Origin of the sequence: Algibacter lectus (assembly GCF_004368925.1) — a bacterium.
Taxonomy (GTDB): domain Bacteria; phylum Bacteroidota; class Bacteroidia; order Flavobacteriales; family Flavobacteriaceae; genus Algibacter; species Algibacter lectus.
In genome coordinates this window covers 461,370-548,931 of the sequence record NZ_SORL01000008.1, presented here as the reverse complement: position 1 = coordinate 548,931, position 87,562 = coordinate 461,370, and the positions used below count along the sequence as shown (strand labels likewise).

Below are 87,562 nucleotides of genomic sequence, written 5' to 3'. Positions count from 1 at the left end.
TCATGAAAAAATTAATTTTAGCAGTAGCAATCGTAGCAAGTGGATTATCAACTTTCGCTTTAACAGTAAACCCTATTCAAACTGAAATCTCAACGGTTTCTATCTCTGAAGAATTTAAAGAAATTGCTTTAGAAAGCTTACCAGCAGAAGTTACTGCAGCAGTAGCAAAAGATTTTTCTACAGCTACCATCAGCAAAGCTTATGTAAACAGTAGTGAGCAATACAAACTTGAAATTACTATGGACGGTACAGACAATGTTGTATATGCCGATAAAGATGGTAACTGGTTAAAAGCATCAGACGTTGAAGCTCCAGCTCAAGATACTGAAGAAACTATTGAAGAGTAATATTTTATAAATAATTAAGTAAACATTTAAAACATAAAAAATAATGAAAAAATTAATTTTAGCAGTAGCAATCGTAGCAAGTGGATTATCAACTTTCGCTTTAACAGTAAACCCTATTCAAACTGAAATCTCAACGGTTTCTATCACTGAAGATTTTAAAGAAGTTGCTTTAGAAAATGTACCAACTGCAGTAACTGATGCCGTAGCTAAAGATTTATCTACAGCAACTTTAAACAAAGCTTATGTAAACAGCAGCGAGCAATACAAACTTGAAATTACTATGGACGGTACAGACAATGTTGTATATGCCGATAAAGATGGTAACTGGTTACAAGCAAAAGATGTTGAGGCAACTCAAGAAACTATGGAATAGTGTTATATAACACCATTCTAAAAAAAAGACGTTTTGAAATAAAACGTCTTTTTTTGTGTTTATAAAATTTACCTATCCATTAAACTTAATACATTTGTAGAACAATACTTTTTTATGAAGCAAATCTTATTAATTGAAGATGATGTCTCTTTTTCTAAAATGCTAAAACATTTTTTAGAACGCCATCAATATGCAGTAACTTTAAGCTATAATATTAATAGCGCTTCTACCCTTTTAAAAAATCAAAAATACGATTTAATTTTTACCGATTTAAGACTACCAGATGGTAGTGGTATTGATTTATTGAAGCAAATAAAAAAGGATAAAAACACTGTTCCTGTTGTTTTAATGACAGGTTATGCTGAAGTTTCTACCGCTGTACAAGCCATGAAACAAGGTGCTTTCGACTACATTTCTAAACCTTTTAATCCAGATGAAGTTTTAGAGGTTATTAATAATGCTTTAGAACAAAAAGCAACTACTAATAGTACACCAGAAAAAATAAATACAGATAAAAAAAATAGCACAAATACAGAGTTTGTTAAAGGTATTAGTGCCGCTTCTAAAACCTTAAATGAGTATATTAAATTAGTTGCTCCAACAGATTTATCGGTTTTAATTACTGGTGAAAGTGGTACAGGTAAAGAGGTTGTTGCAAAAACAATTCATTTAGAAAGTTTAAGAAAAGATAAACCATTTATCCCTGTAGATTGTGGGGCCATTCCAAAAGAGATCGCTTCGAGTGAATTTTTTGGACATAAAAAAGGTTCTTTTACCGGTGCAACAGAAGATAAAATAGGTCATTTTGAAGCCGCAAATGGTGGTACTTTATTTTTAGATGAAGTTGGAAATTTAACCTACGAAAATCAAATACAATTACTTCGTGCTTTACAAGAAAGAAAAGTAAAACCTGTAGGCAGCAATACTGAAATTAATGTTGATATTAGGTTGATAACTGCAACAAATGAAGATCTACTTAATGCTGTTGAAAAAGGGACTTTTCGTGAAGATTTATATCATAGATTGAATGAGTTCTCTATTAAAATACCTAATCTAAAAGAGAGAAACAACGACTTAATTCTTTATGCCGATTTCTTTTTAGAAAAAGCTAATAAGCAATTAAACAAATCGGTTATTGGTTTTTCTAAAAGCGTGCTTAATATATTTTTAGATTATGCTTGGCCTGGTAATTTAAGAGAATTATCTAATGTTATTAAACGCGCCACCTTGCTAACACAAACAGAACTTATTGATACCAATGTTTTACCAAGCGAGTTAACGCAATCTAAAGAAACGGCCCAGAGTAACGCTAGTTTTTCGACAAAAGAAAACGAAAAAACACTTATTATAAATGCTTTAAAAGAAGCAAATAATAATAAAACTAACGCTGCCAAATTATTGAATATTACTAGAAAAACACTTTACAATAAAATCAAGGAATACGATATTAATTAATGTAATCTTCTAAAGTTTTAATAAACTTTTCTAACTCTTTTTTAAAAGCTATAAAATCGTTATTTTCTATAGTTTTACTCAATTCGAAGGTTTCCAAAAAAGGAATAACTGCTTCAACATTTAACTGTTTAAACATAGTAAGCATTTTATGGCTTAAGCTATTAATGGTGTTAATATCATTAGTGTTTTTAGCAACAGTTAATAACTCATCATTCTTCTTAGTATCGTCTAAAAACGTTTTTAATATCCCTTTAACCGCATCGGTATCATTATTAAAAAAAGTACTTAAGGACACAATACTAAATCCTTCTGGTTCTATAGGTTCTTCATTAATATTTTTTTCTTTAATATAAGTACCTTCACTACTAAAAAACGATTCTAAAACATGTTGAATTTTACTAGAATTAAATGGTTTTATGATCACTTCGGAAAAACCATTATTTAAATAATCTTTAGTAGACATTTTTGCACGACCCGTCATCGCAATTATAGGTTGATTTTTATAAGAAGTATCTGTTTTAATAATTTCCATAAATTGAATACCATTCATTTTTGGCAGCTGGATATCTGTTAAAACAAAATCGAAATCTATCTGTTTTATTTCATCTAAAGCATTTTTTGCATTTCCAAATACATAAGCTTGTATACCGTATTGCTTTAAAACATCGTGAATAAATTGCTGCATAGAGGCATCATCTTCCACAACTATGGCTTTTAAATTAAAAATAGGTTTTACTAATACCTCTGTAGATGTGTTATTCGCATTTAAAGGCTTATTAGAACGCTTTACAGGTATTTTTAAAGTAAATATACTGCCTTTGTTTAATTCGCTCTCTAAAGTTAAATCTCCGCCTAAAATTTCAACTAATTTTTTAGAAATGGTTAAACCTAATCCAAACCCTTTATCATTACTATTTTGATTATTATCTGCCTGAGCAAATTCTTTAAAAATATGTTCTTTTTGATTATCATTAATTCCAACTCCAGTATCGCTCACTTTAATTTCTAATACATCTTCTTTTAATAAACTCGATACGGTAATACTACCTTCATTTGTGAATTTATACGCATTGATAACCAAATTAAACAACACTTGCTTTAATCGAAATGGGTCTGTAATAATGAGATTTTCTATAGATTGATCATGCTCCAAAATAAATTCAACAGGCTTATTTTTAATGCTATTTTTTACATGTTGAACAATTTCTTCTATATGATTTTCTAAATTGAATGGTATAGATTCTATGGTGATATTTCCGTTTTCTAATTTCGAAAATTCTAAAAGATCGTCCACTAGTTTTCCCATATAATTAGAAGCACTAGAAATATGTTCTATATAATTTTTATCTTTTTTTTCTAGAACCGATTGTTGTAATAATTCGCTAAACCCAGTAATAGTACTTAAAGGGGTTCGTAAATCGTGACTTACCATAGAAATTAATTGCTCTCTACTTTTTAAAAGTGACGATGTGGTTTCATTAGCTTCTTCGAGTTCTTTTCGGTAACGCTGTGTTTTTCTAAACTCGTTTAAAATGATAATCGAAAAAATAATAATTACAATAAAACTTATAGCTGCAGATGCTAAAATTATATTTTTACTACGATTAATTGTTAACTCTCTTTGTTGATTAATAACACTGCTATAGTCTACAATATCGCGCTCTAAGGCACTTAATAATTGTTGTAATTTTCTAAAAATTATTAAATCGTTTTGAATAAGTTCACTTTCTTTTTTCTGTAAAAATACCCGCTGATTATTCGATTTAACCTGCACATCTTTCAGCATACTTTTAGAAATGGACAGCAACGAATCGATCTCTACTTGGTCGGTTTGTTTTATAGAATCTCTAGGATTATATTTATTAAGTATTTTAACATACTCTTCAAAATTCGAACGCGTTTTTTTATCTAAAGCATCAGGATTTTTAACTAAATCGTTTATGGAAACCTTGCCTAAATGAGAGTCTATAGAGGTAAGTTTATTAATAGCTTTGTTTATAGATTCATCTGCATTATCGCGGGTTTTCAATTCTTTTAACTCCTTGATATTTTCAAACTTTTGGTTTACATAAACTTTAATACTATCTAAAATATGTTGTTGACTATCACTGTTAATAAGTGATCTAAGTGAATCTATTTTTAAAAGAAGTTGTTCGTTTTCAAAAACATACTCATCAAATTTTTCTGAAGATTTTAACTGAATTGCAGCTCTGGCTAAACTTTCATTTTCGTAAATATCGGCAATTAAACTTCCTGCTCTAATAATTTTACTTCTATCGGTAATATCTTCTTTCTGTAAACTTGTAAACGTTTTTATTTCATGAAAAATTAAAAACCCCGAAACGGTAGCTAAACTAGCAAGTATTATATAGCCAATTATAACTTTAAAAGTAATAGCGCGTCTAGCATATTTCATAAAAATACATGTTGTGTTAACTCTAAAAATAAATGATAATATACAACTAAGCAACTACCATAAAAAAATAAAATTCATGCAGTTAGAATTTTAACCACATGAATTTTATACTATTTTTAAAAAAGAAATTATCTTAATCTACATATTTCACACGTCCGCCAAATGCTTTATTTTCGGTAACATTCTTTGGTTTTCCGTGTATATACACATCACCACCAGCTCTAATATTTACATCCACCTCGTCGCTAGCTGTTACGTGAGCTTCTCCTGCAGCTTTAATAGCTACATCGGTTTTGGTTGTTTTTAAATTTTCACCATTGTAAATACCACCTGTGTACAATGATATTTTTTGACTTGTAGATGTACCAGTCGCTTCTACTATACCGCCAGAATTAGCTTTAATATTCGCGTAACTCACTTTTAAAGGTATCTTGATAGATGCACCCTCTTGCGCTCTTAAATCGATCTCGAATTGCTCGATGGTATCATTAGAAAACACTTTAGATCCTTCGTTAACATCAATAACATCTAAAGCTGTATAATGCAGTTTAATTTTAATGTTGTTGCCATCAAAAATTTCGTTTAAACTCATTTTTATTTTAAGTAACCCGTTTTTATTAACAATTACAACATCTTCAGCATTTCTACCGGTAATTTCAACCTTGTTAACATTATCTTTTACCAGCTCTACCTCTATTAAATCGTAAACTTTCAAGGTTTTAAATTCTCCAATTTCCTTATCTATTTCGTTATTTGCAAATAAGGTTGTCGTGATACATAGTACTAAAATTTTAACTAATGTTTTCATCTGTATATTTTATTTTTTTAATTTCAATGATATAATGAAATGTAAAATTATCAATAATTATTCCGAAGTGTAAAACTTTAGCAAAACATTATCATTAGGCAAGTTAAGCAATAACTAAACCACCATAACTGCTGTACCGGTAATAGAGACTATAATAATACCCGAATTTGGCATCGTTTCTATATCTAACGCAATACCAACAACGGCATTTGCGCCTAATTTGTTAGCATTAGCATGCAGTTTTTGAAAAGCTGCTTCCTTTACTTCATTGATTTTATTCTCGTAATTTTCGTAATATTTTTCCATATTAAACGAAATTGTAGTTTTTGGCATATTAACATCTACGCCACTTACAACACCTAAATAGTTTTTAATGCTGTGTCCTTCAATAGTGTTTGTTGTTGTTAAAATCATGTCTTTATCGTTTTGTTTATAAGTATAAAAAACCGCAATAAAGTTACAGTTATTTACTATTTTTTGAAAATATGTGTTAAAAACAAGCTTTAGTATTTCTATTTTTAATTGAAATAAAATGTTAAAAAAGAATTAAATCGAATAAAAAATGTATCTTTTTTAACCTTCGCCAGTCTACTTAGTGAATAATAAAATTTAAATGCTATGAATAATTGTAAATGCACAAACTGTAGTTGTACTAATTGCAACTGTACAAATTGTTTAGAAAGTAAATGCCTTTGCGAAAAATGCGAATGCGATACATGTAACTGTTGTTAAACCCAATATAAGGTTAGTTTTAAAACTAACCTTTTTTTATTTTTGAATATGGAAACCCAAAACATATGGAATACTTTCAACGACGAACTTTATTTTTTTATACTTAAACGTGTAAAAAATAAAAACGATACCAATGATATTTTCCAAAATACCTTTTTAAAAATTCATAAAAATCTAGATAAACTTAAAAATGAAGAAAAAGTAAAAGCTTGGATTTTTCAGATTGCTAGAAATGAAATTACAAACCACTTTAATAAAGAGGCTCTTTATGCAGGTGAAGAAGTAAATACTAACAAAGAAATTTCTCAAGATATTAATGAAGACGTATGTTGTTTTGACCGTTTTATAACCGATTTACCAAAAATTTATCAGGATGTTATTGAACTAGTTTACATTAAAGGCTTAAAACAAAAAGAAGTAGCGAGTACTCTAGATATAAGCCTAGAAAATGTAAAAGCTAGAATAAAAAGATCTAAGGAAATTTTAAAAACAAATTTTAAGGCCTGTTGTAAATACGAATTGGATAAAAAAGGAAACTTAATTGGTGAGCCCGATTGTACCATTTGTAATCCTTGTTAATAACTTCTCGAAACCTTTAAAAATTAAGACAAATCGAAGCTTTTTTACAAGAAATAAGTATGATTATGTGATTTTTTCTAGCCTCAAAATAACAAGAAAAATGTGGTGAAATATTTAGTTATACCTCTTTAAAATTTCATCCAAATACTTATAAAATGTTGATAGTCATGTCGACGTATGCAGACATTACTTAACGAAAAGTTTTTTTGAAGCAATGATAAAAAAGGAAAAAAAAAAACATTCAATTAACCAAAAACGCAATAAATATGTGCGTTAGGGATTGAACGGTTTGTTTGAAATCCTTTTTGTTTTTTCTTTCAAAAACAAAAAGATTGAGTAGTGAAAGCCCGACTCTAACTGCGCCTTAAAAGCGCGGTTAGAGTAATGCACAACTTATTTTATTCTTGATTTTCTGGCTTACCTATTAAATGAAAATCTAAGTGTTTTTTAACTAAATCTGCATTTTTAACGCTCACAATAATCTCTTCTCCAAGCTGGTAAGAAATTTTATTTTTGCTACCAACCATACTGTAAGTATCTTGATCGAAGGCGTAATGATCGTCTTTCATGTCACGAACACTTACCATACCTTCACATTTATTAGAAATAATTTCTACATAAATTCCCCAATCGGTTACTCCAGAAATAACACCAACAAATTCTTCATCTTGATGATCTTGCATGAATTTAATTTGCATGTATTTTATAGAATCGCGCTCGGCTCTAGTTGCCAAACCTTCCATGTTGCTGGAATGCTGACATTTTTCTTCGTAAACATCTTGATTTGCCGATTTTCCTCCGTCTAAATACAACTGTAATAATCTATGCGCCATAACATCTGGATATCGACGAATTGGCGATGTAAAGTGACTGTAATAATCGAAAGCTAAACCGTAATGCCCAATATTTTTGGTAGTATATTCGGCTTTACTCATGGTTCTAATCGTTAAAGTATCGACCAGGTTTTGTTCTTTTTTACCGTTAACATCTTTAAGTAAATTATTAAGCGATGCTGATACAGATTTACGATCTTTAAAATCTAATTTGTAACCAAATTTAGACACAACATTCTGTAAATTATCTAGTTTGCTATCGTCTGGCTCATCGTGCGTACGGTAAACGAAGGTCTTTTTAGGATCTTTTTTACCAACAAATTCCGATACTTTTCGGTTTGCTAATAACATAAATTCTTCAATTAATTTATTAGCGTCTTTACTGGTTTTAAAGAATACTCCTACTGGGTTTGCATTTTCGTCTAAGTCAAATTTTACTTCTACCTTATCAAAAGAAATAGCTCCAGACGTCATACGTTTACCACGCATTAATTTTGCTAAATCGTCCATTTTTAAAATGGCATCGGCAACTTTTTGATCGGCTTTGTAAGCTTCTCCTGTTAACGAAACTTCTTTAGGAATGTTATTTGTGTTGCTTTCAATAATGGCTTGCGCCTCTTCGTAAGCAAAACGTGCATCACTATACGTTACCGTACGGCCATACCATTCGTTTTTAATTTCACATTTATCATTCATTTGAAACACTGCAGAGAATGTTAATTTCTCTTCGTGTGGACGCAGCGAGCAAGCGTTATTCGATAAAACCTCTGGAAGCATAGGAACTACTCTATCTACTAAATAAACCGATGTAGCGCGCTCGTAAGCCTCATCGTCTAAAATGGTACCTTCTTGTAAATAATGTGAAACATCGGCAATATGAATTCCTATTTCGTATAAACCGTTGTCTAACACCTCAAAAGATAAGGCATCATCGAAATCTTTGGCATCTTTTGGATCTATGGTAAAAGTTAAATCTTTACGCATATCTCGACGCTTAGAAATCTCTTCTTCAGTTATTGTAGTATCAATATTGTTCGCAAACTCTTCTACTTCATGAGGAAATTCCATTGGCAACCCGTACTCTGCTAAAATAGCATGAATTTCGGTATTATGTTCGCCTGGTTTACCTAGTACTTTTAAAACTTTTCCATTTGGAGAATCAGATTTTTCTGGCCAATCTTCTAGAGAAACCAGTACTTTATCACCATCTTCAGCTTTATTAATTTTATTTATTGGTACAAAAATATCTTTGTACATTTTATTGCTATCACATACTACAAAAGCAAAATTCTTTTTTTCGTGAATTTGAATTACACCAACATATTCGCTTTTAGCACGTTTAATAATGTTAGTAATTTCACCTTCCATTTTACCACGAACTCTACGTTTGTAAGCGTAAAATTCTACTTCGTCACCATTTAAAGCTTTATTAATATTGTTTGAGGCAATAAATACATCGTCTTCAAAATCGTCGCAAATAATATAGCCATTTCCTTTGGCTGCTAAATCTAAAATTCCGGTATGGTATTCCGCATTTATAACGGCTTTAAACTTACCACGCTCTACTTCTTCAATTTCTTTTTTACCTTGTAAATCGCGAAGTTTCTTTATAATTTGATTTCGGCTACTCGCATCGTTAACACCAATTTTTGCTGCTATTTGCTTGTAGTTAAAAGTTTGGTTTCTTTCTTTTTTTAATATACTTAAGATTGTATTTGATAGGTTGGAAATCCCTTTACTTTTGGATTTTCCTTTTTTCTTTCTTGTCATTTAATTTGTAATCATTTTGATTTCCTAAGATAATGGAAATTCTGTTATCTAATAGCGTAATTTTAGGAGAAGATGCGCTATTTATTTTATACAAAGCTACAATTTATATATTAAATGATATTTTCTAAAGGTTAAATTAATGAAAACTAAGTGCTTTAGAACGTTTTTTAGCTTATCAACAAATAGTTTAATTATAACTATATTTTTTAAAGTAAATAGAATTAATAATTTAAAAAGATATTTATAAAAAGTAAAATATAGCGTTTTCCCTATTTTAAGTAAAAACTCAATTTTCCTTAAATTTTAGAGTTATCCACATATATATATATATAATCAGTTTTTCTTTTAAATTTAAAAAAAATAATAGTGCTTATTATAGCTTGTGAATAGCGGTATAACTTTTACAAGCTTTATTTTGATTTGTATTTTATTGAATGTTGTTGATAACAAATGAACAGCTTTAAACACTCTAACTCATTTAATTTAAAGCTTTTTAAAAATACTATTAACAATTGTTAATAAACCATATTAACAACAATTTTTAATAACTCTCGATATTAACAATTCTAAAAACTACCATTTTTAATGCTAATAACTTAACCAAAAATTTACGCTAACTTATTTGCATGTTACCTAAATGTTATGGATTGTAAAAATTATTGGATATTCAATGATTTTCTTTTACAAACTAATCAACACTTATTAACAAGTAATGAATACAGTAATACACATTAGTATTACAATTGTTAATAACCCTAGCACTTTTTAAGCTTAGTATTTACAAGGTATTGATTTGTAAAGTATTAATAGCTTTTAACGTAAATTTAGCACGTATACCTATAGTTAGCACATTGCAAATATATAATAGCAGTACATTATTTAGTACCTTTGTTTAAGTTTACTTTAATATATATATAATGACAATCTCCATAGGAAACGATCACGCAGGAACTGAGTATAAATTTGCTATTATTAAGCATTTAGAAGCAAAAGGAATCACTATTATTAACCACGGTACAGATGTTAACGATAGTGTGGATTATGCAGATTTTGTACATCCAGTTGCAGACGATGTTGAAAACGGGAAATCTACTTTTGGTATTTTAATTTGTGGTAGTGCTAATGGTGTAGCTATGACGGCTAATAAACATCAAAAAATTAGAGCAGGATTATGCTGGAATAAAGAAATTGTACATTTAATACGTAGCCATAATAATGCTAATATTTTATGTATTCCGGCGCGTTTTACTGCTGTACAGCAAGTTATAGAAATGGTAGATGTATTTTTAAATACAGAATTTGAAGGCGGACGTCACCAAAACCGTATCGATAAAATACCTTTATCTTGTTAATAAGAGTTTTCTTTTTAATAAACTACAGTTGAAATAAAATAAATGAGCCACAACCACGGGCATAATCATTCGCAGCATCACCATCATGATATGAAGGATAAAAATCTATTGATTTCTATTCTCTTAAATATCGTTATTACGGTAGCTCAAGTTATTGGTGGTTTAATTTCTGGTAGTCTATCTTTATTGAGTGATGCGCTTCATAATTTTAGCGATGTTATTTCGCTAGTAGTAAGTTATCTAGCTTCAAAATTATCTAAAAGGAAAGCCTCCGAACACCGTACGTTTGGTTATAAACGAGCAGAAATTTTAGCAGCTTTTATCAATGCATCTACATTAGTAATTGTTGCTTTTATTTTAATTAAAGAAGCAGTAGTGCGGTTTCAAAATCCGCAGGTTATCGAGTCTAACTTAGTTATTGTTTTAGCCCTGTTAGCTATTGCTGGTAACGGTTTTAGCGTGTTGTTGTTAAAAAAAGATGCCGGTAATAATATTAATATCAAATCGGCTTATATTCACCTATTAACCGATATGCTGGCTAGTGTAGCCGTATTTATTGGTGGTATGTTAATGAAATATTACCAGCTTTTTTGGGTCGATAGTTTATTAACATTTCTGATAGCTTTGTACTTAATTTGGGTGGGTTTTGATCTTTTAAAGACTTCTACCAAAATGTTGATGCTATTTACACCCGAACATATTGATATTAATAGCCTAGTTAGTGATGTTAATAAGTTCGAAAAGGTGAAATTATTGCACCATGTGCATATCTGGAATTTAAGTGATAATGAGCTACATTTAGAGGCGCATTTAGATTTAGAAGAAAATGTGTTAATAACTGAGTTCGATGCTATTTTAAGTAGGATAGAAACTTATTTACATGAAAATCATGATATTAACCATGTTACTATTCAACCAGAATTTGATAAAAACGACTCTAAAGACATAATAGTACAAGATTAAATCCCCAATTGTTAATAACTCCATTTACCCTTATTTATGATTAATATTAAAGTAAAAACCTTCGAAGCTTTAACAAAGCAAGAATTATATAGTTTATTGCAATTACGTAGCGAAGTTTTTGGTGTAGAACAAGATTGTGTTTATCAAGATATTGATGGTAAAGATCAAAAAGCATTGCATGTTTTAGGAGTCAAAAATGACAAAATTGTTGCTTATACGCGTATTTTTAAACCAGGCGATTATTTCGAAGAATCAAGCATTGGTAGGGTAGTAGTGGCTAAAAATGAAAGACAGCATAAATATGGTTACGATATTATGCACGCTTCCGCGGAAGCGATACAAACACACTTTGGCCAAACGGTTATAAAAATTTCAGCACAAGTATATCTTAAAAAATTCTATAATAATTTAGGTTTTTCTGAAATTGGAGCATCTTATTTAGAAGATGGTATTCCGCATATTGCCATGATAAAACAGTAAAACAACTACCGTTTTAGTGTAAAATGCCCTTTTAGCGTTTCTTTTGTTTTTAATGTCACTAAATACCAATAATCGGTAGGAGGCAATAACTGACCATTGTAAACACCATTCCAACCTACATAATTGGTATCGAAGCTTTTTAGTAGCTTGCCATGTCTGTTAAACACATAAATACGATCTACTAAATTTAAAGTATCGTAAATCTGCCAAAAATCGTGATTACCATCATTATTGGGTGTAAAATATTTAGGGATATAAAAAGCATCGTTTATAATGGTAACTGTAAAAAACGACTGATTACTATCGCATACCGTTTCATTAAAAATAAATATGGTTTGTGTATTGTTAATAACTTCGCCAGGTCTTAATTCTAGACCGTTTCCATTAGCTTGAGTAAAATATTTTCCGTTAGTAATTTGTGGTAATGTATAGCTAATGCCAATATAATTTTCGAGGCTATCAACAGGTATAGTAACGCTGCATGCTTCTGTAGAATTTACGTAATTTGTAAACGTTGTTGGTTCCCAATGTGTATAGCTATTTTCCGGATTATCTACTACAACACAGTTTAGATTAGTATTTAAACTAAAATCTAAGCTGTTTAAACTGCTATTGTTTCCGTTTTTAATATTTAGTATGCATAAGTTGTTATTACTGCAGTTTAAAGCCACTAAATCACCATTATTAGAAGTTTCTAATGTAGAGAGTGCATTATCATTGCAAGTCACTGTTCTAATATTTCTATTAAATGAAAGATCTAAGGTTGTTAATAAGTTGAAACTACAGTCTAAAATAGTTAAAATAGAATTCTCCGTAAGGTCTATGTTTGCTAGCCTGTTGCCGTTTATTAACAAAGAATTTAAATTCTTGTTTTCGGTTACATTTAAATCTAATAATGTATTATTTGCAGAAGATAATACAGTGAGTTTTCCGTTTTCGGTAGTATCTAAATAATTTAAAAAGTTAGCATCGCAAACCAAAGAAATTAAATTTAGGTTTTGAGTAACATCGAGATTAGAAAGTTGATTATTAGCACACCAAAATATTTTCAAAGCACTAAGTGATGTTACATCTAAGCTGGTAATACTATTGTTACTACAGTATAACTCGGTTAAGTTTACATTGTTAATAACTGATAAAGACGATAAGTTATTATCGGAGCAATTAAGTATGGATAATGCTGTAAAATCTTCAATTCCGGTAAGGTCCGTTATATTTTGAGATTCTAGATCTAAATTGGTTATACTGCTAATATTCGCAGTTGGAACCAAATTATCTAAAGGTCCAGAATCTGCACCAGCATCTATTAAAAACTGTTCGAAATTATCATCTGGAACAAAAGTATTTTGAGATTGAATATAATTACAAACTATGCACAGGTAAACAAATAAAAAATAGGTTTTCCTGTTCATAATATATTAGTTTGTATCACCAACGTGCGTTATTAAAACCTCTACACGTCTATCTAGTTTTGGATCGCCACCAAGCGGAAATTTACGGCGCATACCCATGTAACGCATGCGTCTTTTATTTACACCTTTTTTTACAAAATAGTCGTAAACAAATTTAGCTCGTGTTTCCGATAAATTACGTTCTTTTGTTTTTCTATCTACAGCATCTCTAGTAAGTTGCGTGCAACACACGTGGCCTTGTATAGTAAAATAAAGATTTTTACGCGCTACCAATATTTTAGCAAGTGTATCTAATGTTTTTTTAGATGAAGGTAAAATGGTGCTATAACCCGTTTTAAAAAGAATATTATCTAGTATAATTTTATCACCAATATTTAGTTTACCCTGCAGTTTTTCTGGTGCATTTTTAGGTAATTTAGGTTTTGGTGGTTCTTCAACTTCTACAATGTCCTCTATTACAACCTCTTCTACAACAGGTGGTTTTGGTTTAACATTAATTTCTACTTTTCTATTTAAGCCTCTAATGTTTAAAATGTTATTGTCTTCAATAATTTTGAGTAAAATTTCACCTTTACCATCAACATTAGTAATTAAATCTTCGCTAATTTCATTATCTGAAAAAATAGATTTTATGGCATTAGCTCGGTTTTGAGATAGTTTTAAATTATAGGTGTCGGCACCAACATCATCACAAAAACCATAGATAGAAATGGATTCTATGTCCATATCTTGTAGGGTTGAAATAAAAAGGAGTAACCTATTTTTTTCGGTAGAAGGCACATCAAATTTATCGGTATCAAAATAAACATCGTGGCTTAGTTCACTTTGCGAAAAAGTGCTACCAGTTGTTAAAATGAAAAGTATCGATAAAATAAATTTATACATAGTTTTAAAGGCTATTGGGGCTGTAAATATACAGTTTTTGAGATTTTAACCTCTATGAATGTAAACTTAGCCAACTTTGAAACCAAATAAACTAACGTAAAATCCACTTGAGATTTACTCTAAATACTCAGAATATTTTGAAGGATTACTAAGAATTTCGGTTGCTTTTTTAATTCTAGCATCGTGAGTTTTGTAGTAATCAAATAGGCCTTCTCGGTAGGCGTATTGTTTCACGATATCTTCCGTTAAGGATTCCATTAAAAAAGCTTTATTTTCATCTATAACATCAGATTTCGATTGTTTTAAATTCGCCATTAAGGTGTTATAGTCTTTTTCAATATTATCGTTAAGTTCTTCATTTGTTGCAGTTTCAAAAGCTTTACTAAGTGCTTTTTCAGTTTCGGTTTCAAAAGAAAAATTGTTTGTTTTTAAATACTTTTTAAAGTCTATAAAATCAGCATCCGATAATTCAAAAGTGTTAATATCATCAATTTTATGTGAGTAATAATAGTTGGTTGCGTAGTTAAAAATTAAATCGTTATTAACAATTGCAGTAGCTACCGGCGATTTTTTATTTTGCCCCACTAAAACATCTGGATAAACACCTCCACCATCAAAGACTTGACGACCGTTTTTAGTTTTAAAGGCATTGTATTGTTCTTGTTTTACACGTACAGCTTCTCCGTTTTCATCACGATGCCAATAATCTAAAGCCTGTATACAGCGCCCAGAAGGTGTATAATATCTAGAAATGGTAATTTTAACCTGTGTACCGTATGTTAATAACTTTGGGCGTTGTACTAATCCTTTTCCAAAACTACGAGATCCAACCACAACGGCACGATCTAAATCTTGCAAAGCACCCGAAACAATTTCACTTGCCGACGCACTTCTGCCGTTAATTAAAACGACTAACGGAATTTCTGTATCAATAGGTTCACTTTGTGTGTAATAGGTTTTATTGTATTGTTTTACCTTAGATTTTGTAGTTACTACCAGCTGGCCTTTTGGCACAAAAAGATTAACAATTTTAATAGCTTCGTTTAATAAACCACCTGGATTGCCGCGTAAATCTAAAATTATTTTTTCGGCACCTTGAGCTTTTAAATCGCGTAATGCATAATTGGTTTCTTTGTGTGCTTTTTTATTAAACTTACTTAAAACAATGTAACCTGTTTTTTCGTTTATCATTGAAAAATAAGGCACGGCTTTTATTTCTACTTCGGCACGCTTTATGGTTGCTGTTTGGGTTTTCCCTTGGCGATTGTAAGTGACTTCAACTTCAGAATTTGGAGCCCCTTTTAATAAATCACCTGCGTAATCTTTATACGTTTCAATTAAAACATTACCCACTTTTATAATCTCGTCTCCAGCTTTTAAACCGGCTTTATCGGCAGGATAATCTTTGTATGGTTCTACAACAACAAGTTTATCTTTAAATGTTTTTATTCTAGCACCAATACCTGTGTAATCGCCGGTATTGTTAATTCTAGCAGCTTCCACATCTTGTTCGTTCATAAAATTTGTGTACGGATCCAAACTAGCTAACATGCTTTTTATAGCAATATCCATTAAGTCGCCAGGGTTGGTTTCATCAACATAATTCATGTTGAGTTCTTTAAATAGTGTGGTAAAAATTTCTAGCTGTTTTGCAATTTCAAAAAAATCGTTTTTAAAAGCTGTGGTTGTAAAAAACAGCGAACAAGCTAAAACTGGAATTATTATTTTCTTTTTGAAGAATTGTTTCATGTAAAGTAATTTTATTCTGAAATTTTATTTGAAAACTTTTCGAAAACTTGTTTCATTTTAGTTTCAACCTGCACAAATGTGGGCTTTTCTTTGCCAATGTACAAAATCATAAACGCATGTTGCGCGGTTAAATTGTTAAAATACTCGGCTTTATTTAATCTGTAAGCTTCGCGTAACAAGCGCTTTATACGGTTTCTGTCTGGGGCTTTTTTAAAGTTTCGTTTACTTACCGATACGCCGGTTTTTGCCAAAATATCTTCATTAAAACGCGTTGATAAATAAACCATACGTAACGGATATGCCGAAACCGATTTTCCTTCGGTAAACAGCTTTTCAATTAGCTTTTTGCTTTTTAATTTTTCTTGTTGTGGGTATGTAAAACTCAATGTCTTTTTATTATTGCTCAAAGGTAATGAAATAAAAAAACTGGAGTGAAGTGGTTTGTAGTAAATATTTTAGAGGGTGTTGATGGTTAGATGTATGAAAGGTAAGGTAGTTGATAAGCATTTTTTTAAAACAATATCATAGAACCTTTTTTAATATTTTTTTTCTTTTTTTATTTTTCCTGTATCATAATAAGTTATCCAAACTCCCTTTTTCTTATTGTTAATCCAATTTCCTTCTTTGTATATATACCAAATTCCTAGTTTTTTAGAGAATTTGTATAAAAGTGTAAATGTTTTGAAATTCATATGGTCTTGAGACACGAAAAACTCATCTAATGATTTAGCTTTTGAATCGATTTTGGTTGTTGCAGATTCTTTAGTTTTATTTCCATTTCGGTCAAACGTTTTCATAGATTTTATATTTCCATATTCATCTAAACGGTATTCGGTTACAATCTGTCCGTTTTTATAATACTGAGTCATTTTTCCTGTTCTAGCTGAATAGTTTTCTGAATTATATTTATAAGTTGTCCAACAGGTCGTCCACCAAATTTTTCCATTTTTGTAATATGTAGTATCTGTTTTGCAACTAATTTTTTCTAAATCCTTAACAATTTCGAGAAATCTAGTAGTATGTTGAGCATTTAAGAAATGTCCAATTAGAAGTGAAATGATGATCATTAAAAAGCTTTTCATTTTAAATATTGTAGATAGTTTAGTTATAAAGAAATAACGTTGAAAATAAGCTATAACTTTTCGGATTAAATACAAACCGAATTTAAAAAATTAAGGGCTTTAAAAAGAATGAATAAACCTTGGTGTTAGTATATAATTTTTCTGTTTTTTGTATACATTTTATCCAGTAGTATCTTTATTCCATTCGATTCATTTCAGTCGCTCCTTGGATAGCTTCAATAGCTTCAAAAACTTCCTCTTGGTCTTGTTTTTCAGTCCAACCCATTTTTGAAAGTTCATCTCTAACTTGATCTTCTGTTTTATCTTTTACAAAGTGGTAATAAGCAAAATCTACAACTTCCGTTGGTACTCTTTCAAGTAAATAAGATATTAAACTTGAAGAAAGTCTTAAAACACCAACGAAATAGGTTATTAATAATTGTAAAATCCAACTAACTAATAATCCTATCCAGCCTGTATTAAGTTTTTTAATTGTTAGTCCTGCTTTAAATCTAGCTTGAATAAATTCCCAAAGGCTAAAGGGCTGAAAATTATTTTCGTTTAATATTATTTTATATTGAAAATATTGATTTGAAACATATGTTATCAAAATCATTCCAATTAACAGATAGTGTAAGTGGTTATAGATAGTGTAATTGCTTTTTTTGATAAGTTGTTTAAGTACAAACCCCATTACAAGTGCTACTCCTAATTCAAAAAGGCCTATTATGTAAATTCCTTTTACAGAAAGAAAAGCAACAATATAACCTAATAAAAGTGAAGTAATTATTCCTCCAATAATCGGAATCCAAAGTTGAGGCTCTTTTCTAGTTTTTGGTTGCTGTAAATTTTCGGGTATTTCATAGTCGTCCCAATTATTTGTTTTTTCGACTTCTTGCTCTAGTTCGGCTATTGCTTCTCTATCGTATTCTTTTTCAGTTTTTTGGAAGGCGTGAATAAATAATTTTACTCTTTTAGAATTTCTTCCGTTATCCCACATTTCATTTCCAAGAGAAACACTTTTAATTGTTAATTTACCATAATCAAAAGAAACCGTTATTTTTTCAGTCCATCTATTCCAATCACTTTTCCGTTTAGCTTCTGCAATTGTTTGTTCCTTGTAAATTAAATCCCAACCTAATTTTTCAAAAGTTTGAATAACAATTGGAATAATTACGGTTTTATTTAAATCAGTTCTTATCTCTTCTTCAAATTTTGGTGTCCAATTGAAGCTATGTTTCTTTTTTATTGTCGGTTCGTATTTCTTTAGTTCTTCGTTCATTTTAAATTACCAGCAACTATTAATAATTTTTCATTTCTAAATTTAGATTATGCCTTTATAGATGCTTTTAAGTTATCTAAGCTATCAATAATAGCCAATGTATTAAAAGTGAAAATAGAAGCACCTAGCGTAACAACATGTGTAGATATGTCGATGGCTTTTTGAACATCTTGTAAACCCTTGTACGATTTATTAATTTTTTTGGTAATCGCATCCAAGGTTTCGAGAGAAGCCGTTACATCGTCTAAAACAAAGGTGGCCGACATGGTGAATAAATCATCGGAATACTCTAATGTTTTTCTATGCGTTTCTCTTAGTTTTTTATTCTCAAGTTTAGTTAAATTATCGAAGTTTAAAATTCTATAATCACCCATAGATTGTGCTAATGCTAAAAAATAATTAGCCAGCTCATTTACCTGTTTTGAAGTTAATTTTGCCATGGTTTTTATAATTTTTTTAATTCAGAAATAATCGATTTAATTTCACTAGCCGACTGTAAAAGTTCTTGTTTTACAGCCTTTGAGGATACATGATCAATATCATCATAAAGCTTTTGGTGTCCAGCAGATATAGCCGATAAGGTTTTTGAGTATGCCGTAAATTTAGCTTGTTGTTGTTCAATTTCTAAAATACTATTGTAGTATTCTTTTATAGTATTTCGCTTTTCAAAATTAGAGAGTGAGGTATCTTTTACTAAATCGAAATAATCGGCTTTCAGTCTGTTTTTTTTCACTTCTAATTTTCCGTTTAAATTAGATGAAATATTAAAATCTAGAAATGAAATTAAAGATTTTACAGAAGCATTAGTATCTTTAATGTATGTTTTAATTTTCTTTTTTCTGTATGAATCGGTAAAGGCATGAATTAAAAGTTGCGATACTTTGGTATAAGATTCTACATGTTCCTTTTTAATAGTAATGGAGCCAAAATCACCTTCGGATAAAGCGTTTGATAAAGCCTCGGTTTTGTAAGATGTTAAATCGTTATCCGATAAATTTGTTAAACCATCAAAATACCCAAAAACAGAAGCGTAAATTTTTAAGGTAATGCTATCGGCCACTTTTTCTTGTTTACAATTGCAATTTTGATCTAGAAATTCTAAAGCATTAATTTTTTCTTCAAAACATTTATCTAAACAACTTTGTTGAAAACTATAGTTTAAGGTTTCAAAATATTGAACGCCTGTTAACGATTCTGAAGAATAAGTATTCACATGTTTTAAATTTACGCAGCTAGAAACACAAAGCATGGCCATGAATAATAGACCGTAAATTTTAAGAGGTTTCATCATTTTTTAAGGGAACTTTATTGGTTTAAGTAAATAGCTTGTGTTAAATTAAAATTAGCACGAATTGTGTATGAAGTATTTACCCTACTAATTTATGTCTTTTTTCTGGTGAAATCAATATTTTATAACTTGTATTATTTTAAGTGATTGATAATCAGTTAAAATTTATTTTTATTCGGAAAGTTTAGAAAATAAAAAAGCCTTTCTGTTTTCACAAAAAGGCTTTTAAAAAGGTATTAAAATGTATTATTTTTTGTTGTTCGAGCTATCTACATCGGCCATTAATCCAGAAGGATCAATTTCAACTGTTTTTACAGCTTTTTTTGCATCGAAGCTATAAGTTGGGTAGGCCCAAGCCCAATCGCTAACTATAGTAGCTGTGGTTGGTTTTTCACCACGCATCATTTGTAAAGGAATGTAGAAATCTTCCGAAGTACCATCTACATACGTTACTTTTAAATCTATAGGCATTGGCATTAAACCAATACGCTCTAAAGTAATGTTATTACCTTCTATAGCTTTTACGCTATAATCAATGGTGTTTGTTGTTTGTCCGAAATCTATTAAATACCAATCTAACTCTAAGCCAGATACGCGTTCTGCGGTACGCACGATATCTAATGGTTTTGGATGTTTAAATGAGAAATCGGTATAATATTTTTTTATAGTTTTCTTTAAGTTTTCGGCTCCGATAACATAACCTAATTGACTTAAAAACACAGCACCTTTACTGTATGCGGCAATGCTGTATGAGCGATTGTAAGCATAACGATCGGAATGTGTGGTAAGTGGTTGTTCTTTTCCAGAATTTGCTAAATAAATATAGCCTTTGTAAGCGTTGGCTAAAGGATTTTCTTTGCCTTCATCCATAATATCGTTCATGGCCATATTACTGATATAGGTTGTAAAACCTTCGTCCATCCATTCGTGCTTAGATTCATTTGAAGCTAATAAAAACTGAAACCAAGTGTGTGCTAATTCGTGAGCTGTTACACCAACTAAACTACCGTAACTTCTATTACCTGTAATTAAAGTACTCATGGCATACTCCATACCACCATCGCCACCTTGAATAACTGAGTATTGCTTGTATGGGTATTTACCAATATTTTTGCTGTAGTATTCCATAAGCTCTACAGTTTTTGGTTGCATTTTTTTCCAGTAACCTTTATGCTCAGCATCTAAATTATTTTTATAGAAAAAATGTAAAAGCGGTCCGTTTGGTACTTGTTTAGTATCGTGGATATAATCTTTATCTGCAGCCCAAGTAAAATCGTGCACGTTTGGTGCAACAAAATGCCAAGTTAATTTATCTGAATTCGATTTTGTAACCGCTCCAGTTTCATAACCATGACCAATTTGATTTGGGTTTTGTAAGTAACCAGAACCTGCAACTGTATAATCTTTATTAATAGTTAATTTTACATCAAAATCTCCCCATACACCGTGAAACTCACGACCAATATATGGATCGGCATGCCAACCTTCAAAATCGTATTCGGCTAATTTGGGATACCATTGTGCCATAGATAAAGCAACACCTTCGGCATTGTTTCTACCCGTTCTACGAATTTGTGCAGGAACTTGTGCATCAAAATCCATAGTGAACGTTACTTTTTCTCCTGGTTTAATAGGGTTTGCAAGTTTAACTTCTAAAACTGTACCTACGGTTTCGTGTGTTAAAGTTGTTCCGTTTTGTTTTAAACTGTTTACTTTAATGTAACCAATTTCGTTTGGTTTTAATTGGCCAATTCTGCTACCAACACGAGCGTCTGGATCGGCAATAGTTTGCGAGCGTACATCCATTTCGCTACCTGGTTGAAAGGCATTGAAAAATAAATGATAATACACACGATCTAAAACATCGGGAGAATTGTTGGTATAAACCAATGTTTGTTTCCCTTGGTATTGATAGTTGTTTACATCCATATCAATATCCATTTTATAATCTACATGCTGTTGCCAATACGTGGCTGTTGCAGGAGAATTTAAAACCATAGATGTGCTAGAACTTGTTGTATTTGTTACCGTTTTGGTACTTGTACAAGAGGCTAGTAAAGCGATACTTAAAATTGAAATATATATTTGCTTCATATAAATATTGAATAAAAAAAGAGGCTGTTTAAGGCCTCTTTTTTAAGTTATAATTAATGTGTTTTTGAGGCTAAAATTAGTGCGTTGTAGGCATTAACCATTTTAGAAGATTTGGATAAATCTGCAAATGGTTTAATATCATTAGTGTCGCCACCAACAATAACTTTACTTTTTACAGCTAAACCAGATTCCATAATAATTTGTTTTACCTGTGCAGCACTTAATTTAGGATAGTAAGAGCGTATTAAGGCAGCAACACCAGCAACAGCAGGAGCGGCCATAGACGTACCTCCTTTAGTATCGTATTCGTTTTCTGGAACTGTAGAATATACTTTAGCTCCTGGTGCAAATACATCAACATTTACTTTTCCGTAGTTAGAAAAACCTGCAACAATACCAGAACCATATTTAGGCTCTAAAGCTCCAACAGTTATAAAGGTATCTGAAACTTCTGGACCAATACCAACAGCATCATTTGGGAATACATCTTTTTCGTCTAAGTTAATACCTTCGTTACCTGCAGCATTTACAAAAAGCACATCGTTTTTAGCAGCGTAAGCAATAGCATCGCGTACCCAATCACTATGTGGTGAGTAGTATTTACCAAAACTTCCGTTAATAATAGATGCGCCATTATCTACAGCATAGCGAATACCTAATGCAATATCTTTATCGTACTCATCACCGTTTGGTACGGCACGAACACTCATAATTTCTACGTTGTTAGCAACACCATTTGCGCCTTTACCATTATTACGTTTTGCTGCAATAATTCCGGCAACGTGTGTACCATGACTTTCAGATTTTATAGTTGGTTTTACATTACCGTTACCATAAAATTTAGTAGACATATCATCTGCATTATCACCATTAATACGTCCGTTAAATTCTTTGTTTAAGTTGTAGTTTAAACGATCGTTAATTTGTGTGGTACTGTTATCAATTTGCTTTTTAGCAGCTGTTAAAGATTCCATACCGTTGCTGTAAAAGTACTTAGCAATTTGTACAGCACGAGATAAAGTTTCGTTGTCTGTTTTAATAGCGTTTACATCAGCTTTAGTATAATCTTTTTTGTTTAAGTGTTTAGATAAGGTTTCATCTGCACTTGCAATTTGCATAGACATTTGGTCATAATTTGTTTTATAACCCATGTATTTTTGATATTCTTCATCGTATTCAGTTTTAGCTCTCGCGTAATCTGGATCGCTAGTATCACCTTTAGCTAAAATTCTAACAAATTCTAATTGCTCATTGTAAGTATCACCTAGAAAATTCCATCCATGAATATCATCAATATAACCGTTTTTATCGTCGTCTATACCGTTGTTTGGAATCTCTTTGGTGTTGGTCCAAATAACATCTTTTAAGTCTTCATGATCTATATCAATACCAGCATCTATAACTGCTACAATAACTTTTTCTCCTTTTTTGTTTTTAATAATTTCAGCGTAAGCTTTATCAACACTCATACCAGGGATGGTATCTTTTATTAAATCTAAATGTCCCCAATTGTGTTTTTCAATTTCAGTTAAATCTGAAACTTTTAAAGGTGTATTATCTATATTCTCTACAGGAGTAGAAAGTATTTCTGCTGCGCCTCCGCAACCTGTAATTAGTAGCGCTGTAAAAGCAGATACTGTAATCGATTTGAATGTGTTCATTTTTACTATTTGAGTTAGTCTTTAATTTATTTAAAAATATCTTGAGTTGTGTATGTTTGATCTAATCGCACGCCTTTTTCGGTGTGTTTTACGGTAATAATTTCGTTGTGTGCATCGTGTTCTAAAAAGAGATAAAAATTGTTGTCGGCTGCTAAATTTAAGAAGCTTTCTTTTTCGTTTAACGTTAACAGCGGTCGAGTATCATAGCCCATAACAAATGGTAATGGTAAATGCCCAACGGTTGGTAGTAAATCGGCCATAAAGGCGATGGTGTTTCCTTTGTAATGTATTAACGGTATCATTTGTTTATCGGTATGTCCGTCGGCAAAGAAGATATCGAATCCTAGGGGTGAATTTTTTAATGTATTCGAATTAGGAATTCCTGTAAACTTAAGCTGTCCGCTTTCTTCAATAGGAATAATATTTTCTTTTAAAAAGGATGCTTTTTCACGATTATTTGGCTGGGTTGCCCATTGCCAATGGTCTTCGTTACTCCAATAATGAGCATTTTTAAAAACGGGTTGATAACCTGTTTTATTTTTATTCCATTCTATACATCCACCAGAATGATCGAAGTGTAAATGCGTTAAAAATACATCAGTAATATCATCACGATGAAAACCATGCGCTTTTAGCGAGCCATCTAAAGTATCGTTACCCCAAAGCGAATAGTAACCAAAGAATTTATCAGATTGTTTGTTGCCCATACCCGTATCAATCAAAATGAGCCTGTCTCCATCTTCAATAAGTAAGCAACGAGCTGCAATATCGATTAGATTATTGGCATCTGCGGGATTTGTGCGTTGCCATAATGTTTTAGGCACAACACCAAACATAGCACCGCCATCTAGTTTAAAATTACCGGAATTGATAGGGTATAACTTCATAAGATCGTAAAATTACGGAATCTATTGTTAATCGTTGAAAACGTTAAGAATATATTAAGAAATAACAGCTTTTAAACGTTTTCCAAAATCGAAGAGTGCTTTTATTTCTTTCATCCCGGCCAAACGTTGTCTGCCAAAAATAAGTAGGGCAGAGCCGTTAGATTCAACGTGATAGTAAGGATTGCTTTCAAAAAAGTGAGTAATATCGTCGTTAAAAAATTGGCTAATTTCATTTACATTTTCACCTAAAAGAAAGAAACGATCAGAGAAATCATCATGGTTTTCAATATCAATATCTTTAATACCAGCAAGAGCAGATACTTTTTCTAAAAAACCTTCTTTATCTAGAGTAAATTCAGGAATATTATGGTTTAGGTTAATGTAAAGCATGGTTTTTCTAATCACTTCTTTAGCGATAAATTCACCTTCAGAAAATTCAATATCAAAGAGTTTCATCTTTTTATCTTCATGAGATAATTTGTTGTAAACATGATTGATGTTTTTGGTGTTAAAAAACTGAAAATTGTTTAAAAACGAAACTTCTTTTTCTTTTTTAGAACTGTAATTATAGTTGTAATCTTTAGCTAAACTTTTCATGCTAGTTTGGCGTCTTGTTAAGCTGTTTTTTATAATTTTTGGAACAGGTAACATACGGCGTAGCGCGAATGGGTGTTTAGAATCTGTATCGTGCATATCTAAACCAACAACATCAAAATGGCCACCACGTTTTTGGAATAACTTTTGGTAATTATTCATGTTTTCCATAACGGTATGGTCTACAAACTCGCAAAGCGAAAAGTCTACAATAATATCTTGATTTTCGGGAACAGCATCGAGTTGTTCTTTAAGTCTGTAGTAATTTAAAAAGCTACAAAAGTGCTTTACACTTACATAAAAGTTGTGTTGCCCATCTGTTTCTTGATACATTAAAACATTCGGCTTTAATACGTTTCTTAGAAATAAGCCAGCACTTTTATTAATGATGATATGAATAATTAATGTGGCAATAACACCCGATATAATTCCAGAAATTAATCCGATTTTTAAGGTGATAATAAGTGTTACAAAAAAGATAACGAGCTGCTCTTTTCCTATGGAAAATATTTTTGTAATTACATTTGGAGAGGCTAATTTATAACCTGTATAAACCAAAATAGCCATTAAAGCAGGCAGCGGAATTCTGGTAAGCTGCGTGCTAAAAAGCACAATAAATAGTACTAAGAAAAAGGCATGGAAAAAATTGGCCGATCTATTTGTTGCGCCATTATTTACATTTACCGAGCTACGTGCAATTACGGTAACAACATTTAATCCGCCTAAAAAACCACTACCAATAGTCGCTAAACCTAAGGCTTTTAAATCGCGATTTACGTTAGAACGTCTTTTTTCTGGATCTAATTTATCTACGGCTTTTATACTTAAAAGCGATTCTATACTTGCAATAAGCGTAAGTGCTAGAACACTTGCCCAAAACGGAAAGCTCCAAATACCGCTAAAATTTGGCGTAGGTATATCTGCAATAATATCTTGAAAACTTGGTATGCCAGAAATCATGTATTCTTTAGCAATTGGGTTGGGTTCGTGCAAGCCAATTTCAAAGTAATAACTAAACCCAATGGATAAAATAACAATCCACATAGGTGCAGGAATAAGTTGCAAATATTTGTTTCTAATTTTGGAATAAAACAACATAATTGCTAAACTAATTACACCTGCCAAAGCTGCAAAAACAAGTCCTTTGCTTTCGTAATGCAAGGCATCGTTAATAGTAAAAGGTATTTCTAATAAATAATCTATGGTGTCTTCACGCTTTATTTTGTGCGCGAACATAATATGAAATTGTTTACCTAAAATAATTAAACCAATGGCAGCCAACATCCCTTGTATGGCCGATGACGGGAAAAAATTGGCTAAAGCACCCATACGTAAAAAACCAAGTCCCATTAAAAGCACACCCGAAAACACAATAGCTATGTAAGCATTTTGTAAACCTAAAGTGGTTATGGCTACTAAAATTACGCCTACTAATCCGTTTCCTGGACCAACTATGGTAACATGACTTCCGCCTAAAATGGAGACTACAATACCGCCAATAACGGCTGAAATTATACCTGCAATTGGTGGAGCATCACTAGCCATGGCTAAACCTAAACCTAAGGGTAAGGCTATAAGGCTAACTACAAAACCAGAAAATATGTTTTTGGGTAAGGTTTGAAAAAATGTGGCTATGTTGTTTTTTTTTGAACTCATTGAAGGATTAGTACGTCGGTTGGTAATTCGGTTAAAATATGTTCAATATCGTGCGGAAATAAACGATCCCAAAACGTCATTTTTGTTGGCGCGTTCATCACTAATAAATCGGCACGCATAATTTGAGCATAATGCCCAATGGAATAGCCTTTTTTACCAAATATGGGTTGTAATTTTATGCTTTTTTCAGTGGTGCATTCTACTGGAATATGACTTATTATTTCCTTTATTCTCGAGTTTTCTCTTAATTTTATACGCTCTTTTATTATCGTTGCACGACGTAAAGATTTATCATCGTCCACCTTTACAGTTACTTGTTCTTCATTAATTTCTTCAACAATAGTAACTTTTTTAGCCTTTAATTGGTTGGCAACATAAAAAGCAGCCGTGATAGTGCTTTCGGTTTTTGGATCTTTTAAGCCGTTAACTACAATATGTTGGCAAGGTGCTCTAACAACAGATGGTTTAACTAATAATAAAATAGAACATTTGGCTTGGCGTGTAATTTTCCGAGCAATCGAACCTACATAGTATTTTACAAAACGCTCGCGTTGCACGGCTCCAAGAATAAGTAAATCTATCTTTTTTTCTACGGAAGTCGATAAAATAACATCTACAGGATCTCCAGTTTTAAAAACAACTTCAAAATTCAATTGGTCTTTTTCAAAACTTTTAAGAATCTCGTTTAAGCCATTGGTTTTTTCTTCGGAAGGTTCTCCAACGTGTATTAAAAATAATTTGGCATCAAAAAATACCGATAGCCTTGCAGCCTCGAATAGATTCGCTTTTAGGTTTGGCGAAAATGCCACACCAATTCCAATACTTTTAAAAGGCTTTAAACTCACGTGTTTTACTATTTTTTGCTCAAAGTTGAAAGATAACATTTTTTAAAAACTTCAAGTCGTCTGTTTTACTTAAATTAGTCTTTTTTTAGAGAATCTTATAAATGATAGAACTAGCAGGCATTATAATTTTAGGCATATTAGCACAATGGGTAGCATGGAAATTTAAAATTCCAGCGATTTTACCGCTAATTTTAATTGGTTTATTAGTTGGCCCTATTGCGGCTGAGTTTTTAAGCGGAGATGGTACAAAATGGATAGAACCGATTTGGAATGGAAGCGAAGGCTTATTTCCTGGAGAAAGTCTATTCTACTTTGTTTCTTTAGCAATTAGTGTTATTCTGTTTGAAGGCGGATTAACCTTAAAAATGAGCGAAATTAAAAATGTAGGACCCGTAATAACTAAGCTTATTACCATAGGTTCTATGGTTACTTTTTTCGGTGCAGCATTAGCTGCTCATTATATTTTTGATTTAAGCTGGCAAATTTCCTGTTTATTTTCTGCTTTAATAATTGTAACTGGCCCAACGGTAATTACGCCTATTTTAAGAAACATACCACTAAGAAAAGATATTTCTGCTGTTTTAAAATGGGAAGGTATTCTAATAGATCCGATTGGGGCTTTAGTAGCCGTATTGGTTTTCGAGTTTATTAGTGTAGATGCTGGTGGTGAGTTTACCAAAACAGCATTAATAGAGTTTGGTAAAATTGTATTGTTTGGTTCTACCTTTGGTTTTGCTTTTGCACATGCCATGAATTTTATATTAAACAGAAAGTTTGTGCCGCATTATTTATTAAACGTGTTTGCATTAGCGGCTGTTTTAGGTGTTTTTGTACTATCTGATAGTTTTGCTCACGAATCGGGCTTACTAGCTGTAGTTGTTATGGGGATGGTTTTAGGAAACTCAAAATCGCCTTATTTAAAAGAACTACTTTATTTTAAAGAATCGCTGAGTGTATTACTTATTTCTATTCTGTTTATTCTTTTGGCGGCCAACATAAATGTATCTGACTTAATGTTAATTTACGATTGGAAAACTGTTATACTCTTTTCTGTTATTGTTTTTGTAATTCGACCAATAGGTGTGTTTTTAAGTACCTATGGATCTTTACTAAAATTAAACGAAAAAGTGTTTATCAGTTGGGTTGGCCCACGTGGTATTGTAGCTGCTGGTATTGCATCTTTATTTGGTTTAAAATTAGCTAAAGAAGGTGTGCCAGGAGCAGAATATATTACGCCTTTGGTTTTTATGATTGTTTTAGGAACTGTGCTATTAAACGCAACTACGGCACGTATGTTTGCAAAAATGGTAGGTGTTTTCTTGAAGAAATCTGAAGGAATTTTAATTATTGGAGCGTCTAAAGTATCTAGATTATTAGGGCATTATTTAGAATCTAATGGTAGAAACGTGGTGCTAATTGATAGCAACGAACGGAATATTCAAAAAGCAAAAGAACTAGGTTTAAGTGCGATGAATATGAATATTTACTCGGATAGCTTAATGGATGATATCGAGTTAAACGATATGGGATATTTAATGGCATTAACTGCAAATTCTGATATTAATAAATATGCTATCAATAAGTTTAGCAAGCAATTTGGTGAAAACGGTGCTTTTAGGTTAGTTACTAAAGAAGAAATGCTAGATGAAAATAGTAGTCCAAATGAAGGTTTGTTTAGTAAAACGGATGATTATAACACCTTAAGTGATGTAACTAGAAATCACCCATCGATACAAGAAATTGATTTAGAAGATAGGGAACACTACGAAGGTTTAATAGAAATTACAAATAAGGACAAAGAGATTATCCCACTTTTTATTAAAGATAATGAAGGAGAATTGCATATTATTTCTTCTAATAACTTAAATGTAGATACTATAGAAGAAGGTTTTCAGTTGGTGTATTTAGGTAAACCTATTGATGTTGAGAAGGTTTAATAGTATAAAGTAATAGTGAAAATTCTTTCAAATTTAATAGGCTTGGTATAATTATTGATGTTACTATTATTTTAAATTCTTTACTATGAAAATGAAAATTTTACTTGCTTTTTTTATTGGAATTACGGTTTCTAGCTATTCACAAGATGTTAATTATTTATGGGAATATACCTTAATTAATAAATTAAACGAAGATATTACTGTTTATGGTTTTGAACTACCCGTAAATAAATTGCATGGTGGTTTTGCCGCGTTAGATAAGACAGGAAAGCAGACAGGCGTACAGATAAATCCTGATGATTTTGAGTATCTTATATTCAAAAATTCAGAGGGAGAGGTTGTTAGATTAAAATCTTTACCTTTTAAAAAATCTATTAGATCTCATATGTATTCCAATGCTTTTATGATTACTTATATTGAAAATTTATCTGCAGATATGGAACAAGGAAAGATTAATTTTTATGTTCATGAGTTTTCAGAAATAAGAGCTTATTCATATGGTTATAGTGGAATATATAATGCAATAGAAATTGGAGGAGAAGTTCGTCAAGGGAATAAGCGTAAGTATTTTAAGTCTTTTTATTTTGAAGATTTATATGGATTACACAAAATAAATAACAAATCTGATTTTAATAAATTCCCTGAATTATTAGGGAAAGAGCTTTACAGAAAAATGAGACGTTCGGATATGGAATATGAAGATTTTTTATTCAATTATTTTACTAATTATAACAATTCTATAGATAGCACATTGGTTTCTGAAAACCTATAAACAGTTTTCTTAGAATATAATACTTGTTTTTAATGTTTATGAAAATTCTTTCAAATTTAGTAAACCTGGTATAATTATTGGTATTATTTTAATTTAAATTCTTTACTATGAAAATGAAAATTTTACTTGCTTTTTTTATTGGAATTACGGTTTCTAGCTATTCACAAGATGTTAATTATTTATGGGAATATACCGTAATTAATAAATTAAACGAAGATATTACTGTTTATGGTTTTGAACTACCCGTAAATAAATTACATGGTGGTTTTGCCGCGTTAGATAAGACAGGAAAGCAGACTGGCGTATCGATAAATCCTGATGATTTTGAGTATCTTATATTCAAAAATTCAGAGGGAGATGTTGTTAGATTAAAATCTTTACCTTTTAAAAATTCTATCGGATCTTATATGTATTCCAATGCTTTTATGCTTACTTATATTGAGAATTTATCTGAAGATATGGAACAAGGAAAGGTTAATTTTTATGTTCATGAGTTTTCAGATATAAGAGCTTATTCATTTGGTGATAATGGAATAGAAATTGGAGGAGAAAGTCGTCAAGGCTATAAGCGTAAGTATTTTAAGTCTTTTTATTTTGAAGATTTAAATGGATTACACAAAATAAACAACAAATCTGATTTTAATAAATTCCCTGAATTATTAGGGAAAGAGCTTTACAGAAAAATGAGACGTTCGGATATGGAATATGAAGATTTTTTATTCAATTATTTTACTAATTATAACAATTCTATAGATAGCACATTGGTTTCTGAAAACCTATAAACAGTTTTCTTAGAATATAATACTTGTTTTTAATGTTTATGTTAAATCTGTTTTTACACGATCTTCCGTAGGGTGTATTAACGCTAGGTATAGTATTATTAAAATACCGAAGAGTACAAAATCTTTATTAAGAAGTAAAATTAGAAAAGCAGCACCTTCTAGTATGGCCCATCTTACTATAGACGCAGTTTGGTATACAGCCATATTTGCTTCTAGTTTTAGTGTTTTATCGGCTGCTTTTAGCTGCGTTTTAAACATGAAATTACTAAATATATAAGCAATTATAGGGATAAGAACATAAATGATGTTAGATTGGCTTAAAGCTGGCATATTAAAGCTTATAGAAGTTACATCACCGATAAAAATATAGGCTATAACTAAACCTGAGCATAAAGCGATATGTATCATTTTTGTTACTTTTAATTTCTCTTCCATAAATAAAGTTGTGTTGCCGTTTGGTTAACGAATTTAGATAATTTTTTTGTTATTTAAAATGTATAGTGCAAATTGGCTTTTAGTTGAGGTATTGACTGTATTTGGCCGATAATGCAAAAGCGATAGTAGTGGTTAGCTTTTGGCGAGGCATGCATCGAGCCAAAACTAGTAGCGGATAGCGCGGTGGCTTGCCATTTGCCCAAAAAAAAGAAAACCTCTTCGTTTTCACAAAGAGGCTTTAGTACTATTGGTATTTTGATATTAACCTTTAATTTGAAGGTTTGTAAATTCTTTACTTATTACAAGGCTATTATTTTCGAATTTTACATCGGCTAAATCGACATATTCGTTGTCTACTTTTATAGATTTTACTTCGAAAGGTAAACCGTATAAATTAACTTTAAAGGTGTTATAAGTGGTTACGTATTGACCTCTTTTATGGATACGGATAATTAATTTATCTTCAGATCCGGCTAAGTTAAATTTCTTTAAACTGTAACGTCCTTTTGTGTAATCGTAACCATCGTCTGCATCTTCATAAAGTTCAGAATCTTCTTTACCATTTTTGTAGTAAACATCTAAACCTAGCTCTTCAATTACCTTTTCGCCAACGTACTGTTGTATAGGGTATTTAGGTATAATGGCACCTGCTTTTACAAAAATTGGCATGCTATCTAAATCGGCATCTACCCACATTTCTTTACCACCAGATACTTGTTCTTTATTCCAGTAATTAAACCACTCACCTCTTGGAATATACATACGTCTTCCTTTAGCATTAGGTTCGTTTATTGGGCAAACTAATATTTGGTTACCAAAGATAAACTCGTCTATTCTATAGTGTGTTTGTACATCGTCTTGGTCGAATAAAACCAAAGATTTCAGCATAGGCACATTGTCTTGCGAGTATTGGTAAAATGCTGTGTATAGGTATGGTAATAATTGATATCTAATTTCGATAAATTTACGAACAACATCGGTAATTTCTGTATCGAAAGCCCATGGCTCTTGCTCTCCGTGATCTCCAGAAGAGTGTGTTCTACAGAACGGGTGGAAAACACCTAATTGAATCCAACGTGCGTAAAGTTCGCCATTTGGTTGTTCTGCAAAGCCACCAATATCCGATCCTGCAAAAGAGAATCCTGATAATGCTAAACGTTGTGCTTGTATGTTTGCTATTTGTAAATGCTCCCAAGTGGCTACATTATCTCCCATCCAGGTTGAGGTATAACGTTGCGTTCCAGAATATGCCGAACGTGTAATTACAAACGGACGTTTTGGATAGTTGTATCGTTTTAAACCATGGTAAGTGGCTCTGGCCATTTGCATACCGTAAATATTGTGTGCTTTATTGTGGCTACATGGGTTACCATCGTAATCATGACGTACATCTGGCGGAAAGGTTTTTCCCGGTACATCCATTACTGCTGGCTCGTTCATGTCGTTCCAAACACCTTTTACGCCTATATCTTCTATAAGTTCTTTAAATAAACCGGCCCACCATTCGCGAACTTCTGGTCTGGTGAAATCTGGAAAATAACACTCACCTGGCCAAACTTTTCCTTTCATGTAAGGGCCATCGGCACGTTTACAGAAATAATCTTTTTCCAGACCTTCTCTAAACACACTGTATTCGTTATCTATTTTAATACCTGGATCTATAATAACTACGGTTTTAAAACCATCGTCTGCTAGTTCCTTAACCATACGTTTTGGATCTGGAAAATAGTCTTTGCTCCAAGTAAAGCAACGGAAACCTTCCATGTAATCGATATCTAAATAAATAGCATCACAAGGAATTTGAAGTTCTCTAAATTTTGCTGTTATTTCTTTTACGTTAGATTCTGGATAGTAACTCCATTTACATTGGTGGTACCCTAAGGCCCATAATGGTGGTAATTCTGGGGTTCCTGTTAAATCGGTATAGTTCTTTACTACATCTTGCATTTTAGGGCCGTAAATGAAGTAATAATTCATTTCCCCACCTTGTGCCCAGAAACTTGTTACGTTTCTACGTTCGCTACAAAAATCGAAGTAAGTTCTAAAAGTATTATCGAAGAAAATTCCGTAAGATTTTCCGTTATGTAAACCTGTATAAAACGGAATAGCTTTATAAATAGGGTCGGTATGTTTACCGAAAGCATAAGAATCAGTTGCCCAGTTTTCAAAACGACGTCCTTTTAAGTTTAAATGTTCTGGCTTATCACCTAATCCATAATAACTTTCTCCGTTTTGAGCGGCTTTACTCATTTTTACAATATCGCCACCAAGCTCGTAACTTTCTTCCCAGTGAAAACCAAGTTCGTCTTCGCAAATAATTTTATTATCGGCAGCATCGTAAAGTGAAATTCTTAAATCCGATTTATGAATATGGCAAATTAATTTTGAAGTAGTAACAACGTATTTTTCTTCGTCGTCTGTAATTTCTAAATGGTTATAACCTCTACTAGCATCTTCGTCTATAGCATAAGAAAAGTCTCTTTCAAATTTACCAACAGTAGTGTAGGTAAAACGAAGTACACTATCGCGTAAAACTGTAAGTTTAAGTATTACATTATTTGAAGTAGAAAAATGTAGTACATCTACATCTTTACTGTATTTTGTTATGTTAGAAGGGAATAGGTTCCCTTTATATTCTAGTTCTGTATTTAATATCATATGGACTAAGTATTAAAATTATTTTTCGAAATTACTAATTTTTAATGCGCAAACAGGCTTCTTTTTACTAAAAATTGAATTGATATTATGTGTAAAACTCAAATTTTTAGGGGTTTATTGAAAAATACTTAAAGAACGGCAAAAGTTCTGTTTTTTGAATTTCAGATTATTATTAATTACTAAATAAGTTGATTTTTTTTTTTTAATGCGATGAGTTAGAATATTAGAAAACACCAATTAGTAGTTTTTCAATTTGAAAAGGGATACTAATTGATGTTGAATTTTTTAAGTGTAATAACTTGTTTTATATGAGACCATTAATCTAAATTTTCTATTTAAACTGAAAAATAGTTACAGATAAGGGCGAAAGTGTAACCTCTGCCGAATAATCTTTACCATTCCAAGGGTCTTTTTTAATGGTAATTTGCTTTTTGTTTGAAACGCCACTACCACCAAATGCTTTAGCATCACTGTTAAAAAGCTCTTTTAGTTTACCATTTACAGGAATACCAATTTTGTAATTTTCACGAACTGTTGGTGTTAAATTACAAATAACCACCACATCGTCTTTAGATTCATAACCTTTTCTCATGTAAGACATCACACAGTTTTCATGGTCGTCGTAGCTAATCCATTCAAAACCTTCACCTGTAAAGGCTTTTTCATATAAAGCTGGTGTTGTTCTGTATATTTTGTTTAGTTCTTTAAAGTAATTCTGAAAGTTTTTATGTGGTTCGAATTCTAATAAGTTCCAGTTTATACTACCTTGAAAATCCCATTCATCATACTGAGCAATTTCACCACCCATAAAATTTAATTTGGTACCTGGGTGTGTAAACATATAACCGTAAAGTAAACGCAAGTTTGCAAAACGTTGCCACTCGTCTCCAGGCATACGGCCTAAAATAGAGTTTTTACCATATACCACCTCATCGTGAGAAAGTGGTAACATAAAATTTTCTGAGAAGGCATAAGCTAAACTGAAAGTAATATCATTTTGGTGATATTTTCGGTATACAGGATCTTTAGAAAAGTAATCTAAAGTATCGTGCATCCAACCCATCATCCATTTCATTCCAAAACCTAAACCACCCAAAAACACTGGTTTTGATACGCCTGGGAATGCTGTAGATTCTTCGGCAATGGTTTGTACATCTGGGAATGATGCATATATTTCTTGATTTAATTCTTTTAAGAAATCTATAGCAGCTAGATTTTCGCGACCACCATAAATATTTGGTTCCCATTCACCATCTTCACGAGAGTAATCTAAAAATAACATTGATGCTACAGCATCTACACGTAAGCCGTCGGCATGGTATTGATCCATCCAAAAGGCAGCATTACTTATTAAAAACGATTTTACTTCGTTACGTTCATAATTAAAAATTAAACTTTTCCAGTCTTGGTGATAACCTTTTCTTGGGTCTGGATGTTCATATAAATTTGAGCCATCAAAAAAGCCTAAACCGTGCGCATCTTCTGGAAAATGCGATGGTACCCAATCTAGAATTATTCCAATATCATTTTGGTGAAGTTTATCTACCAAGTACTTAAATTCTTCAGGATAACCAAATCGAGACGATGGCGCAAAATACCCAGTAAGTTGGTAACCCCACGATGGGTCGTATGGATATTCCATAATAGGCATAAGTTCTACGTGTGTAAAATTCATGTCTTTTACATAGTTTACTAAATCGTCTGCTAGCTCATAGTAAGATAAAAAACGGTCTTCTTCAACCTGTCTTTTCCAAGATCCTAAATGGACTTCGTAAACCGAGTAAGGTGCATCTAAAGCGTTTTTTTCTTTACGCTTTTTCATCCAATCTGTATCTTTCCATTTATAAGAATCGTCCCAAACAATAGAAGCTGTTTTTGGAGGATGCTCGCAACGGCGTGCATATGGATCGGCCTTTTCGGTTTTTATATCGTTATTATTACTTTGTATTTTATATTTGTAGATGTTGCCTTTACCAACAAGCGGAATAAAACCTTCCCAAATACCACTAGAATCCCAACGTACATTTAATTGATGCTCGCCTTCCATCCAGAAGTTAAAATCGCCTACTACAGATACTTGTTTTGCTGTAGGTGCCCAAACGGCAAAATACGTACCTTCAATACCATCTACGGTTACTAAATGCGACCCCATTTTTTCGTAAAGCCTGTAATGTTTTCCTGCTTTAAAAAGGTTTATGTCGAATTCTGTAAATAAGCTATACGGTTTTACTTGTGCCATAAAATTATGTTGTTAATTCCTGTTTAAAGGAAAATTATGTCGTTGTTTTAATATGGGGTTTAAACCCTTAAGTTTTACTTGTTAATCTTGAAAATGTGAAAAGGCATTGTTGGGTGTAATTCCACATAACACCATTCATTATTCCAATTATAACGGCTATCGGTAATTAAATCGTGCATTTCAATATTATGTCCTGAATGTACCGCTAAATCTTGCAACGGCACTTGTATATTACCTTGTTGCGAGTTGTGGGCATCTAAACTGATAATAACTAGAATCTCATTGGTTCTATCATTGTTCCATTTATAGAAGGCTATTAAATTGTCATTCTGTATGTTACAGAATTTAATATTATTGGTTTGTTGTAAGGCTTCGTTATGGTTTCTAATAAAATTGATTTTCGAAATTATAGTAGTTAGCTTGTTTTTAAGCTCCCAGTTGTAATGTGTAATTTGGAATTTTTCAGAATTTAAATATTCTTCTTTTCCCAGTAATGGTTCGGATAGCATATATTCGAAAACAGGCCCATAAATTCCAATACTAGAACTTAAAGTAGCTGCTAGTGCGTAACGCTGAATATGTTTAGATTCGTTAGCGCCTTGTAAATGATATGGATTAATATCTGGCGTGTTTGGCCAAAAATTAGGTTGCATATATTCTTTTAGTTCGCTTTGCGTTAGCTCTTCTACATATTCTGTGATTTCATGTTTGCTCTCACGCCATGTAAAATAGGTGTACGATTGTGTGTAACCTTGTTTAGCAAGCTGTTTCATTACTTTTGGAGCTGTAAAAGCTTCGGCTAAAAAGATAACATCGGGGTGTTTTGCTTTTACTTCAGAAATAATCCAATTCCAGAAATAGAAAGGTTTTGTGTGTGGGTTATCAACTCTAAAAATGTTAATACCACAATCTACCCAATACAACATAGTATCTAAACACTCGTTCCAAAGGGCTTTATAGTCTTCACTTTCCCAATAAATAGGAAGGATGTCTTGATATTTTTTTGGTGGGTTTTCAGCATATTGAACGGTACCATCTGGTCGCCATTTAAACCATTTTGGATGATCTTTTACCCAAGGATGATCTGGTGCGGCTTGTAAGGCGTAATCCATAGCAATTTCAAGATTGTTATCTTTTGCTGTTTGTATAAGCGCTTTGAAATCGTCGATATTCCCTAACTGTGGATGGATGTCTTTATGCCCGCCATATTGCGAACCAACACCCCATGTAGAACCAACATCACCTTCTTTGGCTTCTGTAGTATTGTTTTTTCCTTTACGGTTAACTTCTCCAATTGGGTGGATAGGTGGTAGGTAAACCACATCAAACCCCATGTTTTTTACTCTTGGTAATAAGCGTGCGCAATCGTTAAAAGTGCCGTGAACGCCTTTGTGCTCCGACGCTGAACGCGGAAAAAACTCGTACCATGTGCTAAATCTTGCTTTTTTTCTATCTACGTAAACTTTGTATGTTGAAGAGGTATTGGCAAGTATTTTAATTGGGTTTTGGAAGAAAATATTATAAAGCCTTTCTTTTACTGCTTCGGAAATGGCCTCACCATAACTATTTTCATCTTTAAAAATACGCTGTAAATGTTCTAAATATTGTTTATCATCAGCATTTACTTTGTTTAAAAGTGGCTCAATATATTCGGCGCCTTCTAATAATTCTGAAACCACATGTTGACCATCGTTTATTTTACGAATTAAACCGTATCTCCAGTTTAAAGCATAATCTACCCATGCTTCTACTTTATAGTTGTAAAACCCTTGTTTTTGTACACTGAAGGATGCTTTCCACTCATCGTTAGAAGTAAGCACCATTCGAGTTTCTTGCCATGTTTTATCGTTTTCGTGTTTGTAAAGTATGGCAGCTCCTAAAACATCATGACCATCGGCCATAATATGTGCATCTACATTTACAATTTCATTTACTACACGTTTAATATAAAAGTCGCCACCGTTTACAGTTGGTGAAACATAATCAATTACAACTCTTTTTTGATTTTGCATTGTTTGCTTAGTTATGTATGGTAATCAATATTTTTTTAGTCAGATTTCTTCACCAGCTAAAGCTATTTTAATTGGTGAAGAAATTTGATTTTTGGTTGCTATTTTGGTTAAATAACGTATCCTGAAGGAATAGTTGCAGCGTTTTTAACAACAACAATACCATCTTTAATAAAGTACATGTCTGTTTCTTTATCTTCTAAATGCTTTCCGCCGTTAATACGAACATCGTCACCAATACGGCAGTTTTTATCTAGAATACAGTTTTTAATAAAGCAGCGCTCTCCAATTCCGGTAAGGACTTTAATACGGTTGTTTTCTATTTCATCTAAAGTTTCGTAGAAATCACTACCCATCATGTAGGTGTTAATTACGGTAGATTCTTTACCAATTCTAGAACGAATACCAATTACCGATTTTTCAATTTTTGCAGCACCAATAATACAACCTTCAGAAACTACAGCTCTGTCTAAAACAGTGCCTGCTATTTTTGTGGTAGGTAACATTCTAGCATGCGTATAAATACGTTTTTTTTCATCGTATAAATCAAACTGAGGAATATCGTCAGTTAAGCCTAAATTCGCTTCGAAGAATGAGTCTATATTTCCAATATCTGTCCAGTACCCTTCATATTGGTAACTTAAAGTTTTATGATCGTGTATAGATTGCGGAATAATTTCTTTACCAAAATCTATAGTATCAGGGTTTTCCATGAGTTTAATTAGTAAATCTTTATTGAACACGTAAATACCCATTGAAGCTAGGTAGTTACGGCCTTTACCTTTCATTTCCTCACTTACTTCCGAAGTCCATTCTGGTAACAATTCGGCATCGGGTTTTTCTATAAATGATGTAATGACGTTTTCATCATTCGCTTTTAAAATACCAAAAGATGTGGCGTCTTTTGCATTTACAGGAATGGTTGCAATAGATATTTCGGCATTAGAGGCTTCATGAGCTTCAATCATTTTATCATAATCCATTTGATATAATTGATCTCCTGATAATATTAAAGCGTACTCAAAATCGTGACTTAAAAAATGATGCATACTCTGTCTAACCGCATCGGCAGTACCCTGAAACCAAGTTTTACTTTCTGGAGTCTGTTCGGCAGCCAATACATCTACAAAAGCACTACTAAAAAAACTGAAGTGATAGGTGTTTTTAATGTGTTTGTTAAGTGATGCTGAGTTAAATTGAGTTAACACAAAAATACGCTTAATATCTGCGTTAATACAGTTTGAGATTGGTATATCTACAAGTCTGTATTTTCCGGCAATAGGAACTGCTGGTTTAGATCTTTTATCGGTTAATGGGTAAAGTCTGGATCCTTGACCGCCTCCTAAAACAATGGCTAAAACTTTGTTGTTTATCATATTTTTAGTTTTTTAGTGCTTAGTTGTTCGTTATATTATTGATTCGTATAGTGTTTCTACTTGTTTTGCAATGGCTACCCAGTCAAAATAATCTTCAACACGTTTTCTTCCATTTTTTGCCATGGTTTCTCTTAAGTTTTTATCGCTTATAACTTGGTTAACACCTTGGGCTAAATCTCTCGAAAATTTATCGGGATCAATAGGTTCAAAAGGTGCTTCGGTTTGTTGTTCTAACGGAATTAAAAGTCCGGTTTCACCATGTACAACCACTTCTTTAATACCACCAACAGCACTTGCTACAACGGCTGTGTTACATGCCATAGCTTCAATGTTTATAATGCCAAAAGGTTCGTAAATAGAAGGGCAACAGAATACAGCAGCATGAGAATATAACTGTATAATTTCTTCCTTAGTTACCATTTTATCAATCCAAATTACGTTTTCACGTGTTTTTTTAACTGCGTTTACGGCGTTTTTCATTTCTTCACCAATTTCTGGTGTATCTGGTGCGCCTGCACATAGTACAATTTGAGTATCCGGATCTATATATTTTATGGCGTTTACTAAATGTATAATTCCTTTTTGGCGTGTAATTCTACCAACAAAAAGTACATAAGGTTTCGTTTTATCAACACCATAAGTATCTAGAGTTGCTGTTTCGCTTGTTTCTACGTATTGTTCTAAGTTAATACCATTGTAGATAACGTGTACTTTACTTTCGTCTACATCAAAATGTTTAAGAACATCTTCTTTAGTTTCTTCTGAGACCGCTATTAGGGCATCGGCCATTTCAATAGCTGTTTTTTCTACCCAAGAAGAGGCGTCGTAACCACGACCTAATTGTTCGCGTTTCCAAGGGCGTAAAGGCTCTAAGGAGTGTGTGGTAATCACTAATGGTGTACCGTAACAAAGTTTTGCTATAATACCAGCAAAATGAGCATACCAAGTATGGCAATGTACAACATCGGCATCAATAGGCTCTGTGTTCATTTGTATACCGGTGCTTAGTGTTTTAAATACCGATTTTAATTTATCGTCTGCACCATCAAAAATAGGGTTCTCAAACGGGTAACCTTTTACACTTAAATTATCCGATTTAGAGTCTTGGTCTCCAAAACATCGAACATCAATTTTCATTAATTTGGACAGCTCATCGGCCAAATATTCAACATGTACGCCGGCTCCTCCGTAAACATACGGTGGAAATTCTCTTGTGTAAAAAAGTGCTTTCATTTAGTTGTTTTTGTTTTTTAGAGTCGTTAGAGACATTTATTTCAAAACGGTTTGGAGCAGTTGTATTTTGAATATTTAAATGTATCATGAATAGGAATATCAATATTACCTGTTTACTATCACAATAAAAGTAAAAACAATTTGTCTAATTGTTTCCTTTTTTTCTTACAATTTTTAAAAAATATAAACATCATTTTTATATACTATGTTTTGTTGCTTTTACAACAAAACGATGCCCGAATTTTGAAAAATTGTTAGTAACTATTAATGTGAAAAAATATTAATTAAATGGAAAATATTTTCAGAAAAGCACCCTGTTGTTAAGTGTTTTTGCAAGTTTAATTATTAATAATATTTCCTATGTTATAAACATACAAAATTATTGTTAACAAATTTGATCGAATTTTATTTTTGAAGAAAAATAGGTGTTATCGAGTTTAATCGAATTATTCAATAATTAATTTTACTTAAACCCTAAAAGGCTTGAAGAATAGTTATTGTTTTTCTTTAGTGTTTAAAGAAAAAAAGGAGAGCCATATATTAGATGATGAAATTTATATAATTAAGGGGTTTTGTGATGATAAATAGTTGGGAGCTATACTTTGAATGCCAAAAATAATTCAACTTTAAATAATACCAATTCAACCTTTTTTTATCCCATTTGATATTATTCTGTTTTTTAACCTAGCTGTTTTTACTCAAATTTGGTATATCAAAAAATCGAACAGTTATGAACACAATCATTAAAACACTCATCATTTTTTTTATAAGTATTATTTCGGCGTATGCTCAAAACAATATTTCTGGTTATATCTTAGATGAAAGTAACAAGCCCTTAGAGTTTGCTAATGTTATACTACATAGTGCAACTTCAAAAGAAATTGTTACTGGTGTTATTTCTTCCGAAGCAGGGTTTTATAAATTTGAAAATGTTGAAAACGGAAATTACTATCTCGAAATTTCGGTATTAGGGTTTAAGTTGAAAAGGTGCGATGCTTTTCTGATAGAGAATAATTCGAAAACTTTCGATTTTAACTTAGCAGAAGATGTTTTAGATGAAATTGTAATTACCCATAAACGCCCTGTAATTAGGCAAACGGCCGAGAAATTGATTATAGATTTGGAACAATCAGAAATGATAAATTCTAATTTACAAGATATTATGCGTGGCGTGCCAGGAATTATTGTAACCAATAATGGTATTAGTTATGCTGGGCAAAGTAATATTAGAATTTTGATAAATGGAAAAACTACCGATTATATGGACATGGATACGCTGTTGCGCGATATGCCTGCAGATAATATAGCTAAAGTAGAGCTGGTAGAGCAACCAGGTGCAGAGTTTGATGCTACAGGGTCTGGACCAATTATTAATATTATTTTAAAGAAAAATGTAAAGTTAGGTACACATGGTAGTGTGTCTACTTGGGTTGGTGAAGATGAAGGTTTTGAGCATGGCACAAGTGCATCTATTGCTAGTTATAAAAACAAGTTAAATTGGCAAGCTAGTACAGGCTATTCGAGCCCAACATGGCGTGAAGATTTGTTTATTAATAGAAGCATTGGAGAAGAAAACTATAACCAAGCAACTATTGAACCTTATAATCCAAAAACGTTTAGAATTAGTGGTAGTATTGATTATTATATCAACGATAAACATTCTATTGGTTTTGGAATTAAAAACAGTAACACAAATTCTGATAGAGTTGCAAACAGTGCAAATATTATAACCACAGCTAGCACTACAGATTTTTTGTATTCTGAAAATAGCTTTAATCGTGACCAAAAAGTATTTAATATCAATCCGTATTATGAGTTTAAAACAGAAGGGCATAAACTTACCGCCGATTTTAATTATGTAGATTATAAAAATGATAATAGAAACACATTGGCTTCTGTAGACGGTAGTACTATTGCTTACACAAACCAAAGGTATTTACAAGACGGAAATTACCAAATTAAAACCTTTAGGAGTGATTATGTTCGTACGCTTTCTGAAGATTTTAAACTAAGTGTTGGTGCAAAATATTCTCAGGTAAATACAGATAGCGATTTGCAATCTTTTAGTGAAAATGAAGATGGTGATTTTGAGTTTAATAACACGGCAAGCAATATTTTTTTGGTAGATGAAAACATTTTTGCACTCTATTCTAAAATTAACATCACAGAGGGTAAATGGTCTTTTTCTGGTGGGTTACGCTTTGAGGATAGCAATACAAAAGGGACTTCTAGCAGTGATAATGAAACACGAGAACGGGAAATTTCTAAGCTTTTCCCAAGTGCAGCATTAAGCAGAAAAATAAATAAAAATTTAGCAGCAAGTCTAGCTTATAGCTACCGTATTAGCAGGCCTAGTTATAATACTTTAAATTCGTTTGTTACGTATTACGATCCATTATCTTCAGATGTTGGTAACGAAAATTTAAAACCATCATTCACCAATAAATATCAATTTAATTTAACCTTCGATGGGCAGCCATTTTTTGCAATAGCTTACAGCGAAACTAAAGACGATATGTTTCAGTTTGTTTCTCAAGATAATGAAACTGCACAAATAGAGCGTACAACTATTAATTTAAGCGATAGTAAAAACTGGAATTTTAGACTATTTGGTCCTTTAAGTTTTATAAATAACGTAGAAGGATATACGGGAATAATTGTGAGTCAAAATAAATTTGGATCTACCACTAATAATTTAAATTTAGAAAAATGGAGCTTAATTTGGTTTACTCAAGCTAGTTACGAGCTACCATGGGAAATTAATGCAGAAGTTAGTGGAAACTACGGAACAGGGGCTTTAGAAGGAGGTCTTGATACCGATTGGTTTGCCGACTTAAATTTTTCTTTGGGTAAAAAGTTTTTAGACGATAAACTAAAAGTAAATTTAGCGCTTAGTAAAATTTTAAATAGAGGTTTTGTTGGGGTTATAGATTATAATGGTTTGTATGCTGAAGTAGAGAGTAACCAGTCGAGGCAGAATATTCAATTAAGATTATCGTATAGTTTTGGGTCTAAATTTGGAAAAAAGACAAGTAGAAGAAACGCTTCTGAAGATGAAGAAAATAGAATTAATGATAATAATTAATATGTTTGTATAACTATGAATAAAAAAATAAATAGAACCGATTTTCTAATTTTAGGCGTTTATTTTTTGGTGTCGTTTATTATTCAAGGTAAGTATTATATTGAACGAGATGCATTGCTGAGAGAATATTTAATCGATTTTCCTGTCGAGATTATAAGTGTTACAAGCGTTATTTTTTTATTTACATTTTGGTTAATACCAAAAGTAGTTGTTCAAAAAAAATACGTGTTGTTTATAATTTATGGTGTTTTAATTTTACTTATTATTCCTGGAATCGATTATACTATAGGCTTTTGGACAGGGGCTAACGATTGGGCAAAATTCCCTAAGGGTATCGATTTTGTTTTACAAATGATTAGTTTAGGAACTCAGCAATCGGCCTTTCCATTTGCTTTATTTCTTACTAAAAAGTTTTATGAAGGGCAAACCGAATATTTAAAAATTGAAAAACAACAAAAAGAAAACGAGCTTAAATTACTCCGTTCACAAATAGACCCGCATTTTTTGTTCAATAATTTAAATACCCTAGATGCACTTATCGATCGTGATACGGTAAAAGCTAAAGAGTATATTAATAGGTTGTCGCTTATTTACAGGTATTTAATAAAAACCAAAGATGCTGAGGTAATGGAATTAGCCGAAGAAATTGAACTAGCTGAAAATTATATGTTTTTAATTAAAACACGTTTTGCAACAGATTACGATTTTAAAATAGAAAAGAAAATTGATATTGAAGATAAGTTTATACCAACAGGAGCAATACAAACATTACTAGAAAATGTGGTGAAACATAATAAACCCGTTGACGGTAGTGCTATAAAAACGGTAATTTATATTGATGAAAATGAATTAACGGTTGTTAACACGAAGTCTAATATTATATCTAAAAACGAATCGTTTGGAACGGGTTTAGAGAACTTGAAAACACGTTATAAATTCTTATCAGATAAAGAGGTTGTTATTATTGATACAGAAGAGGAATTTAAAATAGCAATTCCGATTATTAATTTAGTTGAAGAAAATTGAAAACAGTATGAAGATTTTAATTTTAGAAGATGAAATACCAGCATACCAAAAGTTGCTATCCTTTGTAAACGATTATTTTGAAGATGAAATTCCTCACGATTGGGCGCGCTCTATAAGTGAAGGAAAACTGATGTTAACAAATAATGCTTACGATTTTATTCTATCGGATATTCAGCTGTTAGACGGGCTTTCTTTCGATTTGTTTAATGATGTTTCCATTAATACACCTATTATCTTCTGTTCGGCTCACGATGATTATTTATTTCAAGCTTTTAACACCAATGGTATTGCTTATATCTTAAAACCATACACGCAGTTGGATTTTAAAAGAGCTATCGAGAAATACCAATCATTATTTAAACAAGGGCATTACACGGCATTAAATCAAGAAACAATAAGCGAACTAAAATCAGCTTTAAAAGAAGAGCACACCAGTTATAAAAAACGATTTGTAATAAAGAAGTCGAAAGGCATTCAGTTATTAAGTGTTTCAGAAATAGTAAAAATAGAAGCCTCTGGCGATTTCTGCATGGCTACCGATTTAAAAGGAAAGCGCCATACTATTTCTCAAAATTTAGGAGCTATCCATAGTCAATTACATCCCAGTAAATTTTTTAAAATAAATAGAAGTGAAATTATCAGTATCGATGGTATCGAAAATATAGAAAGTCATTTTAAAAACCGTTTATTAATTACAGTAACAGGAATTAAAGACAAAGTGATGACGAGTTCGTCAACAACTTCTGATTTTAGAAGGTGGTTGGAGCAGTAAAAAAATCCCTTTGTAAAAAGGGATCTTACATGTTTTAATAATGAATAATATCAAAACTAAAAAACTCCTACCGAAGCAGGAGTTTTAATATAATAAAGATTTTATAAATGATTGTTTTTCTTGATTATAAGATGTCTTTTTTTAATCATTCAACTTTAAAACAGCCATAAACGCTTGCTGAGGTATTTCTACATTACCAACTTGACGCATACGTTTTTTACCTTTTTTCTGTTTTTCAAGTAGTTTTCTTTTGCGAGAAATATCACCACCATAACATTTTGCTGTTACATCTTTTCTAAGGGCTTTAATTGTTTCTCTCGAAATAATTTTTGCACCAATAGCCGCCTGAATTGGAATATCGAATTGCTGACGTGGAATTAATTCTTTTAATTTTTCACACATTTTCTTACCAATATTCTGTGCATTATCAGCATGAATTAAGGCAGAAAGCGCATCAACAGTAAGTGCATTTAATAAAATATCTAAACGTACTAATTTTGATTCTTTCATTCCGATAGGATGGTAATCGAAAGAAGCATACCCTTTAGAAACTGTTTTTAAACGATCGTAAAAATCGAATACAATTTCTGCAAGAGGCATTTCAAAAGTTAACTCAACACGTTCCGGTGTTAAATACGTTTGATTAAGAACGATACCACGTTTTTCAATACAAAGAGACATCACATTACCAACAAAATCAGATTTTGTAATAATAGTAGCCTTAATATAAGGTTCCTCAACACGATTTACTGTAGTAGGTTCCGGTAAATCCGACGGGTTATTTACAATAAAAGCTTCGTTCGGGTTTTTGTTTGTGTAAGCATGGTAAGATACATTGGGAACAGTAGTAATTACCGTCATATCGAACTCACGTTCTAAACGTTCTTGTATAATTTCCATGTGTAACATTCCTAAGAATCCACAACGGAAACCAAAACCTAAAGCTGCAGAACTTTCTGGAGCAAACACTAACGAGGCATCGTTAAGTTGTAGCTTTTCCATAGAGTTTCTAAGCTCTTCGTAATCTTCAGTATCTACAGGGTAAATACCAGCAAATACCATTGGTTTTACGTCTTCAAAACCTTCTACAATATTTGTAGTTGGATTGGCGAAATCGGTAATGGTATCACCAACTTTTACTTCCTTAGCGGTTTTAATACCTGTAATTAAGTAGCCTACATCTCCAGTTTTTACGCTTTTTTTAGCAACTTGAGTTAGTTTTAAAGTTCCAACTTCATCGGCAAAATACTCTTTATCTGTAGCGACGAATTTAATTTTTTGTCCTTTTTTTATTTCACCATTAAAAACTCTAAAATACGTTTCAATACCTCTAAATGTATTGTAAACTGAGTCGAAAATTAAGGCTTGTAAAGGTGCGTCGGGATCTCCTTTTGGAGCAGGAACGCGATCGATAATAGCTTTTAAAATATTCTCGACACCGAAACCTGTTTTTCCACTAGCGTGAATAACTTCTTCTGGATCGCAGCCTAGTAAATCTACAATATCATCGGTAACCTCTTCTGGGTTTGCACTTGGTAAATCTACCTTATTTAGTACAGGAATAATCTCTAAATCATTCTCTAAAGCTAAGTATAAGTTAGAAATAGTTTGTGCTTGTATACTTTGTGCGGCATCTACAATTAAAAGCGCACCTTCGCAGGCTGCAATAGATCTAGAAACCTCGTAAGAGAAATCTACGTGGCCAGGTGTATCAATTAAGTTTAAAACATATTTTTCGCCATCTAACTCATAGTCCATTTGGATGGCATGCGATTTTATGGTAATACCACGTTCACGCTCCAAATCCATACTATCTAGTAGTTGGGCTTGTTGCTCTCTAGCGGTTACAGAGCCTGTAAAATCTAACAAACGGTCGGCAAGTGTGCTTTTCCCGTGGTCAATATGTGCAATAATGCAAAAGTTTCTAATATTCTTCATAGTCAACAGTCTTCAAAAAAGCGAAGATTTGCCAAAGATAGCTGTTTTCATTGAGTTTTACGATTAGACTTTTTAGGTTTCTTACATTGTTTTGATTTCAATTTAATATGAAGTAAAAATTAATCATCACTTTCGTGAGCTTTTAAATCTTCAGTTAAATCTAATTTCCTAAAAGAAGGAGAAGCTAAACCTGTTGCAACCACAGTAATTAATGTCATAGTGCCTCCAAAAACCACGGCAGTAACGGCACCGAAAAATTTAGCAGTAACGCCACTTTCAAAAGCGCCTAACTCGTTTGAAGATCCTACAAACATAGAGTTTACAGACGATACACGTCCACGCATGTGGTCGGGTGTTTTTATCTGAAAAATGGTTTGTCTAATCACCATAGATACACCATCTGTCATGCCGCTAAAGAATAAGGCTATTGCCGAAATCCAGAATATATTAGATAACCCGAATACAATAATACATACTCCAAAACCGAAAATAGCAACCAATAATTTCATGCCTGCATTTTTACTTATCGGAATATATGCTGTAATTAACATAGTTAAAAAAGCGCCAACAGCTGGCGCGGCACGTAATACGCCAAAACCTTCACTACCTACTTTTAAAATGTCTTGTGCAAAAACAGGGAGCAATGCAATGGCACCACCAAAAAGTACGGCAACCATATCTAAAGTCATGGCACCTAAAACGGCTTTGGTTTTAAATACAAAACGTAGGCCTTCTTTTAAGCTGTCTATTACAGGTTCGCCTATTTTAGGGTTTAAAATAGGTTTACGTTTTATTTGTAATAAGATGAAAAAGGACATAAGGATGAGTCCGAATATGATGCATAGCGACCAATGTACTCCAATCCAACCAATGGTGAAACCTCCTAAAGCGGGGCCTAAAACACCTGCCATTTGCCAGGTTGAACTGTTCCATGTGGCGGCGTTTGGATATACTTTTTTAGGAACAATTAAAGCTACAAGAGAAAAGATTGTTGGTCCAAAAAAGGAACGTAAAAAACCTCCAAAAAAGACTAAGGCGTAAATGGAATATAAAATGCTTTTAGAACTCCATTCACCAACAATTTTATCCCAAGTGAGCATAAATAACCCAAAACTAATTAGAGAAAAAGCAGCAATACAAGTAGCTAAGAGATTTCGTTTTTCTTTTTGATCTACAATATGTCCAGCAAAAAGAGCCATGGTAAATGCTGGAATAATTTCCATTAAACCAATAATACCAAGAGATAAAGGGTCTTTTGTAAGGCTGTAAACTTGCCACTCAATAACAATAAATTGCATAGACCAACCAAAAACAAGTAGAAAGCGGACTAATAAAAATATATTGAATTCTTTAATACGCAATGCTGCGTAGGGATCAGTTTTTGCCATGATTACCTTCCTGCGAAGACAGGAATTTTAGTTTTAACTTGCAATAGTAACTACTAAGGTTTTAAGCCTTAATATCACGTATTTTCATTTGTAAGCTTATGTTGCCTTGCCATTCGTTTTCGTCGATAGAATAAACGGCTTTAAATGGTTTGCCGTTTGAAATAATTTCAAACTTATCTGCCATACTAAAACCAATACCAACAACATTTTTAGATGTGCCGGCTTGCGTAGCTGTTAATCTTAAATGAGTTTGATCTGCACCAACTGGTTTTCCGTAGCCGGTATCAATTAGGTTTTCGGTTAAAAAAACAGGTGTCATATTACTTGGGCCGTAAGGAGCAAATTGTTTTAAAATTCTATTAAATTTAGGCGTAATGTTGTCTAAATCTATTTCTAAATCTATTTTTATTTCGGGTGTAAGTAAGTTTCTATCTATAGTTTTAGAAACCTCGTCTTCAAAAGCTTGTTTAAAGGCTTCGTAGTTTTCTTCTTTTAATGTTAATCCTGCTGCGTATTTGTGTCCACCAAATTGTTCAATATGTTCGGTACAAGCTTCCAAGGCATTGTAAACATCAAAACCTTTTACTGAGCGTGCCGATGCTGCTAAAAACTCACCACTTTTAGTGAAAACCAAAGTTGGTCTATGGTAGGTTTCGGTTAATCTAGAAGCTACGATACCAATAACGCCTTTATGCCAATCTTTATCGTAAACAACTGTGGTTAGGCGGTCTTGTTCTTTGTTTTTTTCAATTTGGACAAGTGCTTCTTCTGTTATTCTTTTATCTGTTTCGCGACGCTCAAGATTGTAATCGTTAATTTCTGCGGCATATTTAGTCGCTAACTCATCATCTTCCTCGGTTAATAAGGTTACCGCATAATTACCATGTTTCATACGGCCAGCAGCATTAATACGTGGTGCTACAATAAATACAACATCGGTTATGGTTAGTTCTGTTTTTTCTACTTGCGCTAAAATGGCTTTAATTCCTGGTCGAGGATTGGTGTTAATAACCTGTAAACCAAAATAAGCAAGAACACGATTTTCACCATCTATAGGAACAATATCTGCTCCAATAGCCGTGGCTACTAAATCTAAATATTCGGTTAAATCTTCGGCTGTTTTCCCTTCTTTAGAAGCTAAGGCTTCAATAAGTTTAAAGCCTACACCACAGCCACAAAGTTCTTTATATGGGTAGTTGCAATCTTCTCGTTTTGGATCTAAAACGGCTGCCGCATCTGGAATTTTTTCGCCTGGTCTGTGGTGGTCGCAGATAATGAAATCTATGCCTAATTCTTTAGCGTGCGCCACTTTATCTATGGCTTTAATACCGCAATCTAGAGCAACTATTAAAGTGAAATTATTTTCTAGTGCAAAGTTTATTCCTTTATAGGAGACGCCATAACCTTCATCATACCTGTTTGGGATATACGTGTAAACCAAATTATGTATTGATTTAAGGTAGGTAGACATAAGCGCCACAGAGCTGGTGCCATCTACATCGTAATCGCCATAAACCAAAATATTTTCGTTGTTTGCTATTGCTTTTTCTATACGCGCCACAGCTTTGTCCATATCTTTCATTAAGAATGGATCGTGTAAATCTGTTAAGCTAGGGCGGAAAAAAGTTTTTGCTTCTTCAAAAGTTTTAATACCACGTTGCAAAAGTAATGTTGCTGTGGTAGCGTCTACATTTAATGCTTTTTGCAAAGCTTCAGTTTCTGCTGCCTGTGGTTTTTCTTTTAATGTCCAACGCATTTTGTGTTTCTTTAAGAGGTTTCAAATGTAATTAAAACTTTATACTTTAATGGACTTCGTATAAAATACTAAGAACTATAGAGCTTTATTACTTATGTAATTTAACTTAAGACTAGCGAGTTTTATTGCGTTTATTATACTTGAAAATATTATTTTGAATGAAAGTGTGTTTCTATGGTTAATTCTGAAAATTGGCGAAACATTTCCATAACACCACAATACTTTTCAATAGATAAATCGACTGCTTTTTGAAGCTTTTTTTCATTTAAGTTATTGCCGTAAAAATGAAAGTGCATAGCAACCTTATCGTAATATTTTGGGTGCTCTTCAGTTAGGTTGGCTTCGGTTTCTATTTTAAAGTCGTTGACTTCTAATTTCATTTTTTTAATTAATGATGCCACGTCTAACCCAGAGCAACCTGCTAATCCAGATAGCATCAATGCTTTTGGACGGTAACCTTCGCTTTTTCCACCGTTTTCTTCACCTGCATCTATAAAAAGATTGTGTCCTGATGGGTTTGTGCTTTCAAATCTCATTTCACCTAACCAGGTTGTGGTAACTAAATTTTTCATTTTTCTTAATTTGTTTGCTCAAAAATAGTATAAAATAATGTAAAAGTGCTTTTCTTAAAATAGGGCAGTAAGGTTTTAATACCCATTCAATACCTCACAAAGTCTGCTAATATCTTCTTCTGTATGGGCTGCGCTAATTACAATTCTACTCATTATAGGTGATGTTTCATCGGGATACCTAAAACTAGTTACTATAATGTTATTATTTTCAAGATGTTTATTTAATTGTTCATTTGAAAAGCTAAAAGCAGGGTGTGTTTTCATCCACTTAAATCTTTCAAGGTTTTCTATATTGTTTATAAAATAATCGATGTTATGTTTCAGCGTTTTTCGTTTCGCAGTATAAATATTTTCTGCGCTAACTATAGTTGCTAAATTAGCTGGAGCAGCAGGACTAGAACCTCCAAAAAATGCCGTGCTTTCTAATTTGTTAACTCTGTACTTAGATCCAAAAATAGCACCAGCTTGAATTCCGAAACCTTTACCTAAGGAGCAGCAAACTATAAGTTCTTTAGGGTTTAATGCCTGAATAGTTTTAAATACGCCACTACCATTTTCACCAGTAATACCAATGCTATGAGAATCGTCTACCACTAAAATAATATCAGAAAGTGGTAACGATTTTAAAGCTTCAAAATCAGGGAAATTTGTACCATAAAAATCTATAGCATCTAAAAAAACAACAGGAGTTTGTTCTGTTTGGTTTGCTAAATGTAAACTTAAAATGGCTTTTAGCTCTCTATAAGATTGGGTCGATTTATTTTCTGTAATCGATAAATTTAATGCGGCATGTGTATTTGGAGCATAAAAAAAACTGTACTTTTTAGTGTTTAAACTTTGAGCAATAAGTTGTCCGGCCAAATATCCAGAAGATAAGCTAACACAAGTTTCGCTGCCAATTAATTTAGATAAATAGGCTTCCGTTTCGTCATATATATTTAGGCGTACATTAGATTTTCGAGACGCGCCATAATTCGTTCCGTGTTTTCTAATATTTTTAATAAATATATTTTGAAAATCCACATCAGTTTGTAACCCCAAATAAGAGGTGCCACCAAAATAAAGGTAGTTTTCACCTTCAATTAAAATGTGGTTAGATGGAAAGGAATCTAAATTATAAACCATTATTTTAAAGTTACGCCACTGCCTCCTAAAGTTGGGAAAATAACATTAGCATCTTCTTTAATAATTACGCCATTTGCAATGTCTTCTTTAAGTAAAAGGGCGCCATCCATATCAACATAATCTAGTTGAGGTATAAGTTGAGCAATGGCCGAAATACCAACGGTAGATTCCGTCATGCAACCCACCATAACTTTTACACCCATGGCTTTACCTTTTTTAATCATGCGCAAAGCAGGTGTTAATCCGCCACATTTGGTAAGCTTAATATTTATACCGCTAAAGTGATTTCCACAAGCTTCCACATCATTTTCTACAATGCAGCTTTCGTCTGCAATTACTGGTAAAACGCAATGCTTCATTACTTTTTTCATGCCTTCCCAGTCATCAGCTTTTAATGGTTGTTCTAGAAACTCAACACCTAACTCTTTTAAAAGCGGTGCGTTTTTAATAGTTTCATCTGTCGTCCAAGCACAATTAGCATCAATTCTAAAAACAGCATTACTTTCTTTTCTTAATGCTTTTACAATATTAACATCGTCGTTGGTGCCAAGTTTTATTTTGTAAATTGGCCATGGCATTTCTTTCATTTTAGCAACCATTTTATCGATACTCGCAATACCAATAGTGTAATTGGTGGTTGGGTATGTTTCTAAAGTTGTTCCCCAAATATTATAAAGTGATTTACCTTCTAGTTTGCCGTATAAATCGTGAGCAGCTAAATCTAAAGCGCAAATAGCAAAATTGGTTAATCCTTTTTCAACTAAAAATGCATGAAAAACTTCTGGTGTTGTAAAGTTGAAGTTTTCGATTTCAGTTGAAATTGCGTTAATTTCTGCCGTCATACTTTCAACAGTAATGTTGTAGTACGGGTTAGATGTAGCTTCACCATAGCCTGTTTTTCCGTTTAGGGTAAGACAAGCAATTAAGCTAGGTTGAATGTCGTGAGACTCTCTAGAAATGGTGAATGTATGTTTGAGTTTTAGGTTGTAAGCCTTTAATTGTATTTGCATTTATATTTTTTTATCGAGAGTCGTGATGTGTTGTAAAGGTTTATTGTTTTTCTGTTAATGGTTCACCTTCAAAAGCTAATCCATCAAAACCTGTTTTCATAAAGTTTCTAATGTTTTGGTGTCCATCGCCGTTTGGGTCTTTTAATACGTCTTCAAAGTAATATTGACCAAAACAAGCTAGTGTTTCCTCTTTTGTAAAACCTTCGTTTTTAGCAAAGGCAAATAATTTGCAAGAGCCAGAGTTTTCACCTGCAGCATTTGTTAATTCGCCATTTTTAAAAGCGGTTGGTGTAAAATTGTATTTCGCTTCAATGGCGGTTATAGTATCGGAAAAAGTAATAGTTTCCGGTGCGTTTTTTAATGTGCTTTTAAATAATTCTAATGTCATTTTTTTATTTCTTTTTTCCTCCAACAATAATTACAATTTCACCTTTTGGTGGTTTGTTAGTGTAATGTTCTAATACTTCTTTTGCGGTACCGCGAATAGTTTCTTCGTATAGTTTTGTAAGTTCTCGAGATACAGAAACCTCTCGGTCTTCTCCAAAATACTCACAAAAATGGCCTAAAGTTTTTATTAATTTATGCGGACTTTCGTAAAATATTATGGTTCTAGTTTCTTCAGCTAAAAGTAGTAAACGTGTTTGGCGTCCTTTTTTTACCGGTAAAAAACCTTCGAATATAAATTTATCATTAGGTAAACCCGAATTTACTAATGCAGGTACAAATGCTGTGGCACCTGGCAGGCAATCTACTTCAATACCATTTTCAATGCAGGCACGAGATAATAAAAATCCAGGATCGGAAATAGCTGGTGTTCCAGCATCGCTAATTAAAGCTACGGTTGTTCCGCTTTTTAATTTCTGAATAATGTTTTCAACCGTTTTATGCTCGTTATGCATATGGTGGCTTTGCATGTGGGTCGAAATTTCAAAATGCTTTAAGAGTTTTCCAGATGTTCGGGTATCTTCAGCTAAAATTAAATCGACATCTTTTAAAACTTCAACGGCTCTAAAAGTGATATCTTTTAAGTTGCCAATAGGTGTTGGTACTATATATAGTTTACTCATTATTCAAATTTGGCTTCAATAATTTCCAAAAAGCGGGTTTCAAATTCTTCTTTACCGCTCCAATTATTATAATCGGGTTTTACCATGGTATCGATAAATTCTTTGGCGTTTTTATAAGAAAGAAAGGTGTTTAGTTGAGAGATAACACGATCGTAATCTCCAACCTGATCATCAAACAAATGCTTGATAAAGGCTATTTTATCATTTAGACCAATTTTTAATCCCCCAGATTTAAGTTTGTCGTTTAGAGATTTTTTATCGGTTAAAACACCGTTTTCACTTTTCTTTACGGGTTCAAAAACAGGTGTTTCTTCAAAGCCTAAAGTAAGGTCTTCTAAATTATGTTTAACAACAGGAGTTTTTGGCTCTATTTTTTCGAATAAATCGTCTACTTGCTGTGTTTCGTGTGGCATTTGCGCAACCATATCTTTAATGGTTTCCATTAAAGGTTCGGTAATCTCTTCGTTTTGGTGGTCTTCTAAATTGGTGTAAATTTTATCGTCGTCTTCAATATTATCACTAATTTTATTATTGAAAGCGGTATCGAGCATGCTAAAAAACGACGAATCGTTACCTATACTCGGTATGTTATCTTCAAAATTTTCCTGAGCAAACTTTAAAACCGATAGCTTTTCAAACAACTCTTTTGCCTCGGTATGCATTTTAATTACATCTTCTTTACCTTTCAGTTTCAGAATTCTATGAGCTATACTTACAAGTTCAGATTCTAATTTCTTCTTCATTGTTTATAAATTTAAAATTTAAAGGTATTAAGGCGTTTGATTTTTAATAAATTTGCGTCACCTTTATACAAACCAATTTTAGTGTTAAAATTACGAAATGTTTCTTGAAAATACGGTAAATCATAAAGAACAATTTGGATGGATTGAAGTCATATGCGGCTCTATGTTTTCGGGAAAAACCGAAGAACTCATCCGTAGACTTAAACGTGCGCAGTTTGCAAGGCAGCGTGTTGAGATTTTTAAACCAGCCTTAGATACGCGTTACGACGAGGAAATGGTGGTGTCTCACGATTCTAACGAAATTCGTTCTACACCTGTTCCAGCGGCAGCAAACATCCCTATTTTGGCCGATGGTTGTGATGTGGTTGGTATAGATGAAGCTCAATTTTTCGATGACGAAATTGTTCGGGTTTGTAACGATTTGGCCAATAAAGGCGTTCGCGTAATTGTTGCCGGATTGGATATGGATTTTAAAGGAAACCCTTTTGGGCCTATGCCTTACCTAATGGCAACGGCCGATTATGTAACTAAAGTTCATGCTGTTTGTACACGAACCGGAAATTTAGCTCAATACAGTTACCGTAAAGCTAAAAGCGATAGTTTGGTGCTTTTAGGCGAAGTGGAAGAGTACGAACCGTTAAGCAGAGCAGCGTATTATAAAGCTATGGAGCGCGATAAAGTTCGCAATATGCAAGTGAAAGATGAAGAGGAGGTTGAATCTAAAACAAAAGATTCCGATGCCTAAAGCAAGAGAAACTGTGCTTGAAATCGATTTAAAAAAACTAAAACATAACTTTGAGTATTTAAAATCGAAACTTGATAACAATACGCTATTTTTAGCCGTTGTTAAAGCGTTTGCTTATGGTAATGAAGCTTCTGAAATTGCAAATTATTTAGAAACTATTGGAGCCGATTATTTTGCTGTAGCTTATATAGATGAAGGTGTGGCATTGCGTAAAGCTGGTGTAACAAAGCCTATTTTGGTGTTGCATCCACAAACTGTAAATTTTAAGGTTTTAATTGAAAATAATTTAGAGCCAAGCATTTACAACTCAAAAATACTTAAAGAATTTATTGAAATTGCTTCTGCGGAAGAAAAACAAAACTATCCTATTCACCTGAAGTTTAATACGGGTTTAAATAGGTTAGGTTTTTGGCACAGTGATGTAGAAACTATTCATAATATTATAGGTGAAACCAAAACTATTCATATCAAATCTATCTTTTCGCATTTAGCGGCAAGTGAAGATTTGGAAGAAAAAATATTTACCTTAAATCAAATAGAAACTTTTAAAGGTATTGCAACTAATTTTGAAGAAACGTTTGGTTACAAACCTATGCTTCATATTTGTAATACTTCGGGAATTTTAAATTATCCCGAAGCGCATTTTAATATGGTGCGTAGCGGTATAGGATTGTATGGTTTTGGAAATTCCGAAGAAGAGAACATACACTTTCAACCTATTGCAACATTAAAAACTGCTATTTCACAAATTCATCATTTAAAAAAAGGAGAAACTGTTGGTTATAATCGCGCCTTTAAAACCAATTCGGTTTTAAAAACAGCAACTTTACCAATTGGTCATGCTGATGGTATTGGTAGAATTTATGGAAATGGAAAGGGTTTTGTAACAATTAACAATCAAAAAGCACCCATAATTGGTAATGTTTGTATGGATATGATTATGGTAAATATTACGGATATAGATTGTAATGAGGGTGATGAGGTTATTGTTTTTGATGCAAATTCTACAGCAGAAACCCTAGCACAAACCGCAAACACAATTTCTTATGAATTGATTACGAGTATCTCACAGCGCGTAAAGCGAATTATTAGGGGTGCTTAAATTTTAGAGCCGCAATTTAATTTGTGACTTTTTAACTATATTGTGGTCTAATAAATTATTAACTAACAAATTTATAAAATTATGCTTAAAGAATTTAAAGAGTTTGCAATGAAGGGAAACCTTGTTGATATTGCTGTCGGTTTCGTAATGGGTGCAGCTTTTAAAGAAGTTGTAACGTCATTTACAGGAGGAATTGTTTCTCCACTTATTGGATTAATTTTCGATGCAGATTTCAAATCATTAAGATATCAATTAAAAGAAGGAGCTTTAGATGAAGCAGGAAAAATGGTAGGAGATGTATATTTAGAATATGGTACGTTTTTAACAAACATAATAGACTTTATTATTGTGGCATTTGTAATGTTCTTAGTTGTTAAAGGTATCAATGGAATGAAGAAGAAAGAAGAGGAAGCTCCAGCAGCACCAGCAGGACCATCTCAAGAAGATTTACTTGCTGAAATTAGAGATTTACTTAAAAAATAACAAAGCGTTAATTATATAACATACTGTTATTTGTTGTTAAAAAGCCCTCGTTTTTCGTAAATGAGGGCTTTTTTTAGATTTTAGAATAGAATTAATACTTAGTTTTGCTAACAGAAATTTAATAAACAAAAAATTATGAAAATAGCAGTTGTAGGCGCTACTGGAATGGTAGGTGAGGTGATGCTAAAGGTTTTAGAAGAACGTAACTTTCCAGTTACCGAATTATTATTGGTAGCTTCAGAGCGTTCTGTTGGAAAAAAATTAACTTTCAAGAATAAAGAATATACCGTTATTGGTTTAGCCGATGCTGTTGCTGCAAAGCCACAAATCGCAATTTTTTCTGCAGGTGGAGATACATCGGTAGAATGGGCGCCAAAATTTGCTGCAGCTGGTACAACGGTAGTCGATAATTCTTCTGCATGGAGAATGGATCCAACTAAAAAATTAGTGGTTCCAGAAATTAATGCAAGCGAATTAACAAAAGAAGATAAAATTATAGCAAACCCTAACTGTTCTACCATACAAATGGTAATGGCTTTGGCGCCGCTACATGCAAAATATAAAATGAAACGTGTTGTTGTTTCAACTTACCAATCGGTTTCTGGTACAGGTGTAAAAGCTGTAAAACAACTAGAAAATGAAATTGCTGGTATTGAAGGCGAAATGGCCTATCCTTACCCAATTGGTAGAAACGCATTACCACATTGTGATGTGTTTTTAGAAAACGGATACACCAAAGAAGAAATGAAATTGGCTCGTGAGCCACAAAAAATATTTAATGATCGTACATTTTCTGTAACGGCTACAGCTGTTCGTATTCCTACTGCTGGTGGGCATTCAGAATCTGTTAACGTTGAGTTTGAAAATGATTTCGATTTAGCTGACGTTCGCAAAATGTTAAGCGAAACATCGGGTATTGTGCTTCAAGATGACCCTTCTACAAACAGTTATCCAATGCCAATTTTTGCACATGATAAAGATGAGGTTTTTGTTGGAAGACTTAGAAGAGATGAAACACAGCCTAACACTTTAAATATGTGGATTGTTGCCGATAACTTACGTAAAGGAGCTGCAACAAACACTGTGCAAATTGCTGAATATTTAGTAGCAAATAACTTAGTATAAGTTACACTTTTTTAAATATTTAAGCTCCTGTAAATTTTACAGGAGCTTTTTTTTGTGTTAATCTTGGTTTATAAACTCAATGTTATCGGGTGTTGATGCTTTGTTTAAAATAGTTTGAAAAACATATTCGCAAACTAGCTTTTCGCCTTCTAAATTTATAAGCTCCAAAGTGTCTTCGGGTGTGTGGTATTGCGGATGTCCGCCAGTATGTACACCTAAAACCGATATGTTTTTTTTGTAGAATGAAACATGGTCGGAGCCACCAACAGATCCTGCGTGAACTATAGGGTTTAAACCTAGAGACTTTCCGAGGTTCTTCATAAAATCTACGCCATTAGTAAATGTGCCTGCACCACCTGCATACACATGTTTTTTATCGTTTAAGCGGCCAACCATATCCATGTTAATCATTAATTTTATTTGAGAAAGCGGAATTAACGGGTTTTCTACAAAGTATTTACTGCCTAATAAACCTTGTTCTTCGGCTCCAAAAGCAATAAATAGCACACTTCTTTTTAATTGATCTTGTTTTGAAATTAACTTTTCTGCAATTTCTAATAGAGCGGCTGTTCCGCTAGCATTATCATCAGCACCATGATATACCACGCCTCTTTTATCCGATTTGGAAGATGGTCCGCCAAGTCCTAAATGATCGTAATGTGCTCCTAAAACAATGTATTCGTTTTTTAATTTCGGATCGTTTCCTTCAATAAAACCAATAACATTACAAGTGCTTACTTCTGGTTTTTCGTCTATACCTTTATCGACTCGTAATATGGCTGTAAAATGTTGCTCGTAATTTTTGCTTAACGGTTTTAAGCCTATAGTTTTAAATTCTTTTTTAATATATTTTACAACGCGTTTAGCGCCTTTTTCTCCTGGAAACCTTCCGCCGTTTTTATCTAATATTAAAAATTCAATATGATCTTTTATTTCATTTTCGGTTATTTCAGCTTGAGAAAACATACTGAAATATGATGCGATGGATAATACGAGTAGTGCTGTTTTTTTCATTATTAGGGTTTTGAGTAACATTGTCAAATATATAATTATACGGCATTTTAATTCCGTTATTATTGAATAAATCTAGAACTTTAGCTTATGTTTTTTGTTTATTTTTGAATGATTAATTTAATGAATCATGAAAAAAATAGCGTTAACGTTTTTCTCATTAAGCTTGCTCGTTGCTTGTGGAAATGATAAAACAGAAAAAAAAGATATTGTTGTGAGTTACCCAAAAACAAAAACTGTAGATACTATTGATACTTATTTTGGTGTTGAAGTAAAAGATCCATACCGTTGGTTAGAAGATGATAGAAGTGCAGAAACCGAAGCGTGGGTAAAAGCCGAAAACGTAGCTACAAATACCTATTTAGATCAAATACCTTTTAGAGAGGCGTTAAAAAATCGTTTGTCTAAATTATGGAATTACGAGAAAGTAAGCGCTCCGTTTAATGAGGGCGATTACACGTATTTTTATAAAAATGATGGTTTACAAAACCAAAGTGTGCTTTATCGTTTTAAAAAAGGGGGCGATTCTAAAACGGCAACCGTATTTTTAGACCCAAATACGTTTAAGGAAGACGGAACGGTATCTTTAGGTGCAATAAGTTTTTCTAAAAACGGAAAAATTTTGGCTTATACTATTTCTGAAGGCGGCAGCGATTGGCGAAAAATTCTAATCATGGATGTTGAGTCTAAAGAGATTATTGAAGATGCGTTAATCGATGTGAAATTCACGCAGCTATCATGGTACAAAAACGAAGGTTTTTACTATTCTAGTTACGATAAACCAAATGGAAGTGAGCTTTCGGCTAAAACAGATCAGCATAAAGTGTACTATCATAAATTAGGAACAGTACAAAGCACAGACGAATTAATCTATGGAGGAACACCCGAAGAAAAACACCGTTATATCTACGCCAACGTTTCCGAAGATAATAAATACTTGTTTATATCTCCTCGTGTTTCAACCTCCGGAAACAAGCTTTTAATAAAAGATTTATCTGTGCCAAATAGTGAGTTTGTTTCCATTTTAGATCACACAGATAGCGATACAGGTGTTTTAGAAAACGAGGGAAGTAAACTTTATTTGGTAACCAATTTAAATGCGCCTAACAAAAAAATAGTAACGGTAGATGCTGCAAATCCAAAACCAGAACATTGGGTAGATTTTATTCCAGAAACCGAGCATGTGTTGTCTATTTCCAAAGGTGGTGGTTACTTTTATGCAACTTATATGGTCGATGCGATTTCTAAAGTAAAACAATACGATTATAGCGGTAAATTTATTAGAGATATAGAATTACCAGGTTTAGGAACAGCAAGTGGTTTTGGTGGTAAAAAAGAAGAAAAAACGAATTACTTTTCGTTTACAAATTATAACACACCGGTTACAACTTATGCTTTAAATGCCGATTCTGGCGTTGTGGAAGTGTATAGAAAATCTGCTATTACTTTTAATAGTGATGATTTTGAAAGTCATCAAGTATTTTACACATCTAAAGATGGAACAAAAATACCAATGATAATAACACATAAAAAAGGGCTAGAATTAAACGGCGAAAACCCAACTATTTTATATGGTTATGGTGGATTTAATGTAAGCTTAACACCGTCGTTTAGCACGCCTAATGCAGTTTGGATGGAGCAAGGTGGTATTTATGCCGTAGCTAACCTTCGTGGCGGTGGTGAGTATGGAAAGGCTTGGCACGATGCCGGAACACAGCAAAAGAAACAAAATGTATTTGATGATTTTATCGCTGCAGCGGAATATTTAAAGGCACAAAATTACACGAGCACAAAGTATTTAGCAATTCGAGGCGGATCTAACGGTGGTTTATTGGTTGGTGCAACCATGGCGCAGCGTCCAGATTTAGCACAGGTAGCTTTACCTGCTGTTGGTGTTTTAGATATGTTACGCTACCATACGTTTACTGCAGGAGCTGGTTGGGCTTACGATTATGGAACAGCTGAAGATAATAAAGCGATGTTTGAATACTTAAAAGGATATTCACCAGTTCATAATGTGAAACCTGGAGTAGAATATCCAGCAACTTTAGTAACTACCGGAGATCATGACGATCGCGTTGTGCCTGCGCATAGTTTTAAATTTGCAGCCGAATTACAAAGTAAGCAAACAGGGAGCAACCCAACTTTAATACGTATTGAAACCGATGCTGGCCATGGTGCAGGAACGCCAATAAGTAAAACTATTGAGCAATATGCCGATATTTATGGGTTTACCCTTTTTAATATGGGTTTTAATAAATTGCCTGTTGCAATTGAAGAATAAAGAAGTTTTAAATTTAGGTCTGGCAGGATTTAAAACTTGCTAGGCCTAAAAAATGTAACTACCACCAAACTAGAAAACACTTGTTTAATATACCGTTTGGTTGTTTTAACCAGAAAATTGGTGAAAATTGACGTTCTAAAATAGTATTAGAAATGGTGGTGAAATCTAGATGATTAAGCCAATCGACTTGGGTGTGTGGCGCTATAATCCAATCTATTTTCTTCGGAATATAAAATTTACATTCTGAAAACTGAGCGAGCTGTTCTTTTTTGATGTAAAAACCTGAAATACAGTCTTGATTTAAGGTTTTTAAAATAATTTTTTCACCTAAAGGAATAAATAAGTGCGCTTTAAAGTAAACTTGTTGATCAATTTCTGAAGCTTTTAAACCTAGGTTTTCTAAGTAAGGTTCGCAACTTTTAGAATAAAGTAAAGGTAATTGCTTTTCATTAAGTTTCTTTAGTTTTTCTATTAACGCATCTTTTCTGTTGGGGCCAATAAAACGATCAATTTCCGAAGCGCCTTCCGAGGCATCGTAAACATAAAACTTGTAAATAACTTCAAGATGAATTGGTTTCTCTTCCTTCAGTAATAAACAATCAATTTCGCCTAAAGTGATTTTGTTCTCTTGAATTTGAAGATTTTCTGAGAGTATTTTAATGGCTGGATTTTGGCTTAATTCGAAAGAAACTAAACGTTCTATATATTTTCCGACTCTAAGTTTGTCGTCAATATCTAAATCTATTTTATCAAATTTAGAGGATGTTTCAAATTGAGTCATGTTGAAAACCACATCCTTTTTCCATAAACTAGGTGTTTTCAGGAAGCCGTCGTATCTATTTTGTACGTCTTTGGTGTGTTTTGTCACAAACTCAAAATATTATAGACTTGCTGAAATGTTTAGCATTCAGCAAGTCTTTATGTGATTCTGGTATTTTAGTAACCAACCTTTTCTCTAACTCTGCTCAATACATCGTTAGCAACTAATTGCGCTTTTTTTGCGCCAATGGCTAAGGCGGCATCAATTTCGTCTAGGTTGTTCATATAGTAGCTGTAGCGTTCGCGTTCCGTTGCAAATTTTTCAACTATCAATTCAAATAAAGCTTGTTTTGCGTGTCCGTAACCATAATTACCGTTTTCGTAATTAGCTTTCATGGTTTCAATTTGAGCTTCTGTTGCTAGCAAACTGTATATAGCAAAGCAGTTACAAGTACTCCAGTCTTTAGGGTCTTCAAGCGCTGTACTATCGGTTTCGATAGACATTATTTGCTTGCGTAATTTTTTATCGGTTAAAAATAGATTGATAGTGTTATTAGCACTCTTACTCATTTTACCACCGTTGGTACCAGGAATAAGTTTAGTGTTTTCTTGTATTTTTCCTTCTGGTAACACAAAAGTTTCACCCATTTTAGCATGAAAACGCGATGCAACATCACGCGTCATTTCTATATGTTGTAATTGGTCTTTTCCAACCGGAATAATGTTAGCGTCGTACAATAAAATGTCGGCAGCCATAAGCATTGGGTAAGTAAAAAGCCCAGCATTAACATCGTCTAAACGGTCTGCCTTATCTTTAAAACTGTGAGCTAAAGTTAAGCGTTGGTATGGAAAAAAACAGCTTAAATACCAAGACAACTCCGTAGTTTGCGGGATATCACTTTGGCGGTAAAATACCGTTTTCTCAATATCTAAACCAAAGGCAAGCCAGGTTGCAGCAGTAGAATACGTGTTTTCGCGCAAAGTTTTTGCATCTTTAATTTGTGTTAAAGTGTGCAGGTTTGCGATAAACAAAAACGAATTGTTTTCAGGGTTTTCAGCCATTTCAATTGCTGGAATAATAGCTCCTAAAATGTTTCCTAAATGTGGTGTTCCTGTGCTTTGTATGCCTGTAAGTATTCTTGCCATGTGTGCGTTCCCTAAATTTGGGAATCTTGTTAAAATTAAACTCAATTTTTGATATGCTAGCAAAGGTAATTTTTTTAATAGAATTGCTCAATACAATTATGTATTTTTGAGACGATGAAAGTTTTTAAATACATTTTTTGGGTATTGTATCGCGTTTGGTTTTATATACTAGTAGGGTTACCTATAATTGTCTTATTTCCAATTCTATTAGTGTCTATCGCTAAAGAGGCTTGGTATCCACTGTTTTTTAGAATAGCTCGGGTTTGGGCTAAAATAATTTTGGTTGGTATGGGCTTTGCTTATAAAATAGACCGTGAGGAAACTCCAGATCGTTCTAAAAGCTACATGTTTGTTGCTAACCATACTTCAATGGTTGATATTATGCTAATGCTAGTTTCGGTTAAAAATCCGTTTGTTTTTGTTGGGAAAGCAGAGTTATCTAAAATTCCGTTATTTGGTTTTTTCTATAAACGCACCTGTATTTTGGTAGATAGAAGTTCTGCTAAAAGTAGACAAGCGGTGTTTTTAAGAGCGCAACGCCGATTAAAAACAGGCGTGAGTATTTGTATTTTTCCAGAAGGCGGTGTGCCGGAAGAGCATATTGATTTAGATGCCTTTAAAGATGGCGCTTTCAGGTTGGCAATAAACCATCAGATACCAGTTGTGCCAATAACTTTTGCTGATAATAAAAAACGATTTTCGTATACTTTTTTTAGCGGAGGTCCGGGAAGAATGCGTGTTAAGATGCATAAATTTATTTCAACCGAAGGTTTAACTATTAAAGAAACCCGAGAATTGAATGATGCGTCTCGCGAAATTATATTCAACCAACTACAAGCGTTTAAGAAATAAAAAAACGACCCTAAGTAGAGTCGTTTTTATTTAGTATTGATTTCCGAGCTTAAAGGAAATCAATAACTAGATTTAACCAAAAACCTAAAATTTAATAGCGAGTCCGGTGTATACGCCAACAAAAAATGGCTGAAAATCACCAGATGTATTATTGAATGTATTTATTTGATATTTAAGCATAGGCTCTAAATTCAAATCAATTTTTTTAGTGACTTGGTAGTTTAAACCTAAACCAAAGTTAGCACTGTAACTTACTTTGTTTATATTGTTTGCTTCGCCTAAAAAAGTACGGCCACCATCTTGAGCTTCTGAAAATACTTCGTTGTTATTTAAAAATAAAGAACTAAAACCACCTATAACATTAACGCCAAATTTATTGCTTAAAACAGCATATTGTAATTCTAGTGGCACTTCTATATAGCCTAAACTTTGATTAATAGATGTGTTTGAAGTTTTTAATAAACTATTTGTGTTTTTAGAACTTAAATTATCTGCGCTAATTAGCGATAATTGCTCGGTTGGAGCATTGCTAATGCTATTATTAGTATTGCTGTTGTTGCTTACATTTTGTAAAGTGCTAGTCGCAGAGCTTACACCAATAGATTGGTAGCTTACTACATTGTTTGTATTGTAACCAAGGTTTACACGGTTAATTCCCGAACGAACACGTAATCTTTTATTTACTGCATAACTAGCCGTAACACCATAACTCATGTTTACTTCGCCTGTTTTAGAGTTGCTGTTAAATTGAGGGTCTATAGATGAGCCTTTTCCGGTGGTATTGAAATAAACAGGAGCAGCGTTGGCAGCTAAGCTCCAACGGTCTGTTGGGGTGTCTGTATCAATTAGGTCCTCTGTTTTATCTAGAGCGTCTTCAATACTTAGGCTGGTATCTTTTGTATCATTAGAGGCAATAGCTTCGCTAGTTTCTACTGTTTTAATTTTCTCTGCTTTAGTCTTTTCTAGATTTGTGTTCTCTGTATTTGTTTTAGCAATAATTTTTTCTTCGGAAATTGAAATATTATTGTTTTTGGTTTCCGCGGAAGCGTTACTTTCTTTTGAGTTTTGTTGAGCTACAGTATTATAGTTCTTTTCATAAAACACATTTTCTTTTTTGTTTTTTACTGAAGAAGATGGCTTGCTTTTATTTGATTTTTTCGCTGATTGGGCAGAATTACTATTGGTTTGATTTGTATGGTCGGCGCTTGCAATTGTTGTTGCTGTTGCAGAGTTTTGATTATTACTGTTCGTGTTTTGATTGTTGTTTTTATTACTAATAGTGTGTTTCTCCGAATTGGTATTTACACTGTTTTCTTGAGTATTTTGTTCTGAAATGGCTGAATTTATAGTTGTTTCTGAATGAATTGCATCAGTAATAGATGCGTTTTCAATCTCGGAGGCTTGTTTTGCTTCTGTATTAACAACTTCATGTGTTTGGTTGCCTTCAGTTTCGTTGTAAAACGTATTAATACCTAGCGTTAGAAAAACTAACAAAAGTGCAGCAACACCTGCGTAACGCCACCAAATTGGTATTACTCGTCGTTTTTTCTTGTCTTGATTAAGCTCGGCTTCTATGTTTTTCCATACAGCATTGCTGGGAGTGGCTTCAAAATCTTTTAAGCCTTCCTGGAAAAGTCTGTCTATGTGTTTTTTATCACGCATTATAATGATTGCAAACTTGTTGCGGATTTATGTGTTTCGATAGTTTGTTTCAAAATTTGTCTAGCTCGGGCTAAATTAGATTTTGAAGTTCCTATTTTAATTTTTAGCATCTCTGCTATTTCTTTATGCGAATAATCGTCTAGTACATACAGGTTAAAAACGAGTCGGTACCTGTCTGGTAATTCTTGTATTATTTGAAGTAGGTAATCTATAGAAAGTTGGTCGTCATCTATATCAACTTCAACATCTTCAATGGCATCTTCGTTAATAATATCAAAAACTTTTTCGTTACGGTAGCGTTGCATTACGGTATTAATGGTAATACGTTTTAGCCAGCCTTCAAAAGAGCCTTTGTTTTTAAATTGATCTATTTTTTTAAATATGGTTAAAAATGCGTCTTGCAGATTATCTTCTGCTTCAGCATAGTTTCTAGAATACTTTAGGCACACAGCGAAAAGTTTACTCGAAAAGAGTTTGTACAGTTCGCCCTGTGCCTTAGTATTGTTAGTTTTACAATTTTCTATGAGTTGATTTAAACTCAAAATTATACACGTGTTAATTAGTTATTTTTACTCTACAACAGGCACTTCAATTGTTAAATATTGGTGTTCGCCATCGGCATCTTCACCTTGCCAAAATTTAAAAATATACGATCCGTTACCGGTTACAATAAAGTTAAAAGTGTTTTCAACCAATTCGTTTTCTAGTGGTTCACAATTGTTATCTTCAAATACATAATTAATTGGGGCAACGGTACGTTCGTTATTGTTTTTAAGATAGTAAAATTCTCTAAAAGAGTGACAATTAGATGGTCTTAGGTACGAAACCGTAATCGGGTAGGTTTCACCAAGAGTAAATTCATCTGGAATATCGACACTTTCTACAGGTAAAATCTCAAAACTATAATCTAAGCCGTCATCATCAACACTACACGAAGCTAAAATTAGAGTTAAACAAATTACAAGCAATTTTTTCATTTCAATACTTTTTTTAGTTAAAATATGCGTTTTGTTTTATAGATGCTATTTTTGCTAAATGGTTGCGTAGATAATTGATTTTAGTTTAGTAAGCCTAACGTTTAGAGCAAAAAAAATCCCGAAAGTATCGGGATTTTATATATTTAAAAGAAAACAATGTTTAGTTAAGGTTTTCTTTAATAGCTGCTTTTATTTTTTGTTCTAATTCATCAAAAAGTTCTGGGTTGTCTTTAATGATTGCTTTTACAGCATCACGACCTTGCCCAAGTTTAGTATCTTCGTAACTAAACCAAGAACCACTTTTCTTTACAATTTCGTACTCTACAGCAACATCAAGAATTTCACCAACCTTACTTACACCTTCTCCGTACATAATATCGAATTCGGCCATTTTAAATGGTGGAGCTACTTTGTTTTTTACAACTTTTACTCTGGTTTTGTTACCTAAAACATCACCATTACTGTTTTTAATTTGGGTAGAACGACGAATATCTAAACGTACAGATGCGTAGAATTTTAATGCGTTACCACCAGTTGTTGTTTCTGGGTTACCGAACATAACACCAATTTTTTCACGTAATTGGTTAATAAATATTACAGTACAGTTTGTTTTGCTAATAGACCCTGTAAGTTTACGTAAAGCCTGAGACATTAAACGTGCGTGTAAGCCCATTTTAGAATCTCCCATTTCGCCTTCAATTTCACTTTTTGGCGTTAATGCAGCAACTGAATCGATAACAACAATATCGATAGCGCCAGAACGAATTAAATTATCGGCAATTTCTAAAGCTTGCTCACCATTATCTGGTTGAGAAATAATTAGGTTATCTATATCTACACCAAGGTTTGCAGCGTAAAAACGATCGAAAGCATGCTCTGCATCAATAAAAGCTGCAATTCCACCAGCTTTTTGAGCTTCGGCAATAGCGTGTAAAGTTAATGTGGTTTTACCCGATGATTCTGGTCCGTATATTTCAATAACACGTCCACGTGGATATCCACCAACGCCTAATGCGATATCTAAACCTAAAGAACCTGAAGGAATAGCTTCAACATCTTGAATAGCGGCATCGCTCATTTTCATTACCGTACCTTTTCCGTAGGCTTTATCTAGTTTATCTAAAGTAAGTTTTAGGGCTTTTAATTTCGCTTCTTTTTCGCTGCTCATTATATATTTTTTTTCTGAAGATTTGTCTGCTAAAATACTACATCTTTTGGGAGAACACAATAATAGTTTTCAACATAATTTTGATTGTAATAGGGTTGATTTATTGGTTTTTGGAAGAAAATGAAACTATTTACGCAACCTTTTAGTTTGTTTTGCATCTATTAAATGAAAAAGGGAAAATTGTTTGCTGTGAAATTTAACAAATGAGCACTTGATAACGACTAGCTCAAACTATTTTAATAGCACTTAGATATTTATTATTTAGGTGCTTTTTTTATGCGGTTTATTGGTTGTAGGAAAATTTGATGTTGTAAGTGAGTTAGGGGTTTTAAAAAAAGCATATATTTATAAAGTTAAATAAGTATATGGATGGGATTTATATAGAAAAAGTAAGCTTATCCCTCCTTTTTAATTTATTATAGACGAATTATTAATCCATATAATTAAGTTGCCAGTAATATGAGAAAACCGAAATCAAATGAAAATATTGAACTATAAGACAATCTTTCTGATTTTTGTTTCATCAATTGCTTTTTCCCAAAATGCCGAAAAAAAGATGAGTGATAAAGTACCAAATAGTGTTGAAATTGTTGACAGCCATTTAGACCATTTTTTTGATGAAGATGCAGATATTGTTGTATTTGACGAAATAGAATCTGAAATTATTCACAGGGACATTTTTTTTATCAAAGCTACAGAAGATAGACCTTATCACATTTTATTGAGTTGTGGAATGAGTGCTTTACCAATGAAAGTTCCTGAAGACATAGAATCATCCGAATTTGCTGAAGTAATGATATTATTACCAAAAGAATGGAATTTAAACTATGAGTCTTTTAGCGACGAACGTAATTATTGGCCAATTAGAATAATGAAGGAATTAATGATGTTACCACATCCAAATAAAACTTGGTTAGGTTTTGGACATACTTTTGGACACGAAGATGATGACGAGCTTGCAGAGGGAATTGGATTTAATTCAGTAATGTTAGCTAGTTCAATGGAATTATCAGCTGACTTTACTGAAATCGAGCTTGAAAACGATAAAGCAATTGACATTTATACTTTAATTCCTCTTTACAAAGAAGAACTTGAATTTAAAAAGCAAAATAGTGCTAGTGATTTACTTGAGAGATTTGACAAATACGGAATAGAGGAAATTGTAAAAGTTGGAAGAAAAAATGTTTGTGAAAAATAAAATACTACTGGCAACACAGTATATAATTTATTGCTGGCTTCTTGCCTACTTGCGAAAGTCCTCGCTGACTTCCTTGGTCGGTAATTATTTACTAAATTATTTGCTTGAAACACGCAACAAACCATATACAACAACGTTGCCAAACATATGAAAATCGAGACTCATAATATATTTCATCTATTAATTTTTGCTTTATTCTATAACTTGACTATTGCGCAAAACGATATTTATTTTTTAATAAATAAAAATGATTCTCTAATAAAACTGCAAATTTCAAATGAACCAAAAACTTATGCTGGTTATAGAATATTGTATGATGAGAGAGTTAAAACAAGAAGAAATAATACGCCGATTCAAAAAACATCAAATGGAGAAGTTAAAGTTTGGGTAGAAGATTCTAAATATGACTACTTTGTATATGATAATCCTTTTGTTTCTTTCAGTTTCATAAAAGAATATGATAAATTAGTTAACAAAGAAGAACTTAATAAGTTAAAAATAATTACTGACCGAAAGGATTTTTTGAAAATTGGAGAAAAAGGAGGGTTTGACGAATTAGGAAATAATTATTTTTTTCTTGAAAAACGAGAAAAAAACAAGTATTTAATTAGAAAAGTTTATACAGTTATATATGAATAAGTTGCTATTATGAATAAAAATACGTTTGGCAACAAAGTACTGTGCTAAAAAATAGGTGAAACTCACTAAATTACTCCAACAGTTATTATCGTAAATCAGCCTTGACTTGTAATAGCAATCGCTGGTTTTTCATTCTTTTTTCAGTAAAGGCTTTTCTTTTTTGGATAGGTAACGTTTATGGTGAGTTAATTTGTTTATAACTATCAAACCTCGGCAAACACTCGCGCTAGGGATTGAACGGTATGTTTGAAATCCTTTTTGTTTTTCCTTTAAAAACAAAAAGATTGAGTAGTGAAAGCCCGACCCTTTTCGGGTAGCGCTCAAAATGTTTTTATTCTAAGTGTGAGTTCTTTTGAAAATATTATCTTTGTTGCTTAACAATATTTCTTAACCTTAAAAACTTAGTATAGCATGCAACTGTACAACAAATTAAGCGCCGAAGAAAGAGCTGAATTAATTGACAACGCAGGAAAAAGTCGATTAACACTTTCTTTTTATCAGTATGCCAAAATTGGCAATCCACAAATTTTTAGAGATCATTTGTTTTTAACTTGGGACCCGATGGAGGTTTTAGGTAGAATTTACGTGGCCCACGAGGGTATTAACGGACAATTATCTTTGCCAGCCGATCGATTTAACGAATTTAAAGCGCATTTAGATACCATAGATTTTTTAAAAGATATTCGATTAAATGTTGCTGTAGAGCAGGATAATAAATCGTTTTTGAAGTTGAAAGTAAAAGTGCGTAACAAAATTGTTGCCGATGGTTTAAACGATGATACCTTTGATGTGCGTAACAAAGGTGTGCATGTAGATGCTGGGAAATTTAATGAATTAATTGAAGATGAAAACACCGTTTTGGTGGATATGCGAAACCATTATGAGAGTGAAATTGGGCATTTTAAAAATGCTGTAACTCCAGATGTGGATACGTTTAGAGAGTCTTTAGATATTATTGAAGACGATTTAAAAGCGCATAAAGAAGATAAAAATTTAGTGATGTATTGCACTGGTGGAATTCGTTGTGAAAAGGCGAGTGCGTATTTTAAACATAAAGGGTTTAAAAATGTTTTTCAGTTGGAAGGTGGTATTATTGAATACACGCGCCAAGTGAAGGAACAGCAATTAGAAAATAAGTTTTTAGGTCAGAATTTTGTTTTTGATGAGCGTCGTGCCGAGCGTATTAGTGACGATGTTATTGCAAATTGTCACCAATGTGGAACGCCCTTTGATGTACACACCAACTGTGCTAACGAGGCTTGCCATTTATTATTTATACAGTGCGATAATTGTAAAACAGAAATGGATAATTGCTGCTCTACAAACTGTAAAGAGATACATGCTTTACCTTACGAGGAGCAAAAAGAGCTTCGTAAAGGACAAGGTAATAGTAACGATATTTTTAAGAAGGGCCGTGCCGATCACTTACCTTACAAAAAGGATTTGCGTAATATTTTTGATGTTTTGAAAACACAGAAAGAAGCTTGATTTTTTACTATAAATTAATATTGAAATGCCACGGGGAAACCTTGTGGCATTTTTAGTTTATAATAAGGGTGTAGTTAATGTCTTGGAGCGATAAAAGGCTGATGTCTTTTCGGTTTTCGAGATTAAACAGCGATTGTAATTCTTTTATTTCTTCACGATTAAACATAAGGACTAAATTGGGTTGCATAGATGGTATTGGTATTTTACGCTGCACTTTGGCGCAGGCGTATTTATGCTCCCAATAATCTATTTCTATATTGATTATATAGTCTTTAAATTGTTTAAACTCGCTTTGTTGAAACTCTAGGTATATATTGTTGAATTCTAAATGAAACACATGGCATTCACTACAAAAAGAGAGTTCGCCACTGGGGACTTTAGATAAAACTTTTACACTATCTCTACACATAATTAATAATTTTTAGTAGCAGTCTGTTTTTATTTGATTGTTGTCTTGAAAGGCACTTAACGGTAGGTTTAACTCGGCTGAGGTAATATCGTTAAGGGTTGTTAAAACACCGTTTTGCATGGCAACCGAGCCGCAGATCATGATAACACCACCAGATTTTAAAACCCGAGTTATAATTTCTGTTTTTTCCATAATTAAGTTTTGCACATACTTCTTTTGGCTTTCTTCTCTAGAAAAACTCACGAAGAAACCAGAAAGACTTTTGCTATAAAACGCACGATCTATTAAATCTGAATACATTCTTAATGACTCTTTTGAGCGACCACCCCAAAACAAGTATTTTTTGGCTTGCTTGGTAGTATCGTTAATCATGCCTAAAAAAGGTGCAATGCCGGTTCCGTTGGCAATCATGACTACTTCTTTTGCTTTTTTAGGGAAATGAAAATCGGTATTCGTTTTTATCGTGGCTGTCGTCATGTCGTTAATATTTAGGTGGTTAAAATAATTGGAGCATAAACCAAACTCATGTTTTTTTATACTTAAAAGTATATTGTTGTCTAGCTTAGCAATAGAATACAAGCGCTCTACCGGATCATTCTCTGGGTGAACAGAAAGTAAATCTCCCGATTGAAATGTTACTTTTTTACTTGGTTTTAAATGAAGTAAAAAGGTTTGGTCTTGGTTGAGATTTGTGCGGTTAACTAATTGAAATGTTTTTTGGTTTTTGGTGTTTATTCTATTTTTTGGAGCTTCTAGATTTAGGGTTAAACCGTTATGTTCACTCCATTTTTTTGCCCACAGAGAAAAATCGGAAAACGATTGATTGTTTATTTTATGAAGTGCCGTATTAGGAATAAAGTTTTTATGAAACTGTAGCGTGGCATCTACCACTACGGCGTATTTGCAATAATCTGGATAAGCCATTGACCCAAAGCCAACCACAGAATATTGTAGACTGTTTTTTTGCTGAGTATTGCTAATTAGCTTCTCGAAATTTTTGGAGTTTGTTGGTGCTTCGCCTTCGCCATAAGTCGATGTGAAAATAATAAGCTGTTTGGCTTTTTTGTAAGTTGTGTATTTGTTTAATTCAGTAATAAAAACCGTTTTTCCTGCTGCTAAAAGCGCATTGTAAAAGGCGTTTGAGAGCGCAAATGTGTTTCCGGTTTCTGAGCCGACTAGAATAATGAATTCCGATTGGTCTTTTTTGTGTTTATTTTTTGGCACGGTACTCTTTTTTGTACGTCGAATAGACATAGCGAAACCAGAATAAATAAAGAATAAAATAGCTGCAGAAGTAAATAATAAAACAAGAGACCAAATTATGCTACCTTGCCCAGTATGCAAGACAAAACTTAGGTTTGAAGCTTGTGTTACTAAAGGTTTTTGTTGCGTGCTAATGGCAACTCCTGAGAATTGATTTATAAGTATTTCTTCATCTTTTAATTTTAAGGTGAAATAGTCTTCAATGTCATCAGAAAAAGGGAATTCTAGATGTTCAACATCTTCTAATGGAGTATTTTTAAAAAGCTGAAAGTCTGCAACATTAATTTTTGAGGTTTCAGTAAAAGATTCATCTAAAAATTGATGGGAAATTTTATCGGAAGGTAATAACGAAAACTTTTCTAAAGACAAGTAAACACCAGTAATAGTTACAATAACTATTGGGATAAGCGTGTAACGACCAATAATGATATGATAATATTGATCGAATTCTTCTTTTACAACTTTAGAGAAAAATTTTGATAAACCACCCTGACGCTTTCCTATTAAAATAACGCCTGTTATAGCCATTAAAAGGAGTAAAAACGAGACTATACCAATAATAGCACGGCCTGTCGATTTTAAAAATAAGGACCGGTGTAGATTGGTTGCAAATTTAAAAATAGGCGCTTTTTCAATAAGTTCTCCTATTTTTTTTCCTGTAAAAGGATTTATATAAAAGGTTTCATTGTTTCCTTCTTTTGTTATTACAGAGGCACTTACAAAATCGTTTTTATCAATATCTATATTTATAATTTCTGAGTATTCGCTTTGTAAAACCTGAATAGTTTTAGCTAAAGACAAGGTCTCTGCTTTGTGCACAGCATAAGGTTCTAGCTTATTCGAAATAGGTTCGAATGCTAAAATAATGCCAGTTATAGAGGCTAGTAGAATAAATAGAGAAGAAGATATAGCCAAAATAAAGTGGCTATATCTCCAAATAGAAATGGTCATTTAATGCAATATTTGTTAAATATTAAGGCGTGTTGCCCCGAGAGATTTATTGCGGTATCATACGTACATAGCGTATGTAACCATTTCCCTCATGTTTTAATTTTACGTTTTCTGAAGTTAAAAGAAACTCAACATCTTTGGTGTGGTATTCTTTGTCTTCCACGGCAGTTTCAAAACGGATGCTGTATCCAGCGTCTATTTTATCGTTTTCAATTTCAACTACACTTATAGCACGTTCTCCTCCACCAATAGTAGCGCCTGTAATGGCATCTATAGATGGTCTTGTTTTACCGTAAAAACGCCACCATTCAGAAATATCATGGTACCATTCATCATCATCACCTTGTACGTAAAGTGTTTTTTCATAGTCACCTTCTGGATTAATTAAGGAAATTACAACATAAGCACCTTCTCCAGAATAATTAATCATTTGCACCATACATTTAAAAGCGTTTGGTTTTGGTGTAAATGCTAAAGTTGTTAGTATCGCTAAAGCAAGTATGCTTAGGTATGCGTATGGTTTTATTTTTGTTTTCATTGGGTATTATTTTAAGAAGTTAATATCGATGGCATTTGCTTTTAGTATCTCGTTTTCTTGAGCTAAATCGAAAACAGATTCCTCAAATTCTGTTAGAGCCTTTTTATCGGCACCTTGTTCAATGAGGTATTTTAAAATTGAAGCATCTTTCGCTTTCATGGCTGCAATATGAAGTACTGAAAGGCCATCTTTATTGGTAGTGTTGATGTCGATTTTTATTGGTTCTAAAAACTTTAATAAATCTAAATCTAGTTTCTCTATAGCGATTTGGTATAAGGTGTTATTACCAGCTTGCGTAGCGGTAAAATCTACTTGATTTGCTTTTAATAGTTTTGCCTTTTCGTCAAAACCAGCTTTTTGTCTTTTGCTGTACGTGTTTACTAAATAGTAAGCTAAATTGTTGCCGTCCTTATCTACAATTTTAGCATCGGCCTTGTTAGCTAATAAATAAGATACAACTTCTGGCTTATTACGTTCTACTGCAAGCGTTAGAGCGGATTGTCCTTTTTTGTTCAATAAATTAATATCTTTATTAAGCGGCTCTAAATATTTTACAACCTCTAAACTATTAGATTGCGCCGCTTTTATAAATGGCGTATTTCCGTTTTCATCTTGCTTATTAACATCAACTCCTTTTTTTATGAAGTAATCTAAAATCTTGATGTCTTTAGTGTTTGCAGCAACGTTATGTAATGGGTTTGTACCGTTTTTAGTAGTAACATTGGCTTCAATACCTAAGCTTTCTAGATAGTTGTAAACCTCAATACCGTTAGAATGCCCACGACCACCTTGGCTAGCAAAAATAAAAGCATTTCCACCATTTTTATTGATGGTATTGTATTCAATACCTTTAGCGACAAGCTTTTTCAGCATATCGATATTTCCTGATTTTGCCGTGTAATTAAACACACCATTTCCGTAATTATCTTTACTTTTTAAATCGATGCCTTTAGATTCAAAATAGTTGACAAGTTCAAAATCTGATAATTTAGGAACTAGAAGTAAAAGTGCGTTAGCACCATCTTTACTTGTTTCAGTAAGTACGTTAGCTCCGTGAGCTATAAGCGCATCATATATTTTGGTGTTTGTTTGTCCCGCAGCAGCTGCAAAAATTAATGGAGAACTTCCTTTATCATCAATAATATCAGTTTTCGCACCATTTTTTAAAAGGTAATTTACGAGCTCTAAATTTCCGGAGTAAGCTGCCCAAAACAAGTATGTTCTGCCATCGTGCGTGAGTTTGTTAACACCATTTTCTTCAAAACTTAATAAGTATTTTGTGATGTTAAAATCGGCTTTAGCAAAGATAGAACTTGTTACAGCATCAAAACCAAAAGCGGTTAATTCCGAAGGACTATTACCTTCCTTAATGGTTTGTTTTACTTTTTCTAAACTGGGTTTGTTTACCCAGAATTTTTTGTCGCGTAATGAGTTTGTGTCCTGCGCAAAGACATTGAAAGTACACGCTAAGATTAATGCAATTTTTATTAATTGTTTCATATTTATTATTTTACAAAAGATTCTATTACTGGATTAATTTTTTCTGAAGTGCTGTAGTTTTCGTCATCAAACAAAAACTTGTAAAGTGGCTTGTTGTCTACTTTTTCCTCTAAACTTAGGTTGGTGTTTCTGTTATAAACGGCGTCCCATTTGTTACGAACAAGTGCCCATTTATCTTGATTTTCTGTCCACCAATCGGCAGCAGCTTTACATTTGCTATCGGCTACTTTCACGTAAGTGTTATACCCTTTTTCTTTAGCTAAAATCACATCAGCTTTGCCTGCTTCACGAATTACTTTACTGTTATCTTGATCGTGTACCCAACCAGTGCGTGTAATTTCGTGACGGTTGCCACGTGTGGTTACATTGTAATCGCTACGTTTTGTGTATTCTCGTCTTGGTAGTGGCGCATCGGTAGTATTTTCCCAGTAATTTTTACCGTCTACATGCACCCAAGTTCCTGAACCTTCGTAACGCGGACTGTCATCTACCTGATATACTTTTTGCGTCCATTGCCCTTTTACTTCAGCTTTTGGTTTTGTTATAAAATTCCAAGTATTATCGCCATTAAACATGTAGAACTCTGTGTTTTCAAAAAGCCAATCTTGTCTCCAATGCTTTACAATGTATGGGTTGTTTGCCGGCCCAACTTGTAATAAATGCTGAATAGAAATTTTGTTTTTATCATCTTCAACAAGTTGCGCCCACTCTAAACCCTTATCAACTTTGGTTTGCGATGGTTTGTATAGCGAGTCTTCGCTGTAGTTAAAAGTCTCGGCAAAATTAAAGGTAACTTCAAAACAACCGCACATGTTTTTAATGGCAGCGGCATCTTGTTTTTTCTTGTTTTGGGCCTTTACTGTTGTTGTAGTTGTAAAGCATATTAAAATTAATAGCGCTAATGGTTTCATTTTTAAGCTGTTTTTTTCTTGGGTTAGTGATTGATGTAAAATAAATTAAAATTTATTGTTCTTATTTAGACTGAATTAAAATAACGTTTATATTTGCAGCAAATTTATATAGAATGAATCTAAATAAAAACATTATTTTAATCTTTTTTTTAATTACTTTTTCTAGCATCGCATTTTCTCAAGCAGAACAAGAAGCAGATATAGAAGTAAATAATTTAGAGGAATTTGTAATTACTGGACAATACAATCCGCAGTCTATCCGAAAATCGGTTAACAGTGTTATCGTTATAAATCGCGAACAAATTGAAAATCAGGCTGCGAATAATTTGGCCGATTTACTAAATTACAACCTAAACTTAACCGTTATTCCTAATGCGCAAAGCGGAAAATCTACCATTTCGTTTTTTGGTTTAGATGCGCAGTATTTCAATGTTTTGATTGATAATATTCCGTTAGTAAGCGATAATGGTTTGGGAAATAATATCGATTTAACTCAAATAAATCTCGATGATATTGCCCGTATTGAAATTGTTGAAGGCGCCATGGGTGTGGAGTACGGAGCCAATGCTGTTTCGGGTGTTATTAACATTATCACAAAAACATCCATAGATAATGCATGGCGTATTCAGGCCATTTTACAAGAAGAAACAGTAAGCGATGAGTATGCTTGGTTTGATGAAGGCAGGCATATTCAAGGTTTAAATATTTCGCATAATATTAATGAAAATTGGTTTGGCCGTGTTGGTGTAAACCGAAATCAGTTTGCGGGATTTTATAATGCACAATTAGGTGAAAACCATTATCAAAATGATGGTTTACGCGGGTATGATTGGTTACCTAAAACACAAATAAACTCTAATGTGTTTTTAAATTATAAGAAGAAATCCTTCAGCTTATCTTATAAATCGGAGTATTTTAATGAAGTAATTAATTATTACGATGCCGCTGTTCGTGCCAATATTGATACAGAAACACAAACTAGTAATCCGTCGGCAACCGATAAAATTTTCACCACGAATAGATTTTTAAATAATTTAAACCTTAACGGACATTTTACATCCGGAGCAAATTATGGACTGTCGCTTTCTTACCAACAGCAAGCACGCGATTTAAACGAGTTTAATTATTACATACTTACCCAAGACAGAACAAACGAAAGCGATGAAACCTATCAGTCTAGTCATGTGTTTTTTGCAAAAGGATTGGTTAGTAATTTGGTGAAAAGTGATGTATTTAACTTTCAACTGGGGTTTGAAAGCCGCTTAATGAAGGGCTTTGATACCGAAGCTTCGGGAGATGTTACTCAGTTAGATAAGGAACAAAAGCAAAATAATACCGCTGTTTTTGGGTCTTCGGAATTTAGCTTAAGTGAAAAATTCTCAATTCGATCAGGAATTCGATATGAGTACAATTCGCTATTTCATTCCAAATTAATAAGTTCTTTTAGCACGCGCTATTTAATGAAACATGGTTTTGAATTGCGGGGGAATATTGGCACATCGTACCGTACGCCAAGCTTTAGTGAGTTGTATTACTATTTTGTAGATTCTAATCACGATGTACAAGGCAATGAAAATTTAAATCCTGAAAATGGGGTTTCGGCAGCTATAAACCTTAAAAAACGAAGTTGGATAAATGATGTTTCGCTTATAAATACATTTAAAATTACCTATCTCGATGTTAACGATAAAATAGATTTAGCCGTTGTAAATACTTCGCCTTTGCAGTATCAGTATATCAATATTGATGCTTATAAATTATGGGGAATAACTTCGGAAAATAAAATAAAAACCAATAATTGGTCTTTCAATTTAGGCGCTACGCTTCAGGGGGTTTCCCGAATTGCAAATAATGAAGTGAATTCCAATAATGATTTTCTGTATTCGTATCAAATAAATACAAGCGCGAATTACTTCATTAAACAATGGAATACAGGTGTAACGCTGCTTTTAAAACACAACGGCGAACAGAAAGACTATGTGGGTTCGGGAACCGATGACGATGGAAATTCCGTATTCGAAAAAGCAACAACCAATGCTTACTCGTGGTTAGATGCATCTATTAAAAAGTCTTTTTTCAATAATAAAATTCAAGCTACTCTAGGAGGTCGAAACTTGCTCGATGTAACCGATGTAAGAGTTAGCGGTTCTTCTAGTGGCGCTGTTCATGCTGGTACTAACAGTTCGTTATTACTGGGTTATGGACGATCTTATTATTTAAAACTTTTATACAATCTTAATTTTTAACCAATAAATACTTTTAATATGAATAACAAATTTTCAACTTTAATTTTATGCATTTCTGCACTTGTTTTTTCGAGTTGTAGTAGTGACGATACACCTAGCGAACCCATAAAAATAGTAATTGAAGGAGCTGCGGTATCTCCAGAAGTTGGTGGACCAAACGAGCAAAATCAAGTTTATATCGATTTAAGTTCTAATACAACAACAGCTATCCAAAGAGATTCTTGGGATTTAGGTTTCTATTCCGGATCTGAATTTCGAGTTGCTATAAATGGGTCGATTTATATGGCTGTAGCTGAATTAGCCGAAACCGACATTGATGCTGTAAGTTCAACGTCTACCGAAGTACAAGATTTACAACCTTTAGTGGCTGTTGGGACATACCAAGCTGAAAACATTATATATGTAGATTCTCCAGAAGGTGCAATTACAAATACTGCCATTTCAGAAATATCTACTACCGATACAGATAACAAAGTGTATTTAGTAAACTTAGGAAACGCCGTAGGTACAGAAACTTCTGCTACAGGTAGTGTTTCTATTTCCGGAGATTCTAGAGGATGGAAAAAAATACGTGTTTTAAAAAGTGGAGACGATTATGTTTTACAATATGCAGATTTAGATGCCGCAACTCATGAAGAAGTAACTATTTCTAAAGATTCTAATTACAACTTTACATTCTTTAGTTTTAATACAGAAACAATAGTAAGTGTAGAGCCAGAAAAAACAAATTGGGATTTAAATTTTACCGTTTTTACTAATGAAATAGAAGGTTATGGATCTTATGGGTATTCGGATTTTGTTGTAAATAATGTAAAAGCAAATGCTCAAGTTTATATGGTAGATACAGACGTAGATGCTCTTACTTATGCCGATTTTACTTTAGCAAACGTTAATAGCGCAAATTTTAATAGCGACCAACGCGGTATTGGTAGTAGCTGGAGAAATGGTGGTGGCCCAGGATCTCTACCTTCTTTAAAAGACAATGTGTTTTATGTGGTAAACGATACCGATGGAAACCTATATAAATTACAATTTTTAGCATTAACCAACGCTGATGGCGAGCGCGGTTACCCTGAGTTTGTTTATAGCCTGTTGCAATAGCAACTGTATTAGTACCAGTTATTTTAAGTTAGTCAAAAAAAAGCCACTCGTAAATGAGTGGCTTTTAATGTTAGTTTATGTTTTAACTAGCCATCATGCTCCCGCAAATCCCTAAGCTTACAATACAATAAACGGCGGCTAAAATAAAAAGAATCTTAGCAGCTTTTTTATGTTTTTTAAACACGATAAAGCCAATAATAGCCAGAAAAATTGCTGGCCCAAACATAATGGCTAGAATAAGGTATATTAAACCATCTAAATTTCCTACTTCTAAAAACATCATAATATTTCTTTTCTAAGTTCTTCTAATCTGGCCTTTTTATCATCACGATAAAATAAGTTCATGGTTTCAAAAGGTATAATTTTATTGTCTTTATCCACAATATGCACACAGGATTTTTTTATGGCACGCACATCAAAATTATAAGCATCAATAAATTGCATTATAATAACTCTAAACAAATTATCGTAACCCAAATTTGGCGCATCAATATTAGGTAAACAGCACATAATTGATTTTAAGTTTTCTTCGGCAACTTCAACAGAGTTTCCTGTGCTAAAGAGCTCAATCATTTTACCTTGCAGCTGTGCATCTTGCTCGTAAATAATAGTGTTTTTACTATTATCTAGCAAGTCGTTCGGGTTTATATATCGCGTTAACGGAAAAACTTCTTCACCCAATTTTAAAGCATAACCCATCACCAAAGCATCCGGATTACAAGGTACAGGCAATAAATCGTCAGGATTAAAAATATCGGTTTGTTCCATTATTTTCCGTCTCACTTCCGTTAAAGTCATTCTATCTGTTTCCGGATTAAAATTCTCCAATCGACCAGCAATTTGTGTTGGTTGCAACGTTACACCGCGAATACATTTTTGCTTTAAAGCATACTCTATAATTTTTCCAATTTCATGGTCGTTCAATCCTTTTTGTAACGTAACAACCAATGTGGTCGATAGGTTTACAGCGTTTAAATTAGCAATAGCCTGCGCTCTAATATGGTTTAAATCTGCGCCACGTAATTCCTGCAAAACGCTATTCTCAAAAGAGTCGAACTGTAAATAAATCTCAAAATCGGGTGCATAGGTTTTTAATCGTTCCGCGAAAGCGATATCCTTAGCAATTTTTATACCATTAGTATTCAGCATTAAATGCCTAATTGGTAACGATTTTGCATAATCCATAATCTCCCAAAACTGCGGATGTATAGTCGGTTCACCACCCGAAATTTGCACCACATCAGGCTCTTTTTCATTCCTAACAATAGTGTCTAACATCGCCTTAACCTCGTCTAAAGTACGGTGTCTGCCGTAAGTAGGCGATGATCCTGCATAGCAGGTTGGGCACGTTAAATTACAGCGGTCCGTAACCTCCACAACCGTTAAGCAACTGTGCTGCTCATGGTCTGGGCACAACCCACAATCGTACGGGCAACCATAATCGGTTTTGGTGTTAAAAACATAAGGCGTTTCACTAGGTTTATTGTAATTCCGTATGTTTTTGTAATACTCAATATCGTCGGCAATTAACACTTTAGAATTTCCGTGTTCCTTGCATCGTTTTAGCATGTAAACATTACCGTTTTCGAATACAATTTTAGCGTCCACACGCTTTAAACATTCCGGGCATAAGCTTAAAGTAAAATCGTAATAAGTATATTTTCTAACAGGCATTTTCTTTGTTTTATAATAAATATTTGGGCGTTACCCGAAAAGGGTCGGGCTTTTCTCTGCAAGTCCTCGCACTTCCTTCGTCAGGCTGTGGGCTTTACGTTGCAATCCCTAACGCACTTTTTTGCCAACTTTTAGGCTAAAAATAGTGGTTCTGTAATACAGCAAACAAATTAAACATAATATTTGAATTGAGCTTAAACCAAAAACATAAAACACATTAGGTTTTAAGAATTCAATAAAAAACCTAAAGGCGAAATACAGAATCATAAACCATTTAAAAAGCATTCCGTTTTCTAGAGTTGCAGATGTTTTAAGCTTTTGTAAACCTATAAAAAGTAATATTAAAAACACCAATTCGTAAAGCGATGTTGGGTGTCTTAAAACGCCATCGCCTAAATCCATCCCAAATATCGAAGAGGTTTCATAACCATAGGTAAACTCGTTAATTCCGGAAAGAAAACAACCAATTCGGCCAATAAAAATGCCTAAAATTATAGGAAACACAAACAAATCGCCAGAACGTTGCGTTTCTCCAACTATTTTTTTAGCAAGTTCTACACCAAGTAATCCACCAAATAAACCGCCCATTATGGTTTTGGCGTTTAGCAATTCTACCAGGTTTTCTCTTGAGAATTCCACCAAGGGGTTTTCTAAAAAACCAACCAAGCGGGAGCCAATAAGTGCACCCAAAGCAGCACCAAGAATTATAGATAAGCGGTTGGTGGTAGAAATAGCATCGGTACTATTGCGCCGTAAAAACAGGTAATATCGAAAACCAATAAAGAATGCTAAGTATTCTAAAACTAAGTGAACATTAATAGTGTAGCCGAAAATTTCGGGTGTAAATGGAATTTGCAAAGGGTGATTTTTTTATAAATATAGCCGATTTTTTCATTCTAGGTTTTCATAATTCAGTTTCTAACTGTTTATGTTGGTTCAGTAATTAAACCTTTAGTGCCTTTTTAAGTCTTATTTCTTTAAAGGTTAAAGAGTTAATTCGAGGGAAAAGCCTTATATTAATTTTTTAAAACTAAACTAAGCCACACCAACTAACATGAAAAAAATATTAATCTGTTTTTTCACAGTAATCCTAACAATTTCATCTTTATTTTCTCAAGAAGAAAAAACTATTCCAGATATTGAAAAAATTTATGTTCATACTGATCGAAATACATATGTAGCTGGAGAATCTCTTTGGTATAAGGCATATATGGTTTACGCTTACAATAATGTTTTATACAACCATAGCAATATTTTGTATGTAGAATTAATTTCGTCCGATTCTAAAATAATGCTTCGAAACACCACCAAATTGATAGGCGGTTTAGGGCATGGCGATTTTAAGTTAACTGATGCTGCAGGAGTAAAACCTGGTAAATATCAAATACGAGCGTATACCAATTGGACTCGTAATTTTGGAAAAGATTTTGTTTTCAAAAAAGATATAGAAGTTCTAGATGTTTTTAATGAGGTTACAGAAACGAGTAGTGAGCCAACAGCTGCAAATTCAGAAACAAATAATATCGATTCTACAGCAAGCGAAAAAGAAACTTTAAAAGTTCAGTTTTTTCCGGAAGGCGGATCGCTTATTCAAGATGTACCAAGTGTTGTCGCTTTTAAAGCGGTAGATGCTTACGGAAACCCTATAAAAGTGCAAGGTAAAGTGTATGATTCTAACAACGAACTTGTAACTTTTTTTATGAGTATTCACGACGGCATGGGCGTGTTTCAATTACAACCCGAGTTGGGTAAAACCTATTATGCTAAAATTACAGCTACCAACCATCCTGATATAGAAGTGCCGCTTCCTGCAGCAGATTCAAAAGGGATTTTGTTAAGTTATAGTGACATCAAGGGTAGAAGTATTATCACCATAAAAACAAACGAAGCTACGCGTTTAGCACATGCCGAGAAGCCAATTATGTTGCGTTATAAATCTAGAGGACTTTTATATTTTGAGGAAAAATTAGAGTTATCGAGCACTAAATTATTATTAGAATTGCCTCAAGCCGAACTTCCGGAAGGCATAAGTCAAATTACGTTATTCGATGGTGATTTAAAACCACAAAGTGAACGTTTGGTTTATGTAGAAAAAAGTAAAAATGTAAAAGTTGGTTTAACTACGGATAAAACATCTTATAAAACACAGGAGAAAGTTACGCTTAATATAACATCTACAGATAATTCTGGCGTGGCAGTTCCTGCAAGTTACTCACTAGCGGTAACCGATTTAAATGGCTCAAAAGATTTAAATAATAACGAAAGTAATATCAGTTCTTATTTTTTAATGGAATCTGATATTAAAGGTAAAGTGCATAACGCGGGTTATTATTTCGATACTAATAATCCTGCTAGACTACAGCATTTAGATGTGTTACTATTAACCCAAGGCTGGCGCGATTTTTTATGGAAACAAGAGCGAAAAGTTGTTGATAATCCAGATTTTAAAGTAGAAAAAGGAATTAATATTTCAGGGCACGTTAAACATCTTTTCTTACCAAAACCAATTGTTGGGAATACCATTTCTTTAACGTTGTTTAATAAAAGTATAGGGAGCTTAAATGAGATTACAGATTCATTAGGTATGTTTAATTTTGATAATTTAGATATTACAGGGAAAGCGCGAATTATATTAACCACTAAAAATAAAAGAGGAAAGAAAAACGGCATGTTTGTTTTAGACTCTATCTTTAAATCTCCAATGTATGTTGGTGCTATGCCTAAAGTTCCTAGCGTTAAATTTTCTCCAGAAATAAAGAGTGTAAAACAAAATATTTATAAAAAATATATTGAGTTTAACGTGATGCCCGAGAATGTTTTAAATGAAATTGAAGTCACCGGAAAAAAACAAGTAGTGGGAGAAGACATTAATATACACAGCAAAATGGCTAATGGATATGTTGTAGACGACAGTACTCCAAAATTTGCAAGTGTTTTTGAATTGTTAGAATACGCCATTCCAACGCTCGAAGTTGGTAATCGCGAAAGCATAAAGTTTACTAGAAACCCAGGAGCCGCATTAATACTAATAGATCAAAACCGCTTACTAGATCCACAACAAGAGGGATCGGATATGATTATTGCAATGTTAACGGATATTCAACCGGAAGATGTTTTAAAAATAGAATATGATAATAGCTCCGTTTCTACAATGATTTATGGAAACCAAGGAGCAAATGGTTCTATTAAGATTTATACAACAAACAATTCGAATTCTAATTTTGGTAACAGTAACCCTAAAGAAGCCTTACAAACCATAAATAAACAGATAAAGGGGTATGATGAAGGTCGTGTGTTTTATTCACCAAATTTGGAGATTATAGCCGATAGTAAAGATAAGAACGCGTCTATCCGTAACACCTTGTATTGGAATCCGTATGTGCATCCAGATAAAACTGGCGTTTTAGAACTTCATTATTACAATACTCAAGTTGAAACCGAAGTAAAATTAAGTTTAGAAGGTATTACGGCAAATGGTATTCCTGTTGTGGTAAAAACAATGTATTCTATTGAAAAATAGGTTGTTTTATGGAGATGATCGATTTTTTAATTATACCATCCGTTTTCTTATTACCTTGATAGCATGAAGTTTATTGCTCTCTTAACCGTTTTTGTTTTTAGTGTAAGCACTGTTTTTGCACAAATTAGTGATGCTATAGAAGAGTTTGCATTGCCAGATGAGTTAAACGAATCTTCGGGGATAATATTTTTCAATAATAAACTACTCACGCATAACGATTCTGGTGGCGAAAACAAGCTTTATGAATTAGATGTTAATTCTGGTTTGGTTACAAGAACAGTTACTGTTTTAAATACTACAAATGTAGATTGGGAAGATCTTACTCAAGACGACTCTTATATTTATATAGGAGATTTTGGAAATTATGCAGGCGATAGAACAGATTTAAAAATTTATAAAATTAGTAAAACGGATTATTTAAACTCCACAAATGTTACAGCAGAAATTATCTCTTTTAATTATGCTGCTCAAACGAGTTTTACTAACAATGAAAATAATACCGAGTGGGATGCTGAGTCTTTAATTTCTTTTAATACAGAAAATTTAATGCTCTTTAGCAGAAACTGGATTAATGGCAATACCAAAGCCTATTTAATTCCAAAAACGGCTGGTAATTATGGGCTTAATCCGTTGCCTTCAACACTTAATAGTGGCGGATTAACCTCAGGTGCTACATACAATAGTGAAAGCAAAAAGTTGTTTTTAATTGGCTACACTCAGTTTTTGCAACCCTTTGTTTGGGAAAGCGAAAACTTTACAGGCATCGATGTTTTTTCGGGAACTAACACGCAAACATCACTATCTACCAATTTTGGTTTCGAGCAAATAGAAGGTATTACGGGTAATGGTAACGGTAAGTATTTTATAACATCAGAGACTTTTAGTAATTCCGGAATTTCCGATTACGGCAAGCTTATTTCCTTTTCAGAAGAAAATACATTATCAATAAATAATGATGTTGTTGAGGAACTTCAATTATTCCCAAACCCAGTAAACACTATTTTATCTATTAAAACAAACAACTTTCAAAAGGTAGAAATATTCAATACTAAAGGTGCTTTACTTCACTCGGGTAATAGTAAAACACTAAATATGCAAGCCTTTAATTCGGGTGTTTATTTTGTGAAAATCACACAAAACAACAACACATCTAGCATCAAAAAGATAATTAAGAAATAAACATTAATTTTACCAAAATTATCAATACACAAATCAATGTTTAAAAAATCTATTGCTGTTCTTTCTTTGTTCTTTATTTTAACTTCTTGTTGGAAAGATAAAAGCCCAGAAGATTTAATTCGATTAAAAGATAAATTCAAATCTCAAGTTGCTACGTTCGAAAGCAAAAAAGAAGTTGCAAACAAA

General features: G+C 32.9%; 74 protein-coding genes (1 of these 74 running past the window's edge). 27 read left to right on the top strand and 47 right to left on the bottom strand.

Translation table 11 applies throughout. From position 1 onward, the window contains the following. From DFQ06_RS10770 to DFQ06_RS10760, 3 genes are all read left to right on the top strand, one after another. Positions 1 to 347 (top strand): hypothetical protein (locus DFQ06_RS10770; protein ID WP_133967651.1); only part of this gene is annotated, 347 nt, incomplete at its 5' end. A 43-nt stretch (positions 348 to 390) separates the two neighbouring features. After that, the gene (locus DFQ06_RS10765; protein WP_042496289.1) at positions 391 to 720 is read left to right on the top strand and encodes a hypothetical protein; all 330 of its coding nucleotides are present in this window, start codon (positions 391 to 393) and stop codon (positions 718 to 720) included. 114 nt (positions 721 to 834) lie between these two features. Beyond that, entirely contained in the window at positions 835 to 2,175 is a 1,341-nt protein-coding gene (locus tag DFQ06_RS10760) for a sigma-54-dependent transcriptional regulator (RefSeq protein ID WP_133967649.1), read from the top strand. On the opposite strand, the gene DFQ06_RS10755 is transcribed toward DFQ06_RS10760, so the two are convergent. From DFQ06_RS10755 to DFQ06_RS10745, 3 genes are all read right to left on the bottom strand, one after another. Continuing rightward, positions 2,168 to 4,591 carry a hybrid sensor histidine kinase/response regulator gene (locus DFQ06_RS10755; RefSeq protein WP_133967647.1) on the bottom strand — a complete coding sequence of 808 codons (2,424 nt, stop codon included), beginning with the start codon at positions 4,589 to 4,591 and terminating at the stop codon, positions 2,168 to 2,170. The genes DFQ06_RS10760 and DFQ06_RS10755 overlap by 8 nt on opposite strands. Positions 4,592 to 4,724: 133 nt before the next feature. Further along, entirely contained in the window at positions 4,725 to 5,399 is a 675-nt protein-coding gene (locus DFQ06_RS10750; RefSeq protein WP_042496284.1) for a head GIN domain-containing protein, read from the bottom strand. Between the two features lie 114 nt (positions 5,400 to 5,513). Then, positions 5,514 to 5,813: a heavy metal-binding domain-containing protein gene (locus DFQ06_RS10745; RefSeq protein WP_042496281.1), complete on the bottom strand. Its 300-nt coding sequence runs from the start codon at positions 5,811 to 5,813 to the stop codon at positions 5,514 to 5,516. A 366-nt stretch (positions 5,814 to 6,179) separates the two neighbouring features. Between DFQ06_RS10745 and DFQ06_RS10740 the strand changes: the two genes are divergently transcribed. Continuing rightward, positions 6,180 to 6,710, top strand: a complete 531-nt coding sequence (locus DFQ06_RS10740; RefSeq protein ID WP_042496279.1) for a sigma-70 family RNA polymerase sigma factor — start codon at positions 6,180 to 6,182, stop codon at positions 6,708 to 6,710. 398 nt (positions 6,711 to 7,108) lie between these two features. Here DFQ06_RS10740 and rnr read toward each other — a convergent pair whose 3' ends face one another. Beyond that, positions 7,109 to 9,313 (bottom strand): ribonuclease R, encoded by a 2,205-nt coding sequence (gene rnr / locus DFQ06_RS10735; RefSeq protein ID WP_074936568.1) that lies wholly within the window; start codon positions 9,311 to 9,313, stop codon positions 7,109 to 7,111. 917 nt (positions 9,314 to 10,230) lie between these two features. Here rnr and DFQ06_RS10730 point away from each other — a divergent pair. Genes DFQ06_RS10730 through DFQ06_RS10720 form a run of 3 tightly spaced genes read left to right on the top strand, consistent with a single transcriptional unit; the run spans position 10,231 to position 12,108 of the window. Then, positions 10,231 to 10,665 (top strand): RpiB/LacA/LacB family sugar-phosphate isomerase, encoded by a 435-nt coding sequence (locus DFQ06_RS10730; RefSeq protein WP_133967645.1) that lies wholly within the window; start codon positions 10,231 to 10,233, stop codon positions 10,663 to 10,665. A 42-nt stretch (positions 10,666 to 10,707) separates the two neighbouring features. Beyond that, complete coding sequence (locus DFQ06_RS10725; protein WP_042496274.1) at positions 10,708 to 11,628, top strand: cation diffusion facilitator family transporter; 921 nt, start codon at positions 10,708 to 10,710, stop codon at positions 11,626 to 11,628. A 36-nt stretch (positions 11,629 to 11,664) separates the two neighbouring features. Then, positions 11,665 to 12,108: a GNAT family N-acetyltransferase gene (locus tag DFQ06_RS10720; RefSeq protein ID WP_133967644.1), complete on the top strand. Its 444-nt coding sequence runs from the start codon at positions 11,665 to 11,667 to the stop codon at positions 12,106 to 12,108. 5 nt (positions 12,109 to 12,113) lie between these two features. Here DFQ06_RS10720 and DFQ06_RS10715 read toward each other — a convergent pair whose 3' ends face one another. The 13 genes from DFQ06_RS10715 to DFQ06_RS10655 all read right to left on the bottom strand — a co-directional run bounded on the left by DFQ06_RS10715 (position 12,114) and on the right by DFQ06_RS10655 (position 27,561). Then, a complete protein-coding gene (locus DFQ06_RS10715) occupies positions 12,114 to 13,520 on the bottom strand; it encodes a T9SS type B sorting domain-containing protein (protein ID WP_133967642.1) in 1,407 nt (468 codons plus the stop codon). A 6-nt stretch (positions 13,521 to 13,526) separates the two neighbouring features. After that, complete coding sequence (locus tag DFQ06_RS10710) at positions 13,527 to 14,405, bottom strand: OmpA family protein (RefSeq protein ID WP_074936572.1); 879 nt, start codon at positions 14,403 to 14,405, stop codon at positions 13,527 to 13,529. A gap of 114 nt (positions 14,406 to 14,519) precedes the next feature. Further along, positions 14,520 to 16,154, bottom strand: coding sequence for a S41 family peptidase (locus DFQ06_RS10705; protein ID WP_074936574.1), 1,635 nt, complete (start codon positions 16,152 to 16,154; stop codon positions 14,520 to 14,522). An 11-nt stretch (positions 16,155 to 16,165) separates the two neighbouring features. Next, on the bottom strand, positions 16,166 to 16,540 hold the full coding sequence (gene rnpA / locus DFQ06_RS10700) for a ribonuclease P protein component (RefSeq protein ID WP_042496266.1): 375 nt from the start codon (positions 16,538 to 16,540) through the stop codon (positions 16,166 to 16,168). A 150-nt stretch (positions 16,541 to 16,690) separates the two neighbouring features. Then, complete coding sequence (locus DFQ06_RS10695; protein WP_042502261.1) at positions 16,691 to 17,236, bottom strand: hypothetical protein; 546 nt, start codon at positions 17,234 to 17,236, stop codon at positions 16,691 to 16,693. A 175-nt stretch (positions 17,237 to 17,411) separates the two neighbouring features. Continuing rightward, positions 17,412 to 18,497 carry a hypothetical protein gene (locus DFQ06_RS10690; protein ID WP_042502263.1) on the bottom strand — a complete coding sequence of 362 codons (1,086 nt, stop codon included), beginning with the start codon at positions 18,495 to 18,497 and terminating at the stop codon, positions 17,412 to 17,414. Between the two features lie 47 nt (positions 18,498 to 18,544). After that, complete coding sequence (locus DFQ06_RS10685; protein WP_042496260.1) at positions 18,545 to 18,937, bottom strand: hypothetical protein; 393 nt, start codon at positions 18,935 to 18,937, stop codon at positions 18,545 to 18,547. A 5-nt stretch (positions 18,938 to 18,942) separates the two neighbouring features. Then, positions 18,943 to 19,788 carry a hypothetical protein gene (locus DFQ06_RS10680; protein ID WP_133967640.1) on the bottom strand — a complete coding sequence of 282 codons (846 nt, stop codon included), beginning with the start codon at positions 19,786 to 19,788 and terminating at the stop codon, positions 18,943 to 18,945. A gap of 243 nt (positions 19,789 to 20,031) precedes the next feature. Then, positions 20,032 to 21,879, bottom strand: coding sequence for a M1 family metallopeptidase (locus tag DFQ06_RS10675; protein WP_133967638.1), 1,848 nt, complete (start codon positions 21,877 to 21,879; stop codon positions 20,032 to 20,034). Between the two features lie 53 nt (positions 21,880 to 21,932). Further along, a complete protein-coding gene (locus DFQ06_RS10670) occupies positions 21,933 to 23,540 on the bottom strand; it encodes a S8 family peptidase (protein ID WP_074936584.1) in 1,608 nt (535 codons plus the stop codon). 26 nt (positions 23,541 to 23,566) lie between these two features. Continuing rightward, positions 23,567 to 24,427, bottom strand: a complete 861-nt coding sequence (locus tag DFQ06_RS10665) for an MBL fold metallo-hydrolase (RefSeq protein ID WP_074936586.1) — start codon at positions 24,425 to 24,427, stop codon at positions 23,567 to 23,569. A 54-nt stretch (positions 24,428 to 24,481) separates the two neighbouring features. Next, on the bottom strand, positions 24,482 to 26,677 hold the full coding sequence (locus DFQ06_RS10660; protein WP_133967636.1) for a SulP family inorganic anion transporter: 2,196 nt from the start codon (positions 26,675 to 26,677) through the stop codon (positions 24,482 to 24,484). Further along, positions 26,674 to 27,561, bottom strand: a complete 888-nt coding sequence (locus tag DFQ06_RS10655; protein ID WP_162857647.1) for a universal stress protein — start codon at positions 27,559 to 27,561, stop codon at positions 26,674 to 26,676. Before DFQ06_RS10655 ends, DFQ06_RS10660 begins: the two co-directional genes overlap by 4 nt. A 62-nt stretch (positions 27,562 to 27,623) precedes the next feature. Between DFQ06_RS10655 and DFQ06_RS10650 the strand changes: the two genes are divergently transcribed. From DFQ06_RS10650 to DFQ06_RS10640, 3 genes are all read left to right on the top strand, one after another. Then, positions 27,624 to 29,459 (top strand): cation:proton antiporter, encoded by a 1,836-nt coding sequence (locus DFQ06_RS10650; protein WP_133967634.1) that lies wholly within the window; start codon positions 27,624 to 27,626, stop codon positions 29,457 to 29,459. A gap of 85 nt (positions 29,460 to 29,544) precedes the next feature. Further along, positions 29,545 to 30,231: a hypothetical protein gene (locus DFQ06_RS10645; RefSeq protein WP_042496244.1), complete on the top strand. Its 687-nt coding sequence runs from the start codon at positions 29,545 to 29,547 to the stop codon at positions 30,229 to 30,231. A 107-nt stretch (positions 30,232 to 30,338) separates the two neighbouring features. After that, positions 30,339 to 31,013 carry a hypothetical protein gene (locus DFQ06_RS10640; RefSeq protein WP_133967632.1) on the top strand — a complete coding sequence of 225 codons (675 nt, stop codon included), beginning with the start codon at positions 30,339 to 30,341 and terminating at the stop codon, positions 31,011 to 31,013. A gap of 36 nt (positions 31,014 to 31,049) precedes the next feature. On the opposite strand, the gene DFQ06_RS10635 is transcribed toward DFQ06_RS10640, so the two are convergent. From DFQ06_RS10635 to glgA, 6 genes are all read right to left on the bottom strand, one after another. After that, positions 31,050 to 31,448, bottom strand: coding sequence for an MFS transporter (locus DFQ06_RS10635; protein ID WP_074936597.1), 399 nt, complete (start codon positions 31,446 to 31,448; stop codon positions 31,050 to 31,052). A 261-nt stretch (positions 31,449 to 31,709) separates the two neighbouring features. Continuing rightward, positions 31,710 to 34,106: a glycoside hydrolase family 31 protein gene (locus tag DFQ06_RS10630; RefSeq protein WP_074936599.1), complete on the bottom strand. Its 2,397-nt coding sequence runs from the start codon at positions 34,104 to 34,106 to the stop codon at positions 31,710 to 31,712. A gap of 331 nt (positions 34,107 to 34,437) precedes the next feature. Next, a complete protein-coding gene (gene glgB, locus DFQ06_RS10625; protein WP_074936602.1) occupies positions 34,438 to 36,345 on the bottom strand; it encodes a 1,4-alpha-glucan branching protein GlgB in 1,908 nt (635 codons plus the stop codon). Between the two features lie 74 nt (positions 36,346 to 36,419). Continuing rightward, positions 36,420 to 38,357 carry an alpha-1,4-glucan--maltose-1-phosphate maltosyltransferase gene (locus DFQ06_RS10620; protein ID WP_133967630.1) on the bottom strand — a complete coding sequence of 646 codons (1,938 nt, stop codon included), beginning with the start codon at positions 38,355 to 38,357 and terminating at the stop codon, positions 36,420 to 36,422. A gap of 107 nt (positions 38,358 to 38,464) precedes the next feature. Next, the gene (locus DFQ06_RS10615) at positions 38,465 to 39,730 is read right to left on the bottom strand and encodes a glucose-1-phosphate adenylyltransferase (RefSeq protein ID WP_042502284.1); all 1,266 of its coding nucleotides are present in this window, start codon (positions 39,728 to 39,730) and stop codon (positions 38,465 to 38,467) included. A gap of 30 nt (positions 39,731 to 39,760) precedes the next feature. Continuing rightward, positions 39,761 to 40,963 (bottom strand): glycogen synthase, encoded by a 1,203-nt coding sequence (gene glgA / locus DFQ06_RS10610; protein ID WP_133967628.1) that lies wholly within the window; start codon positions 40,961 to 40,963, stop codon positions 39,761 to 39,763. Between the two features lie 730 nt (positions 40,964 to 41,693). Between glgA and DFQ06_RS10605 the strand changes: the two genes are divergently transcribed. From DFQ06_RS10605 to DFQ06_RS10595, 3 genes are read left to right on the top strand one after another with little or no spacing between them, the layout of a single operon-like run. Beyond that, positions 41,694 to 44,048 carry an outer membrane beta-barrel protein gene (locus DFQ06_RS10605; protein WP_133967626.1) on the top strand — a complete coding sequence of 785 codons (2,355 nt, stop codon included), beginning with the start codon at positions 41,694 to 41,696 and terminating at the stop codon, positions 44,046 to 44,048. 15 nt (positions 44,049 to 44,063) lie between these two features. Further along, complete coding sequence (locus tag DFQ06_RS10600; protein ID WP_133967624.1) at positions 44,064 to 45,074, top strand: sensor histidine kinase; 1,011 nt, start codon at positions 44,064 to 44,066, stop codon at positions 45,072 to 45,074. Between the two features lie 7 nt (positions 45,075 to 45,081). After that, complete coding sequence (locus tag DFQ06_RS10595; RefSeq protein WP_042496376.1) at positions 45,082 to 45,846, top strand: LytR/AlgR family response regulator transcription factor; 765 nt, start codon at positions 45,082 to 45,084, stop codon at positions 45,844 to 45,846. A gap of 141 nt (positions 45,847 to 45,987) precedes the next feature. Here the strand turns inward: DFQ06_RS10595 and lepA are convergent, their stop codons facing one another. From lepA to DFQ06_RS10550, 9 genes are all read right to left on the bottom strand, one after another. Beyond that, entirely contained in the window at positions 45,988 to 47,784 is a 1,797-nt protein-coding gene (gene lepA / locus DFQ06_RS10590) for a translation elongation factor 4 (protein WP_042496228.1), read from the bottom strand. Positions 47,785 to 47,903: 119 nt separating this feature from the next. Next, complete coding sequence (locus DFQ06_RS10585) at positions 47,904 to 49,172, bottom strand: MFS transporter (protein WP_042496227.1); 1,269 nt, start codon at positions 49,170 to 49,172, stop codon at positions 47,904 to 47,906. A 61-nt stretch (positions 49,173 to 49,233) separates the two neighbouring features. Beyond that, on the bottom strand, positions 49,234 to 50,928 hold the full coding sequence (recJ, locus tag DFQ06_RS10580; RefSeq protein WP_042496223.1) for a single-stranded-DNA-specific exonuclease RecJ: 1,695 nt from the start codon (positions 50,926 to 50,928) through the stop codon (positions 49,234 to 49,236). A gap of 149 nt (positions 50,929 to 51,077) precedes the next feature. Continuing rightward, positions 51,078 to 51,500, bottom strand: coding sequence for an OsmC family protein (locus DFQ06_RS10575; RefSeq protein ID WP_042496220.1), 423 nt, complete (start codon positions 51,498 to 51,500; stop codon positions 51,078 to 51,080). Positions 51,501 to 51,575: 75 nt separating this feature from the next. After that, the gene (locus DFQ06_RS10570; protein ID WP_133967622.1) at positions 51,576 to 52,625 is read right to left on the bottom strand and encodes an aminotransferase class I/II-fold pyridoxal phosphate-dependent enzyme; all 1,050 of its coding nucleotides are present in this window, start codon (positions 52,623 to 52,625) and stop codon (positions 51,576 to 51,578) included. Continuing rightward, a complete protein-coding gene (locus DFQ06_RS10565; protein ID WP_133967620.1) occupies positions 52,625 to 53,635 on the bottom strand; it encodes a dipeptide epimerase in 1,011 nt (336 codons plus the stop codon). Before DFQ06_RS10565 ends, DFQ06_RS10570 begins: the two co-directional genes overlap by 1 nt. A gap of 40 nt (positions 53,636 to 53,675) precedes the next feature. Continuing rightward, positions 53,676 to 54,023, bottom strand: a complete 348-nt coding sequence (locus DFQ06_RS10560) for a HopJ type III effector protein (RefSeq protein ID WP_042502696.1) — start codon at positions 54,021 to 54,023, stop codon at positions 53,676 to 53,678. 4 nt (positions 54,024 to 54,027) lie between these two features. Next, complete coding sequence (rsmI, locus tag DFQ06_RS10555; RefSeq protein WP_074936626.1) at positions 54,028 to 54,702, bottom strand: 16S rRNA (cytidine(1402)-2'-O)-methyltransferase; 675 nt, start codon at positions 54,700 to 54,702, stop codon at positions 54,028 to 54,030. Continuing rightward, positions 54,702 to 55,445, bottom strand: a complete 744-nt coding sequence (locus tag DFQ06_RS10550) for a hypothetical protein (protein ID WP_042496215.1) — start codon at positions 55,443 to 55,445, stop codon at positions 54,702 to 54,704. The genes rsmI and DFQ06_RS10550 overlap by 1 nt, the downstream gene beginning before the upstream one ends. 97 nt (positions 55,446 to 55,542) lie before the next feature. On the opposite strand from DFQ06_RS10550, the gene DFQ06_RS10545 reads away from it, so the two are divergent. The 4 genes from DFQ06_RS10545 to DFQ06_RS10530 all read left to right on the top strand — a co-directional run bounded on the left by DFQ06_RS10545 (position 55,543) and on the right by DFQ06_RS10530 (position 58,900). Continuing rightward, positions 55,543 to 56,190, top strand: a complete 648-nt coding sequence (locus tag DFQ06_RS10545; RefSeq protein ID WP_042502298.1) for a thymidine kinase — start codon at positions 55,543 to 55,545, stop codon at positions 56,188 to 56,190. After that, positions 56,183 to 57,292: an alanine racemase gene (gene alr / locus DFQ06_RS10540; RefSeq protein ID WP_042496212.1), complete on the top strand. Its 1,110-nt coding sequence runs from the start codon at positions 56,183 to 56,185 to the stop codon at positions 57,290 to 57,292. The genes DFQ06_RS10545 and alr overlap by 8 nt, the downstream gene beginning before the upstream one ends. A gap of 81 nt (positions 57,293 to 57,373) precedes the next feature. Continuing rightward, a complete protein-coding gene (mscL, locus tag DFQ06_RS10535) occupies positions 57,374 to 57,775 on the top strand; it encodes a large-conductance mechanosensitive channel protein MscL (protein WP_042496209.1) in 402 nt (133 codons plus the stop codon). Positions 57,776 to 57,910: 135 nt separating this feature from the next. Beyond that, the gene (locus tag DFQ06_RS10530) at positions 57,911 to 58,900 is read left to right on the top strand and encodes an aspartate-semialdehyde dehydrogenase (RefSeq protein ID WP_042496207.1); all 990 of its coding nucleotides are present in this window, start codon (positions 57,911 to 57,913) and stop codon (positions 58,898 to 58,900) included. A 57-nt stretch (positions 58,901 to 58,957) separates the two neighbouring features. Here the strand turns inward: DFQ06_RS10530 and DFQ06_RS10525 are convergent, their stop codons facing one another. Continuing rightward, positions 58,958 to 59,914 (bottom strand): M28 family metallopeptidase, encoded by a 957-nt coding sequence (locus DFQ06_RS10525; protein ID WP_133967618.1) that lies wholly within the window; start codon positions 59,912 to 59,914, stop codon positions 58,958 to 58,960. 127 nt (positions 59,915 to 60,041) lie between these two features. On the opposite strand from DFQ06_RS10525, the gene DFQ06_RS10520 reads away from it, so the two are divergent. Next, positions 60,042 to 62,195, top strand: coding sequence for a prolyl oligopeptidase family serine peptidase (locus tag DFQ06_RS10520; protein ID WP_133967616.1), 2,154 nt, complete (start codon positions 60,042 to 60,044; stop codon positions 62,193 to 62,195). 58 nt (positions 62,196 to 62,253) lie between these two features. Here the strand turns inward: DFQ06_RS10520 and DFQ06_RS10515 are convergent, their stop codons facing one another. Both DFQ06_RS10515 and trpS read right to left on the bottom strand, forming a co-directional pair. After that, the gene (locus DFQ06_RS10515) at positions 62,254 to 63,063 is read right to left on the bottom strand and encodes a DUF1853 family protein (protein ID WP_133967614.1); all 810 of its coding nucleotides are present in this window, start codon (positions 63,061 to 63,063) and stop codon (positions 62,254 to 62,256) included. A gap of 68 nt (positions 63,064 to 63,131) precedes the next feature. Next, positions 63,132 to 64,100, bottom strand: a complete 969-nt coding sequence (trpS, locus tag DFQ06_RS10510; RefSeq protein ID WP_042502698.1) for a tryptophan--tRNA ligase — start codon at positions 64,098 to 64,100, stop codon at positions 63,132 to 63,134. A gap of 114 nt (positions 64,101 to 64,214) precedes the next feature. On the opposite strand from trpS, the gene DFQ06_RS10505 reads away from it, so the two are divergent. Beyond that, entirely contained in the window at positions 64,215 to 64,952 is a 738-nt protein-coding gene (locus DFQ06_RS10505) for a lysophospholipid acyltransferase family protein (protein WP_074936637.1), read from the top strand. Between the two features lie 84 nt (positions 64,953 to 65,036). On the opposite strand, the gene DFQ06_RS10500 is transcribed toward DFQ06_RS10505, so the two are convergent. From DFQ06_RS10500 to recA, 4 genes are all read right to left on the bottom strand, one after another. Continuing rightward, positions 65,037 to 66,614, bottom strand: a complete 1,578-nt coding sequence (locus DFQ06_RS10500; RefSeq protein ID WP_133967612.1) for a hypothetical protein — start codon at positions 66,612 to 66,614, stop codon at positions 65,037 to 65,039. Beyond that, the gene (locus DFQ06_RS10495) at positions 66,614 to 67,156 is read right to left on the bottom strand and encodes an RNA polymerase sigma factor (RefSeq protein WP_042496197.1); all 543 of its coding nucleotides are present in this window, start codon (positions 67,154 to 67,156) and stop codon (positions 66,614 to 66,616) included. The genes DFQ06_RS10500 and DFQ06_RS10495 overlap by 1 nt, the downstream gene beginning before the upstream one ends. A 27-nt stretch (positions 67,157 to 67,183) precedes the next feature. After that, a complete protein-coding gene (locus DFQ06_RS10490; protein WP_042502314.1) occupies positions 67,184 to 67,591 on the bottom strand; it encodes a hypothetical protein in 408 nt (135 codons plus the stop codon). 160 nt (positions 67,592 to 67,751) lie between these two features. Next, entirely contained in the window at positions 67,752 to 68,759 is a 1,008-nt protein-coding gene (gene recA / locus DFQ06_RS10485; RefSeq protein WP_042502316.1) for a recombinase RecA, read from the bottom strand. Positions 68,760 to 69,237: 478 nt separating this feature from the next. On the opposite strand from recA, the gene DFQ06_RS10480 reads away from it, so the two are divergent. The 3 genes from DFQ06_RS10480 to trhO all read left to right on the top strand — a co-directional run bounded on the left by DFQ06_RS10480 (position 69,238) and on the right by trhO (position 72,084). Continuing rightward, complete coding sequence (locus DFQ06_RS10480) at positions 69,238 to 69,957, top strand: suppressor of fused domain protein (RefSeq protein ID WP_081959026.1); 720 nt, start codon at positions 69,238 to 69,240, stop codon at positions 69,955 to 69,957. Between the two features lie 147 nt (positions 69,958 to 70,104). Next, on the top strand, positions 70,105 to 70,596 hold the full coding sequence (locus DFQ06_RS10475; protein WP_133967610.1) for a hypothetical protein: 492 nt from the start codon (positions 70,105 to 70,107) through the stop codon (positions 70,594 to 70,596). Between the two features lie 411 nt (positions 70,597 to 71,007). Beyond that, positions 71,008 to 72,084, top strand: a complete 1,077-nt coding sequence (trhO, locus tag DFQ06_RS10470) for an oxygen-dependent tRNA uridine(34) hydroxylase TrhO (RefSeq protein ID WP_042502320.1) — start codon at positions 71,008 to 71,010, stop codon at positions 72,082 to 72,084. A gap of 52 nt (positions 72,085 to 72,136) precedes the next feature. Here the strand turns inward: trhO and DFQ06_RS10465 are convergent, their stop codons facing one another. The 5 genes from DFQ06_RS10465 to DFQ06_RS10445 are packed head-to-tail and all read right to left on the bottom strand — an operon-like array spanning position 72,137 to position 77,656. After that, positions 72,137 to 72,493: a DUF6686 family protein gene (locus DFQ06_RS10465; RefSeq protein ID WP_133967608.1), complete on the bottom strand. Its 357-nt coding sequence runs from the start codon at positions 72,491 to 72,493 to the stop codon at positions 72,137 to 72,139. Positions 72,494 to 72,505: 12 nt separating this feature from the next. Continuing rightward, positions 72,506 to 74,707, bottom strand: a complete 2,202-nt coding sequence (locus DFQ06_RS10460) for a PepSY domain-containing protein (RefSeq protein WP_174564431.1) — start codon at positions 74,705 to 74,707, stop codon at positions 72,506 to 72,508. A 46-nt stretch (positions 74,708 to 74,753) separates the two neighbouring features. Next, positions 74,754 to 75,245 carry a DUF2271 domain-containing protein gene (locus tag DFQ06_RS10455; RefSeq protein ID WP_133967606.1) on the bottom strand — a complete coding sequence of 164 codons (492 nt, stop codon included), beginning with the start codon at positions 75,243 to 75,245 and terminating at the stop codon, positions 74,754 to 74,756. Between the two features lie 6 nt (positions 75,246 to 75,251). Beyond that, positions 75,252 to 76,745 (bottom strand): ankyrin repeat domain-containing protein, encoded by a 1,494-nt coding sequence (locus DFQ06_RS10450; RefSeq protein ID WP_133967604.1) that lies wholly within the window; start codon positions 76,743 to 76,745, stop codon positions 75,252 to 75,254. 5 nt (positions 76,746 to 76,750) lie between these two features. After that, entirely contained in the window at positions 76,751 to 77,656 is a 906-nt protein-coding gene (locus tag DFQ06_RS10445) for a DUF6607 family protein (RefSeq protein ID WP_133967602.1), read from the bottom strand. A 113-nt stretch (positions 77,657 to 77,769) separates the two neighbouring features. Here DFQ06_RS10445 and DFQ06_RS10440 point away from each other — a divergent pair, with 113 nt between their 5' ends. Together DFQ06_RS10440 and DFQ06_RS10435 are read left to right on the top strand one after the other, a co-directional pair. Next, positions 77,770 to 79,902, top strand: coding sequence for a TonB-dependent receptor plug domain-containing protein (locus DFQ06_RS10440; RefSeq protein ID WP_133967600.1), 2,133 nt, complete (start codon positions 77,770 to 77,772; stop codon positions 79,900 to 79,902). An 18-nt stretch (positions 79,903 to 79,920) separates the two neighbouring features. Next, complete coding sequence (locus DFQ06_RS10435; protein WP_133967598.1) at positions 79,921 to 81,003, top strand: HmuY family protein; 1,083 nt, start codon at positions 79,921 to 79,923, stop codon at positions 81,001 to 81,003. 82 nt (positions 81,004 to 81,085) lie between these two features. Here DFQ06_RS10435 and DFQ06_RS10430 read toward each other — a convergent pair whose 3' ends face one another. The 3 genes from DFQ06_RS10430 to DFQ06_RS10420 form a co-directional block, all read right to left on the bottom strand. Next, positions 81,086 to 81,286 carry a hypothetical protein gene (locus DFQ06_RS10430; protein ID WP_042496165.1) on the bottom strand — a complete coding sequence of 67 codons (201 nt, stop codon included), beginning with the start codon at positions 81,284 to 81,286 and terminating at the stop codon, positions 81,086 to 81,088. Continuing rightward, a complete protein-coding gene (locus DFQ06_RS10425) occupies positions 81,283 to 82,677 on the bottom strand; it encodes a radical SAM protein (protein ID WP_133967596.1) in 1,395 nt (464 codons plus the stop codon). Before DFQ06_RS10425 ends, DFQ06_RS10430 begins: the two co-directional genes overlap by 4 nt. Positions 82,678 to 82,785: 108 nt before the next feature. Further along, a complete protein-coding gene (locus DFQ06_RS10420) occupies positions 82,786 to 83,535 on the bottom strand; it encodes a prolipoprotein diacylglyceryl transferase (protein WP_074936661.1) in 750 nt (249 codons plus the stop codon). Positions 83,536 to 83,731: 196 nt separating this feature from the next. Between DFQ06_RS10420 and DFQ06_RS10415 the strand changes: the two genes are divergently transcribed. The 3 genes from DFQ06_RS10415 to DFQ06_RS10405 form a co-directional block, all read left to right on the top strand. Continuing rightward, positions 83,732 to 86,197 (top strand): hypothetical protein, encoded by a 2,466-nt coding sequence (locus DFQ06_RS10415; RefSeq protein ID WP_133967594.1) that lies wholly within the window; start codon positions 83,732 to 83,734, stop codon positions 86,195 to 86,197. Positions 86,198 to 86,260: 63 nt separating this feature from the next. Further along, entirely contained in the window at positions 86,261 to 87,376 is a 1,116-nt protein-coding gene (locus DFQ06_RS10410; RefSeq protein WP_133967587.1) for a T9SS type A sorting domain-containing protein, read from the top strand. Between the two features lie 36 nt (positions 87,377 to 87,412). After that, positions 87,413 to 87,562, top strand: partial view of a hypothetical protein gene (locus tag DFQ06_RS10405; RefSeq protein ID WP_133967585.1) — the start only. Its footprint extends 504 nt past the window's final position; the window shows 150 of its 654 coding nt (coding positions 1-150); the start codon lies at positions 87,413 to 87,415; its stop codon lies off the right edge, out of view.

Bases quoted from the DNA above. Each gene is read 5' to 3' on its own strand.
- DFQ06_RS10765 (WP_042496289.1), top strand. From the start codon at position 391: ATGAAAAAATTAATTTTAGCAGTAGCAATCGTAGCAAGTGGATTATCA.
- DFQ06_RS10760 (WP_133967649.1), top strand. From the start codon at position 835: ATGAAGCAAATCTTATTAATTGAAGATGATGTCTCTTTTTCTAAAATG.
- DFQ06_RS10755 (WP_133967647.1), bottom strand. From the start codon at position 4,591: ATGAAATATGCTAGACGCGCTATTACTTTTAAAGTTATAATTGGCTAT.
- DFQ06_RS10750 (WP_042496284.1), bottom strand. From the start codon at position 5,399: ATGAAAACATTAGTTAAAATTTTAGTACTATGTATCACGACAACCTTA.
- DFQ06_RS10745 (WP_042496281.1), bottom strand. From the start codon at position 5,813: ATGATTTTAACAACAACAAACACTATTGAAGGACACAGCATTAAAAAC.
- DFQ06_RS10740 (WP_042496279.1), top strand. From the start codon at position 6,180: ATGGAAACCCAAAACATATGGAATACTTTCAACGACGAACTTTATTTT.
- rnr (WP_074936568.1), bottom strand. From the start codon at position 9,313: ATGACAAGAAAGAAAAAAGGAAAATCCAAAAGTAAAGGGATTTCCAAC.
- DFQ06_RS10730 (WP_133967645.1), top strand. From the start codon at position 10,231: ATGACAATCTCCATAGGAAACGATCACGCAGGAACTGAGTATAAATTT.
- DFQ06_RS10725 (WP_042496274.1), top strand. From the start codon at position 10,708: ATGAGCCACAACCACGGGCATAATCATTCGCAGCATCACCATCATGAT.
- DFQ06_RS10720 (WP_133967644.1), top strand. From the start codon at position 11,665: ATGATTAATATTAAAGTAAAAACCTTCGAAGCTTTAACAAAGCAAGAA.
- DFQ06_RS10715 (WP_133967642.1), bottom strand. From the start codon at position 13,520: ATGAACAGGAAAACCTATTTTTTATTTGTTTACCTGTGCATAGTTTGT.
- DFQ06_RS10710 (WP_074936572.1), bottom strand. From the start codon at position 14,405: ATGTATAAATTTATTTTATCGATACTTTTCATTTTAACAACTGGTAGC.
- DFQ06_RS10705 (WP_074936574.1), bottom strand. From the start codon at position 16,154: ATGAAACAATTCTTCAAAAAGAAAATAATAATTCCAGTTTTAGCTTGT.
- DFQ06_RS10695 (WP_042502261.1), bottom strand. From the start codon at position 17,236: ATGAAAAGCTTTTTAATGATCATCATTTCACTTCTAATTGGACATTTC.
- DFQ06_RS10690 (WP_042502263.1), bottom strand. From the start codon at position 18,497: ATGAACGAAGAACTAAAGAAATACGAACCGACAATAAAAAAGAAACAT.
- DFQ06_RS10685 (WP_042496260.1), bottom strand. From the start codon at position 18,937: ATGGCAAAATTAACTTCAAAACAGGTAAATGAGCTGGCTAATTATTTT.
- DFQ06_RS10680 (WP_133967640.1), bottom strand. From the start codon at position 19,788: ATGATGAAACCTCTTAAAATTTACGGTCTATTATTCATGGCCATGCTT.
- DFQ06_RS10675 (WP_133967638.1), bottom strand. From the start codon at position 21,879: ATGAAGCAAATATATATTTCAATTTTAAGTATCGCTTTACTAGCCTCT.
- DFQ06_RS10670 (WP_074936584.1), bottom strand. From the start codon at position 23,540: ATGAACACATTCAAATCGATTACAGTATCTGCTTTTACAGCGCTACTA.
- DFQ06_RS10665 (WP_074936586.1), bottom strand. From the start codon at position 24,427: ATGAAGTTATACCCTATCAATTCCGGTAATTTTAAACTAGATGGCGGT.
- DFQ06_RS10660 (WP_133967636.1), bottom strand. From the start codon at position 26,677: ATGAGTTCAAAAAAAAACAACATAGCCACATTTTTTCAAACCTTACCC.
- DFQ06_RS10655 (WP_162857647.1), bottom strand. From the start codon at position 27,561: ATGTTATCTTTCAACTTTGAGCAAAAAATAGTAAAACACGTGAGTTTA.
- DFQ06_RS10650 (WP_133967634.1), top strand. From the start codon at position 27,624: ATGATAGAACTAGCAGGCATTATAATTTTAGGCATATTAGCACAATGG.
- DFQ06_RS10645 (WP_042496244.1), top strand. From the start codon at position 29,545: ATGAAAATGAAAATTTTACTTGCTTTTTTTATTGGAATTACGGTTTCT.
- DFQ06_RS10640 (WP_133967632.1), top strand. From the start codon at position 30,339: ATGAAAATGAAAATTTTACTTGCTTTTTTTATTGGAATTACGGTTTCT.
- DFQ06_RS10635 (WP_074936597.1), bottom strand. From the start codon at position 31,448: ATGGAAGAGAAATTAAAAGTAACAAAAATGATACATATCGCTTTATGC.
- DFQ06_RS10630 (WP_074936599.1), bottom strand. From the start codon at position 34,106: ATGATATTAAATACAGAACTAGAATATAAAGGGAACCTATTCCCTTCT.
- glgB (WP_074936602.1), bottom strand. From the start codon at position 36,345: ATGGCACAAGTAAAACCGTATAGCTTATTTACAGAATTCGACATAAAC.
- DFQ06_RS10620 (WP_133967630.1), bottom strand. From the start codon at position 38,357: ATGCAAAATCAAAAAAGAGTTGTAATTGATTATGTTTCACCAACTGTA.
- DFQ06_RS10615 (WP_042502284.1), bottom strand. From the start codon at position 39,730: ATGATAAACAACAAAGTTTTAGCCATTGTTTTAGGAGGCGGTCAAGGA.
- glgA (WP_133967628.1), bottom strand. From the start codon at position 40,963: ATGAAAGCACTTTTTTACACAAGAGAATTTCCACCGTATGTTTACGGA.
- DFQ06_RS10605 (WP_133967626.1), top strand. From the start codon at position 41,694: ATGAACACAATCATTAAAACACTCATCATTTTTTTTATAAGTATTATT.
- DFQ06_RS10600 (WP_133967624.1), top strand. From the start codon at position 44,064: ATGAATAAAAAAATAAATAGAACCGATTTTCTAATTTTAGGCGTTTAT.
- DFQ06_RS10595 (WP_042496376.1), top strand. From the start codon at position 45,082: ATGAAGATTTTAATTTTAGAAGATGAAATACCAGCATACCAAAAGTTG.
- lepA (WP_042496228.1), bottom strand. From the start codon at position 47,784: ATGAAGAATATTAGAAACTTTTGCATTATTGCACATATTGACCACGGG.
- DFQ06_RS10585 (WP_042496227.1), bottom strand. From the start codon at position 49,172: ATGGCAAAAACTGATCCCTACGCAGCATTGCGTATTAAAGAATTCAAT.
- recJ (WP_042496223.1), bottom strand. From the start codon at position 50,928: ATGCGTTGGACATTAAAAGAAAAACCACAGGCAGCAGAAACTGAAGCT.
- DFQ06_RS10575 (WP_042496220.1), bottom strand. From the start codon at position 51,500: ATGAAAAATTTAGTTACCACAACCTGGTTAGGTGAAATGAGATTTGAA.
- DFQ06_RS10570 (WP_133967622.1), bottom strand. From the start codon at position 52,625: ATGGTTTATAATTTAGATTCCTTTCCATCTAACCACATTTTAATTGAA.
- DFQ06_RS10565 (WP_133967620.1), bottom strand. From the start codon at position 53,635: ATGCAAATACAATTAAAGGCTTACAACCTAAAACTCAAACATACATTC.
- DFQ06_RS10560 (WP_042502696.1), bottom strand. From the start codon at position 54,023: ATGACATTAGAATTATTTAAAAGCACATTAAAAAACGCACCGGAAACT.
- rsmI (WP_074936626.1), bottom strand. From the start codon at position 54,702: ATGAGTAAACTATATATAGTACCAACACCTATTGGCAACTTAAAAGAT.
- DFQ06_RS10550 (WP_042496215.1), bottom strand. From the start codon at position 55,445: ATGAAGAAGAAATTAGAATCTGAACTTGTAAGTATAGCTCATAGAATT.
- DFQ06_RS10545 (WP_042502298.1), top strand. From the start codon at position 55,543: ATGTTTCTTGAAAATACGGTAAATCATAAAGAACAATTTGGATGGATT.
- alr (WP_042496212.1), top strand. From the start codon at position 56,183: ATGCCTAAAGCAAGAGAAACTGTGCTTGAAATCGATTTAAAAAAACTA.
- mscL (WP_042496209.1), top strand. From the start codon at position 57,374: ATGCTTAAAGAATTTAAAGAGTTTGCAATGAAGGGAAACCTTGTTGAT.
- DFQ06_RS10530 (WP_042496207.1), top strand. From the start codon at position 57,911: ATGAAAATAGCAGTTGTAGGCGCTACTGGAATGGTAGGTGAGGTGATG.
- DFQ06_RS10525 (WP_133967618.1), bottom strand. From the start codon at position 59,914: ATGAAAAAAACAGCACTACTCGTATTATCCATCGCATCATATTTCAGT.
- DFQ06_RS10520 (WP_133967616.1), top strand. From the start codon at position 60,042: ATGAAAAAAATAGCGTTAACGTTTTTCTCATTAAGCTTGCTCGTTGCT.
- trpS (WP_042502698.1), bottom strand. From the start codon at position 64,100: ATGGCAAGAATACTTACAGGCATACAAAGCACAGGAACACCACATTTA.
- DFQ06_RS10505 (WP_074936637.1), top strand. From the start codon at position 64,215: ATGAAAGTTTTTAAATACATTTTTTGGGTATTGTATCGCGTTTGGTTT.
- DFQ06_RS10500 (WP_133967612.1), bottom strand. From the start codon at position 66,614: ATGCGTGATAAAAAACACATAGACAGACTTTTCCAGGAAGGCTTAAAA.
- DFQ06_RS10490 (WP_042502314.1), bottom strand. From the start codon at position 67,591: ATGAAAAAATTGCTTGTAATTTGTTTAACTCTAATTTTAGCTTCGTGT.
- recA (WP_042502316.1), bottom strand. From the start codon at position 68,759: ATGAGCAGCGAAAAAGAAGCGAAATTAAAAGCCCTAAAACTTACTTTA.
- DFQ06_RS10480 (WP_081959026.1), top strand. From the start codon at position 69,238: ATGAAAATATTGAACTATAAGACAATCTTTCTGATTTTTGTTTCATCA.
- DFQ06_RS10475 (WP_133967610.1), top strand. From the start codon at position 70,105: ATGAAAATCGAGACTCATAATATATTTCATCTATTAATTTTTGCTTTA.
- trhO (WP_042502320.1), top strand. From the start codon at position 71,008: ATGCAACTGTACAACAAATTAAGCGCCGAAGAAAGAGCTGAATTAATT.
- DFQ06_RS10465 (WP_133967608.1), bottom strand. From the start codon at position 72,493: ATGTGTAGAGATAGTGTAAAAGTTTTATCTAAAGTCCCCAGTGGCGAA.
- DFQ06_RS10460 (WP_174564431.1), bottom strand. From the start codon at position 74,707: ATGACCATTTCTATTTGGAGATATAGCCACTTTATTTTGGCTATATCT.
- DFQ06_RS10455 (WP_133967606.1), bottom strand. From the start codon at position 75,245: ATGAAAACAAAAATAAAACCATACGCATACCTAAGCATACTTGCTTTA.
- DFQ06_RS10450 (WP_133967604.1), bottom strand. From the start codon at position 76,745: ATGAAACAATTAATAAAAATTGCATTAATCTTAGCGTGTACTTTCAAT.
- DFQ06_RS10445 (WP_133967602.1), bottom strand. From the start codon at position 77,656: ATGAAACCATTAGCGCTATTAATTTTAATATGCTTTACAACTACAACA.
- DFQ06_RS10440 (WP_133967600.1), top strand. From the start codon at position 77,770: ATGAATCTAAATAAAAACATTATTTTAATCTTTTTTTTAATTACTTTT.
- DFQ06_RS10435 (WP_133967598.1), top strand. From the start codon at position 79,921: ATGAATAACAAATTTTCAACTTTAATTTTATGCATTTCTGCACTTGTT.
- DFQ06_RS10430 (WP_042496165.1), bottom strand. From the start codon at position 81,286: ATGATGTTTTTAGAAGTAGGAAATTTAGATGGTTTAATATACCTTATT.
- DFQ06_RS10425 (WP_133967596.1), bottom strand. From the start codon at position 82,677: ATGCCTGTTAGAAAATATACTTATTACGATTTTACTTTAAGCTTATGC.
- DFQ06_RS10415 (WP_133967594.1), top strand. From the start codon at position 83,732: ATGAAAAAAATATTAATCTGTTTTTTCACAGTAATCCTAACAATTTCA.
- DFQ06_RS10410 (WP_133967587.1), top strand. From the start codon at position 86,261: ATGAAGTTTATTGCTCTCTTAACCGTTTTTGTTTTTAGTGTAAGCACT.